This is a genomic window from Bacillus sp. FSL K6-2839, assembly GCF_038003365.1.
In the GTDB taxonomy this organism is placed as follows: domain Bacteria; phylum Bacillota; class Bacilli; order Bacillales; family Bacillaceae; genus Bacillus.
Genome location: NZ_JBBOOZ010000001.1, coordinates 229,121 through 344,463, shown reverse-complemented (window position 1 = coordinate 344,463; position 115,343 = coordinate 229,121). Strand labels below are relative to the sequence as shown.

General features: G+C 42.7%; 77 protein-coding genes, 5 pseudogenes, 2 riboswitches and 1 other annotated feature (1 of these 85 cut by a window edge). Of the genes and pseudogenes, 20 read left to right on the top strand and 62 right to left on the bottom strand.

The window, feature by feature from the left end; all coding sequences use genetic code 11:
• Positions 1-31: 31 nt before the first annotated feature.
• Positions 32-469, bottom strand: coding sequence for an Rrf2 family transcriptional regulator (locus MHH26_RS01435; protein WP_307499262.1), 438 nt, complete (start codon positions 467-469; stop codon positions 32-34).
• 181 nt (positions 470-650) lie between these two features.
• Between MHH26_RS01435 and MHH26_RS01430 the strand changes: the two genes are divergently transcribed.
• Complete coding sequence (locus MHH26_RS01430) at positions 651-1,022, top strand: hypothetical protein (protein WP_034664610.1); 372 nt, start codon at positions 651-653, stop codon at positions 1,020-1,022.
• 148 nt (positions 1,023-1,170) lie between these two features.
• On the opposite strand, the gene MHH26_RS01425 is transcribed toward MHH26_RS01430, so the two are convergent.
• Both MHH26_RS01425 and MHH26_RS01420 read right to left on the bottom strand, forming a co-directional pair.
• Complete coding sequence (locus tag MHH26_RS01425) at positions 1,171-2,496, bottom strand: 6-phospho-alpha-glucosidase (protein WP_340971952.1); 1,326 nt, start codon at positions 2,494-2,496, stop codon at positions 1,171-1,173.
• Between the two features lie 17 nt (positions 2,497-2,513).
• Positions 2,514-4,103 (bottom strand): alpha-glucoside-specific PTS transporter subunit IIBC, encoded by a 1,590-nt coding sequence (locus MHH26_RS01420; protein WP_340971950.1) that lies wholly within the window; start codon positions 4,101-4,103, stop codon positions 2,514-2,516.
• A 148-nt stretch (positions 4,104-4,251) separates the two neighbouring features.
• Here MHH26_RS01420 and MHH26_RS01415 point away from each other — a divergent pair, with 148 nt between their 5' ends.
• A complete protein-coding gene (locus tag MHH26_RS01415) occupies positions 4,252-5,016 on the top strand; it encodes a MurR/RpiR family transcriptional regulator (RefSeq protein WP_106061759.1) in 765 nt (254 codons plus the stop codon).
• Positions 5,017-5,148: 132 nt separating this feature from the next.
• On the opposite strand, the pseudogene MHH26_RS01410 reads toward MHH26_RS01415, so the two are convergent.
• Both MHH26_RS01410 and MHH26_RS01405 read right to left on the bottom strand, forming a co-directional pair.
• Positions 5,149-5,598, bottom strand: a pseudogene (locus tag MHH26_RS01410) (SMI1/KNR4 family protein); the annotation flags it as partial.
• A 110-nt stretch (positions 5,599-5,708) separates the two neighbouring features.
• A complete protein-coding gene (locus tag MHH26_RS01405; protein WP_106071882.1) occupies positions 5,709-6,680 on the bottom strand; it encodes a tRNA dihydrouridine synthase in 972 nt (323 codons plus the stop codon).
• 788 nt (positions 6,681-7,468) lie between these two features.
• Between MHH26_RS01405 and MHH26_RS01400 the strand changes: the two genes are divergently transcribed.
• Entirely contained in the window at positions 7,469-8,026 is a 558-nt protein-coding gene (locus MHH26_RS01400) for a hypothetical protein (protein WP_334750912.1), read from the top strand.
• Between the two features lie 170 nt (positions 8,027-8,196).
• Here the strand turns inward: MHH26_RS01400 and rlmD are convergent, their stop codons facing one another.
• Entirely contained in the window at positions 8,197-9,576 is a 1,380-nt protein-coding gene (gene rlmD, locus MHH26_RS01395) for a 23S rRNA (uracil(1939)-C(5))-methyltransferase RlmD (protein WP_340971944.1), read from the bottom strand.
• A 60-nt stretch (positions 9,577-9,636) separates the two neighbouring features.
• Entirely contained in the window at positions 9,637-10,545 is a 909-nt protein-coding gene (locus tag MHH26_RS01390; RefSeq protein ID WP_034664632.1) for a diacylglycerol kinase, read from the bottom strand.
• 181 nt (positions 10,546-10,726) lie between these two features.
• Between MHH26_RS01390 and MHH26_RS01385 the strand changes: the two genes are divergently transcribed.
• Positions 10,727-11,680: a nucleoside hydrolase gene (locus MHH26_RS01385; RefSeq protein WP_034664636.1), complete on the top strand. Its 954-nt coding sequence runs from the start codon at positions 10,727-10,729 to the stop codon at positions 11,678-11,680.
• 30 nt (positions 11,681-11,710) lie between these two features.
• Here MHH26_RS01385 and MHH26_RS01380 read toward each other — a convergent pair whose 3' ends face one another.
• On the bottom strand, positions 11,711-14,935 hold the full coding sequence (locus tag MHH26_RS01380) for an efflux RND transporter permease subunit (protein ID WP_340971942.1): 3,225 nt from the start codon (positions 14,933-14,935) through the stop codon (positions 11,711-11,713).
• Between the two features lie 131 nt (positions 14,936-15,066).
• On the opposite strand from MHH26_RS01380, the gene MHH26_RS01375 reads away from it, so the two are divergent.
• Complete coding sequence (locus MHH26_RS01375; RefSeq protein WP_307499191.1) at positions 15,067-15,912, top strand: TetR/AcrR family transcriptional regulator; 846 nt, start codon at positions 15,067-15,069, stop codon at positions 15,910-15,912.
• A gap of 181 nt (positions 15,913-16,093) precedes the next feature.
• Here the strand turns inward: MHH26_RS01375 and gatB are convergent, their stop codons facing one another.
• Genes gatB through gatC form a run of 3 tightly spaced genes read right to left on the bottom strand, consistent with a single transcriptional unit; the run spans position 16,094 to position 19,300 of the window.
• Entirely contained in the window at positions 16,094-17,524 is a 1,431-nt protein-coding gene (gene gatB / locus MHH26_RS01370) for an Asp-tRNA(Asn)/Glu-tRNA(Gln) amidotransferase subunit GatB (protein ID WP_034664646.1), read from the bottom strand.
• A 13-nt stretch (positions 17,525-17,537) separates the two neighbouring features.
• Positions 17,538-18,995 (bottom strand): Asp-tRNA(Asn)/Glu-tRNA(Gln) amidotransferase subunit GatA, encoded by a 1,458-nt coding sequence (gene gatA, locus MHH26_RS01365; protein WP_034664650.1) that lies wholly within the window; start codon positions 18,993-18,995, stop codon positions 17,538-17,540.
• A gap of 14 nt (positions 18,996-19,009) precedes the next feature.
• The gene (gatC, locus tag MHH26_RS01360) at positions 19,010-19,300 is read right to left on the bottom strand and encodes an Asp-tRNA(Asn)/Glu-tRNA(Gln) amidotransferase subunit GatC (RefSeq protein WP_340971938.1); all 291 of its coding nucleotides are present in this window, start codon (positions 19,298-19,300) and stop codon (positions 19,010-19,012) included.
• Between the two features lie 423 nt (positions 19,301-19,723).
• Between gatC and putP the strand changes: the two genes are divergently transcribed.
• The 3 genes from putP to MHH26_RS01345 all read left to right on the top strand — a co-directional run bounded on the left by putP (position 19,724) and on the right by MHH26_RS01345 (position 23,579).
• Entirely contained in the window at positions 19,724-21,205 is a 1,482-nt protein-coding gene (putP, locus tag MHH26_RS01355; RefSeq protein ID WP_334750915.1) for a sodium/proline symporter PutP, read from the top strand.
• 162 nt (positions 21,206-21,367) lie between these two features.
• Entirely contained in the window at positions 21,368-22,060 is a 693-nt protein-coding gene (locus MHH26_RS01350) for an MgtC/SapB family protein (RefSeq protein ID WP_012009182.1), read from the top strand.
• A gap of 112 nt (positions 22,061-22,172) precedes the next feature.
• Positions 22,173-23,579, top strand: coding sequence for an alkaline phosphatase (locus MHH26_RS01345; RefSeq protein ID WP_340971934.1), 1,407 nt, complete (start codon positions 22,173-22,175; stop codon positions 23,577-23,579).
• A gap of 42 nt (positions 23,580-23,621) precedes the next feature.
• Here MHH26_RS01345 and MHH26_RS01340 read toward each other — a convergent pair whose 3' ends face one another.
• The 21 genes and pseudogenes from MHH26_RS01340 to MHH26_RS01250 all read right to left on the bottom strand — a co-directional run bounded on the left by MHH26_RS01340 (position 23,622) and on the right by MHH26_RS01250 (position 73,231).
• Complete coding sequence (locus MHH26_RS01340; protein WP_340971932.1) at positions 23,622-24,629, bottom strand: phosphotransferase enzyme family protein; 1,008 nt, start codon at positions 24,627-24,629, stop codon at positions 23,622-23,624.
• Complete coding sequence (locus tag MHH26_RS01335; RefSeq protein ID WP_340971929.1) at positions 24,622-31,032, bottom strand: HAD-IIIC family phosphatase; 6,411 nt, start codon at positions 31,030-31,032, stop codon at positions 24,622-24,624. Before MHH26_RS01335 ends, MHH26_RS01340 begins: the two co-directional genes overlap by 8 nt.
• Positions 31,025-38,257, bottom strand: coding sequence for a beta-ketoacyl synthase N-terminal-like domain-containing protein (locus tag MHH26_RS01330; RefSeq protein ID WP_340971927.1), 7,233 nt, complete (start codon positions 38,255-38,257; stop codon positions 31,025-31,027). Before MHH26_RS01330 ends, MHH26_RS01335 begins: the two co-directional genes overlap by 8 nt.
• An 18-nt stretch (positions 38,258-38,275) precedes the next feature.
• Complete coding sequence (locus MHH26_RS01325) at positions 38,276-42,781, bottom strand: type I polyketide synthase (protein ID WP_340971924.1); 4,506 nt, start codon at positions 42,779-42,781, stop codon at positions 38,276-38,278.
• Complete coding sequence (locus MHH26_RS01320) at positions 42,774-45,443, bottom strand: non-ribosomal peptide synthetase (protein WP_334750921.1); 2,670 nt, start codon at positions 45,441-45,443, stop codon at positions 42,774-42,776. Before MHH26_RS01320 ends, MHH26_RS01325 begins: the two co-directional genes overlap by 8 nt.
• A gap of 20 nt (positions 45,444-45,463) precedes the next feature.
• Positions 45,464-54,553, bottom strand: coding sequence for a non-ribosomal peptide synthetase/type I polyketide synthase (locus MHH26_RS01315; protein WP_340971922.1), 9,090 nt, complete (start codon positions 54,551-54,553; stop codon positions 45,464-45,466).
• A gap of 19 nt (positions 54,554-54,572) precedes the next feature.
• Positions 54,573-55,715 (bottom strand): acyl-CoA dehydrogenase family protein, encoded by a 1,143-nt coding sequence (locus MHH26_RS01310; protein WP_034664692.1) that lies wholly within the window; start codon positions 55,713-55,715, stop codon positions 54,573-54,575.
• A complete protein-coding gene (locus MHH26_RS01305; protein ID WP_034664694.1) occupies positions 55,702-55,971 on the bottom strand; it encodes an acyl carrier protein in 270 nt (89 codons plus the stop codon). The genes MHH26_RS01310 and MHH26_RS01305 overlap by 14 nt, the downstream gene beginning before the upstream one ends.
• A gap of 27 nt (positions 55,972-55,998) precedes the next feature.
• On the bottom strand, positions 55,999-57,054 hold the full coding sequence (locus MHH26_RS01300) for an HAD-IIIC family phosphatase (protein ID WP_340971917.1): 1,056 nt from the start codon (positions 57,052-57,054) through the stop codon (positions 55,999-56,001).
• A gap of 14 nt (positions 57,055-57,068) precedes the next feature.
• Positions 57,069-57,926 (bottom strand): 3-hydroxyacyl-CoA dehydrogenase family protein, encoded by an 858-nt coding sequence (locus tag MHH26_RS01295; RefSeq protein WP_034664701.1) that lies wholly within the window; start codon positions 57,924-57,926, stop codon positions 57,069-57,071.
• Entirely contained in the window at positions 57,923-58,633 is a 711-nt protein-coding gene (locus MHH26_RS01290; RefSeq protein ID WP_334750924.1) for a thioesterase II family protein, read from the bottom strand. Before MHH26_RS01290 ends, MHH26_RS01295 begins: the two co-directional genes overlap by 4 nt.
• Positions 58,630-59,610 carry a C39 family peptidase gene (locus tag MHH26_RS01285; protein WP_334750925.1) on the bottom strand — a complete coding sequence of 327 codons (981 nt, stop codon included), beginning with the start codon at positions 59,608-59,610 and terminating at the stop codon, positions 58,630-58,632. Before MHH26_RS01285 ends, MHH26_RS01290 begins: the two co-directional genes overlap by 4 nt.
• Positions 59,573-61,087 (bottom strand): serine hydrolase domain-containing protein, encoded by a 1,515-nt coding sequence (locus MHH26_RS01280; RefSeq protein ID WP_340971907.1) that lies wholly within the window; start codon positions 61,085-61,087, stop codon positions 59,573-59,575. The genes MHH26_RS01285 and MHH26_RS01280 overlap by 38 nt, the downstream gene beginning before the upstream one ends.
• Before the next feature lie 23 nt (positions 61,088-61,110).
• Positions 61,111-63,006 carry a condensation domain-containing protein gene (locus tag MHH26_RS19205; protein WP_445661639.1) on the bottom strand — a complete coding sequence of 632 codons (1,896 nt, stop codon included), beginning with the start codon at positions 63,004-63,006 and terminating at the stop codon, positions 61,111-61,113.
• A gap of 12 nt (positions 63,007-63,018) precedes the next feature.
• Positions 63,019-64,149 (bottom strand): annotated as a pseudogene (locus MHH26_RS19200) (amino acid adenylation domain-containing protein); the annotation flags it as partial.
• Positions 64,150-64,290: 141 nt separating this feature from the next.
• Positions 64,291-65,580, bottom strand: a pseudogene (locus MHH26_RS19195) (condensation domain-containing protein); the annotation flags it as partial.
• Between the two features lie 91 nt (positions 65,581-65,671).
• A complete protein-coding gene (locus tag MHH26_RS01270) occupies positions 65,672-66,871 on the bottom strand; it encodes an MFS transporter (protein ID WP_340971902.1) in 1,200 nt (399 codons plus the stop codon).
• Between the two features lie 133 nt (positions 66,872-67,004).
• The gene (locus MHH26_RS01265; protein ID WP_370876207.1) at positions 67,005-68,192 is read right to left on the bottom strand and encodes a CamS family sex pheromone protein; all 1,188 of its coding nucleotides are present in this window, start codon (positions 68,190-68,192) and stop codon (positions 67,005-67,007) included.
• 15 nt (positions 68,193-68,207) lie between these two features.
• Entirely contained in the window at positions 68,208-70,214 is a 2,007-nt protein-coding gene (gene ligA / locus MHH26_RS01260) for an NAD-dependent DNA ligase LigA (RefSeq protein WP_034664717.1), read from the bottom strand.
• 44 nt (positions 70,215-70,258) lie between these two features.
• Positions 70,259-72,481, bottom strand: a complete 2,223-nt coding sequence (gene pcrA, locus MHH26_RS01255) for a DNA helicase PcrA (protein ID WP_340971895.1) — start codon at positions 72,479-72,481, stop codon at positions 70,259-70,261.
• Positions 72,482-72,538: 57 nt separating this feature from the next.
• Complete coding sequence (locus MHH26_RS01250) at positions 72,539-73,231, bottom strand: heptaprenylglyceryl phosphate synthase (protein ID WP_106031438.1); 693 nt, start codon at positions 73,229-73,231, stop codon at positions 72,539-72,541.
• 281 nt (positions 73,232-73,512) lie between these two features.
• Between MHH26_RS01250 and MHH26_RS01245 the strand changes: the two genes are divergently transcribed.
• Positions 73,513-73,926, top strand: a complete 414-nt coding sequence (locus MHH26_RS01245) for a DUF2283 domain-containing protein (RefSeq protein ID WP_340971893.1) — start codon at positions 73,513-73,515, stop codon at positions 73,924-73,926.
• On the opposite strand, the gene MHH26_RS01240 is transcribed toward MHH26_RS01245, so the two are convergent.
• Positions 73,907-74,137: a hypothetical protein gene (locus MHH26_RS01240; RefSeq protein ID WP_003214314.1), complete on the bottom strand. Its 231-nt coding sequence runs from the start codon at positions 74,135-74,137 to the stop codon at positions 73,907-73,909. The genes MHH26_RS01245 and MHH26_RS01240 overlap by 20 nt on opposite strands.
• Positions 74,138-74,327: 190 nt before the next feature.
• Between MHH26_RS01240 and MHH26_RS01235 the strand changes: the two genes are divergently transcribed.
• Positions 74,328-75,857 carry an FMN-binding glutamate synthase family protein gene (locus MHH26_RS01235; RefSeq protein ID WP_427847079.1) on the top strand — a complete coding sequence of 510 codons (1,530 nt, stop codon included), beginning with the start codon at positions 74,328-74,330 and terminating at the stop codon, positions 75,855-75,857.
• A gap of 237 nt (positions 75,858-76,094) precedes the next feature.
• Here MHH26_RS01235 and MHH26_RS01230 read toward each other — a convergent pair whose 3' ends face one another.
• Both MHH26_RS01230 and MHH26_RS01225 read right to left on the bottom strand, forming a co-directional pair.
• The gene (locus MHH26_RS01230) at positions 76,095-76,409 is read right to left on the bottom strand and encodes a YerC/YecD family TrpR-related protein (RefSeq protein WP_003214053.1); all 315 of its coding nucleotides are present in this window, start codon (positions 76,407-76,409) and stop codon (positions 76,095-76,097) included.
• Positions 76,410-76,960: 551 nt separating this feature from the next.
• Positions 76,961-78,703: an adenine deaminase C-terminal domain-containing protein gene (locus MHH26_RS01225; RefSeq protein WP_340971887.1), complete on the bottom strand. Its 1,743-nt coding sequence runs from the start codon at positions 78,701-78,703 to the stop codon at positions 76,961-76,963.
• A 124-nt stretch (positions 78,704-78,827) separates the two neighbouring features.
• On the opposite strand from MHH26_RS01225, the gene MHH26_RS01220 reads away from it, so the two are divergent.
• Complete coding sequence (locus MHH26_RS01220; protein WP_060595694.1) at positions 78,828-79,049, top strand: YgaP family membrane protein; 222 nt, start codon at positions 78,828-78,830, stop codon at positions 79,047-79,049.
• 40 nt (positions 79,050-79,089) lie between these two features.
• On the opposite strand, the gene MHH26_RS01215 is transcribed toward MHH26_RS01220, so the two are convergent.
• The 4 genes from MHH26_RS01215 to MHH26_RS01200 are packed head-to-tail and all read right to left on the bottom strand — an operon-like array spanning position 79,090 to position 83,074.
• Positions 79,090-80,355, bottom strand: coding sequence for a peptidase (locus MHH26_RS01215; protein ID WP_340971885.1), 1,266 nt, complete (start codon positions 80,353-80,355; stop codon positions 79,090-79,092).
• A 14-nt stretch (positions 80,356-80,369) separates the two neighbouring features.
• Positions 80,370-81,035 (bottom strand): 3-oxoacid CoA-transferase subunit B, encoded by a 666-nt coding sequence (locus MHH26_RS01210; RefSeq protein ID WP_106051947.1) that lies wholly within the window; start codon positions 81,033-81,035, stop codon positions 80,370-80,372.
• Positions 81,011-81,697, bottom strand: a complete 687-nt coding sequence (locus tag MHH26_RS01205; RefSeq protein WP_340971882.1) for a CoA transferase subunit A — start codon at positions 81,695-81,697, stop codon at positions 81,011-81,013. The genes MHH26_RS01210 and MHH26_RS01205 overlap by 25 nt, the downstream gene beginning before the upstream one ends.
• A 12-nt stretch (positions 81,698-81,709) precedes the next feature.
• On the bottom strand, positions 81,710-83,074 hold the full coding sequence (locus tag MHH26_RS01200) for an aspartate aminotransferase family protein (protein WP_340971880.1): 1,365 nt from the start codon (positions 83,072-83,074) through the stop codon (positions 81,710-81,712).
• A 191-nt stretch (positions 83,075-83,265) separates the two neighbouring features.
• Between MHH26_RS01200 and MHH26_RS01195 the strand changes: the two genes are divergently transcribed.
• Positions 83,266-84,924 (top strand): PucR family transcriptional regulator, encoded by a 1,659-nt coding sequence (locus MHH26_RS01195; RefSeq protein ID WP_340971877.1) that lies wholly within the window; start codon positions 83,266-83,268, stop codon positions 84,922-84,924.
• On the opposite strand, the gene ablB is transcribed toward MHH26_RS01195, so the two are convergent.
• The 19 genes from ablB to MHH26_RS01100 all read right to left on the bottom strand — a co-directional run bounded on the left by ablB (position 84,919) and on the right by MHH26_RS01100 (position 103,799).
• Positions 84,919-85,764 carry a putative beta-lysine N-acetyltransferase gene (gene ablB, locus MHH26_RS01190; protein ID WP_334750938.1) on the bottom strand — a complete coding sequence of 282 codons (846 nt, stop codon included), beginning with the start codon at positions 85,762-85,764 and terminating at the stop codon, positions 84,919-84,921. The genes MHH26_RS01195 and ablB overlap by 6 nt on opposite strands.
• 21 nt (positions 85,765-85,785) lie before the next feature.
• On the bottom strand, positions 85,786-85,977 hold the full coding sequence (locus MHH26_RS01185) for a hypothetical protein (RefSeq protein ID WP_034664763.1): 192 nt from the start codon (positions 85,975-85,977) through the stop codon (positions 85,786-85,788).
• Between the two features lie 111 nt (positions 85,978-86,088).
• A complete protein-coding gene (purD, locus tag MHH26_RS01180) occupies positions 86,089-87,363 on the bottom strand; it encodes a phosphoribosylamine--glycine ligase (RefSeq protein ID WP_340971874.1) in 1,275 nt (424 codons plus the stop codon).
• A 12-nt stretch (positions 87,364-87,375) separates the two neighbouring features.
• Positions 87,376-88,914, bottom strand: coding sequence for a bifunctional phosphoribosylaminoimidazolecarboxamide formyltransferase/IMP cyclohydrolase (purH, locus tag MHH26_RS01175; RefSeq protein WP_340971871.1), 1,539 nt, complete (start codon positions 88,912-88,914; stop codon positions 87,376-87,378).
• 15 nt (positions 88,915-88,929) lie between these two features.
• The gene (gene purN, locus MHH26_RS01170) at positions 88,930-89,499 is read right to left on the bottom strand and encodes a phosphoribosylglycinamide formyltransferase (protein WP_106038378.1); all 570 of its coding nucleotides are present in this window, start codon (positions 89,497-89,499) and stop codon (positions 88,930-88,932) included.
• Positions 89,496-90,536: a phosphoribosylformylglycinamidine cyclo-ligase gene (purM, locus tag MHH26_RS01165; protein WP_340971865.1), complete on the bottom strand. Its 1,041-nt coding sequence runs from the start codon at positions 90,534-90,536 to the stop codon at positions 89,496-89,498. Before purM ends, purN begins: the two co-directional genes overlap by 4 nt.
• A 95-nt stretch (positions 90,537-90,631) precedes the next feature.
• The gene (gene purF, locus MHH26_RS01160) at positions 90,632-92,062 is read right to left on the bottom strand and encodes an amidophosphoribosyltransferase (protein WP_034664775.1); all 1,431 of its coding nucleotides are present in this window, start codon (positions 92,060-92,062) and stop codon (positions 90,632-90,634) included.
• Positions 92,038-94,269 carry a phosphoribosylformylglycinamidine synthase subunit PurL gene (purL, locus tag MHH26_RS01155; RefSeq protein ID WP_106072532.1) on the bottom strand — a complete coding sequence of 744 codons (2,232 nt, stop codon included), beginning with the start codon at positions 94,267-94,269 and terminating at the stop codon, positions 92,038-92,040. Before purL ends, purF begins: the two co-directional genes overlap by 25 nt.
• On the bottom strand, positions 94,253-94,936 hold the full coding sequence (gene purQ, locus MHH26_RS01150; protein ID WP_060595681.1) for a phosphoribosylformylglycinamidine synthase subunit PurQ: 684 nt from the start codon (positions 94,934-94,936) through the stop codon (positions 94,253-94,255). The genes purL and purQ overlap by 17 nt, the downstream gene beginning before the upstream one ends.
• Entirely contained in the window at positions 94,933-95,187 is a 255-nt protein-coding gene (gene purS / locus MHH26_RS01145) for a phosphoribosylformylglycinamidine synthase subunit PurS (protein ID WP_003214349.1), read from the bottom strand. Before purS ends, purQ begins: the two co-directional genes overlap by 4 nt.
• Positions 95,180-95,902 carry a phosphoribosylaminoimidazolesuccinocarboxamide synthase gene (gene purC / locus MHH26_RS01140; RefSeq protein ID WP_340971862.1) on the bottom strand — a complete coding sequence of 241 codons (723 nt, stop codon included), beginning with the start codon at positions 95,900-95,902 and terminating at the stop codon, positions 95,180-95,182. The genes purS and purC overlap by 8 nt, the downstream gene beginning before the upstream one ends.
• 72 nt (positions 95,903-95,974) lie before the next feature.
• Positions 95,975-97,270 (bottom strand): adenylosuccinate lyase, encoded by a 1,296-nt coding sequence (purB, locus tag MHH26_RS01135; RefSeq protein ID WP_034664786.1) that lies wholly within the window; start codon positions 97,268-97,270, stop codon positions 95,975-95,977.
• Entirely contained in the window at positions 97,267-98,409 is a 1,143-nt protein-coding gene (gene purK, locus MHH26_RS01130) for a 5-(carboxyamino)imidazole ribonucleotide synthase (protein ID WP_340971860.1), read from the bottom strand. Before purK ends, purB begins: the two co-directional genes overlap by 4 nt.
• Entirely contained in the window at positions 98,402-98,890 is a 489-nt protein-coding gene (gene purE, locus MHH26_RS01125) for a 5-(carboxyamino)imidazole ribonucleotide mutase (protein WP_058015578.1), read from the bottom strand. The genes purK and purE overlap by 8 nt, the downstream gene beginning before the upstream one ends.
• A gap of 169 nt (positions 98,891-99,059) precedes the next feature.
• Positions 99,060-99,161, bottom strand: a riboswitch (purine riboswitch).
• Positions 99,162-99,240: 79 nt separating this feature from the next.
• Positions 99,241-99,441 (bottom strand): NETI motif-containing protein, encoded by a 201-nt coding sequence (locus MHH26_RS01120; RefSeq protein WP_012009137.1) that lies wholly within the window; start codon positions 99,439-99,441, stop codon positions 99,241-99,243.
• On the bottom strand, positions 99,438-99,992 hold the full coding sequence (locus tag MHH26_RS01115) for a DUF2179 domain-containing protein (RefSeq protein ID WP_024424505.1): 555 nt from the start codon (positions 99,990-99,992) through the stop codon (positions 99,438-99,440). The genes MHH26_RS01120 and MHH26_RS01115 overlap by 4 nt, the downstream gene beginning before the upstream one ends.
• Positions 99,993-100,194: 202 nt before the next feature.
• A complete protein-coding gene (locus MHH26_RS01110) occupies positions 100,195-100,995 on the bottom strand; it encodes a hypothetical protein (protein WP_275718550.1) in 801 nt (266 codons plus the stop codon).
• 219 nt (positions 100,996-101,214) lie between these two features.
• Complete coding sequence (locus MHH26_RS01105) at positions 101,215-102,540, bottom strand: NCS2 family permease (RefSeq protein WP_034664933.1); 1,326 nt, start codon at positions 102,538-102,540, stop codon at positions 101,215-101,217.
• A 145-nt stretch (positions 102,541-102,685) separates the two neighbouring features.
• Positions 102,686-102,787, bottom strand: a riboswitch (purine riboswitch).
• Positions 102,788-102,902: 115 nt separating this feature from the next.
• The gene (locus MHH26_RS01100) at positions 102,903-103,799 is read right to left on the bottom strand and encodes a LysR family transcriptional regulator (RefSeq protein WP_340971855.1); all 897 of its coding nucleotides are present in this window, start codon (positions 103,797-103,799) and stop codon (positions 102,903-102,905) included.
• A gap of 101 nt (positions 103,800-103,900) precedes the next feature.
• On the opposite strand from MHH26_RS01100, the gene MHH26_RS01095 reads away from it, so the two are divergent.
• The 3 genes from MHH26_RS01095 to MHH26_RS01085 all read left to right on the top strand — a co-directional run bounded on the left by MHH26_RS01095 (position 103,901) and on the right by MHH26_RS01085 (position 106,110).
• Entirely contained in the window at positions 103,901-105,088 is a 1,188-nt protein-coding gene (locus MHH26_RS01095) for an MFS transporter (protein ID WP_340971852.1), read from the top strand.
• A 265-nt stretch (positions 105,089-105,353) separates the two neighbouring features.
• Positions 105,354-105,539 (top strand): Fe3+ hydroxamate ABC transporter substrate-binding protein, encoded by a 186-nt coding sequence (locus tag MHH26_RS01090; protein WP_117729081.1) that lies wholly within the window; start codon positions 105,354-105,356, stop codon positions 105,537-105,539.
• Between the two features lie 4 nt (positions 105,540-105,543).
• Complete coding sequence (locus tag MHH26_RS01085) at positions 105,544-106,110, top strand: GNAT family N-acetyltransferase (RefSeq protein WP_340971849.1); 567 nt, start codon at positions 105,544-105,546, stop codon at positions 106,108-106,110.
• Positions 106,111-106,608: 498 nt separating this feature from the next.
• Here MHH26_RS01085 and MHH26_RS01080 read toward each other — a convergent pair whose 3' ends face one another.
• Positions 106,609-107,847 (bottom strand): hypothetical protein, encoded by a 1,239-nt coding sequence (locus MHH26_RS01080; protein WP_034664809.1) that lies wholly within the window; start codon positions 107,845-107,847, stop codon positions 106,609-106,611.
• 109 nt (positions 107,848-107,956) lie between these two features.
• Positions 107,957-108,034: pseudogene (locus MHH26_RS19190) on the bottom strand (hypothetical protein); the annotation flags it as partial.
• Between the two features lie 104 nt (positions 108,035-108,138).
• Here MHH26_RS19190 and MHH26_RS01075 point away from each other — a divergent pair.
• The 5 genes and pseudogenes from MHH26_RS01075 to MHH26_RS01055 form a co-directional block, all read left to right on the top strand.
• Positions 108,139-109,026: an AraC family transcriptional regulator gene (locus tag MHH26_RS01075; RefSeq protein WP_340971846.1), complete on the top strand. Its 888-nt coding sequence runs from the start codon at positions 108,139-108,141 to the stop codon at positions 109,024-109,026.
• Between the two features lie 243 nt (positions 109,027-109,269).
• Positions 109,270-109,534: a binding site (T-box leader), on the top strand.
• Between the two features lie 56 nt (positions 109,535-109,590).
• Positions 109,591-111,252 (top strand): 2-isopropylmalate synthase, encoded by a 1,662-nt coding sequence (locus MHH26_RS01070; protein WP_340971844.1) that lies wholly within the window; start codon positions 109,591-109,593, stop codon positions 111,250-111,252.
• A complete protein-coding gene (locus MHH26_RS01065) occupies positions 111,253-112,308 on the top strand; it encodes an AraC family transcriptional regulator (protein ID WP_340971841.1) in 1,056 nt (351 codons plus the stop codon).
• Between the two features lie 165 nt (positions 112,309-112,473).
• Positions 112,474-112,947, top strand: coding sequence for a YbaK/EbsC family protein (locus MHH26_RS01060; protein WP_340971838.1), 474 nt, complete (start codon positions 112,474-112,476; stop codon positions 112,945-112,947).
• Positions 112,948-113,165: 218 nt separating this feature from the next.
• Positions 113,166-113,294, top strand: a pseudogene (locus tag MHH26_RS01055) (site-specific integrase); the annotation flags it as partial.
• 38 nt (positions 113,295-113,332) lie between these two features.
• Here the strand turns inward: MHH26_RS01055 and guaA are convergent.
• Together guaA and MHH26_RS01045 are read right to left on the bottom strand one after the other, a co-directional pair.
• Positions 113,333-114,874, bottom strand: a complete 1,542-nt coding sequence (gene guaA / locus MHH26_RS01050; RefSeq protein WP_060595666.1) for a glutamine-hydrolyzing GMP synthase — start codon at positions 114,872-114,874, stop codon at positions 113,333-113,335.
• Between the two features lie 186 nt (positions 114,875-115,060).
• A protein-coding gene (locus tag MHH26_RS01045) for a DUF4129 domain-containing transglutaminase family protein (protein ID WP_340971836.1) crosses the window boundary here: on the bottom strand, positions 115,061-115,343 show its final stretch. Its footprint extends 1,919 nt past the window's final position; the window shows 283 of its 2,202 coding nt (coding positions 1,920-2,202); its start codon lies beyond the right edge, outside the window; the stop codon is at positions 115,061-115,063.

The window sequence follows — 115,343 nt, the reverse complement described above, 5'->3', positions numbered from 1 at the left end:
ACTCTTAATATCTATAATTAGTTCAAAAAAATCACATGTTGAAAAATGGATTCTTTTCTGTCTGCTCAATTTGGCTTGCAATATCAACTAACCGCTTTTGACTTAACGTCTCCTGCATTTTTGTTTCAACATCCTGCATGACCTGTTCAATCAAACAGTCATCATGAGGCATGAAAGAATCATGCTCTAAAGAACAGCGAAACAAATTCGTTTGCCCTTCTACAGCCTGAATGACGTCTAAAAACGAAATGTCTTCCTTCTTTTTCATAATGGCGTAACCACCTTTTGCACCAGGTGTTGATTCAATCAATCCTGCCTTTACAAGCTTTGTTAAAATTTTAGATAAATAGGTGGGTGAAAGATCTTGCATTTTAGCAAGAGGCTCAACGCCAATTGCTTTCCCCTTCGGAGCAAGAGTTAAAAACACCATCGTATGAAGTGCATAGTTGGTCGCTTTAGAATATTTCATGGGAACATTCCTTTCTATCTATTATAGACCTTTTATATCTGTAATTGATCATAAAAGATTCAAGAAGAAAAAGCAAGTGTTGTGGTTCTGCTTCTTTTTTCATTCCACATTTCGCATTTTCTTCCGATAATAGAGGTAAGCACGAATAAAATTTTGATGAAAACTAGAAGGAGTGAAGAAAATGTCAGATCAACAGCACAATGCAGCACACGAAGAAGAAGAGGAATTCAATGTATACGACATGCTTCCGCCCGCAGGAACAATCATTGGAGAAGCAACAGAAGAAGAGATGGAAGCTGCGGCAGCATTAGAAGTGAGACATGTCGCGTTCATGCGCCTTCAAGACATGTTCATTCAATTTGATGGCTCGTCTTACAAAGACTTATTAAAAGACTTCCAAGAATTCGAATATGATTCTACAAAATTCTGGAGAGGTATTGCTAAACGACTTCAAATTCCATACGAATGGCCAATCCGACTCGACCACGCAAACGGTCCAATTTATATTGGTGAAACAGAGGATAGCCGTGAGGTTGAGGAGAGTGCAGAGTAAGGAATTGGTGACCCCCTTTTTGGTGAGGGGGTCTTTTAGTACCCAGTGAAAACCGCTTTGTCGCCATCACAAAAAAAGCGGAATACATCGGTTGAAAAAACAAATAAGCAATATGAGCGATGTAACGCCCATATTGCTTATCCTCGTGTTATGTTAACTCTGGCCAAAATGCTTTATTTGCCACAATTAAGTCGTCTAAAATATCTTTTGCTACTTTAGCACTCGGCACCGTTTTCGATAATGTGATGGCCTGCCATAGTTTTTGATAGGAACCTTCTTCAAATGCTTCTACTACTAATTTTTCTACGCCAACTTGCTGCTCCATGAGACTTTTTTGAAATCTAGGAATTTCTCCAACCACTAATTTTTCTGGACCGTTGCTGCCAACGATACAAGGAATTTCGACCATGGCTGTTGGGTCAAAGTTCATGATGGCGCCATTGTTCTCTACAATCATCAGCATCCGTTCTTTTTTATTAAAAGCAATGGCTCTTGCTAAATCAACGATATAGGAAGCGTGTTCATCGATGGTTAGCTTTGTTTCCTTCGCACTCCCTTTATCAATGATGGCCTGACATTCACTAAAAACAAAAGCTTCTCGCCCCTCCATCACTTCATTGGCACGCGTGAACTCTATGTTTGAATGTGCCACTTCTTCATCTGGAAATAGATAGTATTTCAAATACGTATTCGGTACCGTTTTTGGATCAAGTGCTTGAATATCTTTAGCCTTTTTTAATGTGCTGTTCCAGCTCTTCTGCTGTTCTAGTTCAGATGTTCCATCTGTTGCATAACCATGCTGGCTTACATGCTTAATCACCTCAGGCATTAAGCTATTTCCTGCTTTATCCCGAATATCTGTCCACCAGCCAAAATGATTCAAACCATAGTAATCTACTTCCAGTTCTTTACGTGAAGATAAGCCTAAATTCTTTGCAATTAATTCTTCGATTCCAATCGGCATATCGCATATGTTTAAAATCTTGGAATTCGGTCTTAGCTTACGTGTTGCCTCTGCGACTACAGCTGCAGGGTTAGAATAGTTTAACATCCAAGCTTCAGGTGAGTATTTTTCCATATAATCGACAAGTTCTAATACACCTGGAATGGACCTTATTCCGTAAGCTATTCCACCTGGACCGCATGTTTCCTGTCCGACGACTCCATGCTTCAATGGAATTTTCTCATCTAATTCACGCATTGCATATTTGCCGACACGGATATGTGCCATCACAAAATCGACTTGAGTAAAGGCTTCTTCTGGGTCCGTGCTTGCCAGTAATCGCACTTCTGGTGCTCGTTCTTTTAACATAATCTCACATGCATCTGCAATCGTCTTTTGTCTAGCTGCATCATTATCATAGAGTTTAATTGTATGAATTGGGAACTCCTCTAAATAGTTTAACAGCATCAAAATGATCCCTGGTGTAAATGTACTTCCGCCTCCAGCAATGGTAATATTAAATGTTTTCATTATATCCAGCTCCTTTTTCAATTAAATGAAAGTTTTGCCTCAAAGGACTCTCTCACTTGCGGTACACTTAAGCCAACAATGATCTGAATGCTTTGACCACTCTTAGCCATTCCGTGTGCCAGTTTATCTTTTGTAAAGTATTCCCTATCTTTCACCAAGCTAGGGTCAATCACTGTAATACGCAGACGCGTGGCACAGTTTGTCACATCTTTAATGTTTTCTTTACCGCCAAGGCCTTCTAAGAAATAAACGGCTTTCTCTTCATACTCAGACGCATAAACGGGCGCTTCCTTTTTGTCATGACCCTTTTTATTAGCATTCTCATAATCTTGTTTTGTATATAGCCTAGTCTCCTCCTCATGTTTTCGGCCTGGTAATGGAATATCAAATTTCACAATCATCCATCTAAATATGACAAAATACAATGCTGTAAATAGACATCCAATCATGGCTTGGATCAGATAAATCCCTCCATGATTTGAAGAGAGCGGAATCCAGTTCAATGCAGCTATCTCAAAAAGCCCGGAACCCATCATTCCGACAACACCAAACATATTCATGATTGTCACCATGGTGGCTCCAAGAAGTGCATGTATGACAAATAAATAAGGCGCGAGAAATAGAAATGTAAATTCAAGTGGTTCTGTAATTCCGGCAAATATTGCTGTTAATGTGGCGGGTAACACCAATGCCAAAACCTTTTTTCTATTTTCATTCGGGGTAGAAAAATACATCGCTAGAGCTATCCCTAAACAGCCGAACATCTTAATATTTCCATGCAGTAAAAATCCGTATGGATAAAGATTTTTCAAATCGGAAGTTGAGGTCGCAAATTCATTTAAGTGAGCAATCCAATATGGTTTTAACCCCCCATTTACAGCCGCTGGACCAAACTCAAAAGGTGTATAAATAAAATGGTGAAGTCCTGTTGGAATTAACACCCTTTCCAAGAAATGAAACAGCCAGACACCAATATATCCAGACTGTGACATGAACCCTTGGAGAGATTGAATCCCTTGCTGAACATAGGGCCATACAAAAGCAACGATAAAAGCAATAGGAATCATCACAAAGAATCCGATGATGACAACAAATACAAGCCCCTGGAAAATCCCGAGCATTTCAGGCAGCTTTTGATCATAAAAACGATTATGGATCCAAATCACGATTCCAGATATCATAACCGCACCAATGATACTTGTATCGAGCGTAGGTATACCCGCAATTTCTTTTACACCCGCTACATTCTCGACACCTTGCGATAAATCAACACCAAAAGTGGACGGCCAAAGTGTCAAAATAGCATGAATATAATTGTTAAACACAAGATAAATCATCAAAGCTGCGAGCGTAGCACGTGCTTGCGCTTTTTTTGCAAGAGAGATGGGTAATCCAATCACAAATGCCAGCTCCATATGATTGAAGATCGTCCATCCCCCGCTTTCAATCAGTGCCCAAACCTTATACCACATCGTATCTTCTGCAGCCATTTCCCCCATAATCGCTGGATTCTTACATAAAGTCGCAAGGCCTACAACAATACCAAAAAATGCGAATAAAAGTACAGGAACTACCATAGCACTGCCAAATCGCTTGATTGCATTCATAAGCATCACCCCTTTGTTTGATCCATAAGACCACTGTAAAGGGAGCGCTTACAAAAACCAATAGGTTTGACGTATTTAGAAATCAAGTTGTAACATTAGATTATATTTTCACAGGAAGAAAATATTTTCATGTTGGAGGGCACATCGCATGATATTGGACAAGCTGGTAAATGAATACTTCGAAGATTTAAATAAGAATGATCTGCACATTATTAAAACGATTCACGATCACCTTGAAGAAATGAAGACAATGAAAATTCAGGATCTTGCTCATTATGCTCATACTTCCATCTCATCCATCCATCGGCTTGCCAAGAAAATAGGCTTCGACGGCTACAGTGACTTAAAGTCTTATGTGAAATTGAATAATCATACTGAAGAAACAACACAAGATTTAATGAAGCTGCTCGATCAAGATATCCAGCAGACAAGGAAATATATGGAGCAGCTGGACTTTCATCAATTAAATCAACTGATTGATCGCGCACCGTATATTTATATTTATGGTACAGGAACAGCTCAGCTCGATTTGGCCAATGATGTACAACGACAGTTATGGTCACTGCATAAGAAATCTCAAGTTTTACGAAGTAAGCGAGACTTAACAGATGGAATCGTTGAATTTGGTGAGGATGACCTTTTATTTATCATTTCTTTATCAGGCGAATCGAAGAATTTAGATGAAATCATTCAATTGGTGAAAACTAGACATATCAAATTTATCAGCATGACCACATTGAGGAATAACCTCCTTGCACAAAATGCCATGTTTAACATCTATGTAAGCAGCACCCCGTTTCCTTTGTATAACAAAGTGGACAACTCAAGCTTTCTGCCATTTTACATTGTGGTAGATATTATCGTAAGAAAATTTAGTGAGTGGAAATGGAACCAATTGAATAATAGGACTTAAAAATAATAGGTACAGTTTTGGAGTGAAGTGGTGAAATAATTCATTTTGCTTCATAAAAAAGAGAGACACTTTTGTCTCTCTCAAAAAACACCAAAATATTTTTCTGAAATAAGTGATGACTGCTCAATGTTATTCAGCAGTATAATGCCCAGCAAGCAGTTCATCAAACGAATCCGCTAATTTAAAATCCGTCTCATATTCTAGATCAAAGTAATGAATGGGCGGATGCTCCTTTGTTTCTCTATAATCCAATGCAATCCACGTATGACCATCCCCACAAATCAGCACAAGTCCCTCAGGCAATTCCCATTCTTCTATTAAATAATCACTATCCATAATGCCTTCATTTTTAGCAATTCCTCTTAAATGATCAAATGACACATGATCCTCTGCCCATCCATTCGGCTGGTCCGTTGGAAAAGCATTATGCAAGGTATAACCGCCATTTTGTTCAAGAATAAGTTTCTTATATGTATCAGGCAGGATGACGCCTAGCTTCTTTTCTGCTTTTGCAATTCCTTTCTCATTGATTTTCTTAAATGTCTCTTCACTTTCTCTGTCTTTATCCCAAAATGATTTCAAATAAAATACCTCCAATTGTTATTTCTATCTTATCTTACCATTTGAGACGACTAGTTTAATAGTCCTATTCATAGAAAAAAGAGAAGGGCTTCCCCTCCTCTTTTCAATCGTTATTGTTCTTTATTTCTCGCTTCAAATTCATCCAGCATTGCACGCACTTCATCTGTTGATGATGTGTTCATTAATTGATTTCTTAGGAAACTCGCTCCTCTGAATCCTTTCACATAAATCTTAAAGAAACGGTGCAGTGCCTTGAATGGACGCAAGCCTAGTGATGAATATTGATCATGAAGATCAAGATGCAACCTTAAAAGGCCTAGCAGCTCATCACTCGTATGCTCCTTCTGTTCTTTTTCAAAGGCAAATGGATTATGGAAAATCCCACGCCCAATCATCACACCGTCCACTCCATACTGCTCAGCGAGCTTTAAGCCCGTTTGACGATCAGGAATATCACCATTAATCGTTAAAAGCGTATCAGGTGCTACTTCATCACGCAGTTTTATAATCTCAGGAATGAGCTCCCAGTGAGCATCCACCTGGCTCATTTCCTTTCTTGTACGAAGATGGATAGACAAATTCACAATGTCTTGCTCCAATATGTGTCTGAGCCAACCGCGCCATTCATCGACCTCTGTAAAACCAAGTCTTGTTTTTACGCTGACAGGTAATCCCCCAGCTTTTGCAGCCTGAATCAGCTCTGCCGCAACATCTGGGCGTAGAATCAATCCACTGCCCTTCCCGTTTTGCGTGACATTCGGAACAGGACAGCCCATATTAATATCAAGACCCTGAAACCCTAACTCCGCCATTCCAATGCTCATTTGTCTAAAGTTCTCAGGCTTGTCTCCCCAAATATGAGCAACAATCGGCTGTTCATCCTCTGTAAAGGTTAAACGCCCCTTCACACTTTGAATACCATCCGGATGGCAATAGCTCTCGCTGTTCGTGAACTCTGTAAAAAACACATCAGGTCTCGCCGCCTCACTCACAACATGACGAAACACAACATCTGTCACTTCTTCCATTGGTGCTAATATAAAAAATGGCCGTGGTAAATCACGCCAGAAATTTTTACTCATCTTTCATCCAATTCCTCTCATGACATAGCGCCTTAAAGGGCATGTCCTTCTATAAAATCTTTCAGCAATTTTTATCATTATATACTTTAGTAAGGATTCAACGCAAAAGGAGCATAAAATGAACATTAACAAAATGCTATCAGCACTTTATAAAATATCAAAAATTTGAGAAGACGTAAACGCCGTTCAAAAAGGTACTACTGGAAAACGTGTCATGCGACGGGCAGCAGGTAATGCATCTGGCAAACTAATAAAAAAGATATTCAAATAAAAAAAGCCCTATGCAGGGGCTTTTTAAATTGTAATTGCCTTTTCTGTTACATGATAAGTATTAGAAGTAATGATTTTATCAAGCGACCAACCGGCAGCGAATAACACAGAAAAAATTGTTACACTGATACATAACTTTTTCAACTTTAGATATTCTCTATTCAAAATATATCACATTATATAAAATACAGTACTAAGATACAATTCATTCTTAATATGGTTTTTGTTACAATTTTTGTGTATTGCATAATAAGAGTGATTTTCTTAAAAGACCTATACGAATTTTAGAAATATTTCACTGGTTTTCCTAAAAAGTTGCTGCTTAGATCAGAAAGAATTCTGCCAAATCGCAAAAGTAATGGATAAAGGGGAAAAGTGGACAGAAAAACAGTTCACTAATGCTTAAATAGGCTCTCCTAGAGATGTTACTAAAACTTTGGCAAAATTCATTTTTAATCTTGTTTAAATAAACAATAAGTGCTATTAGTTTCTAATAGCGCTTTTTTATGGAGGTATTCATGTCTTTTTCTTACGTGATTTCATTGACTTTTTTAATACTCCTTTTAGTGTCTATCATACTCTATACTTTTTTAAGAAAGAAAAACGTTGTAGATGAAGCCCCTGGCGCTATTGCTGCCGTTCTTCTTATTTTACTAATATTTTTTTCCCTAAGTTTCATTATTGCCCTTCCAACTGTTATGCTTTATCTAGTCTCATTGGGAGTGAATTTTCTTTTCGGTGAATACATCACTTATGATTCATTTTTCTCTTTGATTACCTTTTCATTGTTAGTCAGCATCATCGTGATTTTTTGGTCATTTATAGTTTTATTTATAGGGAAAGGAATCATTTTTTTGTTGAAGGTCCCAATATGGATAACTTATATTTTAGAATTTTTTGCTTCGTGGGCTCTTATTTACTTCACGATTAAATATGTACTAAATTTGGAGAAAATTGAAGTTTCTATATGGGGAAATGGTGTATTGATTTTATCTTTCTTTGTTAGTTTCTTATACATCGGACTTGATATTATATCCTCTGCGCTTGATCAAAAAAATCAGAAAAACATAGGATAATAGCCCCCCATCCAATAAAGGACAGGGGGCTATTTACTAATAGATATTATTTTATACCGCTTTTCTAACACTGCTGCTTTAATCTTTGGACCATAGATGCTATCAGCAGAAGGCCTATGCATCATCCTGATATCGATGTTTTTCTCGAAATCGGGATGTCTTTCAATACATTAATGATTAATCACAAGACTTGCCACACACTCCACATGACTCGTATGCGGGAACATATCCACAGGCTGTACTTCCTCTGTCACATACCCACCATCTTCAAGAATACGCAAATCACGAGCAAGCGTCCCAGGATTACAGGACACATACACAACTCGTTTTGGTTTCATCTTTAAAATCGTATCAAGCAGTGCTTCGTCACAGCCTTTTCTTGGCGGATCGACGACGAGGGTGTCTGCTTTGATGCCTTCTTTGTACCAGTTTGGGATGACGGTTTCTGCTTCGCCGACTGCGAATTCGACGTTATTGATCCCGTTTAAGGCAGCGTTGCGTTTTGCATCTTCAATCGCTTCTGGCACAATTTCTACGCCATATACTCTGCCTGCTTTTTGTGCGAGAAATAAGGAAATCGTACCGATTCCACAATACGCATCGATGACAGTTTCTTCTCCTTGCAGCTCGGCATATTCAAGGGCTTTGTCGTAAAGCACCTTTGTTTGAGCTGGGTTCACTTGATAAAACGAGCGGGCTGAAATGGCAAATTTGATGTCGCCAATCGTGTCATAAATGTATTCTTCTCCCCATAAAACGGTTGTTTCGTCTCCGAAAATGACATTTGTTTTCTTTGAATTCACGTTTTGTACAATTGACCGAACGTGTGGGAAGCGTGCTATAATCTGCTCAATCACCTGCTGCTTTTGCGGAAAGTCAGCCGTTCTAGTAACAAACACTACCATCATTTCACCTGTTGCAATACCGTAGCGAACCATCACATGACGCAGCCACCCTTTGTGTCGCTCTTCGTTATATGCTTTGATGCCAAACGCATTGCATATGTCTTTTACTGCCTGTACCACTTCGTCATTTTCTGATTGCTGGATCAAACATTTTTCCATATCGATGATTTCATGGGTACGTTGCTGATAAAATCCTGCAACAAGTCCGCCTTCTCGTTCGCCAACTGGAACTTGTGCTTTGTTTCGGTAATTCCAAGGGTCTTCCATGCCGAGTACAGGATGAACTTTTACACGGCTCATATCAAGCTTGCCGATCCGCTCTAAAACGTCCTTTACTTGTTTCTGTTTAAATAGCAGCTGGCCTTCATAGCTCATATGCTGAATTTGACAGCCTCCGCACTGCTTATAGATAGGACATGGCGCATCTTGCCTATGCTGACTTTCTTTTGTCAGCTCCATGAGTCGCCCAAAAGCAAATCCTTTTTTCACACGTGTGACCTTGATTTTCCCTTGTTCGTCTGGAAGGGCATTCGGTACAAAGACAGGGAATCCTTCAATTTTTGCTACACCTGCACCTTCGTGCGTTAAGTCTTCGAAGGTTACATTGTAGTATTCATTCTTTTCAACAGGCGGTTTCATTTTCACCAATTTTATCACCTCATTTGCAAAGAAAAACTTGGCGCCATAAGGAACCAAGTTCAATCTCTACCCTATTTTTTCAGCTGTTGCTTTTGGCACTATAAATTCAATATGACGATACAGGTTTTCAAATTCACCTGGCAGCATGCCGCCGAATTCGCCATCTAAATTTAATTGCATTTTATCTTTTACATCTACCTTCACGCGATTCGCTTTTGCGTAGATGACATTGTTATCATGAATATGCTCGCCTCGAAGTGCAAGACTGACTACTCGAATGGCTTCTGCTAAATTGACCTTCTTTAAAATAATCAGGTCAAACATTCCATCATCTAAAATGGAATCTGGCGCTAGCTTTTCAAAGCCGCCTACTGAATTTGTGAGTGAAACAAGAAACAGCATGATTTCTCCATGAAACAATTTGCCGTCATATTCAATTTCGACTTCTGTCGGGCGGATCGAAGGAAGCATCTCCATGCCTTTTAAATAATAAGCAAGCTGTCCAAGCATTGTCTTCAGCTTACTAGGCACTTCATAAGTGAGCTCTGTTAACCGGCCGCCGCCTGCAATATTAATAAAATAATGGCCATTGACTTTACCGATATCAAGCGGCTTCGCTACACCATCTATAATGGCATCTGTTGCTTTTAAAACACCTTCTCGTGGAATTCCAAGTGCTCTTGCGAAGTCATTTGTTGTTCCAACTGGAATGATTCCTAGTTTCGGTCTTTTTTCAAGCGGTGCTAGTCCGTTGACGACTTCATTGATCGTGCCGTCTCCACCTGCTGCTACAATTAAATCAAAGTCTCTCTGTGCGGCTTTTTCAGCTGCTTGTGTCGCATCTCCTGCACATGTCGTTGCATGACAAGATGTTTCATAGCCAGCTTGTTCAAATTTTTGCAAAACCTGCGGCAAATTCTTCTTGAAGAGTTCACGCCCAGATGTCGGATTGTATATAATTCGAGCACGTTTCATTCATCATCATCCTATATTCATTATGCAATCTATTTTCACCACTAACAACCTTTAATTATACTATGAGATTTGAAAATGGCAACAGAACAACCAGCTAATATGAGAAATCTCCTGCCACATTACCCTCAGCAAGAAAGCATTCTGATAAGATAAAAGAAAACGCTGTAAAGGATGGTTTGCGATGAAAAAGCCTGTCTATTTTAATCATGATGGCGGTGTTGATGATCTCGTCTCGTTGTTTCTTCTCCTTCAAATGGAACACCTGAAAGTGATTGGGACGTCTGTCATTCCTGCTGATTGTTATTTAGAGCCTGCTCTCAGTGCATCTCAAAAAATCATTGATCGATTTAGCCCTTATGAAATTGAAGTCGCTGCTTCAAATTCTAGAGGCGTCAATCCTTTTCCGAAAGAGTGGCGCATGCATGCTTTTTATGTAGATGCCTTACCTATTTTAAACGAGAAAGGCACTGTTGATACAAACGTGTCCAAGCTTCCAGCACACCTTCATTTAATCGAAACCGTTAAAAAGGCAGCCGAACCTGTCACGCTACTCTTTACAGGGCCGCTCACAGATCTTGCCCGTGCATTAGAAGAAGATCCTTCCATCTCTAATAAAATTGAAAAATTGGTATGGATGGGCGGTACGTTTCTTGAAAAAGGGAATGTGGAGGAACCCGAGCATGATGGGACAGCAGAATGGAATGCTTTTTGGGACCCTTATGCTGTCAGCACTGTCTTCAAGGAACGCTTTCCTATTGATATGGTCGCACTTGAAAGCACAAATCAAGTTCCACTTACACTTGATGTGCGTCAGCGCTGGGCTTCCCTTCGTTCTCACATTGGGATTGATTTTATTGGGCAGTGCTACGCCTTTTGTCCACCGCTCATTCATCATGAAACAAATTCGACATATTACTTATGGGACGTACTCACAACGATGACGCTTGCTTCTTCATCATTTACCCATTCAAAAGAAGTGAGCGCGATCGTTTATACCGAAACGCCAAAGCAAGGGCGCACCGCAGAACATCCAGATGGAAAGTCAATACAAGTCATTGACCATGTCGATCGTGATGCCTTTTTCCAAGCATTTGAAGAGCTCATGAGAAAAGCTGTTTGTCAGATTTCAACATAAAAAATCCCCGCCAATGAGCGGGGATTCCTCTTATTCTTCTTCAGCGTACTTTTTCTTACGTCTGAACTTGCTTAAAATTTCATACACGATTGGGACGATGACCAATGTGAGAAGTGTAGAACTTGTTAAACCGCCGATCACGGTCACGCCAAGTCCTTTTGATACGATCTGGCTTCCGCCTTCAAATCCTAATGCGAGTGGCAGCAGTGCACCGATCGTCGCAAGTGCAGTCATTAAGATTGGACGTAATCTTATTGTTCCTGCTTCAAGTAAAGCTTCTCTTGTTGAAAGACCTTCTTTTTCTTTATGAATCACTCGGTCAATCAACACAATGGCATTTGTCACAACGATACCGATCAGCATAAGCAATCCAATCATAGCGTTTAAGCTGATGGTTTCTTTTGCTAAAAACAATCCAACGAGTGCGCCAATAATCGTAAATGGAAGTGAGAAGAGAATCGCAAATGGTGCAAGACCTCCGCCAAATGTGATGACGAGAACGAGGTACACAATGGCAATCGCTGCAAGCATTGCAAGTCCAAGCTGTGTAAAGGATTCCTCAATATCCGCACTTACGCCGCCTGTGTCAATCGTTACGCCAGACTTCACATCAAGCTTGTCGACTTTCTTCTGAACATCCTGTGTCACACTTGAGACGTTGTCTGTTGTCATGTCACCAGACACTTCTGCGTAGATTTTTCCATCACGTTTTGTCACCGTATTTGCTGTCGTACCATCTTTTACTTTTACGACATCACCAATCCGGACTTCTTGTCCTGTTGGTGTTGTGATCTTTTTATTTTCTAAATCTTTTTTGCTCTTATATTCGTCTTTTTCGGTTTGAAGCTTCACATCAAGTTCTTTGCCGTCTTCTGTGACTTTCGTTAGTGTTGTTTCACTATTTTGAGGGGCAATCGCTTGAGCGATTTGTGAAGCAGTTAGACCTAGCTTCGCCAGTTTTTCTTGATCTGCATTAAACGTATATTCGTCGTATTTCTCAGATAAGCTTGTGCTGACATTTTTTAGGTTTTTCTCATCTTTTAAGATGTTCTCGACATCTTTTACTGTGCCTTCAATATCGCTTACTTTGTCGCCGTAGACATAGTACGTTATGGTATTGCTTGCGCCAGCAGACGAGAAGTCTTGTGATTTCCATTCCCCTTTAGACGTTTTATCTTGCAGGGCTTTCGTCACTTTATCTTTTTCTTTATCAAAGTTTGGCGTGTCATCGTCATATTGTACGAAGAATAACGCACCGTTAGAGTTCCCCCCTACACTTGCTGTCATGGGATTTGAAGAACCTAGTGAATATTGAACAGTATTGACATGGTCACGTTTGATCAAATATTCTTCTGCTTTTTTCGTTTCATCAATTGCTTGTTCTCTCGTTTGTCCCGGCTCAGGTGTATATGTCACCATTGCCGTCTTTTCTACTTCCTGTGGTAAGAAGCTGACACCGACAAGTGGTGCTAAGAATAAGCTTCCGACGAGCATAAGAATGGCAATTCCTGATGTGATCCATTTATGGTTCAGTGTCCAATTGAGTACACGTCTATAACCGCCAGCAAGCTTGCTTGGTTTATGCTCTTTTACTTTTTTCGCTGTGCCGTACAGGTTCTTTTTAAATAAACTGTGTGCCATCATTGGAACAATCGTAATGGCGACAAGCAGTGAAGCAAGTAAAGCAAACACAATGGTTAGAGCAAATGGGATGAATAGTTCACCAATCATTCCACCTACTAATGCTAACGGTAAGAATACCGCAATCGTCACAATCGTCGAAGACATGATCGGGATAAACATTTCTTTTGTGGCTTCTCTGACGAGTGCTTTGCCTTTTAACGGTTCATCCTTTAACGCCATTCGTCGATAGATATTTTCTATGACCACAATCGAGTCATCGACCACACGCCCAATGGCGACGGTCATGGCACCAAGTGTCATGATATTTAATGTAATATCCAACTGATTTAATAATAAAACAGCAATCAACAGAGATAACGGAATGGAGATGACCGAAATTAATGTTGATTTGATATCTCGAAGGAACAACATAATGATAATGATCGCAAAGATTGCTCCGATGATTGCCTTGTTTAGCATTGTGCTGACAGACTCTTTAATCGGCTCTGCTTGATCATATGTCGTGCTTACTTTGATTCCTTTGTTGTCTTTTTTGAATTTCTCAAGCTCTTTTGTCACTTCTTCTGCCACACTCACGGTATTGGCATCAGAGCCTTTGACAATTTGCAGACCGATGCTGTCTTTTCCATTCGTTCTAGAGATCGATTCTGCATCTTTTACTACTTTAATATCCGCAATTTCAGAAAGCTTGATCGTCGGCAGCTCTACAGATTGACCGCTTGCTGCTCCTCCACCAGTTTGCTGCTGAGCTGCTGCCTGTTGCTGACTTGCATTTCCAGCCTGCTGCTCCGCACCTTGCGCACCTGGGTTTTCAGCGCTGCTAGATGGTGCTCCAGCTCCAGCGCTTCCCGCACCGCCGCTTGCACTTGGTGTGACAGGGATTCGCATGTTTTTCAAATCTTTGACGCTTAAAATATTGCCGTCCACGACAACTGATTTTTGTTTGTTGCCAAATGTGTATAGACCTAATGGTACATTGACATCAGAGCCTTTAATCATGTTTTGGACGGTTTCTTCATCTAAACCGTATTCTTTCAATTTCTTTTGTTTAAAAGAAAATTCTACTTCTTTGATTTGCTGTCCTGAAGCTTCGACAGAAGAGACACCTTCTAATCCTTCAATGGAAGGAACAAGGTCGTTTTCTACTTTCTGTGTAAGGTCTTCTAATGATTCTTTATCACCAGAGACACTGATTGCTAAGATTGGAATTGCGTTAATGCTAAAGCGTGCGATTTTTGGTTTTTCTGCATTTTCCGGAAAATTGATATTGCTAATCGCATCTTCAATTTCCTTCTTTGCTTCATCCATGTCTTTGTTGTAGTCGTACTCGATTTGAATAGATGAGGCATTTTCAAATGAATTGGATGTGACTACATTGACTCCATTGAGGTTTTGAATAGACTTCTCAATCGGGTCGGTCACCTTATCTGATACTTCGTCCGGCGTTGCGCCAGGATACGTTGTAGAAACCGTAATGACTGGAGTGTTGATATTCGGGATTGATTCTTGTTTCATATTCAATCCGGCATATAGACCAGCAACTGTTACGATAATCGTCATGAGCCATACAGCGAACTTATTCTTTAATACAAAATTGATGATCGAATTCATTATGTCCTCCATTTTCCTTTATGTATTGACTGACTGGTCATTCTATATCATAATAAACGGTGATATACAATGCCGTCAACCATTTCACTTGCGTTTGACGTAACATTCTAAAGCTGAAGGGGCCTTATTTCATGAACGAAAAAAAAGAAAAAATCATTAAAGTAAGCATCCAGTTGTTTGCGAAAAAGGGTTTTTCTTCTACGACCATTCAGGAAATTGCAGATGAGTGCGGAATATCAAAAGGCGCATTTTATTTACATTTCAAATCAAAAGAACAGCTTTTCAATCGAGCCTTTGAATATTATATCGACACGTCTATGCAAAGTATTGAAACGATTCGAAAAGAGAATCAGCATCTCGCGCCGAGAAAGATCTTCCAGAAACAAATCGCTGAACAGTTTCAGCATTTTGCTGAGAACAAGGATTTTATCATTTTGATCCTCAGCGAGAACATTATTCCAGAAAACCAGCAAATTAAAAAGTATTCAAAAACAGTGAAAAAGCAAATGAATGATGAAATTCAAATTTCCATCTTGACCACTTATGGACAGGAGATCGAACCATATATAACTGACCTGTCAGTCATGATTCAAGGAATCATCCAATCGTATGTGCAGGTCCTGCTTTTACAAGATCAGATGCAATTATCATTTGATGAGCTTTCTTCCTTTATACTCGAACGATTCGATGATTTGGTCCAAGGCTTGCTTCGTTCTCAGACGAAACCGATCCTGAAGCAGACCATTTGGGACGATGAAGCGCCGAGTGCTGCTTCCCTTCAAGAGGAGCTTCGTTTGTTAAAGCTTGAGCATCTGCTTTCTGATGATACCCTTGTATCCATTGAAGTCATTGAAGAAGAACTGGCGAAAGCTGAGCCTCGTAAGCCAGTCATTCAAGGGATGCTGACGAATTTAGAAAAGTGTGAGGACCCTGCTGTCTTAAAAGTAGTGGAACAATTGAAGCTGTTTCTTCAATAATATTACGTGCTGTTTTTCCGGTTAGTTCACCTTTATCCCCCTTCGAATGTGCACTTTCGCTTATACTTCATTATAAGAAAAAAATCTCCGAATTGATATACGGCGGTGGTCTGAATCTATGATAAGACCCTGTCCTTTCAAGCAAAAAAACCGCCTCTTCTCATGAGGCGGTTTTTGCTATTTAGCGTTTTTTGATTTCTTCTAGGAGAATCTTGTTGACCATCGGCGGGTTTGCTTGTCCCTTCGATGCTTTCATGATTTGTCCGACTAAGAAACCAATCGCGCGGTCTTTTCCATTTTTAAAGTCTTCGATGGATTGCGGGTTGTTATCAAGTGCTTCTGTGACAAGTTTGAGTAGTGCACCTTCGTCAGAAATTTGGACAAGTCCTTTTTCTTTGACGATTGTTTCTGCGTCTCCTCCATTTTCAATGAGCTCTTTGAATACCTTTTTGGCAATCTTAGAGGAAATCGTTCCTTTTTCAATGAGTTGGATCATGCCAGCCAGCCCTTGCGGCGTTAGCTTTGTATCTTCCAGCTCTTTTTGAGCTGAGTTTAAGTAGGCAGATACTTCACCCATTAGCCAGTTTGAAGCTTGCTTCGCTTCTGCACCTTCTGAAATGGTTGCTTCAAAGAAATCAGACATTTCTTTTGTCAGCGTCAGCACCATGGCATCATATGCAGGAAGTCCAAGCTCATCGATGTAGCGTTTGCGGCGCTCGTCTGGAAGCTCTGGAATGGATGCTCTTACGCGTTCTTTCCACTCGTCATCAATGTACAGCTCCACCAAATCTGGTTCTGGGAAGTAGCGGTAATCATCTGAGCCCTCTTTGACACGCATAAGGATCGTCTTTTTAGACGCTTCGTCATAGCGGCGAGTTTCCTGTTCGATCAAGCCGCCAGATAGCAATACTTGCTCTTGGCGTTTCTCTTCGAATTCAAGACCTTTTTGTACGAAAGCAAACGAGTTCAAGTTCTTGAGCTCTGTTTTCGTTCCAAACTCTTCACGGCCGATCGGACGAAGTGAAATATTGGCATCACAGCGAAGTGAGCCTTCTTCCATCTTACAGTCAGAAACGCCTGTATATTGAATAATGGATTTTAGTTTTTCTAAGTACGCATACGCTTCTTCTGGTGTCCGAATGTCTGGCTCAGATACGATTTCAACAAGCGGTGTGCCTTGACGGTTGAAATCGACAAGTGAATAACCGTCGCCTGTGTGCGTCAGTTTACCTGCATCCTCTTCCAAATGGAGACGCGTAATACCGATTCGTTTTGTTTTGCCTTCTACTTCAATTTCAATCCAGCCGTTTTCACCGATTGGTTTATCAAATTGAGAAATTTGATACGCCTTTGGGTTATCAGGATAGAAGTAGTTTTTACGGTCAAATTTTGTATCTGTTGCGATCTCACAGTTCAGCGCCATGGCCGCTTTCATCGCAAAGTTTACCGCTTCTTTGTTCAATACAGGCAGTACGCCAGGATATCCAAGGTCGATGACACTTGTTTGCGTGTTGGCAGCTGCACCAAAAGGTGTCGGCGAGCTGGAGAAAATTTTCGATTGTGTTTTTAGCTCAACGTGGACTTCAAGTCCAATTACCGTTTCAAAGTTCATTCTGATTCACCCCTTACAGTTCAGGTTTTGCTTTATGATGATCTGTTGCTTGCTCGAAAGCGTGAGCCACGCGGTAAACCGTTCCTTCATCAAAGTGCTTGCCAATGATTTGCAGTCCTAACGGAAGACCATTTGCAAATCCACAAGGCACACTGATTCCTGGAACGCCTGCAAGGTTCACAGGGATCGTTAAAATATCGTTCGCGTACATCGTCAGTGGATCGCTTGTCTTTTCTCCAATGTTAAATGCAGGAGTTGGCGTTGTTGGCCCTACAATGACATCATACTTTTCAAAAACATCTTCGAAGTCTTTTTTGATCAATGTACGGACTTTTTGCGCCTTCTTATAGTATGCATCATAATATCCTGAGCTAAGAGCGAATGTCCCAAGCATGATGCGGCGTTTCACTTCGTTACCAAAGCCTTCAGAACGTGTATTTTTATATAAATCAATCAGGTTGTCTGCATTATCTGTACGGTAGCCATAGCGGATGCCATCAAAGCGCGCAAGGTTCGCGGATGCTTCTGAAGAAGACAGTAAGTAGTAAGTCGCAAGCGCATATTTAGAATGCGGCAGAGACACTTCTTCCCATGTTGCACCAAGTCCTTCTAATACTTTTAACGCTTTGAGAACAGACTCTTTTGCTTCCTCGCCAACACCTTCTCCAAGGTATTCTTTTGGCACTGCAATTTTCATGCCTTTGATGTCTCCAGTTAATGAAGAAAGAAAATCTGGGACGTCGACATTTGCGCTCGTTGCGTCCATTTGATCGACGCCAGCAATCGCTTGAAGTACGTATGCGTTGTCCTCTACGTTACGCGTAATCGGCCCAATTTGATCTAATGAAGAAGCAAATGCAATTAAACCGTATCTAGATACACGGCCATATGTCGGCTTCAGTCCCACAACTCCGCAGAATGATGCCGGCTGGCGAATCGAACCGCCTGTATCTGATCCAAGTGAGAATGGTACTTCACCTGCTGCAACAGAAGCTGCTGAGCCACCACTTGATCCACCTGGAACAGTGTTTAAATTCCACGGGTTTTTCGTTGCTTTGTAGCCTGAGTTCTCTGTAGAAGATCCCATCGCAAATTCGTCCATATTTAATTTACCGATTGTGACTGCTTCCGCATCTCTCAGACGATTGACAACCGTTGCATCATAAATAGGGTCAAAGTTTTGCAGGATTTTACTAGATGCTGTTGTACGTAAATCCTTTGTGACGATGTTATCTTTCACACCGATTGGCATACCGAACAATAGACCAAGCTCGTCCTTTTCACCAACTGCCTCGTCCAATTCCTTTGCATACGCACGAGCTTTCTCTTCGTCCAGTGCAAGGAATGCTTGTACTTTCCCGTCTACTTCATTGATTCGTTTATAAGACTCGTCCACTAAATCAGAAACAGACAGTTCCTTTTTATGTAAAAGCTCTTTTAATTCAGAAATTTTGTGATCAAACAGTGACATGCCTCAGGCCTCCTTTAGTCCAAAATTGATGGCACACGAATATAGCCGTCTTTATGATCAGGCGCGTTTTTGGTAACTGCCTCAATGGAAAGACCTTTATTCGGAACATCTTCTCTCATGACGTTTTTCATTTTTAATACGTGTGTTGTTGGTTCAACGTTTTCCGTATCTACCTCGTTTAACTGCTCTGCAAATGAAATGATGCTATCAAGCTGTTCAGTAAACATTTCAGCTTCTTCTTCTGTAATTGCAAGCCGTGCCAAATGCGCCACGTGCTTTACTTCTTCTATTGAAATTCTAGACATGCAGGTTCACCTCCAAAAATGATACGTGTTCGTGGTCATGATCATAAGTCATATACACTTTATCATATCAAATTTTACTGTTCTAAAGCAACTTTACGCAGGCGCAGCAAGAGGCCTTTTCTCTCGAAGCATCATTGTCATCCAACTGATAAAGAAAATATTCATACAGATCACCTTTTATTTTCAGAAAATTTTTACTTTTACTTACCTTTGTAAGCGCATACAAACTGATTCGCATCACCGATCTGTCTATTTTTTCTTCAAAATGTGGAGGTTTAAGAAGGTTGATCACTTGGGAATACTCTGTTAGGTTAAGTAACCATAGCAGTGAGCAGGGCATTCAATCAAAAAACCAGCCCTGGCACTTCTGTATATTTTGATTGAGGTGATGTCAAATTAATACGAAAAAGGTGAGAACACAAAATGAGTATTGAAGTTACAATTTCCTTATCTATTTATTTTATCGGGATGCTTGCCATCGGTTGGTATGCATTCAGGAAAACACATGATTTAAATGATTATATGCTTGGTGGACGCGGACTTGGTCCATTTGTTACAGCTCTTTCAGCAGGTGCTGCGGATATGAGCGGCTGGATGCTGATGGGTGTACCAGGTGAAATGTATAAAACAGGTTTATCGACAACCTGGCTTGCGATTGGTCTCATCGTCGGTGCTTACTTGAACTATCTCATTCTTGCACCTCGTTTACGTTCTTATACAGAGATTGCTGATGATGCCATTACGATTCCTGATTTCTTTGATAAACGATTCAAAGGATCATCTTCTTTATTAAAAGCTGTATCAGCCGTCATCATTTTAATTTTCTTTACACTGTATACATCGTCTGGGATGGTATCAGGCGGACGTTTATTTGAGTCAGCATTCGGTGCACACTACATGTTTGGACTGATTTTGACGTCAAGTATTGTTATTTTGTATACATTGTTTGGTGGATTCCTGGCAGTGAGCTTAACGGACTTTGTCCAAGGAGCTATCATGTTTTTAGCATTAGTGCTCGTGCCGATCGTTGCCTTTACACAATTAGGTGGACCTGTTGCCACATTCCAAGATATTCAACAGATTGACCCTAAATTGCTTGATATTTTTAGAGGAACGAGCGTCATTGGCATTATATCCTTCCTCGCATGGGGACTAGGTTACTTTGGACAGCCGCATATTATCGTGCGCTTTATGGCGATTACGTCTGTTAAAGACTTAAAACCAGCACGCCGCATCGGAATGAGCTGGATGATTATTTCAGTAATTGGTTCACTGTCTGTCGGTTTAGTTGGTGTTGCCTATGTTCATGAAACGGGTATGAAACTTGCTGACCCAGAAACCATCTTTATCGTCTTTTCTAAAGTGCTGTTCCATCCATATATCACTGGATTTTTACTTTCTGCCATTTTAGCAGCAATTATGAGTTCAATTTCGTCTCAGCTGCTTGTCACGGCAAGTGCGATGACAGAAGATTTATACAGAACGTTCTTTAGAAAAAAAGCATCAGACAAAGAGCTCGTGATGATTGGCCGTATGTCTGTTCTCGTTGTCGCGGTGATTGCCCTTTGCCTTTCACTTAATCCAAGTGACACCATTCTTGACCTTGTTGGTTATGCGTGGGCAGGATTTGGTTCTTCATTTGGTCCAGTCATCTTACTTTGCCTATACTGGAAGCGAATGAATCATCATGGTGCCCTTGTTGGGATGATTGTTGGTGCGGTAGTCGTTCTCACATGGATCACGACAGGCCTTAACCACGCAACAGGGATTTATGAAATGATTCCTGGCTTTACGTTAAGCGGTTTGGCTGCCATTATTGTGAGCTTAATGACCAGCAAGCCAACAAAAGCATCAAAACAATTGTTTAGCAAAATGGAAGATCATCTTGAAGAAGAAACAAAATAAAGAACATGAAGGGTCATCTGCCTTAGCGGATGACTCTCTTTTTTAAATAAAATGCTTTTCTTTCTCCCATTTCTGAATAAAATAGAAGTTGTGCAGCCATATGGGCTGTGAGAAGATCATATACATGATGTGAAACGTACATGAAGTGAAGGAGCGATACGCATGTTTTGGACGATTGAATGGGATACAGTCTTAAAATTAGCCGTGGCCACCTTAATCGGTTTGATTATTGGGCTCGAACGAGAGCTGAAGAAAAAGCCGCTCGGTTTAAAAACGTGTATTGTCATTGCTGTCAGCTCCTGCGTGTTAACCATCATCAGCATTGATGCAGCCTACAATTTCCCTCGAGTCTCTAGGCTTCAAATGGACCCACTCAGGTTACCGGCGCAAATTATATCTGGTGTTGGTTTTATTGGAGCAGGTGTGATTCTGCGAAAAAGTAATGATGTCATCTCAGGTCTTACGACTTCTGCGATGATCTGGGGAGCAGCAGGACTTGGGGTTGCAACAGGTGCAGGATTTTATAAAGAAGCCTTCCTCAGTCTTTTCTTTATTCTGATTAGTGTCGAATTTCTACCGTGGCTCTTCCAGCGGATCGGGCCGATTCGCTTACAGGAAAAAGAAATCCGCATCAGAATGTCTCTTTCTGATCGAAACCGCATGACGGATATTTTAAAAGAAATGAAAGCCCTCAATATTCGCATTCATTCTGTTCGAATTGATGATTTAACAGAAAAGAACTATCCGATTATGGAAGTACGCGTACGCGTGCATAAAGATCGCTATACAACCGATGTGTACTTTGATATTAAAGATCTAGAAGGCGTCGTTGGCGTGAAGTGTGATACGGTATAAAAGGTGATGGGACAAAAGTCTCTTCGCCTTTTTTTATGGGAAAAGGGTTGAACCATTGCCTTCGTTCAAATAAAATACAAATTATGAAATAAATGATAAAAGGGGATTTTTCATGGGCTCTATGGATCGTAAAAATCGTATTTTTCTTATGTGTGGGATGCTAGCGGTACTCGTCTTCGCTGCTTTATTGACCTCACATGATGTCACTCCCGTATCAACAAATGCAGCAGACAAGAAACAAACGAAAACACCAAAAAATATTATTTTTATCGTTGGCGATGGAATGGGGATGCCCGTGATCAAAGCCTACCGCACATTCAAGCAGGAAAAGCTTGGTTCTACAAAAGCACAAACCGTCTGGGACCCGTATTTAGTCGGGATGCAGACCACACATCCAGATGATCCTCGAGATAATATTACCGACTCAGCAGCCGCAGCCACGGCCATGGCGACTGGGAAAAAGACATACAATGATGCCATCGCCGTCAACCAAGAAAAAGAACCTCTTAGAAGTGTCGTTGAAGCAGCAAAGGAAGCACAAATGAAAACAGCCTTTGTTGTCTCATCTGACATCACCGATGCGACACCTGCCGCTTTTGGCACACATAACGTCTCCCGAAAAAACAAAGAACAAATTGCAGACCACTTTTTTGATGAGAAAATAGGCGGAGAGCACAAAGTTGATATCCTTCTAGGTGGCGGAATGCAATATTTTGACCGAAAAGACCGTAATCTTGTGAAAGAATTTAAGAAGAGTGGATATTCCATTCTAAGGTCAAAAGATGATTTAACCTCCCAATCATCTTCAAAAATGCTTGGCTTATTCCAGGAGGACGAACTGGATCGAGCCATCGATCGTCCAAAGCATGTGCCTACTTTAAAAGACATGACACTGGCAGCATTGACCCAATTAAATCAAGACAATTCGCATGGGTTTTTCATGCTGCTTGAAGGCAGTACCATTGATTCTGCTGGACATGAAAATGATGTGGTCGGCGCCATGAGTGAGATGGAGGATTTTGAGAAAGCAGTCCAAGCGGTTCTTCAATTCGCTAAAAAAGACAAAGAAACCCTTGTCGTCATCACAGCAGATCATGCGACTGGCGGCTTTTCGTTTGGTGCAGACGGCATGACAAGTGAAACCGGCTATAAATGGGACCCAGCACCCATTCTAGCTGCTAAGAAAACACCTGTGTATATGGCAAAGAAAATCGCAGGTGGACAATCGGTACGTGATGTCCTTCACACCAATATTGATTTCTCGCTCACAAAAGAGGAAATCTCACAGGTAGAGAAAGCGGCACAATCAGGGAAGGCCAGTACGATTCAACTCAGCATTCAACACATCTTTGATCACCGTTCTTTCTCAGGCTGGACAACCTTTGCTCATACAGGTGAGGATGTCCCTGTCTATGCATATGGACCTGGTAAGGCAGCATTTCAGGGCTGGATCGATAATACAAAGCAAGGAAAGAACCTGTTTCACATCATAGAATCACCGTCCACCTATCGCCCATAAAAAACAATCCCCGCCTCATCACATAGGCGGGGATTTTCATTTTTAAGATTGACTTAGCTTTGTAAAGTCAAACGTCGTAATCGGTGCTGCTTGCTCAATGTCGGAGCGGAAGCCAGCGAGCATGCCCTTCTCTTCTTCTCCGATGGTAGCCAAATCAAATGCTTGATGCAACAAGCCATAGATCAGCATGTGACGTAAGCGAAGGAAGTCAGGAATGTAGGCAAGCCACTCATCCCCAAGCTCATTCTCTTCACGATAGCCTTTAAGGAATTGCTTCATAAAGTTTCCTGCAAAAGCAGCTTTGTCTTCGTATGGAATCACTGGGTACCACAACACATTGTATAGCAAAATGCTAATGTCATTCATAAACCAGTTGTACCCAATATCATCGAAATCAAAGGTCGTAATTTTCCCTTGATCCCAGTGGAAGTTTCCGTGATGAAGATCCGCATGAACCAATCCGTACGTATCCTGATTTTTCGGAAGCTTTGCCAGCTTTTCCATCAACCGATCCGCTTGTTCAAACACAATGGTCTGATCGGCCGGGACATACTTACGCAGTTTCAGCTGCTCCTCTTCATCCCACTCTTGTCTTTTATAACGTGGGTCTGACAGCTGATAGCTTTTTGTCAGTTTATGCATGCGCCCTGTGTACTGTCCAAGGGCATAAAATAATTCATCGTTCCAGTCTGCCTCTTCCACTTTATGGCCTGATGCTTTTTCATAGACTCGAAGCAAAAATGAACCGCCTTGCCCATCGTCTACTTGCTCGATATCACGGCCATTTAATGAAGCAATTGGTTTCGCAACCGAAAGTCCGCCCTTCGCTAAGTGATGGAGCCATTCCATTTCACCTAAAATATAATCAGGTGATCTGCGGATGGTATGGGTAATTTTTAAAATGAAAGACTCTCCGTCTTTTTTAAGTTCATACACATAGTTTTCTGCATCTGCGATAAAGTGGATGTCACTTCGCTGGACTCCGTATAAATGAGTGGCCTCATCTAAAATTTTTGATTCTTCATATATGGCTTTTACATCTTTATGCATGCTGATTCTCCCTCTTCATATATTTTGCTAATTCTCGAATGGTGTGTTTTTCAGCAAAATTCAAATCATCAACATACCAACCCTTCTTTTCAATCTCTACTTCCATTTTGACAGCAAGTAAAGAATTTCCTCCTAAATCGAAAAAGTCGTTGTCAATTCCTACTTTTTCCACATGAAGAATGTCACACCAAATATCAAAAAGCAATGCCTCGCGTTCATTGGTTGGCTGTGCGTAAAGTCCATGATCCTGCGTTAGTTCCGTCTTTAATAATGCACGAAGACCTTCTTGATCATGTACCTTAAGGGCTTTTACATAACCGCTGTGCAGCGTTTGATCTGGTTGAACCGTTTCCCATGTATAACCTTTAGAAGCTGAATGACTTGCTGCCTCCACCCTTTGATCCTCTATTTCTTCAGTCGAGTGCTCACGAGATGACAATTGGTCGACGATCTGAATGTGATTGCTCAGTGAATCAATTTCTTCCACTTGTATACGATATGTTTGCTGCTCATCAACCTCCTGCATCTGGTGCTCTTTCATAAATGACTTGAACAGCTCATTACGTCCAGTCGATGCAAACGTAAATTCAATGGAAGAAAGCTGGTGCTGACGGCTGTATTCAGCGAGCCATGTCAGACATTTTTGCTCAATCCCTTTCCCTAGAGCACGGCAGCTTAGCATCCATGCATCAATTTTCAAGGTGTCGTCTGCATGATGAGCCAAGATAGCCCCTACAATCCCTTCATGACTGAAGCGATCCGCTGCCTCAATGACCCAGCCCTGGATATGCTCATTTTCCATCCGCTCTCTCAGCTGCTGTTCATCAAAGCGCTGATCATTTAAGCGGAATTGGTTAATGCGACTGCTCATTTGCGCCACGCGGGCAAGGTGCTTTTCTCCCCACTCTGTTACACTCATGTTCAAATTCAAATCTTGTAAAAATTGCTCCATTGACGGCGATTCTGCTTTCTCTTTTTGACGAGCCTTTTCAGCCTTGTAGCTCGTTGTTCGCCCTCTATCTTCTTCTGTGACATCATAGCGGTCAAATGCCCAAGCATGCTGAGCGAATAATGGGATCGCTTTTTCATTGGCAGGTAGTAGCAGTGTCATCACTTCAGGCAGCTCTTCATTCATACGCAAGCACTGAGCTGGATCATCGTCTAAGAAAATAAACTGAGATAATGAAAGGTTAAGAGAATCTGCCATCTCTTTTAGATGTGCCGGTTTACTTTCCCAATTGATCCGCCAGTCGACGATATCGTCTTTTTGCAAGATCATATCTGGGTGGTTTTCAAACACGCGCCACACATCTTCTTCATTGTTCCTGCTGCTCAAGACAAGCAGGAGCCCTTCTTGCTGCTTTTGTTTTAAAAAGCGCTGAAGCATTTGATGTTCTGGCGTAATGTCGATGCCTTCCACACCGTCTTCTGAAACGACACCTCTCCAAAGCGTATGATCACAGTCAATGGCCGCTACCTTAAATGGTGCACCTTGCCATGCAATGATCTCTCGCGCGACTTTTGTACCGATGGCTCCACAAAAGACTTCAGTGAATGGGAGGTGTGCGGCTTGCTCTCCTTTTTCATCAAAGATGTCTTCCATCTGATATTGCTGAGCAAGCTGACGACAGTCGATCAACTGAACACCGCCTATCTCAGATAACTGAGCAATCCACTCTTGTTCCACGTCTTGCAGGGTGTCTTTAAGAGCAGCACTTATCGGCAAAATCCCAACAAAATATAGGTTATGTTTCGTTTTTGATTTCAGAACGTTTGCTAGTTCTTCAGCATGCTCTAAAGCCAGTTTTTTCTTTTCTTCCAGTGAGAGATGAGCGGGACCAGTGATATCCTCTAAACGAATGAGCAGAAGATTCGCACCGTTTTTCTTCTGTGAGATAAGGCTGCGCTCATTTAGTAATTCCTGATAAACCTGCCCATATGGTGCAAATTGAACATCAAGCTGCACATCAAACTGCTTGGTCCAGTACTGAATATAAGGTGCGACTGGATCGGCTGTAAATGTCGAGCTGACTGTCAGTACGAGCGGTGCTTTTTCCTCTGCGCGCTCCCTTTTCTCTTTTGCTGCTTGTTCTTCTTCCTGTGAAAGAACAGCGAAATCCTTGAGCAGTTGATCAGGTGTTTGAACAGCCTGTTCGACCAAGTGCTGGAAGTGGTTGACGAAAGCTTGCATCGTCTCATGTTTAAACAGAGCCAGATTGTATTGAAGGACGCACTTTAACTCGCCCGTTACCTCTCTGACAACATCCATTTTCATATCAAGTTTGGAAATCCCCTTTGCAAACTCATGTGTTTCAAATGTTAGTCCATCGGCTTCAATTTTAATATTCGGATCGTACTCATTATGATAGATGAGCATCGTATCAAAGAATGGATTGCGATGCGGTCTTGTTTTTGGATTCAGATGCTCAACCATTTGGTCAAATGGGTACTCTTGATGGTCATACGCATCCAGCAGTACTTGCTTTGTCTGCGCAAGTTGCTCTGTAAAGGTTGCTTCTTGTACCATGTCTAGTTTAATTGGCAGGAAGTTCGTAAACATGCCAATTGTATGCTCGATATCTGCATGTCGTCGTCCAGCCACAAGTGAACCGACAATCAATTCCTCCTGATCCGCATAACGTGAGAGCAGCAGCCCATAGAGCTGGAACAAGATGACGTTATTTGTCAGTTGATACCGTTCAGCGAGCTGTTCAATTTTCTCAACGATGTGCGGTTCAATATTAAATTTAATCGCTCTTCCTAAGAAGGATTGTTCCTTCCGTTCAAAATCATATGGCATTGTCAAAGTTGGCACATTTGAGCCAATTTGCTGCTTCCAATAATCCTGCTGCTTTTGAAACATCTCGCTGCGGAAATATTTGTCTTGCCATTCTGCATAATCTTTATATTGAACGGTCAGTTCCGGCAAGGTTTCCCCTCGATAGAGCTCAGTAAATTCTTTAATAAAGATGTTCATGCTCGCTCCATCCGCCACAATATTATGCATATCGACTAATAAGAGATGATCATGTGCTGCGATTTTCACAAAACGCACACGGATCAATGGTGCAGCCTTTAAGTCAAATGGACGAATGAATTCATCGATTTGTGCTTCTAATCCTTCTTCATCAGCCTCTGTCATTTCAACAGCAAAGTGGAAATCATCATGGACCCGCTGAACCGGTTCTCCATCTTTTAATTCAAAGGTCGTTCGCAAGGTTTCATGACGATCAATTAATTGCTTGAAGGTCTGCTCAAAGCGCTCGACGTCAATTTCACCTTTACATCTTAGTGCCATCGGCATGTTGTATGAGGTCACTTGACCAATACGCTGATGAATGAGGAATGTCCGTCTTTGAGCAGCAGATAATGGATACGTGTCTTTCTTTTCCACTGGTTCAATCTTGAAATATTGATGCTTCTCTGCCTTTTCTATGAATGCTTGGAGCTTTTCAATCGTCGGATTGTTGAACATGTCTGTGAGCGTAAGTTCTACACCAAACTCTTTGTGAATTTGAGAAATCAGACCGGTCGCATTTAACGAATGTCCGCCAAGCTCAAAGAAGTGGTCGTCTCTTTCCACCTTTTCAATTCCTAAAATGTCTTTCCACATCCGCTGTAACGTTGCCTCAATATCATTCGCTGCGGCGGCATGGACTTGATTGTTTTTTTCTATTTCCTGTGCCTTGTTTTCCTTTGGCACCACCATTTGCACACCTGAGGATGAAGATAATGCGGATGTATCTACCTTTTCAATCCAATATCGTTGTCGTTCAAATGGATAGGTCGGCAAGGATACTTTTTGATTTGATGTCTGATTTCGCCATTTTGTCCAGTCAACCGGCACCCCTTGAAGCCAGATGTCACCAAGCCTGCCCAGCAGGTAGCGGTCGTCTGCTGCCTCTTCTTTCGGGTGACGCATCAATGGAATCGGCTGCTGATGGTGTTCCTTTGAGGCTTGGCGAATAAAGGCACTTAACGTATTCCCCGGCCCGACTTCAACGAAAATAGGATCAAGCTCCGTTAATAATGTCTCCGCTCCATCACGGAAACGGACCGCTTGCCGCAAGTGATCAGCCCAATATGCCGGGTCTTGCACTGCTTCATGGTCAATCCACGTACCTGTGACGTTAGAAATATACGGGATAGACGGTGCATTCAATTGATACTCAGCTACCTTTTCTTTGAATGATGGCAGGATGTCATCCATCATTTTAGAATGGAAGGCATGAGAGGTGTGAAGCTTCCTGCACCCATGTCCAGCAGCCTCCAGCTTCTCAGCAAGTGCATCAATGGCTGCGGTCTCCCCTGACACTACACATAACTCAGGACCATTTACTGCTGCAAGTGAAAGATCATCTGTTAAATATGGCAGCACGTTCTGTTCACTCAAAGGAACGCTCAGCATAGAGCCTTTTGAAAGCTTGCTAATGAGCTGGCCGCGATAAGACACAAGATCTACGGCATCTTCAACAGATAGTAAACCAGATACGGCAGCAGCTGTGTATTCTCCAATACTGTGGCCGATCAGTGCCTGCGGTTTGACGCCAAAATGAATCAGCAATTTAGCCAAAGCGTATTCCACACTAAACAGAAGCGGCTGCGTATATTCTGTTTGGTTGATCAGCTGAGGATCATCACTTGCTTCTGTTGAGAATAAAATGCTGAATGGGTCAACTGAGATATGCTGTTTGAATTGATTCAAGCATTGATCCAGCGCTTCCTTAAAGACTGGATATTTGTCATAAAGCTGACGCCCCATGTCTACATACTGAGATCCTTGGCCTGGGAAAAGAAAGACGACTGGCCGGCTCGAAGTTTGGGAGCTGGCCGTCTTGACCACCTCTTTTGACCTTTGATTCAGCGCCTGTAACATGTCAGCCGTGTTACTTCCAAGAATGACACGTTTATGCGGGAAATGATGGCGCCCTGTTTGCAGCGTATAGGCAACGTCACTTAGACGAACATGCTGCTGATGCTGAAGTAAATAGTCCGCAAGGCGATCCGTCATTTTCTCAAGAGCTGCTGGTGTTTTGGCAGATAATAAAAGAAGTTCACTATCCTCAGGGCTATCTGCGGCGACACGTGTAGCAGGTGCTTCTTCTAAAATGACATGAGCATTTGTTCCACCAATTCCAAACGAGCTTACACCTGCCCGGCGAGGAGATTCCTGCTTGCTCCATGGCGTCAAGTCTGTGTTTACAACGAAAGGCGAATTGGCAAATTCAATTTTTTCATTCGGCGTTTCAAAATGAATCGTCGGCGGAATCACTTGATGCTTTAAGCTTAAAACGGTTTTAATAAAGCCGGCGACACCTGACGCATCATTCAAATGACCAACATTTGATTTGACAGAACCAATGCGGCAAAAGCCTTTTTTATCTGTATCAAACGCTTGCTTGAGCGCTTCAATTTCGATCGGATCTCCGAGGGTAGTCCCGGTTCCATGTGCTTCAATGTACGAAATGGTTTCAGGTTCCACCTCAGCCATTCGAAGTGCTGTTTTAATCGCTGATACTTGACCTTTCGTACTCGGCGCTGTATATCCTACTTTTCTATTTCCGTCATTATTAATAGATGATCCTTTAATGACAGCATAAATGTGATCGCCGTCTTCAATGGCATCCTCTAAATTTTTTAAAATAACGGCTCCTGCACCATCACCAAAAACGGTTCCATCGGCCTTGTTATCAAAGACGCGGCAATGTCCGTCAGATGAATGGATCATGCCTTCTTGATAAAGATAGCCCGATTTTTGCGGCAGGCGAATGGACACGCCGCCTGCAACAGCCATATGACAGTCACCGCTTAATAAAGCCTGAACAGCTAAATGAATCGACACCATCGAGGTCGAGCAGGCGGTTTGCACCACCATACTCGGCCCCTTCAAATTTAATTTATATGAAATCATCGTCGCCAAATAATCACGCATATTCAGAACCGCAGCTTCCAGTGTTTTCGAATCCTCACCTTGAGCCGCCCCTTGAAGTGCTCTCATGACCCATTCTGTATTGATTCCTGCACCTGTATAAAGACCAATTTGCCCTTTATATTCAAACGGATCGTACCCAGCGTCTTCAAGCGCCGTCCACACACATTCATGAAACAGTCTGAACTGCGGATCCATCATGGCCGCTTCCTTTGGTGTATAGTCAAAGAAATCTGCATCAAATAAATCAACATCATCAAGCATCCCTTTTGCTTTGACAAAACGGGGGTTTTTCAATAAGGCTTCATCTGTACCTTCACGCCGTAATTCTTCCTCTGTAAAAAAAGAAATTGTTTCTTTTCCCTTTTTCAGATTCTCCCAGTACTCTTCTACATTTTTGGCCCCTGGAAAACGACCTGCAAGACCGATAACAGCAATTTCTGCGCCATGATAGTGATTCGTTGTATCATTCATTCTCGATTCCGCCTCTCAATCTTTTATTCCGTTGCTGTTTAAAACGAGCTCTTCGATCACCTGAAGTGACGACGGCTAGTTCTTCTTCCATCGTTTCTTCCTTCGAGTCCTCAGAAGGCTGGATATATTTCGCAAGCTCTGCAACAGATGGGTACGTAAACAAGGTCACAACCGCTTCATTTGTTTGAAGTGCTTGATTTAACCGATTGGTGACTTGAACAATATCCAGCGAGCTTGCGCCGAGATCAAAGAAATTGTCGTGAATGCCCACTTGTTCCATGCCCATAAAATCCTGCCAAACTTGACAGATCGCTTTTTCAGTTTCATTTCGAGGAGCCACATATGGATTGCCCAGCTCTGGTCTTTCGTGCTTAGACACCTCATATGAATCCTCATTCGCTGCTGCCTTCGGCTCTAGTGACAGCCATTGATCTATCCGTTCTTCAAGATTTCCTGTGGACACGAGCATGTGTCGATTCTGCCGGTTAGACAGAACATACTGGAACAGCTCAGCACCCTCTTCTGGTAATATCGCAAGCTCATTTATCGATTCACCAATTGTGGATTCTAGCTCACCCCAGAAATTCCACGCATCCCAGTTCACACACATCCACGGGGTTTGACTATGTTGATTAAGTCTAGCTGCAAATGCATCCATATATAAGTTAGCCGCTGAGTAAGCGGAGAATCCTAAGCCCCCAAGCAATGCACTAATGGAAGAAAAGAGAAGACAAAAATCTGCTTGTTCTTGTTCCAGCAGCTGCTCTAGCACATCGAGCCCTTTCACCTTTGATTGGAATTGATCCTCTCCCTGCGCCAGTGTAGAAGGGATATCTTTGATTGCACGGAAGGATGTACTTCCTGGTAATCCTGCCGCATGGAATACACCATGAACGCCGTCATGCTTTTTGCGAATGGCATCAAATACACGTTTCATCTGATCCAGATCTCCTGCATTCGCCTGCACCGCTTCTACTGTTGCACCTAATCGTTCGAGCTCAAGCACCTTCTCAATTCTCGTGCGCTGCGCTTCATCGGCATTTACTTGGTGAACGTATGACGCCCATTCATCTCTCGGCGGCAATGCCGTTCTTCCAGTTAAATAAAGATGTACGTTTCCTTCCTTCGCCAGCATCTTTGATAGAACAAATCCGATGCCGCCTAAACCTCCTGTGATCAGATACACACCATTTTGCCTGATCATCTTCGGAAGACCATCTTCTTTTTGCAGCGGCAAACGTTTGTAGCTCTGCACCCAGCGTTGACGATTACGATACGCCACAAGCTGATCCTTTCCAGGCTGCATGATTTCCTGCACAATGAGATCGACAAGCGCTTGTTCCTTCCAAGACATCACGTCTGGCACATCTTCCACATCAATATTCCAGCATTTGATATGATGGTATTCCTGTGAAATCACTTTACACGGTCCAAGCATTGCACTTTTCTCTGCACATATCGTCTCATTGCCTGTGACTGGCTGAATTCCGCTAGTGATCGTAAACAGACGGCATTCTCGAATATTTTTTTGGGCAGCAATCGCTTGAGATAAGAAAATTAAGCTGTAATAGCCTTTTTCAATGTGCGCCTGAAAAGCGGCTTGACGATTCGAGTTGTCATCTTCTTTCGCAGCTTCCCATAAATGCAGAATCCGATGGATATTGACACCTCTATTAGACAATGAATCTAGCATGTTACGGTAGTGCTGGCCTTCTGCCGGATTGATCGTAAACGACTGATCTTGCTCTTGATAAACTTCACCCTTTGTGACAGTAATGACCTTGATACCTTGTTGCTTAAATGAATGGGTAAACAGTTCATGAAAAGCATCCTGTTCCCTGAAAATGAGCCACGTTTGTTCTTCTGTTTCTTTTTCGAAAACAGGTTTTAGCGGCTGCTGCTCCCATGAAGGCAGGTAGAACCATTCTTCCATCTCTTTCTTCTTCGTTTCCTTAGGAGCGGATAGCTGCGGAGAAGCCGGCTTTCCTGCTTCAATCCAATATCGTTTCCGCTCGAATGGATAGGTCGGCAGCGATACGAGCTGACGTTCCTCTTGAGTTGGATGTTGCTGCGCTTTGACCTCGTAGCCGCCTGCCCATAGCTCTCCTATTCTTTTTAAGAAATATGCATGGTCATCCGCTTGTTCTCTTGCATGCCTCACCATATTCAGAACATCATGATGAGACTCTTTGTTATCATGACGTTTCGCTAATGCCGTCAAGCTGTTTCCAGGTCCAACTTCAATGAGCGCTCGTACTTCATCGGTTAACAGCTGAGATAGACCTTCATGAAAACGAACGGTTCCACGCAGGTGGCTCGTCCAATAAGATGCTGTCATCACCTCTTCACTTGTTGCCCAGGTGCCTGTCACATTCGATATAAACGGAATCGTCGGCTCATGCAATTCTACTTTCTCTACGAATTGTTGAAACGCCTCAAGCATCGGCTCCATCATATAGGAATGAAAGGCATGAGAAGTATGGAGCTGTCTTGTGACAATTCCTTTGTCTTGCAGTTTCTTTTCAAATGCAGTGATATGCTCTTCTCTTCCAGAAACGACACAAAGGTCTTTTGCATTGACAGCAGCAACAGAAAGCGATTCATCAATCATCGAAGTCAGCTCTGCCTCGGGTAATTGCACACTAAGCATGGCGCCTTTTTCCATGTCTTGCATCAATCTTCCTCTTGCCATCACGAGTGTTAATGCAGACTCCAGAGAAAAGACCCCTGACAAGCAAGCGGCAACGTATTCGCCGATACTGTGTCCAATCATTGATTCTGGCTCAACACCGCTATGCTGAAGCAATTTGGCTAATGCATACTCAAATATAAAGAGAAGCGGCTGAGCATTTGACGTTTTTGTGATGTCTTCGTTCGTTTCATTCTTGGAAAAAACAATGCCCTTTAAATCAACTTGCTCCGTTTCCATTACATATTTAAAGCATCTATCTACTTCCCATTTGAACACTGGCTCTGCATCGTATAATCCGCGCATCATACCAGCATACTGAGCGCCTTGACCCGAAAACATAAAGGTCGCTTTACGCCATTTTTTGCTTCGCAACACACTCGTTTCAAGCTGTTCCTGCTGCATCCATTCATCAGCAGACGCGAGCACGATGGCTTTTCGGTATGGAAATTGCTTTCTGCCATACCGCAATGTATAAGCAATATCTTCAAGCGGAACTTGAGGGTGCTGGATCACATACTGCTTTAATCGCTCTGTCATTTTCGCTAAAGCAGTATCTGTTTTTGCAGATAAGACGAGCAGCTGCTTTTGGTTAGAAGCTGGTTTTTGCTTCGCCTGTATGTCCTCTTCTATGATCATATGGGCGTTCGTTCCACCGATACCGAAAGAGCTAACCCCCGCTCTTCTCGGGCCATCTGCTTCCTTCCAATACAACGCCTTTTGATTCACATAAAACGGTGTATCTTTGAAAGGGATCTCCTGATTGGGTGATTCATAATGAATGGTTGGCGGGATCGTTTTATGCTGGAGGGCCAAAATGGCTTTAAACAGACCTGCAATCCCTGCCGCACTATTTAAGTGGCCGACATTACTTTTCACAGAACCGATCGGAATCGTCAGCGGATCTGTCCCTTTGAACACTTGACTAAGGGCAGATACCTCAATTGGATCTCCCATTTTTGTCCCCGTACCATGTGCTTCTACATAACCAATGGATGCGGGATCGATACCTGATTTTTCATACGTTTCTTTTAAAACCTCTGCCTGTCCTTCCACACTTGGAGCGGTAAAACCAGCTTTTCGGCTGCCATCATTGTTCACACCAACCCCTTTGATGACCGCATGAATCGGGTTGCCGTCTCTCATCGCATCTTCATAACGTTTTAGCAGAACAATCCCCGCTCCATCTCCGAAAATGGTTCCGCTCGCCTCTTGGTCAAACGGACGGCAATGTCCATCTTTTGATTGAATCATCCCATCTTGATAGATGTAGCCGATATTTTCTGGAGAACTGACCGTCACACCGCCAGCCAGTGCTGCATCACATTCTTGATTCAATAAAGCTTGACAGGCCATGCCAATGTTGACAAGTGAGGTCGAACAAGCTGTCTGCATGGTCACGCTAGGCCCGTGTAAATTCAATTTATAAGAAAGCTGCGTACTAAAGAATTCACGATCATTTAACAGCATTGCGCTGAATTGCTCAGTTGCTTCCATTTGATGTGCAAAGCGCGTCAGCCACTCATGATTTGGACTCGTTCCTGTATAAACACCAATTTTCCCTGCCATTCGATCAGGGTCACAGCCAGCATCCTCCAGCGCTTCCCAAGCACATTCATGCAAGAGCCTGAACTGCGGATCCATGAGCTCTGCCTCTCTAGCAGAATAGTTGAAGAAGTCTGCATCAAAGCCTTCGATCTCTTGTAAACGGCCTTTTGCTCCAATGAAATTCGGATGCTGATAAACAGACGCATCCAGCCCTGCTTTCTTGAGTTCTTCTTCTGTGAAAAAGTGAATCATTTCCTCGCCATTCACAAGACGCTGCCAAAAGTCTTCTAGCGACGAAGCCCCTGGGAACCTTCCTGCCATTCCGACAATCGCAATATCCGTATGCTCCTGGGACGTGTTCTTTACTGGGAGAGAAGCAGGTGTTTGATCTCGTTCCATCTGTTCTTCAAACAAATATTCAGCAAGGCTTGCCACTGTAGCAAACCGATACAATTGAACAGTGTCAATTTGTTGATCCATTCGCTCAGATATTTTCGCTGCAAGCTGAGATATATCAAGTGATGTCGCACCAAATTCAAAAAATGGCGATTCATCATCCATTTGATCAAACCCAAAATGAGTTTGCACAATGTCGTGAATATCTTTTTGTAAAGAAGCGAGCGAAGTAAAAACACGCTTTACATCCTGCGGCTTTTGTGGCTCAATGGCTGCCATCGTATTTGTTTGTGCAGAAAAATCGGTTTTATGAAATGGATACCCAGGTAGCGGAATGCGCTGCCTGTTCTTCTCCTCTGTTAAAGGAAAGGATAAGCCGACCCCCATTTCCCAAAGAACACCGGCGATTTGAAGAATGTCTCCATCAAGTGATTCGGTTGATTTTTCTGCTCCCTTTTCAACCACAATGCTTTGTTTTATTGAAAGATCAATGATCAAGGCTGTTGATTCTTGCTCAATCAAAGGCGGTTTTACAGGCTGATTCATATCAAGAAAACGCTTTGCAGACGATGGGTGGAAAGTGGTTAGTTCCTCCCCGGTTTGCTGCAAGTAAACAGGCTGTTGGAGTGTCCTCTGAGACAGGGAAGCCAGCCTTTGATTAACCGTCTCGATGTCATGAAGATGGTACACAATAGATGCCGCATCTTTTAGCTCAAGCCCGCCTGCTGCATATAAAGCTGTCCAGACTCCGCTGCCTTCTCCAATCCAACCATCTGGTTCAATTCCGAGTGACCTTAGCTCGTTGGCAAAAGCCGATGTCATGATCAGCATAGCCACTTCTGATTGTCTGCTTTGTTTGGAATGGAACAGCTCGTCTTTTTTGATAGGTACCGCAGATTGGACGAGGCTCATTAATCGATCCACTTCTGTTTTGAAAGAATGATCTTTCTCATACAGCTTGATGTAATCACGTAAACCTGACTCATGATACCCCGTCAGCCTCATGCTTATCCGTTTATAAAGAAGACTTTCTCTGCCTGCTGTATCTTCATTTAGCACTTGCAGTTGCTCTAATAATTCATCCCGCGACGAACAGACAAACGTTTTTCGATATTTGAAGGCTTTTCTTCCACTTTGTAAGGTGTAAGCTGCTTGGCCAAGTGAGAGTTCATGATGTGAGGAGACATATTCCTTCAAGTTTTTTGTCATGTTCTTCATATCATGCGTTGATCTAGCTGAAAGCACAATTAATTCTTTGGACGAGTCCGTGCCGTTTGTTTTTCTTGGCTTCGCCTCTTCTAAGATGACATGAGCATTTGCTCCCCCTATACCAAAGGCACTGACTCCAGCTCTCCTTGGCAAATGAGACGACTTCCACTCCTCTTTGTCTGTCCCAACATAAAATGGCGTTTGCTCAAACGGAATACGGTGATTCGGCTTGTCAAAGTGCGGCATCGGGGCAAATTGACGATGATGCAGCATCATGACTGTTTTGATAAAACCAGCCACGCCGCTTGCGGCATCTAAATGCCCAATATTGGCTTTGACTGATCCAATCCGGCAATAGCCTTGTTGATCTGTTTGAAAAGCACGAGTAAGCGCCTCAATCTCAATCGGATCTCCAACAGGCGTACCCGTTCCATGTGCTTCGATATAAGAAATCGTCTCTGGTTCTGTCTCAGCCATTTCTAACGCAGATTCAATGACACTTGCCTGTCCACTCACACTTGGGGCTGTATAGCCGACTTTATTGCTTCCATCATTGTTCGTTGCAGATCCTTTTACGACGGCATAAATAAAATCTCCGTCTTCTATCGCATCTTTCAATCGTTTTAGCGCAACCACGCCTGCACCCTCACCAAAAATGGTTCCTTTTGCTTTTTCATCAAACGGACGGCAATGGCCATCAGGAGAATAAATCATTCCTTCTTGGTATTGATAGCCTGTGATTTGCGGCTGATGGAGTGTGACACCTCCTGCTAACGCAAGGTCGCATTCACCTCCGATTAATCCTTGACAGGCCATATGAATAGCAACAAGCGACGTGGAGCAAGCCGTTTGTACCGATACGCTTGGACCTTTTAGATTTAATTTATAAGCAATCCGAGAAGCAAAGGACGGGTCATTGAGATGCATGATTTGAAATACATCTTCGTTCTTTTCAAGTGACGACATATGCTGCCCCATCCACGATAGATTGCTAGATGCCCCGGCATAAAGACCAATTAAACCTTCGTATTGCTCAGGCTCATAGCCTGCGTCCTCTAGCGCATGCCATGTGCATTCATGCATCAATCGAATTTGCGGGTCCATAATGGATGCCTCTCGCGGAGAGTAGCCAAAAAAGTCTGCATCAAATGATGATGCATTCTGTAAAAATGGCTTTGCCTTCACATAATCAGAACGCTTTAGCAGCGTCTCATCTACACCCGCTGCCTTTAATTCTTCATCAGTGAAAAACGTAACGGATTCTTTCCCTTGCGATACATTTTCCCAAAACGTTTGCACATTCGGTGCTCCGGGAAACGTACCTGCTAATCCTACAACTGCAATTTCAAGTCCAGATTCGGTCCATTGCTCTTGATCAGACATACGCTGCATTTCTCCCATCTATTTTCGTTTTAATCTCTGTTTACGGCGGTTTTTCCCATCTGCCATCGCCTGTTTACGGAGATTAGATGATTCAGTGACAGCTTGCTTTTCTTCCTTTACTCCATGTATCTTCTTCAGTTCTGCAGCCAATGACGCGATCGTCGGATGGCTATACATCATGACCACCGGAACCTCTATGCCATAAATTGATTTGATATGACCGCTCATCTGCAGCAAATCAAGGGATGTCGCACCCATTTCAAAGAAGTTCTCATTCACATCCGGTTCATGATGAAAAAAGGAGCTGAGTACATCACTCAATGATGTTTCTAGACGATCATCTATGACCTGCGATATTTCTTGAGACGGCTCTTCTTCCTGCTGCATAGGTGTTAAGCGATGTTTCATTCTCTCACCCATGTCTCGAACGGAAACAAGAATTTGCGGATAATCTAGACGCAGCACTTCCTGAAAGGCCTTTACCCCTTGTTCTGGTAAAATTCCTGCCTGCTCCTCAAGTGCCATCATGTCATTGACTTTGGCCGCTAATGCTGAGTCGTGTGCCATACCGACTTTTTCCCACCGATCCCAGTTTAAAGAAATCACTGGCTTCCCTTCCTGCCTCTTCGCATGAGCAAAGCTGTCCATAAAAGCATTGGAAGCCGCATAAGCCACTTGTCCAGCCGCTCCAAGAAAGGACACAAGGGACGAACAAAGTAAAAAGAAGTCGAGCGTTTCATCCTTGAGTGCTTCATCCAGCACATAGGTCCCGTTGATTTTTGCCTGACACATGCGAATTTCATCGTCTGCTGTTCTTGCTTGGATGATCTTCCCATCTGCCTCTCCTGCCGCATGAATGACACCATGTAAATCACCAAATGACGTATGAGCCAGCTGGACCGCTTTCTGCACAGCATCTTGATCTGACACATCACCGTGTACAACTTGTACATCAGCTCCTAACTCTTCAAGAGTCATCAGCTTTTTCACGGTCTCAGCTTCTTTCCCATCTGCATCACGAAGCTCATGCCATGCAGAGCGTTCACGTATTTGTACTCGGCTCATGAACATAAGTTTCGCTTGATACGTTTCTGCTAAATGTTTAGCTAATGTGAAGCCAATGCCCCCCATACCGCCGGTCATGAGGTAAACACCATGAGTCCTGATAGGCTGCGTGGACGATTCCTCTTTGCTTAAAGGTGTACTTGAAGCTTTTCGAACCCACCTGCTGTTCCCCCGATACGCCACGACCGCATCTTGATCGTGCATTGCAACCTCATATGAAAGAAAAAGCGGCCAGTCCGCCTTTGTTTCCTGACATAAATCAATGTGCTGACACGCAATATGCTGATATTCTTGAGGAATGGTCAGAGCCAGTCCAGTACATGTTGCTTGAAGAGGATTGACCTTCTCCATCCCGATTACATCATGCGCTTGGTTTGTCACGAGATGAAGACGCAAGGCTGTGTTATGATGCTGGCTGATCAGCCTGACGAGATCGAGCACAGATAAGTAGTTTGGCTGATCATCGGTATCTTCTGTTAGTTCATCATGCATCCAGATGATCTCTTCCGGTATAAATCCAGATTGCTGCAGTTCAGCCATCACCCACTCTAAGTGTGACAGCATATGAACGTCAGCCTTCATCAACTGGTCATTTTCTTTGATCGTATGATCACTTTGACAGACGCTGACAACCTCTGCATGCCGTTCTTTCAAATAGGCGCCAATATGACCATTTTTCTCAAAAACCAAGATACGCTTCCCTTGATGATGCTGCTCTTTTAGTACAGGTGCAGAGCGCTCCCATACCGGGATGTAAAACCAGTCTTGAAAATCAGCTGAGAGTTTCTCCCCCTTTTCTGATGGCGCTAAAGCGGTCATCAGCTGATCCGCTTTAAACTGCGGAGAGGGGAATATTTGATGCTCGAATGGATATGTTGGCAGTGACACTCGATATGGGGCCTTTTCTTTTCTGACAGCGCTCCAATTCGGTTCCACTCCGAAACTCCACAGCTTCCCTATAGCCTTTTTCATATATTCATCATCAGCAGCTTGTTCTTTTGGATGTCTCACCAATGAAACAGCCGCTGCTTTGTTCACATCATAGTCATCATGTCGTCTCACAAATTGAGTCAACGTATGACCTGGCCCCACTTCAATGAAAACCACTTCTCCAAGTCCAAGTAACGTCTCTACTCCTTGACTAAATAAAACAGGCTGCCTGATATGAGATGCCCAGTAATCAGGTGATGCGGCTTGTTCATTTGTTAACCAGCTCCCTGTCACATTCGAAAGGATCGGAATCTCGCCCTGCTGGTAGGTGATCTCCGAGAGAACGTTCTTAAACTGTTCGGACGCTTCATCCATCATACTCGTATGAAAGGCGTGAGAGGTTTTCAGCTTTTGGACAGAAGCTCCTCTTTTTTCAGCTTGTTCGAGATAAATCTGTAACCGTTCTGAAGGACCGGAAACAACGGATAATTGTGAGCTATTCACTGCAGAAAGCTCGACACCTTCTGGAAGATCATGTTTAATCTCTTCGGCAGGGAGTGACACACCGGCCATTTCACCTGGAGGCATTTTTTGCATCAAACTGCCTCTTTTTAAAACGATCCGGATGGCATCTTCAAGGTTGATCATACCGGCCACGCAGGCAGCTGTGATTTCTCCAATACTATGACCAATGAAATAATGCGGACGTATGCCTAGTCCCATCAGCTTCGATGCGAGCGCATACTCAAAACTAAACAAGATGATTTGTGTATATGATGTTTGCTGCATGAGTTGTTCTGCTTCTATGAACTCTTCTTCGGTTGTTGGATATAACACGTTCTCGATCTCAACACCTGATAACGATAAAATGATGGCAAAACATTTCTGAAGCGTTTGTTTAAATTCAGGGTCTTTCTCATATAAATCCTTGCCCATATTCACATACTGAGCACCTTGACCAGAAAACATCCAAACGATCGCAGGCTGTTGAAAGGCCTTTTGCGGCTGGCCGGCTGACTGGAATGTGCGGCCCGGACCTGCAAGAAAAGCTTGTCGATAAGGAAAATGCTTTCGTCCCTCTTGCAGGGTAAATGCAGCATCGGATAGTGTGACATGCTTATGTTCTTTTAAATAAGATGTCATTTGTTCAGCAGACTTTTGAACCGCCTGCTTCGATCTTGCCGAAATCACCATTAGCTCATGATCTCTTTCTACTGACGGTTTGTCGGCGGCGGGTGCCTCTTCCATGATCAGATGTACATTCGTTCCGCCGACTCCAAATGAACTGACCCCGGCACGCAGCGGCTGCTCTGATTTCGTCCATGGTACAGGTGTTGTATTTACATAAAATGGGCTTGATTCAAAATCAATTTTCGGATTCGGTTTTTTATAATGAAGGCTAGGCGGCAGCATCTGATGGTACAGACTAAGCGTTGTCTTGATAAAACCTGCAATCCCTGCGGCTGAGTCAAGATGACCAATATTGGTTTTCACAGACCCAATCGCACAAAACTGTTTTTTATCCGTTTGAAAAGCTTGCTTTAGTGACTCAATTTCAACTGGATCTCCAAGAGTCGTACCTGTGCCATGTGCTTCAATATAAGATATACTCTCAGCTTCTACACGACTGATGTTGAGTGCCTTTTTAATGACTTCGCTTTGTCCTTCTATACTTGGTGCTGTGTAGCCAACCTTCCGCCCGCCGTCATTGTTATAGGCTGAACCTTTAATCACGCCATAGATATGGTCCTTATCCTTTAGTGCCTGCTTTAATGATTTGAGCACAACAACACCGCAGCCCTCGCCGCCAACGGTTCCTTCTGCCTGTTCATCAAAAGCCTGGCAGTGCCCATCTGGCGACATGATCATGCCCTCTTGATACATGTATCCTTTTTTGTGAGGGGTCGTAATGGTGACGCCGCCTGCGAGTGCCATTTTACATTCTCCGGTAATCAGGGCGCGCGCCGCCATATGAATGGCAGTCAAAGAGGAGGAACAAGCTGTATCAACAGCTACGCTCGGTCCCTTCAAATTCAATTTGTAGGATACCTTTGTGTTCATGAAATCTTTATCTGTTAACTGAACAGCCGCAAATTGTTCAGATGAGTGATTCGTTCTCATCAGCATGGAAGCAGCTTGCCAATATAAATTAGCAGAAGCAGCTCCAAATAAACCAATCGGTTCCTGATAGGTTTCAGGGTTATAGCCTGCATCTTCAAGGGATTCCCATGCCACCTCATGAAACATGCGGATTTGCGGGTCCATTACTTCTGCTTCACGCTGTGAATAACCAAAGAAATCTGCATCAAAGTGATCATGCTGATCGACTGCTCCTTTAGCACGTACATATTGCTCATGGTCTAATGCTTTTTTCTCAACCCCTGCCTCAAGCAGCTCTTCCTTCGAAAAGAACGTAATGGACTCTCTTCCATTTGCAAGGTTGTCCCAAAAGTGATGAATATTCTTTGCTCCCGGAAAACGGCAGGCCATCCCAACCACTGCAACCTCTAATCCTGTGAACTTACTCATCTATCATCCCGCCTAACAGTTGAGCGGCACTTTCTAAGTCATCCGCTTCATTTTCTCCATCATTTTCGATCTGTTTCTCTTGCCCTGAGACTTTGTTTCTTAATTGAGCGGCTATTTGCGAAACAGTTGTATATTGGAACAGCTCCATCACTGTCAGCTCCTGCTGAAATTCCTCTTTCACTTTATTGGACAGCTCAACGATATTAAAAGAGTTCCCGCCTAAATCGAAAAACGGTTCATCTATACGAATCTGCGCAGCAGGGACTTGTAAAATAGATGCGAAAATGCGAACAAGCTTCTGCTCTGTTTCATTATGTGCTTGAATGGTCAACGGCTCTTGATTGCCTGCCACTTGATCTTCTGGATTCGGCAGTGCTTGGATATCCAATTTCCCTGATAGATTCAAAGGAAATTGTTCTATTTGAATGACATGCCTCGGCACCATATAACCTGGTAACCTTTCACTTAAAGACTGACGAAGCGCACGCTGATCTATCGCTTGTTTTGCCATCATATATGCGCAAATGTATTGGTCCTGATCCTTCGTTTCCTTAGGAATGACAATGACATCTTGAATCAGTCCTTGCATATGCGGGTCATCAAGAATGGCTCTGCGGATCTCCTCGAGCTCAATTCGATATCCTCTGATTTTCACTTGGCCATCGTTTCTTTTAGCAAATTCTATCAACCCATCAAACCGCCATCTTGCAAGGTCTCCCGTACCGTATAACATCCCGCTGCTCAGCTCTGGTTTTTTGATAAATTTCTCCATGCTCAGATCAGGGTGATTGATGTACCCACGACCTACACCATCGCCTGCTATATATAGTTCGCCAAAGACGCCAATCGGAACTGGCTCCCCTTGCGCGTCACATATGAAAATATGCTCATTCGGCATCGGCTGCCCAATAGGAATGACCTGCTCGTCCCAGTCATGGGGAATCAAAAAGGATGATGACTGAACCGTACATTCAGTCGGCCCATACGCATTAATCATGATCGGTTTTTCACCTGATACATGCTGTAAAAATTGATCCATCAGCTCTTTTGTGAACACCTCTCCGCCCACCAGCAGCATGTTCAAAGCAGGCAGGTCTTGTTTCGATTGCGCTGCTGCCTTGTTCATCAGCTTTAAGTGAGAAGGGGTCACATCTGACAGCTGAATGTGGTTTTCTTGGTAAAACGACCATAACGCATGCCCATCCATACGGACTTCATCTTTGGCAATATGCAGCGTATGCCCGAGGAGCAATGCCGGGAACAATGTTTGAACAGACGCATCAAAAATGTGTGAAGCCAGCATCCCTACTTGCAAAGGATCAGGGAGCAGATCAAAAAAGCGCGTTTTCATTCCATATACCAAATTAATGACATGACGATGTTCAATAACGACCCCTTTTGGATGCCCTGTCGTTCCTGATGTATACAGGACATACGCCATATCCGAAGGCGAAATAGACCAAGTCAGATTCTCTTTTATTGGCGATTCTTGAAGCATGTCTTGAATAACATGAACCTCGACATCCAACCCTTCATGTCCGTCTGCATCCGAGACAATAGCTGCAGCGCCGCTGTTTTTGAGCATATACCGAATTCTTTCGATCGGCAGATGGACATCAATCGGTAAATAAGCATAGCCAGCCTTTAAGATGCCAAGAATGGCAATGACCAGTTCAGCAGACCGGTTCATTCTGAGACCAACTGGAGTCTCACGTGTCATCTCACTTTGAGACAGTCTAAGCGCAATGCGATCCGATAAATCATCAACCTCTTCATATGTATAGGAGGTTGTGCCAAACATAACGGCCGTTCGTGCTGGATGCAATTGGACTTGTTCTTGAAATAACGACACAATATCACGATCCACTGGATAAGCGAGCAACTCTCCTTGAAACGAATCAAACAGCTGACTTTTCTCCATATCAGATAAAAATGAGTGTGTGCTCATCGCTTGTTCAGGCGTTTTGAGACATTGCTCTGTGAGTGTCATGAAATGTCTGGAGAACTGCTCCATCATTTGATCGTCATAAATGGAAGCATCCCAGTGAACTTCAGCATGAAGGTGATCTTGTTCTTTCTTCCAAACAATGAGCACATCTGCATGCAGCTGCTCTCGGTCAGCATGCCCATGCAATGTCTCAAACGCACATGCCAGATTGACACGCCTCTTGTCTTCTCCTACTGAATGCCAAAGCTCATCCATTAAAATATGAACAGGATAGTTTTGATGACGCACTGCCTCCTGAAACGATTGTTTCACTGCCTCTAGCCCTGCGCTAAAGCTCATATGAGGCTCAATCTCTGCCTTAAGCGGCAGCATATGATTAATGGCTGATTGATTGGCAGACTGTTCCATTGTAGGAACAGTCACCATCAACTCAGTTTTTCCGCTATAACGTTGAAGCAAGCCAAAAGCAGCTGTGGTCAGCACGATAAACAGGCGCAAATCAGAATCTCCACATAATTGCTTTAACGAATGGTTCATAGCCACAGGGAAGGACGAATGAAGCGATCGGTTCATTGCAGCAGAATGGGCTTGTGAAACCGTATGAGGGATCCGGCCATCCAGTTGTACACCTGATAAGACAGATGTCCAGTAGACTCTTTCTAACGCCCTTTCCTTCGCCGCTGCTTTCAGTTGAAAATCATCATGTTCAATCACTCTTCCATTCACCTCTTTACTTATATTTTTAAGTCATCTAATTCGAAAAGAGATACGTCGTCTAATTGCTTGAATGAAGAAGTCAGTTCGATCTCTTCTATTCTCATCGCATCTGCTGAAACAGCCCGCATGATGTCTTTCAGCAAGCCTGCAATCCGCTGAATGGTTTCCTCACTGAATAGCTCAGTATTATATTCAATCGTTGAAGAAAGACCGTCTTCCTGCTCATACGCAATCCAGAGTAAATCAAAGCGCGACGTTCCTGTCTCATACGGATAATCACTAAAGGTTAAACCGCCTACCTTCAGTTCTGGCTGATTCATATTTTGCAAAGCGAACACAGCATCAAACAATAGATTCCGGCTGACACTCCGGCTTAACTGGAGGTCTTGAACCATTTGTTCATATTGATATTCTTGATGTCCGAAATCACCGATGACATGTGCCTTCACATCCTGAAGGAATTGCTGGTACGTCAGCTCTGCTTTAGGATATAAACGAAGTGGCAGCATATTGACAAAGATACCGATGACTTGCTGCAGCTCCTCTTGTTTTCTGCCTGCTACCGGAACCCCGACCGTGATATCTGATTGTCCGCTTAATTTATGAAGCAAAATCTGATACACACTTAACAGACCCATAAACAGTGTGGCGTCTTCTTTTAAAATCATTTGCTTAAACGCGTTCAGCTCTGCTTCTTCTATACGGAATGTATAATGTCCGCCGCGGAATTGTCTCACCTCTGGCCGATCGAAATCTGTTGGCAGATCAAGCAGCGGGGCACCCTCTAACCGGTTTTTCCAGTAATCACTCGATTCTTTCAGTGCTTCAGACGCAAGCATGTCATTTTGCCATTCTGAAAAATCTTTATATTGCAGAGCGAGAGGCTCAAGCGTCCTGCCGTCATATAACTGCATAAAGTCGTTGACCAAAATATCTTGAGAAAGACCGTCTGAGATAATGTGGTGCATGTCCAGCATGAGCACGAATTCCTCTTCTGCCAGCTTCATCACACCGACTCTCATCAATGGAGCCTCACTTAACGTAAAGGCAGTCAAAAATTGTTCAATCACTTGTTTTTGATCTTCCTCAGATCCTTGTGTCGATCCCTTTGTGAGGTCAAACAATGTGACTGCAAATGGTACCTCTTCTTCAATCTTTTGATAAGGGACGCCATTCTCTAGTACAAACGCTGTCCGCAAACTTTCGTGTCTCTTAATGAGCTGCTGAAAAGCCCATTCCAACCTGCTGATATCGAGTTTTCCTTTGATTCGTCCCGCTTTAAACTCGTTGTATCCTGTGCTGTTTACATCCATTTGCTGCATGAGATACAACCGTTTTTGCGCAGACGACAGAGGATAATGCTCCTTCACTTCGGCTTTTTCAATCGCATGATAAGCAGCAGTATCTGCTTGGTCGATATATGCTGCCATTAATCGTATCGTAGGTATTTGGAAAAATTGTGGCAGTGTCAGCTCTACACTAAATGCACGATGAATGATGCCAATGAAGGTAATCGCCTTAAGAGAATCTCCACCCATTTCAAAGAAATGATCATCTATGCCAATTTCATCAATCTTAAAGAATGCTTGCCAATGTTGACTTAATTCCTTCTCCAGCTCTGTTTCAGGTGCCGCATAATTCGTTGAAAGCGCTGGCCGAGAATACAAGTTTCCATCTTGTACATGCTCTCCGCCGCTCTCTTCCTCACGGGATAAACGGTCTACATATCTGTGAATACGATCATGTAAAGATGTTGTCGAAATAACCATTTGTTCCACTTGATCCAGTGAAAGCAATCGTTCAAAGATCATTCTTCCTTCTTTTTCTGTAATTAACGTTTCGGTGACATCATCTCCGATTGGAAGATCGAGCTGCTTCCCCTGCTCAAATTCCCAGCCGTCAAAGCTAATGACAGACCACTGTGTTTCTGAACGTAGATTGCGTTCATACACGTACGCATCGATGAAATGATTCACAGCTGTATAGGCTGTAAAACCGAGTCCGCCCAAGATCGGTGACAAAGATGACAGTACAAAACAGAAATCAAGGGATCGATCACCTAAGGCGGCATCAAGATGAAGTACGCCATTCATCTTCGCTTCAAAATGCGGCTCCGAAAATGTGACATCTGTTTGCTCCAGCACCCGGAAAGATTGGTCGCCTGTCACTCCAGCTGCATAGATCACACCGTCGATCTGTCCATATGACGCATCCACTGTGTTGATCAATTGCTGGATATCTTCCCTGTGACGAACGTCTACTTTCTGTATGAGAACGTCTGCGCCTGTCTCTTCCAGTGCCATTACCTTTTGTATTTTTTTCTTTGTTGGATTCTGTTCATCGTGCGTAGACAGCCATTCTTGCCACTTGCTTCTATCAGGGAGTCCAGACCTGCTCGTTAAGATTAAGGTTCCCTTCGTTTGCTCGGCCAAAGTCTGAGCGATATTCAATCCAATAAACCCAAGTCCGCCAATTAAAATGTAGACACCATCTTTTTTAGCCAAATGAGCATGTCCTGTTTCGGGAACTGAACCTTTCGCATACTTTTTCACATATCGCTTATTTCGTCGATAGACCGTGAGAAGCGGTCCATACGATCGATCTAGCTCATCGCTTATTTGCTTCAGCAATCGCTTTTCTTGAACCCCATTTTCCACCGGGCGATCAATATCAAGAATGCGGTAACGCAAGTTCGGTGTTTCTTGTGATATAACCATGGCAGGTCCTAGATGGATCGCTTTTTCAGGATAAAGTTCAGGCTCCCCGCCAACGGCATACGTCAATGAGGAAAGAACGGTAATCGATACCTTTTGGTCCAAAACATATTTTTTCAATGCCTGGCCGATATAAAGCAAGGAGTAATAAGCATCTTGCTGCGTTTGCTTCACCCATTCTTCTTCCGTGTGAGATGGCTGTCGTTCTGAAAGCCCCCATAGATGACAAACTTCTGACACGTTGATTTCGTCATCTGCCAGATTTGATATGAGCCTTTCATAATCAGATGGCTCATGTGACCGAATGGTATAGCTTTTTTCGTCATGCTTCGTAAATTCATTTCCTTTACGAACCACTACGAACTCGTTCCGTTTCGTCAGGAGCTCAGCCGCAATCTTCTCTCCGAAAGCAGATGGCTCTGCAAACAAAAGCAAGGCTCCGGCAGACGAATCATCTGATGGCACGCAAGGTAAAAGATCCGCTTCCCAATGAGGGGTATAGAACCATTCATCCATTTGCTGCTTTCGTCCAGACTGCTTTGGTTTTTCGTGCTTTACACGATCTGCTGCATCATACCAATAGGAAGTTTGATCAAACGCATACGTTGGCAGCGGCATTTTCCGCGGCTGACGGTTTAGATGGAACCTGTTCCAATCAATGGATAATCCGTTTGTCCATAGACGTCCGATCTGCCCAAGTAAAAATTCTGTATCCGTCACATCTTGTTTTGCATGTCTGAGCACATGACATACATGCTGATTCAGGCCGTTCAATGACCTGTTGACCATCACGCTTAAATCTTGTCCTGGTCCAATCTCAATTAATTGAATATTGTCCTCTTGTAAAATATTTGTGATGCCTTCAGCAAAGCGAACTGTATCGGTCATATGCCTTTTCCAATAAGACATATCTTTCGCACTCGTATCTGTCATCCAATCTCCTGACAAATTCGAAATAAATGGAATACGAAGTGTTTTGGCTTTCATATGCTTTAATTTTTCTCCGAATTGCTCCGCTGCCTCCTTCATGACATGTGAGTGGGCAGCAATGGTTCCACCTAACCGCATACACATCAATCTGTTGCTTTTCAGCTCTTGTTCAAATTCACTTATCGCCTCTTCTAGACCTGACACGATACATGATGAATCATTGACAACCGCGAGAGAAATATTATTTGGAAGCATCGGTTTTAGCTCTGCCTCAGGTAATGGAACACTCATCATGACGCCAGCTGGTGACGATTGCATCGCATTCGCACGATAGGCGACCATGGACATTGCGTCCTTTAAGCTGAATAGCCCTGATATAGCGGCCGCCGTTAATTCGCCAAAGCTATAGCCGATCATTGCATCAGGACGAATGCCCCATTCAATGAAGAGCATGGATAAGGCATATTCAATGGCAAAAATGGCCGGCTGTGCATATTGAGTACTTGCTAATTTTTCACGCGCCTTGTCTGTTTCAGCCGCTAATGGGTAAAGAATACGGGCAAGACTTCGCCCCGTTGCTTCTTCATATGCTTGAAAACAAGCATCCATTTGCTTCTTAAAGTAAGGCTCTTCCCGGTACAAATCTAATCCCATATTGAGATATTGATTGCCTTGTCCAGAAAACATAAAAATAATCTTTTGTTGCTCCACATGCGAATGCATGAGCTTTCCAATGCCCTTGCCTTGCTTTTCTGTTAATACTCGCAAAGCATCTTCTCTGCTTGCCGCAACAAATGCCTGACGGAAACCAAAGAACTGTCTTCCTGTTTGCAGAGTATAAGCTGCGTCTGCCAAATTGATAGAAGGCGTGTTTTCTATTTGGTTTACGAGTTTGTCTTTCATTCGTTCCAAGCTCGTTTTGCTCTTTGCTGAAAGAACAAGCAGCTCAGCAGAACGAGGCATTTGCTGACGATCTCTTTGTGGTGCTTCTTCTAATATGACATGTGCATTGGTTCCACCCATTCCAAATGAGCTCACCCCAGCCCGCCGCAAATGTGAAGCTGGCTGCTTCCAGTCAGTCAGCTCAGTGTTTACAAAGAAAGGGCTATGCTCAAATGCAATGTTTTCATTGGCTTTTTTGAAGTGAAGACTAGGTACAAATGTGTGATGCTGAAGCGAAAGCACAGCTTTGATCAAGCCAGCTGCTCCTGCCGCTGCATCCAAATGTCCAATATTGGTTTTGACAGACCCAATACGGCAAAATTGTTTTTTCTCTGTGTCGAAAGCCTTTGTGAGCGCCTCTATTTCAATCGGATCACCAAGTGATGTTCCAGTTCCATGTGTTTCCACATATTCAATCGTATCTGGTGAAACATCTGCTTGATTTAGAGCATCCTGAATGACACGTGTCTGTCCTTCGACGCTTGGAGCATTGAAACCAACCTTTTGATCACCATCATTGTTGATGGCAGAGCCCTTAATGACCGCATAAATATGGTCGCCATCTTCTATGGCTTCACTAAGTGCTTTTAAAGCAACAAGACCAACACCATCTCCGCCAACAGTTCCATCCGCTTGATCGTCAAAGGCGCGGCAGTGGCCATCACTTGATTTCACCATGTTCTGCTGATAAACGTAGCCTGATTTCACTGGGTGCAGAATCGACACACCTCCCGCAAGAGCTACATCTGAATCACCATTCGCAATGGATTGACAGGCCAAATGCAAGGCGACCAAAGAAGTTGAACAAGCGGTTTGCAGCGTAAGCGCCGGTCCTTTCAAATTCAATTTATGGGCAATTCTTGTACTTACGGTGTACGTATCATTGAGTGAACCCACTTCAAACAGCTCTGACATACTGCTATCAAGGGAAGAGGCAAAACGCTGAATCCATTGGAAGTTCGATGTGGACCCCGTAAACAACCCGACCTTACCCGTATAATCTTCTTGCACATACCCCGCATCTTCCAGCGCCTTATAGGCGTACTCATGGAGAAGACGTATTTGAGGATCCATCATTTCTGCCTGACCTGGCGAATAACCGAAGAAGGATGCATCAAATAAATCAGGTCCATCAATCACACCTTTTGCCCTCACATAATCGGGTCGTTCGAAGGTCTGACGGTCAATACCAGCTTCAAGCAGTTCTTCATCGGAAAAGAAGGAAATTGATTCTTCTCCATTCTTCAAATTTCGCCAAAATGCCTCAACATTTTTCGCACCAGGGAATTTACCAGCCATTCCAATAATGGCAATCGGCTCATTGGCTTTTCTTGTCTTTTGTTTCACAGGCTGCGCGTCTGCCGCTACCTGCTCTGAATCGCCGCTTAAATATGCGGCAAGCTCTCTAATCGTTGGACGGCGGAACATTTCGACCATTGGAATGCTTTGATTCAATTGCTTAGCGAGCTGTTGATTGACGTGGATTAAGTTGAGTGAATGCCCGCCAATGTCAAAGAATTTGTCATGAACACTTACCTCATCTAAGCCGAGGACTTTTTTCCAGATGTCTTGAATGACTTTCTCAGTATCAGAAAGATGGGCAGCGCCCGCCTGCTTATTCGTTTGCTCCGCCTGTTTCAAAGCAGGTAATGCCCGTTTATCTAGTTTGCCATTGGCAGTCAGGGGCATATCATCCAATTGAACAAAGTGAGTTGGGATCATATAATCCGGCAGCTGATCAGCCAACGCTTGTTTCATTGCAGCTTGATCAAGTCTGGCTGTCGTGACAACATATGCGGCCAAACATGGTGTACCAGAAGCATCTGGCTTTACAACAACAGCTGCTGCTTTCATACCTGGCTGTTCATTCAGCCAAAATTCAATTTCACCTGTTTCAATACGATAGCCTCTCAGCTTCACTTGATCATCATTTCGACCTAAAAATTGAATGAGCCCATTAGGCAGAATGCGGGCTGCATCACCTGTTTTATAAATTTTTTCACCTGGCTGGAAAGGGTGATCGACAAACCTTTCTTCGGTGAGTTCCGGTCGATTCAAATACCCTTTTGCGACACCTTTCCCGCCAATATATAATTCACCGACGGTTCCTTCCGGCATGAGATTCATATGTCTGTCAAAAAGAAGAATATCTGTATGCTGTGCAGGCTTTCCAATCGGTACATACACGTCTTGATCAAAATCCTGGTCATATCGATGAATCATGCAGCCAACCACCGTTTCAGTTGGTCCATATTCATTCACAATTTCAATTGGCTGCGGGAAGGACTGCTGAATGGATTTCGCTAGAGATGTTTCCAGTTGTTCTCCGCCTAAAATGAAACATTTCATTTGGCTGTCTGGGAAAGACAAATGCTTAATAAACTGTAAATGAGATGGTGTCAGTTTCATCACATGTACGCGATTATCTTTTATGATGTCTTCGACAAGCAGCTGCCGGTTTTCATGGTGGTAAATCATGATGGTATTTCCTGAAATGAGCGGCGTGAAAATAGAAGTAACCGTCAGGTCAAAGGACAGTGAAGTATACAAAGCAAAATGCCTTGTTTCTCCTCGAACATATACTTGCTTCGCCCAATCAATATAGTTGGCTAAGCCAAGATGATGAATGAGTACACCTTTAGGTCTTCCGGTCGTACCTGATGTATAAATGCAGTAGGCTGTTTGGTCTGAGGTGATGGCTTCTGCCAAGTTGTCTGATGGTCCGGTGTATAGATCCGGCTGTGTGATATCAATTTTTTCTCCATGATAAGCATAGGTGAGCCCTTTAATTGGATGAGTTAAGAGCCATTCTACTCCGCTGTCTTCTAATAGATATTCTATTCGTTCCTGCGGGTATTCAGGATCAATCGGTACGTATGCACCGCCAGCTTTTAAGATCGCTAAGCATGCTATCACCATTTCAATGGAATGCTCTGCTAAAATGCCGACACGCTGCTCCTGTTTGACTCCTTTGTTTTGTAAATAATGTGCGAGCTGGTTCACTCTCTTATTGAGTTGTTCATATGTAACCGTCGTATCGCCAAACTCAACTGCGGCTGCCGCTGGCGTTCGTTCCACTTGTGCTTCAAAAAGGTCAATCACCGTTGGTTCATTGCTAGATGTTGCCCCGCCATACTGCCGGAAGACCGCTAATTGCTTTTCTTTCTCTTCTTCTGATAGCAGCTGTAGCTGAGCAGCAGATTTGTGCGGATGAGCACAGGCATCAGACAGGAGATGAAGAAAATGCTGACACCACTTTTCGATTTGTTCAGCTGAAAAGCTGACGGGGTTATACACCAATGAAAAGTGCAGCTGATCATCAAACGCCTGGACACTAAGCGTGAGATCGAATTCTGTCTGCTCAGTCATCTCAAATCCACGAATACGAATAGGCTGATCGTTTTTCGTGAGCATTTGATCTAGTGGATAGTTTTCAATGACGACGATTGAATCAAATAACGATTGCTCTGCCGTCATTCCTGCATATTTCTTTAAATCAGATAGCGGTGTATGTTCATATTCATTTCTTACAGCTATCTCACGACTCACTTCCTGCATCTGTTCAAGAATCGGCCGCTCTTGTTCGAATGAGACCCGCAGCGGCAATGTGTTAATGAACAGCCCTGTCATCTTTTCAATATGAGGGACATCCGCATTTCTCCCTGATACTGTTGTCCCAAAGACAATATCATCTTGGTTGGCATACTTAGATAGCAAAACTCCCCACAGCGTATACATCACAGATGCGAGCGTCACGTCATATTGATTCGTGAATTTGCTCAGGCTCTCCGCAATGGAAGTATCCACTTGATGTTCATATTGATGAAAAACTTCTGAATTTTCATATGCGCCGCTTGACTTCGGAAGCAGTTCTGCATAACTCCAGCCATTGAAAACATTTTTCCAATAGTCGGCTTGTGCTTCTGTCTGTTGAAGGTTTTTCTGCTGCCATTTGACAAATGATTGGTAGGACGGTCTTTGTTCAAGAAGAGGTTTGTCCCCATTCGATAAGCGCTCATATGCACTCATCCAATCGCTTAATACAATCCCAAGGCTCCATCCGTCCAATAAAATGTGATGGAAGCTAATGAGAACCCAGCTGACTTCATCATTCACTTCACATAACGTCAGGCGAAATGGGACTTCCTGCAGATCAAAGCGTTCTTCTCGGTTCTGTGCCGTCACCTCCTCTTTCAGCACATGAAGAGGCTCCTTAGCTTGTGTCAAATCACGATATCGAATGTCTGGCTGGTGCTGCTTCAGCACAATTTGTACTGGTCTTGCGAGTTCCTGCCATCTGAACAATGTTCTAAGCATTTCATGCTGTTTGGTGACATTCGTCCATGATTGTTCAAAAATGTCTCGATCTATCGGTCCGTCTATTTCGATCAGCAGTTGTTCAAAATAAGCTGTTCCGTTCGGTTCCATTAAATGATGAAACAGCAGTCCCTCTTGGATCGTAGTGATACCTAACATATTTTCAATGTTCTGTTTATCCAGCTTCTGCGGCTGTAAAGCCATGGGATCATCTCCTTTCTCTCTAAGAATGTTTCACGAAATAATGGCGTAAACCATAGTTAGCAATAACCTGCTGCTGAATTTGCGAAGTTCCTTCAATAATTTCAAGCACCTTCGCTTCACGATATAGTCTTGAAGCTGAGTTTTCCCGGCTAAATCCACTTCCGCCATGGATTTGGACATTTGTATTTGTAATGTCAACGGCGATTTTAGAGGTGAAATATTTTGCAATGGATGTTTCTGTGATCGCATCAGGATGATTCGCTTCTCTCATTTCTCCAGCCTTTAGGCATAAGGCTCTCGCTGCATGGAGCTGGGTAACCGCATCTCCAATCATGCCTTTGATCATTTGATGCTTGTACAATTTTTCATTAAACTGTGTTCTTTTACGTGAATACGTGACAAGAGAATCAACGGCTTCTTGTGCAATGGCAAGTCCTGCCCAAGCGACACTGTATCTTCCATGGTCTAATGCGAGTGACACCACGTGGTTAAATCCGCCCCCAACTGGTCCTAAGACACAGTCTTCATGCACCTGGACATGATCGAGGGTGATTTCCGCTAAATATGATGCTCGATTGGCCATCATTCCTGTAATTCTCTCAATCTCTACACCCGGCTGATCTCGATCGACAAGGAATGCCGTGACTTGTTCACCGTCTCTTGCAATCACAATAAAGAAATCTGCAATCGCACCAAAGGAAATCCACTTTTTCTTCCCATTTAATACATAGGATTGTCCTTCTTTTTGATAGCTTGTTTCAACATGATTGGCATCTGAACCAATATTCGGCTCTGACAAAGCAAAGGCACCGATTTTTTCTCCTTTAGCTAATTCAACAAGCCAGCCTTGTTTTTGGTCTTCTGTTCCATAACGAAGAATGGCTTCTCCTACGAGTGAATTCACTGTCAATAATGTCCGTACATTACAGCAAGCTTTTCCCACTTGTTCCGTGAACTGTCCATATGCTATTGGATCAAGCCCCAGCCCTTGATAGGAAGACGGTATACCTGCTGCCAAGTAGCCTCTTTTCGCCATATCTCGAATGAGCGACTCTGGTAAATGTTCCGTCTCATCGAATTCATTGGCAAAAGGACGGATATGTTCATCGCAATACTGTCGTATTTCTTCAATGGCATCGATCGTTTGTTCAGCTGTTTTCATGAAGAGCGGCCCCCTGTTGTTTTCTCTCAATTAAGGCGACAATGCGATTGACCGTACTAAAATGAGCAATGTCGAGGTCTTCGTTATCTAATTGGAAGTGAAAATCATGTTCGATATAGTTCACTAGTTTCATCGCAAATAGAGAATTGACAAAGCCTTGTTCAAAAATATGATCATCATTTCCAAGCTCAATTTCCTCATCAAATACCACTAGGTTTTGCTCGATATAGGCTCTTACTTGTTCGTGTAGGTTCATGATTTAATCTCCTCGCTTTTCGCTTTTTTATTGTTTGGCTGGATCTTTCTGATTTAATTCAATATTGACATCTACGTATTCTGGGAAAGGCTGAATCATGCTTAAATCATTTTCAAACAAGATATAGCCATCCTCCCCCTTCTCAATTTCTTTGAAATTCGCAAACTTGTATGTGATATACATCATGCGGTTTCGGTCGGTTTGTTTAAAGTCAGCCACAAGGCGCTTTCCTCGCTTTTTCGCTTCTTGCAAAATCGTTGTGAGTAAAATGGTCCCGACACCACGAGACATGACGCGGCAAGACATAAGCAGCAGTTTGACATGCCAGGTGTCGCCTGTTTCTTCTATTAATGAGAGTCCAATTTTTCCATAGGAACCGAATTTATCTTCAAGTTCACAGACAAGCAGCAAGTGAGAATCTGATTGACGGAAGAAATCAAGTTCTTCATAATCATAGGTTTTCCCGCTCGCATTTAATTGATTGGTACGGACGGTCAGTTCTTCAGCTCGCTGGAGGTCTTGTTCTCCTGCTTCTGAAATCACGAATTTCATATGTAAAGACGCCAAGAATTTCTCAGGCGGCCCTTCATATTTCTCTTCTTCCTGCTGCCTTTGGTCCGCTTCTAAATACATTCTTCTGCGTCGTCTGGCATCTTCTGTGATAAAGACTGGACGCAGCCGATCATCAGTGAGTAATGACATATAATCCACTGCATCCCAGCACGTAATCTCTGGGTGAACAGCCTTCACTTCTTCTCTTTCAAATGGCTGATCATCAATAAAGAGAATGGTATCTTTATGAATATTTAGGCGCTCACTGATTCTCTCTAAAGAACTAGATTTGGCATTCCAATGAATCTCTGGATAGAGAAAGAAATGCTCGATCCCAAAGGCGGAGAGCTTTTCCCTCACGGCTGCTTCATCATTCCGGCTTGCAATAGAAAGAAGGATACCGCGCTCATCTAATTCTGTTAGCACTTCCTTCATCGAAGGCTTTAACATCACTTCATCTGATTCAAGTAAAATTCCATCCCATAATGTATGATCTAAATCCCAGACAACACACTTGATTTGCTTAGACATTTGTTTTTCTCCTCTCACATGTCATATTGGAAAAAGCCTTTACCTGATTTTTTGCCGTACTCGCCTGCGTCGACCATTTTGACAAGTAGAGGACATGGACGGAACTTCGGATCTTTGTAGCTCTCGTATAAAACAAGCAATGAATTCAAAATCGTATCAAGCCCAATTAAGTCCCCTGTCGCAAGTGGTCCCATTTTATGGCCGAAACCCCCGCGGAAAATTTTATCGACATCTGCTGGTGTGGCGACTTGATCTTGCACCGCCCAAATCGCTTCGTTGATTGTCAGCATAAGCACACGGTTGGAAACAAATCCCGGAAAATCATGCACCACAACAGGTGTTTTATCAAACGATTTCAAGAAACCTTTTGCGGTTTCAACTGTGTCATCAGAAGTTGCTTTTCCTCTAATCACTTCAACCAACGCTTTAAGAGGAACAGGGTTCATAAAGTGCGCCCCAATGACCTTCTCAGGGTGATGCATAAGGGACCCTACCTTTGTAATCGAAATACAGCTCGTGTTTACAAAATAGATGGTTTCTTTCGCACAAATATCTCGCAGCTCTTCATAAATGGGTCTTTTAATCTCCCAATCTTCCGTCACATTTTCAATGACGATATGCGCGTCATGTAAGCCTTCAAGTGAAGTTGACAGCTGGATTTGAGACAATACATCTTCTAAAGACAATGAGATTTTCTTCTTTCTCACAAATTGAACCAGTTGATAGGTCTTCTTGATTTTTTCCAGCGCTTCATTTAGTTTTTCTTCTGTGACATCAACTAATGTGACTTGATAGCCATTTGCTGAAAGGTCTAATGCCATATCAGCCCCCATCACACCTGCTCCAATCACACCTACGTGCTTCGTGTTCATTTCTCCAACACTCCAATTCGCTTTAAAATGACATTGATTTTTTCTACGACTTCATTTGTTAATGAATGAATAAAAAAGTGATCTCCATCGAATTCAAAAAACGCACAATCTTCGCTAGTATATTGATCCCAATCGTCTAAATCGAACAGCACAGAAGGCAAATCACGTGTACCATAAAAAATAGAAATTGGACAAGCAGCTGGAACGACTTCATCACACAGATAGGTCTCCAAAAGCTGAAAGTCTGCTCTTAAAATCGGCAGAAAAAAATCAAGCACTGCATGGTTATCGGCAAGTTCCTCAGGAACGCCTCCCATCGCAATGATCGCCTCTTTCAGTTTGGAATCTGACAGTTGATGATAGACTTTCTTTTCTGGAATATGTGGTGGAAAGCGCCCAGAATAAAAGACATGGACAGGCTCTTTGTTTAACCTTGTTTTCATTCTTTTTTGTAATTCATACGCAAGGACAGCTCCCATGCTATGACCGAAAATGGCAAAAGGCTCTCCTTCTTTTAAGGAGGAGGACGCCTGTACATAAAGATCATCTGCGACCTGCTGTAAATCGGTCCGTACAGGCTCTGTCATTCTTGTCCCGTGCCCAGGGAGTTCAAGGGCATGAATTTCTATCGACTGGTCTATATAAGATTTCCACGTACTGAATACGGTACTTGCCCCACCTGCGTACGGTAAGCAAAATAACTTCACGACACGCCACACTCCCTTTTGCATTTGATTGCCAACGCTTCCAGCCAGTGTTTTTCATCATGAATGATTTGTTCTAAAGAAGCTTTGATATTGGCTTGGTACCTGCTAGACATCTCACCTGAGAAAAGGAGTTTTGCTGCCTGATGCCTCGCTTTCTCCCATTCTGATACAATACGTTCCATCCATCCCACCAGCTCAGGTAGATCGCCTTTGATGAGATTCAGCCGATACAGCTCCACTTTCTTCGTATTGATGATCTGATTGAACGACGCCACGAGCTTCTCGATATCATCCAATTGCGGATACTGCTCATAAAATGTTTCAAGAGCTGTGATTCCTTTTTCGATTACGTCTATCTGACCATGCATATTTCTCAGGAAATAAGTCGTTTTTTGATCAAATAATTCAGTCGAGAGCTTGTCCGGTTCAAAGTAGAAAGACGCATAGGAATGAAATTGATCATTCGGCTGAAAATGATCATGAAAGGTGTCATACCCTTTCTGTACATCTTTAAATGACAGCACTTGATGCTCATAAGACAAATTATCTAAATGCCGATTCTCTAATACTTGAAAGGTTTGCTGATTTTCATCGAAACCCTTAATTAAAATTGAATGACGGCTATGGGTTGTCAAATACTCTTTTCTGCCTCTCTGAACGTAAGGGTCTACCCACACAATGACGGGGCGGTCCCGCATCACATCTTGTTTGACCTTTTCAATGAGGTTGGCACAATACGTCATTTTTTCAACTTGAATGCCTTGTAAATTCATAATCTTTTCTGGATCGTGTGCCGACATCCAGTCAATCTGCAGCAAGCCGTCATCTGTAAGCCCATAGGCAAATTGATCATTTAATAAGTATGGAGCGACTTCTTGATCATGCAGCTTCACAATTGGAAAAAAGCAATTGAAAAAACAGCTGCGATAAAACAAATCATTATAAGGATGAATGCCCGAAATCTGTTTGACGGTCATCTTTTTTTCCTCTCTTTCCAGCAGGAGATGTCACCATAAATCCTTTGATGAAACCAATCGTACACAACCAAATGAAAAACAAATAATAAGAAATCGCTAATTCAATGAGAGAGGAAGGTCCCCATACAAAAGTCATTTTCCAAGGCAGCCCATTAAAGGCTAGCTGCGAAAGAATCATTGGCAGGAGCAATATCCCAATTAGCAGCAGCACCCAGCCGATGCTTTTCAGCCATACGCCAAGTGACATGTCCCTGCGAACTAAAGCGCCGTTTCTTACACGCTTTTTCCACTTGATAAAACGAACGACAGACACCATTTGCAGTAAAATAAAAAGACATGTGGCTGCAAGACTCAATTGATCAATGAGCTGAAAAGGATCCATCGATGATTCTGCTTCTTCATTTGTGCCCGTAATCGTATTGGCAATAAGACGTGCCGTTTGCTCTGTGTAGCTGCTATTCATATTTGCTAACACTCCAATAGCAACTCCTTCTTTTGGCTGGATCAGAAAAAATGATGAATAGTTTGGGTTAGAGCCTGCATGAAAAAGTGATGACACCTGCTCATGCGCTTTTTCTATATACCAGCCGGCATTGTAATAGACATGCTTCCCTTCATCTGGGACATTCACAGTCAAGTAATCCGGATTTTTTACAAAACGAGACCAAGTTGAATCGGTCAATTGATATTGCAGCCAAGTCCCCACATCCTGAACATTCATCACAATATAGCCTGCAGGGGTGTTGCCTCGATATTCTGGTGCTTCATAAGCATGCGGAGCAAGGAATTGCAGTTTAAATCCTTCTGAGACAACACCGGACTTCATGCGTTTTAGCCCAGCCTCCGTTTGGTCAAGATGATGCCTTTTAAACAGTTCTTTCATATAAGCCTCATACGACGTTCCTGTTACATTTTCAATGATGAGACCAAGGACATCATAGTTGATGGTGGCATATTCAAAGGAGCTGCCTGGCTTGCGATTAAGCTCAATTGATTTCAGCTGATGGACTGTTTTTTTCAGCGCATCCTTTGCATGATCAGGCTGGATAAGCGCAATAGATTGAAAGGGAATGCCGCTTGTGTGATGCATTAATTGCTCCACCGTCAAACGCTGAGGCTTTCCATGGTATGTTGGAAAAAAACCTAGAATATAGCTGCTCACTGGATCTTTTATATGAAGTTTTCCTTGCTTCTCTAACTCCACAATAGCAAGGGCGGTAAACGCCTTTGATGTAGATCCAATTTCAAAGAAAGTGCTGGCTGTCACTTGCTTCTTTTTCTTTCGATCTGCATAACCAAAGCCTTTTTGGTACACCACTTCGTCCTTTTTCACAACCACAACGGACATGCCTGGAATGCGCCCAAGCTTCATCTGTTCCTCTATCACTTGATCAATGGCTTTAGGTGTAATCACTGCTTTTGCATGTGTCCCCCCAGCAAAGCTGCTTATCCATAAGACCGCTAATAAACATGACATGTAGATAACATGCTGATTTTTCCTCATGTAAATAATGAATCCATTTCTTCAAGAGACATATTCACTGTTTCAAAATCAGACGGTGTAAATTCGATTCCTTCCTTCTCTAAGCAATGCTGTACCAGACGCTCAATTTGCCGCTCTACCTCTTGTAATAGCTGCGTCATGTCTGTTTCACACAGCTGTTTTGCGCTAAAAGAAAGATGGAATATCAGCTGGCCGCCCTTGATGGTAGCGACCATATCGATGACGGTTGTTAACGGATTATCCAATGACGAATCAATCCCCGATGTAAAGTAAGTCATCTCATAATCAGATGATTGTTTCAGCACCTGATCAATTTCACCTAGATAGTTAAAGCGTAATTGCGGCGCTGAATGATTAGGAATCTGCCTATTGATGAGTGACAGCAGCCCATAGTCTGCACCTTTATTTGGCACTTCACGTATCGTTTCTTTGACAGCCCGTATGTGATCTGAGAGAGATTCAGACACATGAACATTCACAGGGTACATGGTGGTGAACCAGCCGAACGTTCTAGATACATCGATATCTTCCTCCACAGCATCCCTGCCATGACCTTCTAATTCCAAAGAAATCCGCTTTTGATTCGTTTGCTGATAACAGGCTTGCGTTAAGGCTGAAATTAACAGTTCGTGAGGCTGCGTTTGATACGCTTGATTCGCTTGATTGATCAATTGATTCGTGAGTTCCACTGATAACGCCTTGGTTAATTTGACTTCGTCTCTGACATACCCCTCATTTGAAGAAACTGGATACAGAGGCTGAATATCCTGCACCGCTTTTTGCCAATAGCTGAGCGACTCTTTTACATCCTCTGATACCGCATACTGGTTCATTCGCTCCGTAAATGTTTGATAGGAATGGGTTTTAGAAGGAAGTATTTCTGCTGTAACCTTCTCTGCATGCAATAATTGAATCAAGTCCTCCACAAGAATTTGCCATGACATACCATCAGCTAAAAGATGATGGGCGGCAAAAATGAGATGTGATTGAGAATCAGTTTGACAAAGCGCTGCCTGAATCAATGGTCCTTGATAAAGATGAGTCCTTTGCTTGACCTGACACCCTACATCTTTTAGCGCTTCTTCCACATTCTCTTCTGACAATGCCGTGAAATCGTGTATCATCAGCGGAATATCATGAATGTCTTCATCATAATAGAGTGTGTTAGTTGCCTCATGTACTTTTAACCTTAATCCGTCGTGATGAATGACGAGCTCTTTGAAAGCATCCTGCACGATTCTTTCATCCATCTTTTTCTTTGAATGAACAATGATGGATTGATGCCAAAAATGTTCATCTTTTAACCGCTGGGACCAGAACCATTCGATAATTGGGATCGATTTCACATCGCCCGCAGCCTGCTCTTGTGAAATATGTAAGACAGGTTCCTGCTGAACGACTTGTGCCATTTCTTTAAAAATGGGATACGTAAAAAGATCTTTGGTTTTTAAATAGAGTCCTTTGTCTTTTAACTTCGCAATAAATTGAATCGCCTTAATGGAATCACCGCCAAGCTGATAAAAATGATCAGCCGGTTCGATCGTTTCATGCCCTAAGATGTCTTTTGCTGTATCTACTATGATCTCTTCAATGTCCGCTGTTTCCTTGGACCATTCAACGGCTGTTTCCACTTGAGACAGCAATGGATCAGGCAGTGCTGTCCGATTGATTTTTCCGTTTTGAGTAAGCGGGAGCTCATCTAGTACAACAAAATAGGCAGGTACCATATAAGCTGGAAGCTGATCTGATAATTTCTTTCTAAGTAAAAAGGACGTCATCTTTTTTTCTTTTAATTCAATATATGCAGCCAGCTGTTTTTCTCCAGATGCATCGGTTAGATCAATAACAGCTGCTTTATCAACTTCTTCAAGTGCCATAAGTGCAAGTTCAATTTCACCCAGCTCAATCCGGTAGCCTCGCAGCTTGATTTGATGATCAATCCTGCCAATGTAATCAATCTTTCCATCATTTGCTCGTTTGGCTATATCACCTGTTCTATACATGCGGCGACCGCTTACAAATGGATTGGGCAGAAAGCGCGATTCATGCAAATCAGGTCTTTGCCAATATCCTCTTCCAACACCCGCGCCTGAAATATATATTTCTCCTACTGTCCCTGGCAGCACGGCTTGCTGATTCTCATCTAAAAGGTAAATCTCTGTATTTGGCATTGGCACACCAATTGACACCGATGTCCCTCCATCCTCTTGATGGAATTGATGAATCATACAGCCAACGGTTGCTTCAGTTGGTCCATATTCATTAAAGATGGATATCCTTCCATCACTTGCCTCTGTGATTCTTTTGGCCAAAGCGGTCGATAATTGTTCTCCTCCCACAATCATCCGTTTCACAACTGATTGAGACAGTGCAGCATCTGTTAATAGTGCCATATGAGCTGGTGTCAGCTTGATGACCTTTGCTTTTTGATCAAACAAAATATGTTCTAATAAAAAGCCTGGCTGATCCTCTTGACGATAGATCACCACTGTACTGCCAATGACCAATGGCGTATACATGGATGTCACGGTTAAATCAAACGCAATAGATGAATACAAGGCAAAATGATCATCTGATGAATCAGTATAGTGTGTTTTGGCAGACATGATATAGTTCACTAAGCTTCGGTGCTCAATCATGACTCCCTTTGGCTGGCCTGTAGAGCCAGACGTATAAATCATATATGCGACGTCTTCAGCATCCCCAATGAATGGATGTACCGCATCATACTGGTCCAACTGATCCCACACGTTGTAGATATTGTACGTATCGCCATTAAAATGGTATGCAGATGCGCCATCTGTGAAAAACAGCTTTGCCTGGCTGTCATCCAAAATAAACTGAATGCGTTCCTGCGGATACTCAGGATCAATCGGCACATATGCACCTCCAGCCTTTAAAATCCCCAGCAGCAGCACGATAAGTTCTGGTGAATGATTCATACATACTGCAACAAAGTCATGCCTCTGTAAGCCATGTGTTTGTAGGAAATGAGCCATTTGATTGGTTTTTCTCTCAAGTTCACCGTATGTCATGATACAAGATCCGTCCTGAATCGCGATTCGATCAGGAGAAGTCTTTGACATGTCAGTGATCAATTCATGGATTTTTTGTTTCTGTGGAAATAGCACGCCTGTGTCGTTCCATTGATATAGCTCTCGATGTTCCTCGTCTTCTGTCATAAGAAGTACGTCTTTTAACAGCTGCTTTGGCTGAGCGAGTATGGTTTCGACAAAGAGAAGCATTCTTTCGTGTAGAAAGCCGATGTCTTCATTGCTGTAATCTGAGATCTTGTAGTCATATTGAAGCTCGATTTGCCCTTTTTCATCCCATTCTTTCACAGCAACTTGTAAGCCATATGGCTGGAAGCCATTGTAAAGCTCTATGTAATCAACTTTGTATCCTTCCATCTCCTGCACCATATTTGTGCTGTAGGAGTTGATATAGATTTGAAAAAGTTGATTATATCCTGCTTTGGCAAGCTCTAAATCTTTGACAAGTGCATCATAGGGATAACGCTGATGCAGGAAGTAAGCCTTATAGCTTTTTTGAACGTCTGTCAGACTTTCTAACAAAGAGAGATGAGGATCAATCTTCATTCGATATGGCATTGTACTGACGGTCATACCGGACGTGGCTTTTTCCTTTTGTCCGGAACGATTGAGAACTGGCGTCCCAATAATAAAATCTTTTTGCTGGTATCTTTTATGCAAATAAACGAAGAGTCCTAAAGTAAATAAAGAGTTGATTGAACAATGATGGGTATCTATAAATTCATAGATTCGTTCTGAGAGTTGTCGATCAAGATAATGGCTGTGCCGATGGCCTTTGATTTGGTCAGTTCCCTGTACCAAATAACTATCAGACACATCAGATAATGCTTCTTTCCAAAATTGCTGATCTTTTTTAAATCTTGGGGAGTTCATATATTTTGATTCTTTAACAATAAATACAGAATGATTATCTGCTTCTTGTTCAATAGAGGAGCTTTGGGTAAGAGCAGTGTAAAGCTGGCTAATTTTATCGATGATTACTTTCATCGACCATCCATCTGCTACTGTATGATGGCATTTGATGAAATAACCGGATTGTTGTTCACCGATTTTTAGTACAGCAAATTCGGCGAGAGGGGTTTCTGTTAATTGAAATGGTGTTTTGAAGGCTTTTTCGGCCCATTCTAGCATGTCTTCATGTGTGGAAAACTCATAGGCAGGAATTGGATTATCGGCGTTTGGATCAACGTATTGAAGCGTCTCACCATCTTTCTCTACTAGCTTGAGACGAAGAGATTCTGTCATCATGATACAAGATGCAATGGCCTGCTTCAGTTTATCAAGCTGTAACGGCCCATTGACGAAGATGATACCGCCAATATGATTGATCGGTGTTTCTGGATAAAATGTTTCCATGTTCATCACGCGCCGCTGCGGATGTGTTAATGGCCAATATACTAAATTACTAGTCAATTACGCCACCTCTACTTTTCATATAGTTAACATTTCTACGAACATATTAAATCATATAACGGTATTTTTGTAAATAATTGAGATAAAATGTCTAAATTTGTTCATTTTTTAATCTAGACGCTAGGAAAGCCGACACAGTAAACAGAGCAACGTTTATAAAAAAGACGACTCTTGCCCCAAAGAGATCGGTCATGGTGCTCATAACGAGGATGGACATTCCGTATATAAAAGTTGATAGTGTATGTTGAGCTGACAGTATTTTGGGCAATTCAATTTCACTCAGTGTATCTTGTACATAGGTACGAATGGAAATGCTGCGAAGCTGAAAAGCTGGCCCTAATAAAAAGACAAACAACAAACTCATCCATGCTGAATGATTCAATCCTAAGCAAAGGGTTAGCACAGCTACGATCACCGAACTGTAAAAAATGTGATCAAACAAACGCTGTTCCACATGCTTTGCGAACCGCAGCACGAACAGGCCGCCTAGAATGGTTCCGCCAAAATAGCTTGCGTTAATAAAGCCCCACCATGTTTCAGGCTGGTGTAAGACTTCTGTGACATACACAAGGATAATGGCTCCAGTCCAGATACTTCTACCGCTCATGGATAGCATTTCTAAAACCGTTAATGTTCGAATAGTTGGCTTTTCATACATGAGCTTCCATCCTGAAAAGACCCTTGTAGTAAATGATTCAGACTGTTGCTCATGTTTAACTGCAGCCCCAGTATCAATCATAAAGAGCATAGATATGAGCGACAAACTGTATAAAACAAGTGTCGTCAATAGGAGAAACTGCGGTCCAAGAATACCAATAAACAGCCCTCCTAAAAGCCAGCCTAGTAAAAGAACAATTTGATCAGAAGTTAAGATATAACTATTGGCTTTTAGTAAAAAGTTCTTTTCTACTAAACGCGGGATCATCGAATTTCGAACAGGAATGGTTCCTCCATCTATCAAAGACAGGAAAAATACAATGATAAAAAAGAAAGGGATAGTAAAAGTTGATAGTTGTAGAATATAAATGAAAATCAAGCAACCGAAGAAAGCAATTTGACACATTTGCAAATAGATAATGAGTCTTTTCAGCTTAAATTGATACATAAAGAAAGGAATGAGTACCGCTCCAAGGGCTTGTCCAACAAACTGCGAAACAGCCACCATTGAAGCAATCAGTGTAGAATTTGTTAATTGATATGTCAGGATGGTCAGAACGAGGACATATAGCGAATCCCCAAAATTAGCTAGGGATTGTCCCCCTAATAAAAAGTAAAATGATTTGTTTTTCATATTGATCTCCATTTTCTCTTCATTATCACCCATAATAATACATTATTTTCTACACTTCTACTTTTTATAACAATATTTTCATAACTTGATACATTTTACCTAATTTAAAAAACCGCCAAAAGGCGGTTTTTATTTAGTCATATATATGAACAGTTGGTTCTTTGTCTTCAGCATTTTTCGTGATCAAGGCTTCTTGTTGATCAGAAGATGTGATGTTAATTTCGATATTGGTACTCTTATAGTAATCCATGACTTCACCTGTTAAATATTGCGTGAAGGCTACAACTTCCGTTTTTCCGTAGAACTGCATTGGAATTTCGACTTTCATTTTTTGCAGGTTGCCGTTTTTGTAAAAGCCTTTTCCTACGACACCAGTATAATTCGGGAAGTAGTCTTCGACTTTTGTTTTGAAGCGGTCAAATCGCTCGGAATCATCTTTGTAGTTGCCTTTCGCATTATCTGAAGGGAAGAAGACATTCTCTTCTTTGATCGTATCCCAATTGCCGATATCAGCTGAGCCTGCTTTCACATCCGTTTTGGCGATAAAGTTTCCTGGAACGATAGATGACTTTGGTGCTTGCTTATAAAGGGCAATCATGACAGGCACTTTTTGCAGCCCATCCATTTGACGAATTCGTTTGATCACTTGTTCAGCAATTTTTTCGCCTTCCGACAATAGTTTCTTTGAATTTTTCGATGAATCGATCGTCACTTCTTGCTGCGGATCACCGATATTTTCACGGTAATAATAAACAGAGTTCAGTGCAAGACCAATGACAACTCCGCCAAGCTGTAAGCTGTTTTTATCTTTCCGAATTAAGTAATTATGCTCTAGCATCGAAGCTAAGTAAATTGGACTATTTTCATTTTTAGACTTTGTTGAACCTGAGCTTGGAAGAGCTGGGTTTAAGCCGAGATTCTTAAAGTCTTTATCTTCTTTTTCTGCCTTTTTCAGATCACTGCCTGTTTTTTTGCGCGCCAGCCAGCTGAGAACGGTGTCCTCATCTAAATGCTGTCCTTCTTGGAAAAGATAGTCGTTTGTATTAAATGACTCTGTTGCAAGGCGCATAAGTCCTGTTTCAAATTCATCGATGTCCAGGCGTGTGTTGAGACGCTCTGCTGTTAACCCTCTCGCAGCCCCTTGTTTAAACGGCAGCACCATTTTGTAATAGGAGTCAGAGATATTGTACATCGGGATGATGGCTGTTTCCTTCGTTTCATCCGTTTTTTGTGTGACCTCTTCCTCTTCCTTTCCCCCAAAAGGTGCACACGCTGACAATACCAGTGTGAGCATTGTCAGCAGCAATAACAACTTTTTCAATAGAAAACACTCCTCTTATTTCTTTAGCTCCTCGAGCATTTTAGCTTCGTCCCAAATTTCAATATTGAGTTCTTCTGCCTTTGTCAGCTTACTTCCCGCTGCTTCTCCGGCAATGACTAAATCTGTTTTTTTACTCACACTACCTGCCAGCTTGCCGCCTAATGCTTCGATCGCTGCTTTTGCATCGTTTCGGGCCATTTCTTCTAATTTCCCTGTCAGCACAATGGTTTTGCCTGCAAAATAGGAATCACTTTCTTCTGCCTTCACCGGCTTTGGCCCTGTGTAGGTCATATTGACCCCTAGCTCTTTTAGTTCATTTAGCAGGTTGAGTATTTCTTCTTTCTCAAAGTACGTGACGACGGCATCAGCCATTTTTTCACCGATTTCATCGACTTCGAGTAATTGTTCTTTCGTCGCTTGCTTTAATTGATCGATGTCGCCGAAATGCATCGCCAAGGTCTTTGCCGCTTTAGAGCCAATAAATCGTATACCGAGTCCAAATAGTAAACGCTCTAGAGAGTTTTCTTTCGATTGCTCAATCGAACGCAGTAAATTGTCGACAGATTTTTCGCCCATTCGCTCAAGCTGAATGAGCTCTTCTTTCGTTAATCGGTAAAGATCGGACACACGAGAGACAAGCTGTTCTTGGAAAAGCTGTGTAATGACCCGCTCGCCAAGCCCATCAATGTTCATTGCATTACGGGAAACAAAGTGAATGAGTCCCTCACGTATTTGAGCAGGGCATTCTGGATTGATGCAACGCAAAGCCACTTCTCCTTCAATTCTCACCAGCTCACTATGACACTCCGGGCATTCAGTCGGCATGTGAAACGGCTTTTCTTCTCCTGTACGCTGATCGATCAGTACGCCTGCGACTTCCGGAATAATATCGCCCGCTTTTTTCACAATCACTTGATCAAAAAGGCGAATATCCTTTTCTTTGATCAAATCTTCATTATGAAGAGAAGCACGCTGCACTGTCGTCCCTGCTACTTTGACAGGCTCAAGAATCGCCGTTGGTGTGATGACGCCTGTACGCCCTACACTTAGTTCAATATCAAGCAGCTTCGTTACGACCTCTTCAGCCGGAAACTTGTACGCAACCGCCCAGCGGGGACTTTTGGCTGTAAAGCCGAGCTCTTCCTGCTGAGCTAACGAATCGACTTTGATGACAATTCCATCGATTTCATATGAAAAATCGGCACGCTTCGTTTTCAATGTTTCAATGAGGTCGATCACTTCTTCAATCGTGTGGCACATCCGTCTTTCTTTGTTCGTTTTAAAGCCAAGTTCGTCGAGAAGATCAAGTCCCTCGCTTTGCGATTCAACACCGATTTCATCAAGCTCCGCTATACTGTAGACGAAGATATCAAGGTTTCGTTTCGCCGCAATTTTCGTATCAAGCTGACGAAGCGAGCCTGCAGCCGCATTACGCGGGTTCGCAAACGGCTCTTCTTCGTTTTGTAATCTTTTTTCATTCAATGCTTCAAAAGAAGGTTTTGGCATAAATGCCTCGCCTCTCACTTCAATCGACAGAGGACGTTTGATTTTGAGCGGGATGGAACGAATGGTTTTGAGGTTTTCAGTAATATCCTCACCCGTTGTCCCATCTCCACGCGTGGCACCTCGGACAAACACACCGTTTTCATAACGGAGAGAAACAGCGAGTCCGTCAATTTTCAGCTCGACATTGTATGCGACATCGTCACCAACTGCTTGACGAACCCGGCGGTCAAAATCAAGAAGGTCCTGTTCATTAAACGCATTCCCGAGGCTGAGCATCGGTGTGCCGTGACGCACTTTTTGGAAGGCGTCTAACACAGCGCCTCCTACTCTTTGTGAGGGAGAATCCGCTGCTTTTAAATCAGGGTGCTCTTCCTCTAAAGAGATCAGCTCACGCATCCGCGCATCATATTCAGCGTCAGGAACACTTGGACGATCAAGTGTATGATATTCGTAGTTGTATTGGTTCAAAATCTGGTGCAGTTCCTCGATCCGGCGTTTCGCTGCTTCTTTATCCATCTGCTTCTTCCTTTCAATTCATCCGTTTTATAAGTGCTATCGGTTTATTGCTTCTCAATTGGCGCAAATGCTGCGAGAAGACGCTTAATGCCTGTAGGGCTTGGGAAGGCAATATCAAGCTCTGTGCTGTCTCCACTGCCTTTTACACTCACAACCGTTCCAACGCCCCATTTTTTATGTGCCGCTTTATCGCCCACAGCCCAGCCAATACTTCCGCCGCCTGTGTTTTGAATGGTTTGAGTTTGCGGACGTGAAACAGGTCCCCGTCTTTGCGGTCTTTCTCTTGTTTGGCCAAATGGTGTTTTCGTTTCTTTTTTCTCATTTAGGTTGTCCAATAAATCGGCTGGTATTTCTCGAATGAATCTTGATTCAAGGTTCATGTTTGTCCGGCCGAAGAGTGTTCTCATCTTGGCACTTGATAAATAGAGCTCTTCTTCCGCCCGTGTGATGCCTACATAGGCAAGGCGGCGCTCTTCTTCCATCTCTGCATCTTCCATTAATGAACGGCTGTGCGGGAAAACACCTTCCTCCATGCCCATTAAGAAAACAACAGGGAATTCTAGACCTTTTGCAGCATGAAGAGTCATTAAGATGACGGCATCCTGATCTTCTTCCTCATTCTCATCCAGCTTATCAATGTCTGCGACGAGGGCGAGATCTGTCAGGAAAGTCACGAGAGACTTGTCTTCATTTTGTTCTTCAAAGTTCTTAGTCACGGAGAGAAACTCGTCAATATTTTCTAGACGGCTTTGTGCTTCAATCGTTTTTTCAACCTTCAGTGCTTCACGATAGCCGGTTTTCTCTAGGATTTCTTCTGTTAATTCTGTGACAGATAAATAATCCTGCATGTTCGTCATTTGATCAATCAGCTGTTTGAACTCATCAAGCGCATTGGCTGCCCTTGCACTGAGTCCAATGAAATCCACCTGACCAAGCGCTTCAAACATAGACAGGTCATTCATCTCCGCATATGCTGCGATTTTATCAACAGATGTCGCACCGATTCCACGCTTTGGTACGTTGACAATACGTGCAAAGCTAATGTCGTCATCTGGGTTAGCTACTAGGCGTAAGTAAGCCAAAATGTCCTTGATCTCTTTTCTGTCATAGAACTTCGTGCCGCCGACAATGTTGTATTGAATGTTTGACTTCAATAATGTTTCCTCTATGACACGAGACTGGGCATTGGTTCGATAAAGAATCGCAAAATCGGATAATTTACGCTTACCGCTCTGATGAAGCTGATGAATCTTTCCAGCAACAAATTGACCTTCACCGAATTCATTATCTGCACGGTAATAGGCAATCTTCGCTCCTTCATCATTTTCTGTCCAAAGATTTTTCGGCTTACGGTTTGAATTGTTTTGGATCACCGTATTTGCGGCATTCAGAATACGTTTAGTCGATCTGTAATTTTGCTCAAGCAGAATCACTTCACTGGACGGATAATCTTTTTCAAAGGAGAGAATGTTTGTAATATCCGCTCCGCGCCAGCGGTAGATGGACTGATCCGAGTCACCCACCACACATATATTTTGAAAACGCTGAGCGAGCAGTTTCACAAGCATGTACTGCGCTCTGTTCGTATCCTGATACTCATCGACATGAATGTATTGGAATTTCCGCTGATAGTGTTCTAATACTTCAGGGATCCGTTCAAACAGACGAATCGTCATCATAATTAAATCATCAAAATCGAGTGACTGGTTTTTGAGTAACCGTTTTTGATAATCTGTGTAGACGTCGCTGACCACTTGATCATAGAAACCACCGGCTGTTTTGGCATATTCCTCTGCATCAATGAGTTCGTTTTTTGCACTGCTGATTGAACCTAAAATGCTGCGTGGATCGAACTTTTTAGGATCGATATTTCGTTCTTTTAAAATGTTTTTAATCACTGAAAGCTGATCAGATGTGTCTAATATAGAGAAGTTGCGATTCACACCAATACGGTCAATATCGCGTCGTAAAATGCGCACACACATGCTGTGGAACGTAGAGATCCAAATGTCATCCGCACCAGGCCCTAAAATGGCTTGGACACGTTCACGCATTTCACGTGCTGCCTTATTTGTAAACGTAATCGCTAAAATGTTCCACGGAGCCACATGCTTTTCGGCCATTAAGTAGGCAATTCGATGTGTGAGCACCCGTGTCTTTCCGCTTCCTGCTCCTGCCATCAATAATAAAGGTCCATCTGTTGCTTTGACCGCTTCTTTCTGCGCGTCATTCAGCCCTTCTAATAAATGATTCGATATTTCATTCATTCCATTCACCGCCAATTCGAACTTATGTTCTATTTTAACCCGTTTCGTCTTGTTTGACTATGATGACTTTTTGACTGCGCCCACTGTCTTTAATGCTTCTTTGAAATTGTCATAAATGACGTTTCCTACAACAACCACGTCCGCATGCTGCGCAAAATCTTCTGCCTGCTTTGCGTTTTCAATGCCTCCGCCATAAAAAAGGACCGTTTCATGAAGCACTGCTTTTGTTTCTTTCACAAGCTCTATATCTCCAAGCGTTCCGCTGTATTCTAGATAAAAAATGGGCAGCTTCATCAAATGCTCTGCCACTCTTGCATATGCCCTTACGTCATCGATGTCCAGCGCTGTATTTGCCTCTGTGAGCTTGGCCGCTTTACACTCTTCATTTAAAATAACATAGCCTTCAGGCACGATCTCTTCCATTGACATCAAATCACCGAATTCCTTCATCGCGTCCTTATGAAGCCCAACAATCCAATCAGGATGAGAGCTGTTTAAGACGGTCGGAATAAAATACAGATCGAAGCCCGGCACAATCATCTCATGTGTTGAGATTTCGAGCACACATGGCACAAGAAATCGGCGGACCTTTGACATCAATTGGAGCACATTGTCCTCTGTCACATTGTCACTGCCGCCAATCAATATGGCATCCGTCCCAGATTCACAAATCGCCTCCAGCTGTTCATCGGATATTTCTTTATTTGGATCGAGTTTAAAGACATGCTTCCACTCGGTAACATCATACATGAAAAACGTTCCTCCATTCGTTTCATTCCATTTAAATATTATAACAAAATCAGTGACCGCAAAAAATGGGTAACCTCCTTCAGCTAAAAGTTTCATTCTTTTGAAAATGGACGATTTTAACTCTAGATGAGGCTAATGGAGACTATGTGAAAAGATCCACTTCAAGAGGACTGAGGGAGATAAATATATTAATACTGAACTGAAATGCGAGCTGCTTCGTCTCATCACATGATATTATACAATAAAGGAACATTTTACTATCTAATAAGCAGGTGAATGATTTGAAAAGAACCATCACATATGATCAAACGATCGACATCGGATACATCTATCTCACCCCTCCTGGAATCGGGACAATCAAAGAAACCATTGAATTAGACGTGAATGAATGTGTGAACGCAGATATCGATAAAAAAGGCCGTGTGGCTGGGCTGGAGTTATTTGCAGAAGAAGCAGAGGTTCTGAAGCACACACCCGTTTATGAGGACGAGCTTTCGTTACGTTTTACGGATCAGGAAGTTCTCTCAACCTATCATTTATCGGGCATTGAATTTCAATTCTCGACGCCTGATCACAAAGGGCTAATCGGTTTTACGATTGTCGATCCTCTTCGATATAACGTCAAAAGAAAGACAAGAAAAAACCGTTTTGAATGGTCAAAACGGTTTTTCCAAACTATTGTCTCACTTCATTGAAATAATGGACGGATGTCATGGCCCCTTCATCGACCATCTTGTTGTCTTGAATATCTAATGGATCAGGGTGTCCAGCTTTTTCAGGAATCTTTTCATCTGAGCGGAACATGCTTGCCCATTTTTTGAGATGCTGTTTATTTTTTACCGCTAATAACACAGCACCACCAACCCCTAATCCTGCAAGTACATACGCATTCGGACGCTTATTCATGTATGTTCCCTCCCCTTATGATCTTATTTGTAAGTTACCCCGCCTTTTCATTTCTAAACGTCACAATATGTTGAAGTGGTTTCTCTTTCAATGAAAAGTGGAATAACAACAGCAATGAAAGAGAAAAGAGGGGATCTTCGTGACAACGACTTTAATTGTCATTGCCGCACTGCTAGTTATTTGTTTGATCATGCCAATTATTTTATTGCTCTGGATTTGGATGAGAGATGAAAAACAGGAAGAGCATTCTGTCCTGCGAAATTATCCGGTCATTGGGAAGCTGCGGTTTATTTTTGAAAAAATAGGACCTGAGCTTCGTCAATATCTGTTTCTGAATGATCGAGAGGAGCTTCCTTTCTCGAGAAGAGAATACGAGCAAGCTGTCATGTCTGGGAAGTACAAAAGCCGGACGATGGGCTTTGGATCAAAACGTGATTTTGACAAGCCTGGTTATTATATCCGCAACGTCCTGTTTCCAAAACAGCGAGATGAATTACGGATCGATCAATCTGAAAAAATCCATACAAAAGTGTATCAGATTGATCAAGACAATTTACTGCGAAGAAGTGAACATACCAAAGAGGTCGAAGCAAAACCTTACTATCTCCATCAAGACGATGTACAAGTGATTGGCGAGCACACATGTCAAAAGCCTTTCCGTGTAAAAGGCCTGATTGGTCAGTCTGCCATGAGCTACGGCTCTTTAGGCGACAGGGCCATTACAGCACTATCCTCTGGATTAAAAATGGCCGGCGGTACGTGGATGAACACAGGTGAAGGCGGGCTTTCCCCATATCACCTCAAAGGCGGAGCCGATATCATTTGCCAGATTGGGCCTGGTCTATTTGGCGTGAGAACAGAGGATGGTGCTTTCTCCTTTGAAGAATTTAAGAAAAAAAGCGAGCACGAGGAAGTCAAAGCCTTTGAGCTGAAGCTGGCACAAGGAGCAAAAACACGCGGCGGTCATATTGACGGCGAAAAGGTCACCGAAGAAATTGCGAATATCCGTAAATTGCCGCCCCATCAATCCATTGACAGCCCAAACCGATTTGAGATGTTCCACTCCATTCCTGATATGTTTGATTTCATTGAACAGCTGCGAAGTATAGGCGGAAAGCCTGTTGGCATCAAGCTTGTTGTCGGACATAAAGAAAACATTGAAGAGCTTGCAGCGTATATGAAAAAAAGCGGAAAGCATCCTGATTTCATTACAGTGGATGGCGGAGAAGGCGGCACTGGGGCGTCCTTTCATGAATTGGCAGATTCCGCAGGGCTGCCCATTTTCACGGCGCTCCCAATGGTTCATCAAATATTGAAAGAATACGGTGTCAGAGATCAGGTAAAACTCTTTGCTTCCGGCAAACTTCTCTCACCTGATAAAATTGCGATTGCCCTTTCCATGGGTGCTGACTTTGTAAATATCGCACGGGGACTCATGTTTTCAGTCGGATGCATTCGCGCACAAGTGTGCCACACGAATAAATGCCCAGTCGGGGTCGCCACAACGGATCCAAAGCTGCAAAAGGGTTTATCGATTGAAGAAAAGAAATACCGAGTCTGCAATTATATCCTGTCTCTTAGAGAAGGTTTGTTTAACTTATCCGCAGCCGCTGGAATTGAATCTCCCATTCATTTTAATGAAAAACATATTATCTACAGACAAGAAAATGGCCAGACAAGTGAAGTGCCTATTTTTACAGGGACACAGCCGTCTGTCTAGTTTGAGAAAAGGTGCTTTTTCGCACCTTTTTTTTCGTTGACATTTTGGCTCAATCGCGTATAAAGAACTTAGAGAAATGATAGGAGATGGAGGATGCGTGAGGTTATAGGCGAGCTAAAATAAAAAACAGGACCGCTTGATTCAGCCAGTCCTTGCTTGTCTTTTCAGCGCTCTTCATAAAAAAACTGTAAACAACTCCATTCTTGTTGAAAAGGATTGTTTACAGTGAAAGCTGTTTTATTTTGTTTCGTCATTTGCCTGCTGTTCTGCTACGCGGTCAAGTGCCATCGTATAGGCATCATTTCCGTAGTTCAAGCAGCGTTTGACACGTGAGATGGTTGCGGTGCTCGCACCTGTTTCCGTCTCAATTTTATGATACGTGTTCCCCTCGCGAAGCATACGCGCTACTTCAAGACGCTGTGATAAAGATTGGATTTCATTGATGGTACACAAATCATCAAAGAATCGATAGCATTCTTCCAGGTCTTTAAGGGATAAGATGGAGTTGAATAACTGATCTAAGCTTTTGCCCCTTAATTTATCAATTTGCATCTTTATACATCTTCTCCTTTACTATTGGCACACCGCTTCGCACGACATTCTATGAAGAAAAGCGGTATCTTTCCTGACTAATTTTTTTCAACCTCAGCAATGAGCTTTGAACGAATCATGACAGGTTTGGTTCTACGCTGGAAATGCCGTCAGTTCTTTCGTAAGCCGAAGCTTCTTTATCGTATACAAATTCGACAAGTTCTGTCATTTTCCTTGTTCGACAATCTGACAAACTTGTTTGCTTCCGATATCAAGATCACTTCTGCTTGATTAGGTATGCCCTAAAATACAGGTTGTGCGGAAAGCTCGGCGAGACCACAAACATGCGCCCCGCCTCGCTCAATTATTCAAAATATGTTGGTCGGCCAGCGTAACCGGCAGATTCATTTTTCAATCAGGGCATTTCACTCGTCATGTCAAAGCCCTCTGCTTCAACAACTCCACATAAGCATATTCACTTACATGGCAGAGAAGAGATCCATTGCTCACTTCTGCCCTATAACAGCTGTCAGAAATGTGGCAAAGATGATACAGCTCCACTCTGTTATATTTTAACGCATTATAGACGGAAAGAGTACAGTTTTTTTCATGACATCAAATATTCCTCTTGGTGTCACTCGAATATACGGCAAATGTGTACTTTGGAAAAAGACAAGTGTATCAATTGGGCAATCAAATGGATAGCCTCGCTCAATGAGCAGCTCGCGTAATGTTTTTATCTGCTGAAGAACAGTCTCAAACGGTTCAGCCGATGCACAGCCTGATAATTGCAGCGGGATTTCGTGCAAAATTTTCCCGTTCTCTGTGAGGACGATCCCCCCGCCGATTTCTTTCATTCTCTTATGTGCCAGCATCATGTCCTCTTTATTTTTCCCAATCACTAAAATGTCACCCGTGAGCGAAAATGAGCTGACAAAGCCCTGCACTTTATTTGCAAAACCTTTAAGCATCGTATTCACACGCCACTCGCCTTTTCGGTCAATCAGGCTAAAGAAACTTTGATCATGGTTACAGGACAGCTGGTTCACCGAGTTATCAATCTCCACTGTATAAGGCTCCATGATGACAGCATTTCTCATTTTGACACCTAGCGGCATGGAAAATTGCAAATCACTCATCGTCAGATCATAGCCTAAATCTAATGGAACAAGCCCGCCATTTTTCCATTTAGTTTCTTGAAATTGATGCTGGTTCTCGCCATCTAATTTGAGAATAACCCCTTTAGATATCACCGTTTCAGGATTTGGGTTCATCGGATCATCTAAAATATTCAAAGAAGCCAGCCGGCCGGGACCGACAACGCCTAATAGGTCATCAATTTGATAGTATTTTGCAATGTTAAATGTCGCCATATTATACGCATCAATGATAGGCACGCCTTCTTCAAGGGCAATTGCAATCAAACGATTAATCATACCTTCCTCATAAAAATGAGGCGCAGCTCCGTCTGTTGTATAGAAAAAGTGATCATAGTGTCTAAAATCACGCTCGTGCAGTTCTCTTAAAATGTTCACTAAATCTGGGCGGATGGAAGAATGACGAAGTGAGACATGGTAGCCAAGGGACAAGCGTTTTAGCACATCGTCCGCATTCATCGCTTCATGATCACTGTCCGCGCCAAACAGCTTCATTTTTGTTAGCGTTTTCTCGGAAGCTCCGGGGAAATGCCCTTCAATTCGTTTTCTCTGCTTCTTCGTTTCTTGCATGCAATATAAAATGAGATCATCACCGTCCATCAATCTTGGCCAGCTTGTTAATTCGCCGCCTTGAAGGACATCAGGATGATCAATCCATTCCTTCCGGTAGTTGATAGGAAGCATCTCATCTTCATATCTGACTTCAGTCTGAAGATCGTATCTAGACCACCAGAAATACTGAAATGGCTGCTGTTTTAATTCACACAGAGTGGAAAGCGCTTTCTTTTCATTGCTCTGCAAAAGAAGAAATAAGTTATCGCTGACCATCGTTGTTGTGCCAAATTGAGACACATATTCTGCAAGTGATTGGGGATTATAAATATGGAACGGATGCGCGTGAGGCTCTATATACCCAGGCACAATGTATTTCCCTTCACAATCAATCACACGTTTAGCTGATTTATTTTGAGGAAGCTCTGCTCCGACATAAACAATTCGATCATCATGTATCCAAATATTTGCCTTCACCCATTGTTTCAAAAATGGGTTTAGCACGAGTCCATTCGTTAAAAGGAGTGTTGGAACTATTTTTGAGTCGACTACATCGATTTGTGTGCGGATGTCATTGTTTCTCCAATTAAAAGTACGTTCGGACATTCACATACTCTCCTTCATTTGTATTAGCACTATCGTAACATAACGAACCACGTTACGCATTAATGAAACGTTACAAATTCTTGAAATCACACTTAAAATATTTAAAAAAGGAGATTCACCTTCAATGAAACCTAATCTCGGCTTAATGGAAGCGCTCATTCGAATTGCCTGCGGAATGACAATATGTACTGTGGCTGGTTCTTTATATGCTAGAAAACCATGGAGTAAAATGCTGCTTTTCAGCATCATGTGCGGCGGGATGAAACTGGCATCTGGCATTCTTCGTTTTTGTCCAGTGACGTATATGTGTGAGCAGCAGGACACACATAAAGAGAAGGCTGAGTGAGACAGCCTTCTTTTTTTGTAATTATTTTCCGCCTCTTTCATCACTCCGCTGCTTCACACCATTCCACCATCGTACCTGCGATAATTTCTGCTGCTTCAATCACATGCTCAATGTCGATGGATTCATTCGGAAAATGGGCAAGCTCTGTTGTTCCAGGACCAAACACGATGATCGGAATACCTGCCGCCTGTGACAGTAATCCGCCGTCTGTTCCCCAAGGAGCGGCTTCGATCTTTGGCGGCTCCTTCTTGACCGCTTCATATTGTTCCTTCAATAGACCTAAAAGTGGATGATCCGTATCGATTGAGCCTGGAAGCCATCTTGCCCCAAACCATTCGACCTCGACAGGATGATCTTTGAACCATTCATCCTTTTCCCCAAGTCCCGTCATCCAATTTTCTAATTCCTTCTCTGCCTGCTCAACCGTCTCACCTGGCATCACACCAAGTCTGCCCTCCATTGTGACCAGATCTGCTACAGAGGATGGCCAATCACCGCCTTGAATTTTCCCCATGTTGATGGGGATCGGAATTGGGATATGCTGAAATAACGGCTCGGTGATGCGCTGATTTCGTTCTTCTTCAAGTGCCGCTATATGCGTAAGAACGATCATACTCTTTTCAATAGCGGAAACACCGTGATATCTTGTTCCGCCATGAGCTGCCCTTCCTTTAATATACAGTCTGAACCACTTAGATCCCTGCTGAATCGGAAAGATTTTCATATGACTTGGTTCTGGAATGATGGCCGCATCTGCTGTATACCCTCTCAGTATGGCTGCAAGGGTGCCTGCACCGCCGCTTTCTTCTTCGACGACACTATGAAACACAACATCTCCTTTCAGCGGAATCTGAAGCGCATGCAGTGCCTCTAGTGCGAAGAGTAAAGAAACATTTCCGCCTTTCATATCTGTTGCCCCGCGTCCATAAAGTCTCCCGTTTATGATATGCCCGCTGTAGGGCGGATATGTCCATTGTTTCGTATCTCCTGCTGGAACAACATCCACGTGCCCATTTAATAAAATGGATTTGCCGCCGCCTTTCCCCTTCAATCGTCCGGCGACATTGGGACTTCCTTTAAAGGAACGCCTCGGGGAATAGAAATACGGATGTTCCAGCAGGTCTTCTCCGCCAATGTCCCATACATCTACATCAAAACCAATTGCGGAAAGCTTATTTGCTACGATTTGCTGCACATCTTGTTCATTCCCTTGGGTGCTTTCACATTGCACCATTTGCTGAAGAAGCGCAATCGCTTCATCTTGGTGCTCTCTCATCCAGCTTCTGATACGTGTAATTGGCTGCAAGTCAGTCATCCTTTCTACACAACAGATTTGACATCAGGCGCTAAAATTAATGGGGCCTCTGTCGCCCTTATGACATCTTCCGGCTGAAACGGCGGCATGACTTCACGTAAAATGAGCAGCTGTGATTTGACCTCAATGACTGCCATATCCGTAATAATCAGATCCACACAAGACTTAGCGGTTAAGGGCAGTGTACAGGCAGATTTCACCTTTGACTCACCGTGTTTATCAAGGTGGCTCATCACCACCACAACCTTTTTCGCCTTTTGCGCAAGCTCAATCGCTCCGCCCATCCCCGGTACTCGTTTGCCCGGCACAATCCAATTCGCAAGATCACCCTGACTGCTTACTTCAAGTGCACCTAAAATGGTCATATCCAGCATGCCTTTTCGAATGATGCCAAAAGCAGTCGTGCTGTCCATGTATGAACCGCCTTTTGCTAACGTAATGGGGAAACCACCGGCATTGCACAAATTCGGATCTTCTTCTCCTTGTGCTGGTGAGGCTCCTGCCCCCATAATGCCGTTTTCTGCATGAAGCCACACGCTGTAATGCGCTGGGATGTATTCAGCTGCAAGTGTCGGGATGCCGATCCCTAGATTGACGATCATACCATCTTCAATTTCCTGCGCCGCGCGTTTGGCTATGCGGTGTCTTAAATCGATGTCTCCCATGCCCATGTCCAGTTCACTCCTTTTGATTGCACGATCTGGTTCACAAATACGCCTGGTGTCACGATTTCCTCTGGATGGAGACTGCCCACAGGCACAATCTCTTCCACTTCCGCAATGGTCCAGTCTCCTGCCATCGCCACAATCGGGTTTGTATTCCGTGCACTTTTATCAAAAATCAGATTTCCTGCTTCGTCTGCTTTGAGGGCATTCACAATGGCAATATCCGCTGTCAGCGCAGGCTCAAGGATATATGTCTTCCCGTTTAGCGGAACGAGCTGCTTCTCATCGAGATTGAGGCTATCCATGCCGACATCTGTCACAATGCCTGCCAAGCCCATCCCGCCTGCTCGAATTTTTTCTGCTAGAATGCCTTGCGGGTAAAAATGAACGTCTAGTGTACCTGCCTGCATTTTCTGTCCGGCTATTGGATTTGAGCCAATATGAGAAGCAATGATCTTTTTGACTCTTCCTTCTGTGATCAGCCGGCCAACACCGATTTGCGGGAAGCCTGCATCGTTTCCGATCAATGTCAGATCTTTAATATTGGCTTCTAGGATGGCGTCGATCAATGATGGCGGGGACCCTACGCCGCCAAACCCGCCAAACATGATGGTCATGCCGTCCCTAAAATGCGTGATCACTTCATCTACATTCACTGTTTTGTTCATCATCTTTCCTCCCTACATCGCAGATGGGAAAAACCCTCGATTGATGACTTCTTGTTCGACCTGCGTGATTGTCTGCTCAAATAATTGAATGAGTTCATCCATCTCCTGCTGCGTGATGGAAAGCGGCGGTGCAATCATGACCGCTGCACCTCCCACTCCATCCTCTCCAGCGCTTGCTGGATAAACAAGCAAGCCATTTTGCTTGGCCGTCTCAACGACTAAATGCGTCATTTGAGCATGGGCAGGAAATGGTGTTTTCGATAAGCGGTCTGCGACAAACTCAATGCCAATGAGCAGTCCCTTTCCTCTCACATCTCCTATGATGAAATGGTTTGTTTGCAAATCCTTTAAAGCATTCATTAAATATCGGCCAGACAGATCCGCTCGTTCAGGAAGCTGATGTTTTTTCATATATCGTATGACGGCTAGTGAGACGGCTGCTGAAAGCGGATTGCCGCTATAGGTGTGACCTGCCATCACAGAACCTGAACCGCTCAGAATCGGTGCGATAACATGATCCGCTGAGACGGCTGCCGCAATCGGTGAATAGCCGGCACTCATGCCTTTGCCGAGAACCATAATATCTGGTACGACGCCCCAATGTTCCATCGCAAACATTTTCCCAGTTCGTCCAAAGCCTGTCATGACTTCGTCTGCAATCATTAAAATGTCATTTTCCTCACAGACACGCTTCATCGCTTCCAAATATCCTTCTGGCGGTACAAGCGCCGCTCCCGCTGCTCCAACAATCGGCTCTGCAATAAAAGCGGCAATCCTCTCTTTTCCTATACGCTGAATGACGGTTTTAAATTCCTGAACATACCATTCGACCTGCTTGCCCTCTTCCTTTGGCAGCCATGAACGATAGCTGTATGGCGGAGACAGCACCGGGTGCTTTTCGAGCAATGGTTCAAAGCGCTCTCTCCTTGCAATATGTCCTGACATCGACAGCGCACCGAGGGTAATGCCGTGATAACTCATCCATCTTGAGATAATGTGATTTTTCTCAGCCTTCCCCTGCTCCTGCCAATGCTGAATAGCAATTTTCATAGCAGTTTCCGTTGCCTCTGATCCGCTTCCGACAAAAAAAGACCAGTTCAGGTTACCTGGGCAAAGCGTACTCAATTCATAGGCAAGTTCTTCTGCTGGTTCATTTGTGAATTGCGATCTGTACGTAAAGCTCACTTTTTCCGCTTGCTCTGTCATGGCATCAATGATCTCACGTATGCCATGTCCAATACTTGCCGTGACAGCCCCCGAAGAGCCGTCTAAATATTTTTTCCCGTCCCGATCATATAAATAAATCCCCTCTCCTTTCACAGCCACAGGATAATGCTGATTCAACATCGGTTTGATTAAGTAATCCCGGGTCTCCACTTTGCCATTCCTCCCTCTCTTGTCAGCAGCTGCATCTTTCTTTTTTCATGAATCGCAAGAAAATTTTGTATACTTGTTATAAGATTAGCTTAATCAAGAGGGCAGTCATCCTCCATTCGCCACATGCCCGAATTTCACACGCATTTTTTATACATCGTGTATAAGAGTGTTTAAAAGGAGGTCATGAGTCTATGGCGATTCTCGTCAAAGATGCACTCTCGCTCGATATCATGAAGGGAACAAAGCTGCTTGCTGGAGAAAATGGACTGGACCGCCTCATACAGTGGGTGACCATCGTGGAAATTATCGAGGACACCTCGAGGCTTTCCAAAGGGGAATTACTCGTCACAACAGGCTTTGGACTTGCAGACAATCAAGAAAGACGCGCCCGGCTTGAGGAATTGATTCAATCTCACAGGCTTTCAGCCATTGCCATTTATAAAGGCGTATACTTAACGGAAATTCCAACATCACTCATTCAAGCGGCGAAAAATAGCGGCATTCCGCTCATCGAAATTCCGCCACACATCAATTTCTCAGACATTACAAAAGCCGTCCTAGAACAAATCGTGAGCAGTCAGCTCCATCAGCTTAAATATTCATCAGCGATTCATCAAAGACTGACCCAATTAAATGTAAGGAATAAAAATGTGACGCAAATTACAGATGAACTGGCACATCTCACTGCAGCGAACATTGTCGTGCTTGATGTCTTTTTACATCAAACAGCGGCTCATCTCATCAAAGATGAAGTGACGTACTCTCCTGCTTTTGGCTTTCTGACAGATCGTGAACCAATTGAAACCATGCCCCTTCTTAAGCAGGCAGAGGAGAAAGGGCGGCTCGTCTATGACACGTGCGGAGCGTTTGTCCTCGCCGCATGTCCGGTGATTGCGATGGGTGATATTTTCGGGTTTATTGTGTCTTTAAAGAAAAAGGAAGCGTGGCATCATCTCGACGCGATTGCCATTGAGCATGCCGGGGCAGTGTATGCGATTGAATGGCTGAAGCAAAAGGCCATTCAAGATACAGAAAACCAAATGCAGGGACATTTGTTAGATGATATTTTGCAGCAGCAATATACAGAAGAAAGCTACGTGGTCGAACAAGCAACAAAGCTGCAATATGATATGAGCGATGAGCAGGTGGTCATCTACTTTCAATTTCAGCATCAGCACACACAGCTCGATCATCAAATGATGCAGCGCCTCTCTCAATTACTCACGTCGATATTTGAACGCAGACATATTCCCTTTTTACTAAAGGCAAGGCTCGATTCCATTTTTGCCCTGACACCCGCAGGAAAAAAAGCGTTTCAAGAAGCGGAGTGGTATCGCGCAGCAGAGGAGTGCCGGAGCACTTGGTCGTATTTTTTTCCTGTCCATCCGATTGTAATTGGCATCGGGAGAGCCTATGACCAGATCAGTCTCTTTGCAAAAAGCGCGAAGGAAGCGCAGTATGCAGCAAGACTTCTTCCGCTTTTAAAAACAGACGAAAGCATCATTCATTATCAAAAGCTTGGCTTATATGGCATGCTTCTTGAAATGAATGAAGCGGGTATGAATTTGCATGACTTTTACGTGGAGCTGTTAAGTCCTTTGCTTTATACGAATAAACAAGGGGCTGACCTTATCCATACACTCGAAGTGTATTTGGCACACAATGAAAATATTCAAAAATCTGCGGGAGAATTGTTTATTCACAGACATACATTAAGCTACCGGCTGAAACAAATTGAAACGAGAACAGGCTGCAGCCTCAAATCCACTGATGATCGGATGAAGCTGCAGCTCAGTATCATGGCGTACCGCCTATCTGGTCTGCTTGATCAGATGAGAACCATTTCATGATTCATTCGGCGTTTTGACCCATAGATTCATATCTTCAATTTTGTCAAAAATATAGCAGTTGTTTTGGAAGCGCCCGGTATACGTATAACCGAGCTGATAAAACACTTGATTCATTCCATAGGACAGTGCACGTGCAAGAGAATAAAAGACATAGATATGCATCGACTGGAGTTCTTTTTCAAGTGCTAGAATCAAATGATGCATGAATCCTAGTTTTCTGTATGATGGAAGGGTCGCACAATCTGTTAATTCCGCATGGCCATACGGCGCATTGATTTCAGCGGATGCCGCACTCACAATGTGTCCGTCATGTTCAACGGCATAAAAAATCGTCCCTTCCTCCATTACCTTTTGGATATAATCTGGCTCGTTCATTGGCGTGGGATACGTTTCAAAGACTGTATCATAGAGCTTTGCCAGCTTGTGAATATCCTTCAGATCGGCTTTCCTCATCACATACTCATCCTGCCACGTGCCTTGGTCTTTTTTCATCTCCTTCGCTTGAATGGATGCGACGATCTCATCTTCCTCCAGCCAATACGAACTGTTCATTCGATCCTCAGTGAGAAAAAGCGACATCCCGTAAGCGTCACTTCCAAGAAAATAATGAGAAAACACCCCTTCAAGCCGAAAACCTTTTTCTAAAAAAAGCGGCACATGCTCACGCCTTACTTTCACAATGACCTTAGAAGCCTTGCAGCCCGCCGCTTCCTGAAGAACTGACTGAATAACATCCCGCACCCTGCCGCTATAATCATCTAAACGGATTCGCTCATTAAATGAATCAATACAGATCAAGGCAGAAAAACGCTCGTTTGCAAGTTTCTTCAATTGCACCATACACTCATTCCTCTCTATGAATCAGTTAATAAAGAACTTCCAAATGGATGAGACAATCGCCATACTCACCAATATAGACATGCTCATATACATCATGGCTGATCTCTTTTTGACTTTGTTTTGCTTTCTTGCTTCATTCATGATGAGATTTGAGAACACGACAAATAAAATAAGTAATACGATTGCAAATAGAATGATTCCTTGAATGATCATACTGACTCCCCATCAACTCGTGATCCCATATTACTTCTTCATATTCAATCGGCATCCCTTCTCACGAACAAAAAACACCTTTCCATCTCGACAGATAGAAAGGTGTTTTGATTAAATCGATTTCCCCGCAGCCTTCAGCGCACGGGCGCCAATGTCACGGCGGTAAAATAGACCTGGCTGCATGATTTCTTCAACGGCTTCATACACTCTTGATCTTGCCGCTTCAAATGTGTCGTCAAATGCCGTCACATTCGCTACACGGCCGCCATTTGTGACGAATTGATCGTTTTCTTTTTTTGTTCCTGCGTGGAAGGTCACGACATCAGACACACTCGTTTGCAAAGCACCGATTGGTGTGCCTTTTGCGTAGGCCTCCGGGTATCCTTCTGAAGCAAGAACTACACTGACAGCGGCAGTGTCTTTCCACTGCAAGTCCACATCTTTTCCATCTAGAATATCGAGGAAGACTTGGACTAGATCTGATTCAAGACGAGGGAGAACAACCTGCGTTTCAGGATCGCCAAAGCGTGCATTGAATTCAATGACCTTTGAGCCTTCTGGTGTCAGCATTAAGCCTGCATATAAAATGCCTGTAAACGGACGCTCTTCCTGCACCATTGCGCGAGCCGCCGGTTTGACGACATCTTCCACCGCTTTTTGGACGACTTCATCTGAAATTTGCGGAACTGGCGAATAAGCCCCCATCCCGCCGGTATTCGGTCCTTTGTCATCTTCAAATGCCCGTTTGTGATCCTGCGCGATCACCATTGGATACACCTTTTCTCCATTGACAAAGGCCATCAGTGAAAATTCCTCGCCTGTTAAAAATTCCTCGATGACGACAGATGCACTCGCATCGCCAAACTTTTCATCTTCCAAAAAGTCGTGCAGACAGTTGATCGCCTCTTCAAGTGTCATCGCGACTGTCACGCCTTTTCCTGCTGCAAGACCGTCTGCTTTAATGACAATCGGCGCACCCTTTTCTTCCACATAAGCCTTCGCTTCTTCAAACGATGTGAAGGTAGCGTAAGCGGCGGTCGGGATATCATAGTTTTTCATTAAGTCTTTTGCAAATTCCTTTGATCCTTCAATAACCGCAGCTTTTGCATTTGGTCCAAATACCTTTAGACCTGCCTCTTCAAATGCATCCACCACACCTGCAATTAAAGGAACCTCTGGACCGACAATCGTTAAGCCTATTTCATTATCTTTTGCAAAACGAATTAATGCCTCATGATTACCTTCATCGATTGGTACAAGCTTCGCAGCATCTGTCATTCCATCATTGCCGGGTGCGACAAATACTTGGCTGACAAGTTCACTTTGCTTCACTTTCCATGCGATGGTATGCTCTCTTCCGCCTCTGCCGATAATTAATACGTTCACACTGTCATCCCCTTAATGTTTGAAATGTCTAACGCCAGTGAAGACCATGGCGATGCCGTATTCATCTGCCTTTTGAATCGATTCTTCATCACGAATGGAACCGCCTGGCTGGATGATCGCTGTGACGCCTGCCTTCGCAGCAGCTTCCACTGTATCGCCCATTGGGAAGAATGCATCAGAGCCTAGTGCGCTTCCTTTCGCTTTTTCACCTGCTTGTTCAATCGCAATGTTCGCTGAGCCCACACGGTTCATCTGACCAGCGCCGATCCCTGCTGTCATTTGACCTTTTGCGAGGACAATGGCATTTGATTTCACATGCTTGACGACTTTCCATGCAAGCTTTAAATCTTTCCATTCGTCTTCTGTTGGTTCTCTTTTTGTTGGAATAGAAATGGTTGCTTCCTCTAAGCCGTACGTATCAATATCCTGCACGAGCAGTCCGCCATGGACACTTGTCAGCTGCTTTTCTTTTTTCTCAAGATTCGCTTCTACATCTAGTGTTAATAGACGAAGATTCTTTTTCGCTGTTAACACGTCAAGTGCTTCTTGGCTAAACGTTGGGGCGATGACAATTTCTAAGAAAATCGTATGCAGCACGTCAGCCGTTTGTTTGTCTACTTCACGGTTCAGTGCCACAATGCCGCCAAAAATAGAGGTTTCATCTGCTTTGAATGCACGGTCAAAGGCTTCTGCAATCGTTTCTCCTGTACCAACACCGCACGGATTCATATGTTTTACAGCCACAGCCGCTGGCTCCGTAAATTCACGTACGATTTGAAGAGCTGCATCTGCATCTTTGATATTGTTATAAGAAAGTTCTTTTCCATGTAATTGCGTTGCAGTAGCCAAAGAGCCTTTGCTTGGAAGAGCATTTTCATAGAAAGTCGCTGCTTGGTGCGGGTTTTCTCCATAACGAAGAGATTGTTTTTTCTCAAACGTGACGGTGAACTGCTCTGGCTCCGTTTCGCCAACATAGTTCGTTAAATAATCCGCAATGAGGGCATCGTAAGCAGCCGTATGACGGAATACCTTCGCCGCAAGCTCACGTTTTTTCTCTAGCGGCACGCCGCCTTCTTTGATCTGCTGAACGACTGTACCATAATCACGAGGATCGACAATCACTGTGACGTCTTGGTGGTTTTTCGATGCCGCACGAAGCATTCCCGGTCCGCCAATATCAATGTTTTCAATCGCTTCTTCATACGTCACATCGTCTTTTGAGATCGTCTCTTTGAATGGATAGAGATTCACGACAACAAGATCAATCGGCTGAATGCCATGCTTTTCAATCTGTGCCATATGCTCATCGTTTTCTCTCACTGCCAATAATCCACCATGAATGTTCGGGTGAAGCGTTTTGAGTCGTCCGTCCATGATTTCAGGGAATCCAGTGACTTCAGAAATCCCAATGACATCAATGCCGTTCTCTTGAAGAAGCTTATGTGTACCTCCAGTTGAAATGACTTCAACACCAAGTTCTGTTAATTCTTTCACAAAAGGTACAAGATTCGTTTTATCGGAAACACTGATTAATGCGCGTTTGATCGTCATGCTTTCGTCACCTCATTAAGATAATTCTAAAAGTGATTTGATCACTTTTGGATATAGTGTGTGTTCTAGTTCATGCATTCTTTTTTCAATCGATTCAAGCTCTTCACCTTGTTCAATATAAATTGCGGCTTGATCAATAATCGGACCTGTATCCATCCCTTCATCGACAAAATGGACGGTGATGCCTGCCACTTTGACGCCTGCTTGATAGGCTTGCCCGATGGCATCAAGACCTGGGAAGGCTGGCAGCAAAGATGGGTGAATATTCACGATTTTCCCTCTATACGCTTCAAGTAATGTCGGACCGATCAGTCTCATATACCCAGCAAGGAAAACCCATTCTACTTCATGAAGCCTAAGCTGTTCGATGATCGTTTGTTCAAAAGCGGCTTTATTCGGAAAAGCCTTCGGGGTAAAAGCAAAGGAGGCAATGCCCTCTTTCTCAGCACGCTCCAGCACCTTCGCACCCGGTTTATCACAAATCACAATGGCGGCCTCTGCCTGCCACTGTTCTTCTTTTAACGTATCTATAATGGCTTGAAAGTTCGTTCCGCTTCCAGAGGCGAAGATCGCAAACTTCTTCATGAGAGGCTTCCACCGCCGAATGTGACACCTTCTCCTTTTTGAACACGTCCGATGAGAAATGCTTTCTCTCCATCCTGTTCAAGCTCACTAATCACATCCACAAGATCGTCCTCTTTGACAGCTAAGACAAAGCCAATGCCCATATTAAACACGTTGAACATCTCTTCTGCCTTCAACTGACCCTTTTCTTGAATAAAGGAGAAAATTGGTGGCACTGGCCATGAGCCGTTATCAATCTCAACGCCAAGACCTTCAGGCAGCATACGTGGTAAATTTTCAATAAAACCGCCGCCTGTCACATGTGCCATGCCGTCAACTTTGCCGGCTTTTACTTGTTTGAGTACGGGCTTCACATAAATTTTTGTCGGTTCAAGAAGCTCTTCACCGAGCGGTCTTGTAAAAGGTTCATACCTTTGGTGCAGATCAAGACCAGCGTCTTCCAGCAAAACTTTACGAACGAGAGAGTATCCATTGCTATGAATTCCGCTTGAGCTGAGTCCAATGAGCAAATGTCCCTCTTTGATACTGTTTCCTGTCACGATTTCGTCCTTTTCAACGACACCTACCGAAAAACCAGCAATATCATATTCTTCTTCTGTGTAAAGACCTGGCATTTCGGCTGTCTCACCGCCGACAAGTGCTGAACCAGACTGCTCACATCCGTCAGCCACACCTTTGACAATGGATTCAATTTTTAGCGGATCTGCTTTTCCAACGGCTAAGTAATCTAAGAAAAAGAGCGGTTCTGCCCCTTGTGCAAGCACATCGTTGACACACATGGCCACGGCATCGACGCCGATCGTATCGTGTTTATCCATTAAAAAGGCAAGCTTTAATTTCGTTCCGACACCATCTGTTCCTGAAACAAGAACGGGCTTTTTGTATGGCAGCTCAGATAGATCAAACATACCGCCAAATCCACCTAGAGCGCCCATAACACCTGCTCGTTTTGTACGTTCTACGTGTGTTTTCATTCGTTTGACGGATTCGTACCCTGCTTCGATGTCGACACCGGCGTTTTTATATGCTTCTGACATCCCATTCACTCCTTTTAGCTGCTGCTTTCCATGTATTTTCGGCAGAATGAAAGAGCAGCATATCAACTCATCTTGACTGCTGCTCCTTTATTCGATTATTTCGTCAGGACCGTTTCCTTCACATGCGGAAGAACTGTATCTTCATAAATTTCAGTCGGGTATTTACCAGTAAAGCATGCTAAACACTGACCGCGCTGCGGATCATCATACTTCCTGCCAATCCCGTCCATTAAACCGTCTACAGATAAAAATGCAATGGAGTCTGCACCGATTTCCTGTCTAATTTCTTCCACTGAATGAGAAGAAGCAATCAGCTCTTCGTGTGTGGACGTATCAATTCCATAAAAACATGGATGCGCGATTGGCGGTGAACTAATGCGTACATGGACTTCCGTCGCACCCGCTTCTCTTAGCATCGTGACAATTCTGCGGCTCGTTGTACCGCGTACGATGGAATCATCCACCATCACGACACGTTTTCCTTCGACAACCCCGCGCACAGCAGACAGCTTCATCCGTACGCCCTGCTCACGCAATGCTTGAGACGGCTGGATAAACGTCCGGCCGACATAACGGTTCTTAATCAAACCGAGCTCATACGGAATACCTGTTGCTTCGGCATATCCAATCGCTGCAGAAATACTGGAATCTGGTACACCTGTCACAACATCTGCTTCGACATGCGCTTCTTCGGCAAGCTTTTTGCCAAGATTCTTTCTCGCACTATGCACATTGATGCCGTTGATATTGCTGTCAGGTCTTGAGAAATAAATGTATTCCATGCTGCACATGCTGCGGTTTATGTTCATCGAGAAGCGCTCAGATTTCAAGCCTTCATCATTAATGATCAGCATTTCGCCAGGCTCCACATCACGTAAATACGTAGCACCGACGACATCAAATGCACATGTTTCAGAAGCGACGACATAAGCATCTCCAAGCATACCAAGTGAAAGCGGGCGTAAGCCGTTCGGATCAAGCGCCACGATCATTTCTGTTTCCGTCATGATTAAGAAAGCATATGCTCCTTTCAGCATGGACAGCGCATTTTTGATCTGCTCTTTTAATTCAATATGCCCGCTGCGCTTAATTAAATGAGCCAGCACTTCGGTATCAGAAGAGGTCTGGAAAATGCTCCCTTGGTTCTCTAGCTGCTGCTTTAACTGCGTTGCATTCACTAAGTTTCCATTATGAGCAAGGGCAAGACTGCCGTTGTTTTGCGAGCGGAAGAAGAGGGGCTGCACATTTTCAAAGCCGCCTCCGCCTGCTGTCGCATACCGAACGTGTCCGATCGCCCCTTTTCCTTTCAAATCCTTTAGCTCACCGTTTTGAAAGACTTCCGTAATCAGTCCAAGGCCTTTGTGTGATGTCAGGTTCTCACCATCTGTTGCAATGATTCCCGCACCTTCTTGTCCTCGGTGCTGAAGGCTATGCAATCCGTAATATGTGATTTGCGGGGCTTCTTCGTGTCCCCAAACCCCAAAGACACCACACTCTTCATTTAAGCCTCTGATTTCAGCAAGCATGGGATCGCTCCTTTCCATGCACGTTCAAGCTCGTTGACCGCTGCATGAATCCATTGTTGTCCTTCTTGATTTTTGACGGTAAATACACCATCATTTGTGACCGTTCCGACTTCTTTCGCATCTTTGACAGCCGCAGCAAACGCTTCGCGGTGCTCTGGTCTGACTGTGACAACAAAACGTGACTGTGTTTCACTGAATAAGGAAGCTTCGCTGTTTAAATCGATTTGGATATCTGCGCCAAGACCGTCTGTTCCAAATGTACTTTCAGCAAGTGCTACACCAAGCCCGCCTTCAGATACATCGTGTGCTGATTGAACGAGACCGTTTTGAATCGCGGCTAGCAGAGCTTCTTGACGCGTCAGCTCTACATCCAAATCAATGTCTGGTGCTTTTCCGTAAATACGGCCTTCTGTCATCTTTTGAAGCTCACTGCCTGCGAATTCTTCCTTCGTCTCACCAATGACGAAAATCACATCGCCAGCCTGCTGGAACGATTGAGTCGTAATATGAGCAGTATCTTCAACCAAACCAACCATTCCAATGACTGGAGTTGGGTAAATCGCTGTTCCATTTGATTCGTTATATAAAGAGACGTTCCCACCGATAACTGGTGTGCTTAGCGTGCGGCATGCTTCGCTAATACCGTCAGCTGACTTTTCTATTTGCCAGAAAATTTCTGGTTTCTCCGGGTTACCGAAGTTCAGGTTATCTGTCACTGCTAGCGGACGCGCGCCTGAGCAGACAATGTTACGTGCTGCTTCTGCGACGGCGATTTTCCCGCCGACCTCTGGATCAAGGTAGAGATAGCGTGCGTTACAATCTGTTGTCATCGCTAGGGCTTTTTTCGTTCCACGGATTCTTAAAACGCCCGCATCAGAGCCCGGTGCAACGACGGTATTTGTCCGAACCATGTAGTCATACTGATCATAAACCCATTCTTTACTCGCAATTGTTGGCTGCTGGAGGAGCTGCTTTAACGTTTCGGCTGCATCTGTGATGGCTGGAGCTTCAACTTTTGTTTCTAAAAACTCACGATAGTATGCAGGCTCACTTGACGGCTTGTGATAAACCGGCGCTTCTTCTGCAAGAGCGTCAACAGGAAGCTCACATACGACTTCACCTTGATGGAGTAAACGAAGCATTTTATCGTCTGTCACATGACCGACTGATACCGCTTCAAGATCGTATTTTTCGAAAATATCAATGATTTCTTGTTCGCGGCCTTTTTCAATGACCAGCAGCATTCTCTCTTGCGATTCAGACAGCATCATTTCGTATGCCGACATGCCTGTTTCACGCTGCGGAATGAGGTCTAGATTCATCTCGATTCCAGAACCTGCTTTACTTGCCATTTCCGCGCTTGAGCTTGTTAAGCCAGCCGCTCCCATATCTTGAATCCCAACGAGCGCATCGTTTTTGATGACTTCAAGGCACGCTTCAAGCAGCAGTTTTTCCATAAATGGATCGCCGACTTGAACCGCTGAACGTTTTTCTTCTGATTCATCAGAAAATTCTTCAGACGCAAATGTTGCACCGTGAATACCGTCACGTCCCGTTTTAGCACCAACGTACATCACCGTGTTGCCGACACCTTTGGCCTGCCCTTTTTTGATGTCCTCATGGTTGATTAATCCAACACACATCGCATTTACGAGCGGATTGCCTTCATAGCTTTGATCAAAATGAACTTCTCCGCCGACTGTAGGAATTCCGATACAGTTTCCATAGCCTGCGATCCCTGCCACTACTTCTTCAAACAAGTACTTCACGCGCGGTGAAGTCAGTTCACCAAAACGAAGAGAGTTTAGTACAGCAATTGGACGCGCACCCATGGAGAATACATCACGGATAATTCCGCCGACACCTGTAGCTGCTCCTTGATACGGTTCAATCGCAGATGGATGGTTATGTGATTCGATTTTAAATACAACCGCTTGGTTGTCTCCAATATCCACGATTCCAGCGCCTTCCCCAGGACCTTGAAGAACATGCTCTCCTTTTGTCGGGAATTTGCTTAAGACAGGCTTTGAGTTTTTATAACTGCAATGCTCTGACCACATGACAGAAAAAATGCCCGTTTCTGTGTAGTTTGGCAGCCTGCCAATAATGGATTCGATTAAAGCGAATTCTTCATCACTCAATCCCATTTGCTGATACAATTTCTCTTCTTTAATTTGCTTGTGACTTGGTTCAAGCAGTAGTGACATGAGTGTCCCTCCAATTTTTCACGATAGATTGAAACAATTTAAGTCCGTCTGCGCTGCCTAGTAATGAATCAACCGCGCGCTCAGGGTGCGGCATCATGCCGAGTACATTGCCCTCTTCATTCGTTATACCTGCAATTCGATTGACACTGCCGTTAATATCGTCTCCGTAAGTGAAAGCGATTTGGCCATTTTGAATGAGCTTCGCTAAAGTGTCTTCATCACAGTAGAAGTTGCCTTCACCGTGCGCTACAGGAATCGTAATGGATTCGCCTTTTTGATAGCCGCTTGTAAATTGCGTTTCGTTGTTCTCTACAATGAGTTCAACTGGACGACAGATAAATTTCAAGTCTTTATTTCGTCTCATCGCACCTGGAAGAATGCCAAGCTCCTGAAGAATTTGGAACCCGTTACAAACACCAAGAACAGGCTTTCCTTCCGCAGCTGCTTTTTTCACCGCCGGCATGATGTTTGAGAAACGAGCAATCGCACCACATCTTAAGTAATCCCCATAAGAGAAACCGCCTGGTACGAGTACACCGTCAAATCCGTCTAGACTCGTTTCGTCGTGCCATACATATTCAACTTGTTCACCTAACTCATCTTGAATCGCATGGTACATATCGATATCACAGTTAGAGCCAGGCAAGACGATCACTGCAAACTTCACTGTGCGACAACCTCCTCCACCTCATAGCGATAATCTTCAATCACCGTGTTGGCCAGTAATTTTTCACACATTTCTTTGACGACTGTGTCTAAATCACGATCTGATTTTTCAATGACAAGCTCCATGTATTTCCCGATACGGACATCCTTTACTTCCTGATAAGACATGCTGTGCAAGGCGTGCTGCACGGCACTTCCTTGTGGATCAAGAACGCTCTCTTTTAAGCTGACAAAAATTTTCACTTTATACATGTTTATGGCCTCCAAGTCTTTTGAAAATTTCTTCGTATGCATTCGTTAAGCCGCCCAGGTTTCGTCTGAACACGTCTTTATCAAGCTTTTCGTTTGTATCTTTGTCCCAAAGCCTGCACGTATCAGGTGAAATCTCATCAGCTAGCAAAATACGATTCTCTTGATCTATTCCGAATTCAAGCTTGAAATCAATTAAATTCACATGGCAGTCTGAGAAGATTTGCTTTAACTCTTCATTCACTTGTCTTGTGATCTGTTTCATTTCCTCGACCTGTTCTGGTGTCGCTGCATGTAAAATGTGAATATGATCTTCTGTAATGAGCGGATCGCCGAGTGCATCATCCTTGTAGTAAAACTCGATCAATGGTGTATCCAGTTTCGTTCCCTCTGGAATGCCAAGGCGCTTTGACATACTGCCTGCCACCACATTTCGTACTACTACTTCAAGCGGAACAATCTGCACCTTTTGAATGAGCTGTTCTGTTTCAGAGATTCGTTTCACAAAGTGATTGTTGATCCCTTTCTCATGCAGCATTTGAAAGATTAAGCTTGAAATTTCGTTATTCAGTCTGCCTTTGCCTTCGATTTCAGCTTTCTTTTCGCCGTTAAATGCTGTCGCTGAGTCTTTATATTCGACATATAAAATATGCTCGTCATCGGTCTGATAGATTTTTTTCGCTTTGCCTTCGTAGAGAAGTTCTTGTTTCACAGTCATTCAGGTTGGCCTCCTAATTTGAATGTTGGCAATTTTCAGGATTGGGCACCTGACAAGCAGGCGGCCCTTTTCTTACGCAAGACCTAGACGTTCGAAAATCATATCGACATTTTTCAAATGATAGTTGTAATCGAAGCAGTCAGCGATTTGTTCAGGTGTTAAGCGTGATGTGATTTTCTCTTCCGCTTCTACTAATGAACGGAATGGTACTTGCTTCTCCCACGCTTCCATTGCCTTTGGCTGAACCGTATCATATGCCTCTTCACGTGCCATGCCTGTATCGATTAATGCAAGAAGAACGCGCTGTGAGTAAATCAAGCCAAGTGTGCGGTCCATGTTGCGTTTCATGTTCTCAGGGAAGACCGTCAAGTTTTTCACAATGTTTGAAAAACGGTTTAGCATGTAGTTCAGTGCAATCGTTGCATCTGGTAAAATGATGCGTTCAGCAGACGAATGAGAAATATCACGCTCATGCCAAAGTGGTACATTCTCATAAGCTGTCAGCATATATCCACGGATCACGCGGGCAATTCCCGTCATGTTTTCAGAGCCGATTGGGTTCCGTTTATGCGGCATTGCTGATGATCCTTTTTGTCCTTTTGCAAAGAACTCTTCGACTTCACGTGTTTCACTCTTTTGAAGTCCACGAATTTCAACAGCAAATTTCTCAATGCTTGTTGCGACGAGTGCAAGAGTAGCCATGTAATCTGCATGACGATCACGCTGCAAGGTTTGGGTGGAAATTGGTGCAGCTTTGATGCCAAGCTTCTCACATACATATTGCTCAACAAACGGGTCGATGTTCGCATATGTGCCAACAGCACCAGAAATTTTGCCGTACTCGATGCCAGCTTTTGCTTGTTTAAAACGTTCTAGGTTACGCTTCATTTCTTCGTACCACAGACCAAGCTTCAGGCCAAATGTTGTCGGTTCAGCGTGTACACCGTGTGTACGGCCCATCATGACGGTATATTTGTGCTCTTTTGCTTTTTCTTTTAGGATGTCAACAAATCTCTCAATGTCCTTGAGCAAGATATCGTTCGCCTGCTTTAATAAATATGAAAGCGCCGTATCCACTACGTCTGTAGATGTTAACCCGTAATGAACCCACTTTCTTTCTTCTCCTAGAGATTCAGATACAGCACGCGTAAAGGCAACCACGTCGTGGCGCGTGTCTTGTTCAATCTCTAGAATACGATCAATATCAAAGCTTGCATTCTTGCGCATGGTCACAACGTCTTCTTTCGGAATAACACCAAGCTCTGCCCAAGCTTCACAAGCGAGAATTTCTACTTCAAGCCATGCATTAAATTTGTTTTCCTCTGTCCAGATTGCTGACATTTCTGGTCGTGCGTAACGTTCGATCATTTCCCGTTTCCTCCATCTCTTTCAGTCCATATCTTTGTGATGTTTGTCATCCATTCATCATCAATCTGTTTCATAAATGTCATGTGACCCATTTTGCGGCCGGCTTTTACTTCATGCTTTCCATATAGATAAAGCTTCGCTTCTTTGAGAAGCTCAGGATGCTCTGTTGGGATGTCCACTTCATCGCCTAATAAGTTCACCATCATGCCCTCTGAGAAAAGGGCTGTACCGCCAAGCGGCAAACCGCATATCGCGCGAACGTGCTGTTCAAACTGACTCGTCTCACATAAATCGAGCGTATAATGACCAGAATTATGCGGGCGAGGCGCCAGTTCATTGACGAGCAGCTCTCCCTCGTTTGTCAGGAACAGTTCTACAGCAAGTGTACCGACTAGCCCCAGCTTTTCAGCCAGTGTCGTTGCCAGCTCTTTTGCCTTCTCCTGAATGCGTTCCTCTACCCTTGCAGGCACAATGCTTTGGAACAAAATGTTGTGCTTATGAATGTTCTCAGCGACTGGGAATACCGCAATCTCCCCATGAATAGAACGAGTGACGATCACCGAGAGCTCCATTTGAAATGGGACCCAGCTTTCTAAAATACAAGTTCCATGTGTGAGCAATGCTGCTGCTTCATGAAGCTGTCCTTTTTCCTTGATCACGTACTGTCCTTTTCCGTCGTAGCCGCCTCTGCATGTTTTCAGCACGGCTGGCAAACCAAGAACGGTTACTGCGTCTTTCAGCTCTTTTTTATCATGAACGATGCGATAAGGCGCGACTTCACAGCCTGCGTCTACAATCCCTTTTTTCTCCGTTTCACGATTTTGAGTTAAAAGAAGAAGTTCACTTCCTTGCGGTAAATTGGCTTCTTCCTTCAATTGATTAAGTGCATCATAATCAATATTTTCAAATTCATATGTCACGACATCGCTGATTTCTGCCAGCTGTCGAATCGCTTCGAGGTCACTATATGCAGCTGTGATTTCTGTATCAGCAACCTGTCCACAAGGAGATTGTGCGACTGGATCTAACACAGCTGCCCGGTATCCCATTTGCTTTGCGCTGACGGCCATATATCTGCCAAGCTGTCCTCCGCCGATAATACCGATGGTTGCGTTTGGAAAAATGGTCTGCTTAGCCAAGCTGATCACTGCTTTCTAGTACAGTCTGTTTTGTTTGCTCTCTTCTTTCTTCAAGGCGAGCAGCGATTGTTTCATCAAATGCTGAAATCATTTGCGCGGCAAGAAGCCCTGCATTTGTTGCACCGGCTTTGCCAATCGCCACTGTCGCAACTGGTACACCGCCTGGCATTTGAACGATGGATAATAAGGAATCCAGCCCATTTAGTGCTTTTGATTGTACGGGCACACCAATGACCGGCAGTGTCGTTTTCGCTGCGACCATCCCCGGTAAATGTGCTGCGCCTCCAGCACCGGCAATGATGACTTTTAGTCCTTTACCTCTTGCTTCTGCCGCATATTCAAACATCAAGTCAGGTGTCCGATGTGCGGATACCACCTGTTTTTCATACGGAATGTCTAATTCCTCTAAGATATCGCACGCATTTTTCATTGTTTCCCAATCAGATGTACTTCCCATGATGACACCTACAAGCGGCTTCATTTTGTCCCCACCTTTAAGCTGATATTCGATTTTGTATCGTTTGACACGCTTCCCAAACCTAAGCAGCTTGTCAAACGCCGAACAAAAAGGCCCGATTTGCATTGCATTGTTAGGAAGCAACACAAACCGGGCCATGGTAAGCGCTGTTCGCTTTTGAAACGCCATGTCAGTTTTGTTCACTATCCTGCATAGTCCAGTCATTTACGGTAACTGGGTAGAAACTTATGGGCCATATTCCCAAGATTATATGAGGCTCGTGTTTTGATTTCATGTTTATCTTAACAACGGATGTTCATGATGTCAACGGATTTATCGAACAATCTATGAAGTCGTCGTTTTAATGTTCGGATTTAGACTATTTTTCCTTCAAATACGATTTTTTTCCCAATCGGAATGATCTGAATCGACCCATTTTCCTTCTTTTCCTGAAAAATGGGCTCCTCCATTCGTCGGACAGGCGAGTAGCCTTCCGCTGCCATCTGGGACAACACTTGATCAATCGTCATGTTGTCTTCCACATAGAATTTCTTCTTCTTTGGTTTTGCGGTCATTCTTTAATTCTCCTTTTCTTCACAGCCTTCACCCAGAAGCCGCCGTGAATCGATTTGGGCTCATACGAAATGATAAATGCCTTTGAATCCAGCGTTTTAATCGTTTCATATAATTGCAGTTCATATTTTCTCGGTGTTAAAATTTGCAATGCTGTCCGGTCTCCTTCAAGACCGCCTGCTACCCAGCTGGTGACACCATATCCTTTTTCTCTCAATTGTCTTGGGAGATCGACATCCAATTCTTTTGTGATCACGTTAACAGTTGTGTAGCCAAGTGCCAGCTTCTCTTCAATTTTCATCCCGACAATGATCCCCATTCCATAACCTAGCGCATACGCAATGACATTTTGTATTTGATCTAAGTTATCAAGTACGATACTTAACCCAATGACATAAATAAGCATTTCAATCGTACCAGCAAAAGCAGCTGCGTACCGTCTGCCTTTCATTGTTAAAATCAAACGCATAGTGGAAAAAGAAACATAGACAATATTAATCACTAAAATGATCAAAACCATGGTGAACGCATTGGATAAAAGTTGTTGAAGCACGATTCGAACCCCCTGCACTAAAAATCAAATAAAGCACCCCATATTCTACTAGAGAACATACCTTGATACAATCAAATTTGCGCGAGAAAAACACATATATCTTTCGACAACAAAGGTGGTCTTTGTTACCAAGAGTTTACCCGTTTTTTCCTCTTCTCAACATGAAAGCCTCCTTTTTCAAAAAAGGAGGCTTTCAGTGTGTTTATCCAAATCGAACAGGAACAAGTGATGGAATCAAATACTCTCCGACAATGCTCCAGAGTAGTGCAATGATGACAAGCTCCACCAATAAAAAGATCCAGCCCGCATACATCAAATCACCGCGCACCGCTTCATGCTCCGATTGAATCGAGCGAAAGAGTACGACCGCAATCAACTGGAGACCAAAAAACATCATCACAGATAAAATGACCGTCACATATGGAATATTCATCATGGCAAATACAAGCCAAAGGATGGATAAAACCAAAACCGGCACAAGGGCGGCACCAAACTTCATGATCACTTCTTTCAGTGATATGTTTCCTTTTAGCATGTACTTTCCGAGTAACCAGACGGTAAGCATCATCAATGTCAACAGGATGAGTGTAAAGACCGCTATCCTCAAAAAGGCGTCACCAAAAGAGTAATGAATGCCAAAGCCTAATAAACGGGTCTTTGACGCCTTTAATTGAACATAGTTGCCTAAAGCAAAAAACACGCTGCATAACACAATCGAAATCCAGGCGTACTTCATCCGTAATGTTTCCGCTTGATTGATTGCTCGACTCGGTGATTTTAACATCGCAAGTCCATATGAGCCATAGCGCTTAAACGCGCCTCCTACACCTTGCAGCATACGCTGAATGGCAGAACGCTCATCAGCCGCTGCTGCTTTTGCTTTCGAGGTTCTTCCACGTTTTGCGGCGCTTCTGCTGAGGCGGGATTGCCTCGTTTCTTGATCTATTGATGGCTCTTCATTTTTTAAGTCTGATGTACTTTGCTCTTGATCTTTTTCTAACATCTCATATCAACTCCTATCCAGCACAATCCAAACAGGCTCATACGAATGTCCTGTTCGGATGACTCCTCTTAAAGTAGCGGAGTCTCTCTGTTCAGTCAAGATTCCTTGACGTTCATACGAATAGACGGATAAAGGGCAGCAGAGGTTTTAAAATGGTAAGAAAATAAGACAAAAACAAAAAAACAGCAGCTTCCATGAGCTGCTGTTTCAGGCGAACAATTAATGATTTAAGAAAGCAAAGTAAAGAATAAAGATCACAAACAATCCGTACATAATCGGATGTACTTCTTTGGCTTTCCCTTTAAAGATCATCGTAATCGGGTAGAAAATAAAGCCGACCGCAATCCCTGTTGCAATACTGTATGTGAGTGGCATCATAATCATCGTTAAGAAGGCTGGTACGGCAATTTCAAAACGATCCCAGGCAATCTTCGCAAGCGGAGCGACCATCAGTGCACCGACAATGATTAAAGCAGGTGCTGTCACATTCGATGTAACGATGGATAATAGCGGCGAGAAGAACATCGCAAGTAAGAAGAAAATACCTGTTACGACAGCTGCAAATCCAGAACGCGCACCAGCAGCTACACCTGAGCTGGATTCAACATAAGACGTTGTCGTCGATGTTCCAAGGACAGAACCTACAACGATTGAAGATGAATCCGCCAGAAGTGCTCTTCCTGCACGCGGCAGCTCATTATTTTTCATTAAACCAGCTTGGGTTGCAACAGCCACAAGCGTTCCTGCTGTATCAAAGAACCCAACGAATAAGAACGTTAAAATCACGACAAGCATTTGAATCGAGAAGATTTCTGGCAAATGAATCAAGGCTTGTCCAAAGGTTGGAGATAAGCTTGGAATACTTCCCACAATTTGCGTCGGTACTGGGACAAGACCAACAATCATTCCTGCAATAGCTGTCACAAGCATCCCGATGAAGACACCTGCATTCACTCGAAGAACCATTAAAATGACGGTCACAACGATACCAAACACCGTTAATAAGACAGGACCACTGTGAATGTTTCCAATCGAAACGAGCGTATTATCATTATTGGCGATAATGCCAGAGCCTTGCAGACCGACAAACGTAATGAACAAGCCAATACCCGCACCAACCGCCAGCTTCAGCTCAGCCGGAATGGCATTGATGATTTTTTCACGGAAACCTGTTAAAGAAAGGGCAACAAAGATCAATCCTGAAACAAACACACCAGAAAGTGCTGCTTCCCATGTGATGCCCATGCCAAGAACAACCGAGAAGGCGAAGAAGGCATTCAAACCCATACCTGGTGCAATTGCAATCGGATACCTGGCAATCAACCCCATCAGAATACACCCTGCGGCAGAGGCTAACGCCGTCGCTGTAAAGACAGCGCCCTGATCAATTCGTAATTTATCTGGAAAATCCGGTACAGACACTAAAGCAAGTGTGATCGGATTGACAAACAAAATGTAAGCCATCGACAAAAATGTGGTTAAACCACCGATGATTTCTCTGCGGTAATTCGTTCCTAACTCATCAAACTGAAAAAACTGTTTCAAAGCCAACTGACTCCCTTCATGTCCTTTTGCTTTAGTCTGTCCCATTCACAAGTCAAATAAAAAACGCCCCAACAGTTTTGGGACGCTTGACTACAAGTGTGAATTCAGACCGTGACATAAAACAAGAACAATGCATGATTTATATCAAACGAGTGTGAATTGACGTAGTCAAGCCATTTACGGTAGCTTGGTAGAAACTTGCGGGCCATATCCCCGCGATTATACGACTTCTATCTATTTGATTTCTGTGTCTATTGTACCAACTTCATTTTTAAAACACAATACGAAAAGCGAACAATTTTCAAAGAAATGTCCGCTTCATTCGTCTTATTACACGAATTTGGAAAATCACATCTAGTTCTTTATACACCCTTCTCTAAATCCTTCTCTTTTACAAAAACCGTTTCGGCCACATGGAAAAACTCTTTCACTGCCGGAGAAGCTTGGGAGAGAGAAGGACAGGCGAGCGAAACCTCGCGGTGATGAGAGACATTCAACTGTCGAATGTGCACAAGCTGCTGCGTTTTTAAAAACAGCTCAGGACCTATTGTGACACCAAGCCCTTCCCCAACCATACGAGCAATGGTCGTACAATCGTGTACTTCAAATAAAGTAGCTGGCTTCAATTGAGCCTCAGCAAAAATATCCTCTACATGTGATTGATACATGCCAGTCGGCATAATAAACGGTTCATCCGCCAAATCTGTGATATCTACAATGGACTGCCGGTGAAATCGATGATTTGGATGATAGGCGACCACCATCTCATCTTTGATCAGCGGCAGCAAGTCGAAGGCTTCATCTGCATGGCCTTTCACAACAAAACCAACATCAATGATGCCAGAGTCCAGCCACTCTAATATTTCTTCATACGTTCCCTCATAAAATTTAAATTCGATTTTCGGATGCTTTTTCTGATAGCTCACAAGCAGCTTAGGCAATAAACAAGCAGATGCACTGGCAAATGTTCCGATACGAATCAAGCCCGTTTCGATATTTTTCGTTAACGCAATTTCCTGCTGAATCTTCTCCACCCTATTTAACACTTCTCTAATATGCGGGAGAAGGGTTTGACCGATGTCTGTCAGCATAATGCCCTTTTTTCGGTCGCGAATGAATAAAGACACATCCCACTCCGTTTCTAAACTTGCCACCGCATGACTGACCGCGGACTGCGTCATATTTAATGCTTCAGCTGCTGCGGTAAAACTGCCAAGCTCGACCACTTTTGCAATAATATCAAAGCGAACAAAGCTCATGAGTATTCACTCATCTCCTTCATGAAAAACATCAATTTTACTTATGTTAGCACGGAATTTAAACTAAATACAACGTATCAAAATGAAGGAAGGGTTCAAAAATGAAAAACACATCTCATCAGCTATTGATTATTCTTTTAGCTGTCGGTTCATTTGTCACAGGCACTTCAGAATTCGTCGTGTCTGGCATTCTAGATATAATTGCAGTTGATTTACACATCTCCATTCCTGCTGCCGGGCAGCTTATCACCGTTTACTCTCTATTTTATGCAGTAGGCGCTCTCTTTTTAGTCATGGCAACATCGAAATTGAACCGAAAAAAGGTTCTGTTATCGGCTATTTTTGTGTTTATTTTAGGCAATGTGGTCGCCTTTTTTAGCCATCACTTTGTGCTGCTCCTGCTATCCCGAATTATCATGGCGATGAGTGGCGGCTTATATATTGTCGTCGCCACGAATTATGCAGCGCAGATCGCCCCTCCAGAAAAAAAGGGAAGCGCGATGGCAACGGTCATTACTGGTTTTACCATTTCACTCGTACTTGGTGTCCCTATTGGCACATTTTTATCAGGTCATGTGGATTGGCACTATATTTTTCTCATCATTGCACTAGGTACTGCTTGTCTTTTATTACTGCTTTATCAATTACTGCCACCCATGGAGGGACATTCACATCTGCCATTGAAGCAACAATTACATCTCCTTCAAGATAGCAGGGTGATCAGCGGCTTAGCCACGACCGTCTTTTGGATCTTAGGCTACACAATGGTATTCGCTTATATCTCGCCTTTATTACGACAGACCGCTGGCTTTTCTCTTGAAATGACAAGTATCGCCTTACTCATTTTAGGAATCGCTGCTTTTATTGGCTCACGATTTGGCGGCTTCGCCGTTGATCAATGGGGACCAAACCGAACCATCTCGATCAGCATCATGATCCAGATGCTCGCTCTCTTCGCCTTATTTTTCACACAATTCTCTACAATTAGCGTCTTGATCACACTAGCCATATGGGGCATCGCAACATGGACGACAACGCCAGCAAAGCAGTTTTACCTCATCTCTCTAAAACCCCAAGCATCAGAAACCGTGCTGAGCTTTAATACAGCGATTATGAATATTGGCATGATGCTCGGATCGTCAATCGGCGGTGTGATGATTCAATATACAAATGTCACGAACTTAAGCTGGATTGGCGGTTTAGCCAGTTTTGTTGCGTTGATGTTGATTCGGTATTCGTTCAATCGTAATCGACTGATGCGTCAACAGACAAAAAGCGAACATGTATAACCATGTTCGCTCTCTTATTTATCGACTAGCTTTTGATGCCGGGACATTCCCTTTTTGTGCTTTTTTAATTAGACGCACTTGCTTCATCTCACTCAACCTCCTACACCTGTTAGAGCAAGCTTTCTCTCAAACGGTTTCAACAAATGGAAATTTCTTTTACTTAGCATATGTCGGACAAAAATAGAAAAAGTGAAGAATGGATTCAAAAGATCAACTTGAACTTTTGATATAATGGAAGAAATATCTACAAAAAGGAGTATGTCGATTGTTTCGATTCGAAGAACCCGCGTGTGCTAGCTGTCAGAAAAAGATAGAAGGAAACGAAGAAGTGTACGTCAAGCTGGTCTATCCAAAGAGAAAAGGAATGACAGAGGTGAAGGCTTGGCTGAGAAATGAAGGGGTTTTTTATTGTAAGGCATGTACAGAACAAAAGACATCGCATGGAGGATAACCAAATGAACAAAATCACCTTTCCACAAACATTTCCAACAATACATACCGAAAGACTGATCTTAAAACAAGCAACGATCGCAGATGCTGAGGACATGCACATCTATTTATCCAATGAAACCGTGTGCCGCTACATGGGCATTGATGCACATGAAACCATCGAAGACACAAAAGGAGAAATCAAGTGGTATGACGATATCTTCAAAGAACAAACAGGCATCCGGTGGGGCATTTCTTTAAAAGATGATCCTGCGATCATCGGCAGCTGTGGGTTTCTCAATCTAGAAAAACAACACTGCCGTACGGAAATTGGCTATGAATTGCATCAGGGTCATTGGAGAAAAGGCATTATGAGCGAGGCGATTGCTGCGGTGTTGCGATATGGGTTTCAGGAGATGAACCTGAATCGAATAGAAGCCATCATTGATCCAGCAAATACGTCTTCTGTTCAATTATTGGAGAACTTTGATTTTGTACGAGAGGGTTTATTGAGAGAGTATGATCTTGGTCAACATGGGTTTGATGATGTGCTTATGTATTCGATTTTGAAGAGGGATTTTGAAACAAAATAGAATTCATTAAGTCTTGCATATTCATTTGATCATACTATATAAAGTCATAACGGACCAAGGAAAAACAAATACTTTTTTCATTCAAAATCACAACCCGAATATGCTCCGTCACATTTACGAGCTAAACCCATATATTGAAAACTTGTCTAGCAAATTGAACATTCAGCACCCTTTCTCCCTCGGAAAGATTCGGAGAAGAAAGGTGTGCTAAAGTGCTATTACAACGAAATTTTATATATAAAAAGTGTCTATAGAATGATAAAACCCTAAAGTAACAAATGTCTCCAATACTGAATGGCATGTAACCTATATAAGTAAATAATCGAGAAATAAACCAGTAGCAAAACATACACGTTCATATCAATCAGAAATATAAAGTAGTTCTTGTCATCGGTTCGAGGAGTGTGATTCAACAGCTTGGAGAATCACTAGAGTCAAGAAAAAGGGCGTCATTGGGAGATTTCAAGAACTATTTTTGTAACTTCAAGTGATTTTGAACTACTTCCTTAATTCACTAAATATTTTTTTATATGAGGAGAAAATAGAGTATACAATTATTTTTCTTTTCAACCAAGCTGTAAACTGTGTTTTTATTGAATAATTTGGAATATCTAATTTAACCTCGTTATCTTTGATTATTTTTGAAGTTATATCATTATTTAATAAAAGGTTTTCATAATCTTCTCCGCCGTAATACGAGCAAGCAACTAAATTCTTATATTCCATTGGGTATTCTTCTTTAATTAATTTTCTATAAATAGATTTTGCTTTCAATTTATTTTTCGTTATTTTTCTATTAATTAATAAACCACCTATAATATAAGATATTGTAAATGCAGTTATTCCTAAACTTATCATTGAAGTCAACTGACTCGAAACTTCTTTCAACAAAAAGTGATTAATCACATCTACTAGATCAGGATTATCCAAAATAATGTTTTTTAATGTATCCGAGATGTCAGTCTCTTTTTTTACAGTTTCAATAGTTAATAAATATTTTCCGGATTTGATATAACTAGAAAAATAGAACAACAAAATTGGACTTAACAGTGCAGCTGAAATTGTTGTAAATGAACTAATTAATACTGTCTTTCCATTTAATTTCCTTAAAATATGAACTGGAAAAGCATATGTTAACGCAGAATACAGTATCACTGTAGTAAATAAGTAAGTCAAAAATCCAACGAAATAAGGTAAAGAATTAATTATTGGATGCAAAAAGAAAAAGTAGATGAAAGCATTAATAATTGGTATCAAAACATATGTAGCTGTTGTATATTTATAAACTAAACCTGCTATTATACCCCCATAACCAATAATTAATACAAAACTGATGCTGATGATAGTGAATAAATTCACAATTTCTGATTTACCTAAAAAATGTTCAAGTAAACTTCGTATTGCTATGATGTTAACTAATGAAATAAAAAATGTCCCCACCGCTGCATCACGGAATAAATTAAAGATATACTGTCTCTTCTCTAAATCAATATATTTATTATCATCTGTAATATAATAATATTTTAATTGATTTAACTTTTTCAGCTCAACAAAGAGAGTATTGATGTTTCTAGTAATGGGTTTTCTATTCACCCAAATTAGCCATAAACTAATTAATACAACATAAATACTAGACAACAAATACAATTTTTTTGACAATAAAAAAATTAGTATACACAAATAAATAAAAAGAATTAATGTATTGAATGAATTTCCAGCTCTACTTTCTCTTTTCATATAAATTCCTCCTACTAATACTAATTAAAATATAAAGCAAAAAGTAAATACTTCTCCATTTATTTTATCGACTACTCTTTTTTATGTTCAAGAAAGATTTCTTAGTGTAAATCGCATCCGCTTCCCGTACGATTTCAAGTTCTTCTTCAGAAATTCCACCCAGTACGCGGATACCTAGTCCTGAACCCACGACTAAAAGGTCAGTTCTAAAATTGCAACATAGCACAAAAAGTCAAGTTTCTAAAAGATGATTTCCGCTATACTAAACTCGTAAGGCAAGGAGGTGCTCGGTTGTCCTATCAAGAACATGAGAGAACGATTCAAGAAACATTACATTATATTGAACAACATTTGAAAGACGATTTACCGCTTCAAACTCTAGCGAAACACGCTGGTTATTCTAGGTTTCATTTTCACCGTATGTTCAAGAAAGTGATTAAAAAGTCAGTTGTTGATTATATCCGGGAACGTCGAATGACCCAAGCGGCGAAGGATTTAATTCATACGGACCAAAGGGCGATTGATATCGCATTGCAGTACCGTTTTGGTTCACAGGAATCCTTCACTAGAGCCTTTAAGAAGATATATGACATGTCACCAGCACGTTATCGGAGATTACTAAGGAATGTCATTGATAAGGAGGAAACGAATATGGCTGCAAATAAGAACACACCTACTGGCTGGATTATGACAGGAGAAACACCATCTGATTATGAAACAGGTTTAGATGACAGAATTGTACACAATGGTACTACCTCAGCTTACCTGAAATCAAAGGATGAAAAAGCACGAGGATTCGCGACCTTAATGCAGCAAATTAAGTCTGATCGTTACCGTGGAGAACGCCTTCAATTTTCTGCTTTTGTTAAAAGCGAAGATGTGAAAGGTTCAGCTGGTTTATGGATGAGGATTGACCATTCTTCAGGTGAAGTTCTAGCGTTTGACAACATGATGAACCGCCCCATTACAGGAACAAACGGATGGAATCATTTTAGTGTAGTACTAGATGTTCCAGTAAAAAGTGAAGTCATTGCGTTTGGCATATTACTTCAAGGTCCAGGTCAAATTTGGATGGACGAACTTAGTTTTAAAATTGTAGATGAAAGTGTGCCAGTGACAGAACAAAATACTGTGGATAATTTAGAGGATGCACCAGTGAATTTAAATTTTGAAGGCTAGCAGACTAAAGTTAGGAGGAAGTTGATTGCCATGAAAAAGATTGGTGCGATTTTATTGTACGCTGTTAATTCACTCACCTTTATTTGGTGCTTTGGATTTTTATTTGGTGAAGAGAATACCAAATTAAAACAGAAGTAAAATGAAGATAAGACACCCATAGAACAAAAAAAATCAATTGAAAAGGATATCCCTATCACTATCTCTTTTTTGTAGACTTGGTATAATAGAAAAAATCAGAAAAATTAGAATGCGATGATAAGGAATAGTACTTGCCGAAATGTTTTCAGAAAGTTGCTGGTTGATGAGAAGCAATAACAAAAAGGCAGGGAACTCGCCTTAGAGTAGCCTTAGTGAAATGAAAAGGATTGATGTAGTTAAGGTCGGCACCCCACCGTTATATGGGAAGGATATAAGATATAACAATCTGTATCCGAATAAGGGCATGATAATGTATGGTTATCATGAAACAGGGGTGGTACCGCGTAAGAAGAAGTCTTTCGTCTCCAAGTTAAATCTTGGAGATGATAGGCTTTTTTTATATTCCAATTACAGGAGGAATCGATGATGTTTAACCACAAAAAATACGAAAAGAAATACTTTTTGCCACCGAACCTTACTTATGATTGGGTAAAGAAAGAAACATTAGAAAGTGCTCCGATATGGTGCAGTGTGGATTTACGGGATGGAAATCAAGCATTACCTATTCCTATGAACTTAGAAGAAAAATTGGAAATGTTCCAGTTACTAGTAGAGATAGGTTTTAAAGAAATTGAAATCGCATTTCCAGCTGCTTCTGATACGGAGTTTAGGCTATTACGGATACTGATTGATCATCATATGATTCCAGACGATGTAACGATTATGGTGATCACGCAAGCGAGAGAGCATATTATCCGCCGAACCTTCGAAGCAATTAAGGGGGTACCGAAAGCGATTGTTCATTTATATAATTCGACTTCAGAAGCGCAGCGCAGACAAGTATTTAAGAAAACCAAAGATGAAATTAAACAAATTGCAATTGATGGAGCTATTTTAGTAAAAGAACTTGCCGAAAAAACAAAAAGCGATATTTATTTTCAATATAGTCCTGAAAGCTTTCCAGGAACAGAAGTTGATTATGCGTTAGATATTTGTAAGAGTGTTTTAGATATTTGGAAACCGACACCAAATCATAAAGCTATCATCAATATTCCGACAACAGTTGAATATTCAATGCCTCATATCTTTGCAAGTCAGATTGAGTACATACACAAAAATCTGTCTTACCGAGACAGTGTGACATTATCTGTTCATCCTCATAATGACCGTGGCTCTGGGGTGAGTGATGCAGAATTTGGTGTTCTAGCTGGCGCAGAAAGAGTCGAAGGTACATTATTTGGTATCGGTGAACGTACAGGGAACGTAGACTTGATCACCTTGGCGATGAATATGTATTCACAAGGTTATGATCCAAAATTGAATTTCAATAACCTAGAAGCTATTCGTAAAAAATATGAAAAACTAACCAAAATTACTGTTCATGAGAGACAGCCATATTCTGGGGAGATGGTTTTCACCGCATTCTCTGGGTCACATCAAGATGCTATATCTAAAGGTATGAAATATAGAAAGGAAAATAATATTGATAAATGGGACGTTCCGTATATCCCAGTAGATCCAATTGACTTGGGGAGGAATTATCAAACTGATGTGATTCGAATCAATAGCCAGTCTGGAAAAGGCGGCATAGGCTATATACTAGAAACAAATTATGGCATTCAACTTCCTTATAAAATGAATGAAGCCATGGGATATGAAGCGAAGAAAGTATCTGATCAGACAAATAGGGAATTGTCTGTCGAAGAAATATATCATGTTTTTGAAGAACAGTATGTTGATTTTCACCCTCATTTCCAGCTGCTTGATTATCAATTTAATAAAGGAGAGAAGCAGGAAGTCACTTTAACTTTGCTGAGAGATCATCAACAAATTGAAATACAAGGAACTGGCACTGGAAGTTTAGATGCAATCAGTAATGCGTTAAAAGCATATTTTAATCTCGAGTATGTTTTGGAAGTCTATGAACAGAATTCTTTGGGCAAGGATTCTCAAGCAAAAGCCTGTGCACAGATTGGAATTTCATATCAAGGAAAAATGCATTGGGGTGCTGGAATTGATAAAGATATTATAGAAGCAACAGTGAAGGCCCTGGTGGTTGCAGTAAATAGACTAGAGGTTTGGATGTAGATGGAAAAAGATAAACTTGAAAAACATGAAGCGATGCAATATTTAAGAGAATATAACGAGCAAGAAATCTTTTATCAACAATACCAACAGAAAAAGCATGACAATCAATCATTGCAATTATTTTTGAAGGATTATGATAAAAACAATTTAATGCATAAGCAAATATATATAGAAGAATTTTTGCTAAAAGGGCAGAACGAATTTGAAAAAGAGGATACCATGTGGTTAGGTCAGGAGAATGATATCGAAGTGAGAAAGTATAGCCGTTTTATGCCTCAATTGGCGGCTATCCATGATTTCTTTGAGATGATCTATGTTCTGGAAAATGAGATGTATTTAGAAGTGGAAGATAAAAAATTGACCTTAAAATCAGGAGATATTGCCTTTATTCCACCTGACACAATACACAAGCCAATTGTAATGGAGAATACAATCGCAATCCAAATCATGATCCGTAAAAGTACTTTTCAAAAAGTGTTTTTTAAAATGTTAAAAGGCAATCATGTCATTTCAGAGTTCTTTTTGAATGCATTGTATATAAAAGAAAATAAAAATATTCTTATTTTCCATAGTCGCTTGGATAATAATTTGCTAGACTGCTCTCTTCAACTATTTACAGAAAATCACAATCGGTTTCATGGTTACCAGTTGATTATGAATAATTTGTTTGAGATATTATTATGTCTCTTATTAAGATTCAAACCAAGTCATATGAACGTAAATCAGGTCAAACAATATAGTGATATACGTATTATTCAAATGCTCCAATATATTCAGCAATGTTGTGAGCATATAACAATCCAGGAGATGGCAGAGGAATTTAACCTTTCACAATCTTATCTGTCAAAATATATAGCTCGTAAGCTTGGCAAATCATTTCTTGAGATTCGACAAGAAATAAGATTGGAAAAAGCCTGCGAAATGATCACTGGTAGCCATTTACAAATAGATGATATTGCGGCAGCCGTTGGTTATCAAAATGTAGAGCATTTCATTCGTTTATTTAAGAAAAAGTATTACGTAACACCACATCAATATCGTTTAAATAATAGATAATGATCATAATGCCGCTATTGTATTAGTACTGGAGAGACTGTACTTGTTACTTTGAAAAAGAAAAGATTGCTTTAGAATTAACAGAATGAATGACGCTTATCTTAAAAGGACAATTTTAAAATCAAGAAAATGTCAAATCAATACTAATAAAAAGGAGAAATCATCATGTCGATCAAGAAAGTAAAAGATTATTTTAAACAATATGATATGGATCATCGAATTCAGGAATTTTCAGTATCTAGTGCAACCGTAGACTTAGCTGCTTCTGCATTGGGCTGCGAACCTGAAAGAATCGCAAAAACACTCTCCTTTCTAGTAAATGGACAAGCTATTTTAGTTGTTACCTCTGGCGATGCAAAAGTTGATAACAAAAAATTCAAGGAATATTTTAAAACAAAAGCTAAAATGCTTTCTCCTAATGAGGTCGTTGACTTGGTCGGCCATGAAATTGGCGGAGTATGTCCTTTTGCTATAAAGAATGGCGTTTCTGTTTATTTAGATATGTCACTAAAACGTTTTGAGACAGTCTATCCAGCCTGCGGGAGCAGTAAAAGTGCTATTGAACTAACAATAAAACAATTAGAAAAATACTCCGGTTATTCACAATGGATTGATGTGTGTAAGGGATGGAATGATTAATTAACACTTAAAACGGAAGAAAAATATAGTGGAATTCACAGATTTAATAATAAGCATAACTATAATCCAAGAGCTAGACGCAAATACGCAGAGCCAATAATTTGAGTTTGATATATCTCATCTTATCAGCTCTTTTTTTAATAAAGTTTATTCTTTTTTTTATAGTTTTCGCTTCTTTGATACCATTAGCTAAGCTTCCATAAGCAGTAGCTCTTTATTTTGAAGTAGATAACAAATGAAATGGGATCATCTCCTTTAAGGAGACAAAGCAAGACTATGATGCCTCCCCTAAAAATCAATTTACTGTGGACTATTTAGAAAAGCAGAAACAAATAAAAAAGAGCTAAAAACCCTTGATACACAAAGGTTTCTAGCTCTATTATAACTATTCCCACTCAATCGTAGCAGGCGGCTTACTCGTAATATCATACACCACACGGTTAATATGCTTCACTTCATTCACGATACGAGTTGAGATCTTTTCAAGCACGTCCCAAGGGATTCTTGCCCAATCACTCGTCATACCATCAATAGATGTAACAGCACGGATGCCGATTGTGTAGTCATATGTTCTTGCGTCACCCATGACACCTACGCTGCGGATGTCTGGGAGAACCGTGAAGTATTGCCAGATATCGCGCTCAAGACCGAAGTTGGCAATTTCTTCGCGTAGAATCGCATCCGATTCACGGACGATTTCTAGTTTTTCTTCAGAAATTTCACCTAGTACACGGATACCTAGTCCTGGACCTGGGAATGGCTGTCTCCAGACGATGTCGTCAGGAATGCCCAGCTCTGAACCTAGGGCACGGACTTCATCCTTGAATAGCGTATTCAAAGGCTCAATCAATTCGAACTGCATGTCTTCTGGAAGACCGCCTACGTTGTGGTGAGATTTGATTGTTTGTGCCGTTGCTGTTCCGCTCTCAATGATATCTGTGTAAAGCGTTCCTTGTGCTAAGTAGTCGATTCCTTTTAGCTTGTCCGATTCATCATCGAATACATAGATGAATTCGTTACCGATGATTTTACGTTTTTGCTCAGGATCAGATACACCTTTTAGCTTATTTAAGAAACGATCTTTCGCATCTACTTTAATCACGTTCATGTTGAAACCTTCGCTAAATGTCTTCATAACCCCTTCTGCTTCGCCTTTGCGAAGAAGACCGTGGTCAACGAAAATACATGTCAGCTGATCGCCGATGGCTTTGTGGATCAATACCGCCACAACAGATGAATCCACACCGCCGCTTAATGCGCACAATACTTGTTTGTCGCCTACTGTTTCACGGATTTTCTGCATTTCGATTTCAATGAAGTTCTCCATTGACCATTTGCCATCGCAGTCACACACGCCAAAGACAAAGTTTTTCAATAGGTCATTTCCGTACTCAGAGTGACGAACCTCTGGGTGGAACTGAACACCATAGAAATTCTTCTCAGCTAAGCTCATCGCTGAGTTTGGACAATGTGCACTTGTTGCATCAACTGTAAAGCCTTCTGGTACTTCAACAACGAGGTCACCATGGCTCATCCAAACGACTTGATCAGTCGGAAGATCTTTGAATAAAGCAGGCGTTCCATTAATGTGGATATCTGCTTTTCCATATTCACGCTGGCTTGCCGCTTCTACTTTCCCGCCTAAATAGTGAGTCATGAGCTGCATGCCGTAGCAAATGCCTAGAACCGGAATGTCTAGATCAAAAATCTTTTCATCACAGCGGAAAGATCCTTCATCATAAACACTGTTTGGTCCGCCAGAAAGGATGATTCCTTTAGGCGCCATTTCTTTAATTTCTTCAGCAGTTAAAGTGTGCGGATGAAGCTCACTGTACACACCAAATTCACGAATACGGCGTGTGATCAGCTGATTGTACTGACTGCCGAAATCTAGAACCAAAATCATTTCATTTACTAAATTTGTCATGGTGTCACCTCTATGTCCAATATAGTTTTTTATAAACGCACAGAAAAAATGAGAGGAGAAAACCTGCTCTCAGTGTGAATCACGCTTTTGAAGCGCCCAGACTCACATCCGAACGCTTCAATTTCATGTATTTTAGAAGGTTTTAATATTCACCTATTCTAACAACAGGAAGGTACGGGGTCAAGACTATCTCCTGTTTATTAAATTTTCCCATAACTTTGCCGATTGCCGCCAAAGCACCGACGCATCCTCTCGTCGATAGAGTGCCCGCTCATAGAGCTGCGTCAGCTCTGACATGCGATGATCTCCATCCTTGTCATCGATCAAAGAAGCGAATTCTCTTAGCGTCATGCCTGTTTTTTTCTCAATTCCCCTGCGCTTCAGCTGCTTTAATAGAGCCGCATACGCATAGAAGAATGCTTCCTCCTCTGGCAGACGTTTCACCTTTCTCACGATAAAGAATGGCAGC

What these genes read in the sequence shown, in the direction of transcription:
- ligA (WP_034664717.1), bottom strand. Translation starts at nt 70,214, where the DNA reads ATGGATAAAGAAGCAGCGAAACGCCGGATCGAGGAACTGCACCAGATT.
- MHH26_RS01240 (WP_003214314.1), bottom strand. Translation starts at nt 74,137, where the DNA reads ATGAATAAGCGTCCGAATGCGTATGTACTTGCAGGATTAGGGGTTGGT.
- gatA (WP_034664650.1), bottom strand. Translation starts at nt 18,995, where the DNA reads ATGTCACTGTTTGATCACAAAATTTCTGAATTAAAAGAGCTTTTACAT.
- MHH26_RS01220 (WP_060595694.1), top strand. Translation starts at nt 78,828, where the DNA reads ATGAAACCTAATCTCGGCTTAATGGAAGCGCTCATTCGAATTGCCTGC.
- MHH26_RS01425 (WP_340971952.1), bottom strand. Translation starts at nt 2,496, where the DNA reads ATGAAAACATTTAATATTACCATTGCTGGAGGCGGAAGTACATTTACA.
- MHH26_RS01420 (WP_340971950.1), bottom strand. Translation starts at nt 4,103, where the DNA reads ATGAATGCAATCAAGCGATTTGGCAGTGCTATGGTAGTTCCTGTACTT.
- MHH26_RS01210 (WP_106051947.1), bottom strand. Translation starts at nt 81,035, where the DNA reads ATGGGCATGGGAGACATCGATTTAAGACACCGCATAGCCAAACGCGCG.
- purC (WP_340971862.1), bottom strand. Translation starts at nt 95,902, where the DNA reads ATGACTGTGAAACAAGAACTTCTCTACGAAGGCAAAGCGAAAAAAATC.
- MHH26_RS01080 (WP_034664809.1), bottom strand. Translation starts at nt 107,847, where the DNA reads ATGAAAAGAGAAAGTAGAGCTGGAAATTCATTCAATACATTAATTCTT.
- gatB (WP_034664646.1), bottom strand. Translation starts at nt 17,524, where the DNA reads ATGAACTTTGAAACGGTAATTGGACTTGAAGTCCACGTTGAGCTAAAA.
- MHH26_RS01325 (WP_340971924.1), bottom strand. Translation starts at nt 42,781, where the DNA reads ATGAGTAAGTTCACAGGATTAGAGGTTGCAGTGGTTGGGATGGCCTGC.
- gatC (WP_340971938.1), bottom strand. Translation starts at nt 19,300, where the DNA reads ATGTCTAGAATTTCAATAGAAGAAGTAAAGCACGTGGCGCATTTGGCA.
- MHH26_RS01195 (WP_340971877.1), top strand. Translation starts at nt 83,266, where the DNA reads ATGGCGATTCTCGTCAAAGATGCACTCTCGCTCGATATCATGAAGGGA.
- MHH26_RS01225 (WP_340971887.1), bottom strand. Translation starts at nt 78,703, where the DNA reads ATGTCCGAACGTACTTTTAATTGGAGAAACAATGACATCCGCACACAA.
- MHH26_RS01110 (WP_275718550.1), bottom strand. Translation starts at nt 100,995, where the DNA reads ATGTTAGAAAAAGATCAAGAGCAAAGTACATCAGACTTAAAAAATGAA.
- MHH26_RS01065 (WP_340971841.1), top strand. Translation starts at nt 111,253, where the DNA reads ATGGAAAAAGATAAACTTGAAAAACATGAAGCGATGCAATATTTAAGA.
- purN (WP_106038378.1), bottom strand. Translation starts at nt 89,499, where the DNA reads ATGAAGAAGTTTGCGATCTTCGCCTCTGGAAGCGGAACGAACTTTCAA.
- MHH26_RS01300 (WP_340971917.1), bottom strand. Translation starts at nt 57,054, where the DNA reads ATGTCTAAGCAAATCAAGTGTGTTGTCTGGGATTTAGATCATACATTA.
- MHH26_RS01375 (WP_307499191.1), top strand. Translation starts at nt 15,067, where the DNA reads ATGAACGAAAAAAAAGAAAAAATCATTAAAGTAAGCATCCAGTTGTTT.
- MHH26_RS01185 (WP_034664763.1), bottom strand. Translation starts at nt 85,977, where the DNA reads ATGATCATTCAAGGAATCATTCTATTTGCAATCGTATTACTTATTTTA.
- MHH26_RS01285 (WP_334750925.1), bottom strand. Translation starts at nt 59,610, where the DNA reads ATGACCGTCAAACAGATTTCGGGCATTCATCCTTATAATGATTTGTTT.
- MHH26_RS01400 (WP_334750912.1), top strand. Translation starts at nt 7,469, where the DNA reads ATGTCTTTTTCTTACGTGATTTCATTGACTTTTTTAATACTCCTTTTA.
- MHH26_RS01405 (WP_106071882.1), bottom strand. Translation starts at nt 6,680, where the DNA reads ATGAGTAAAAATTTCTGGCGTGATTTACCACGGCCATTTTTTATATTA.
- MHH26_RS01335 (WP_340971929.1), bottom strand. Translation starts at nt 31,032, where the DNA reads ATGAATGATACAACGAATCACTATCATGGCGCAGAAATTGCTGTTATC.
- purL (WP_106072532.1), bottom strand. Translation starts at nt 94,269, where the DNA reads ATGTCACTACTGCTTGAACCAAGTCACAAGCAAATTAAAGAAGAGAAA.
- MHH26_RS01230 (WP_003214053.1), bottom strand. Translation starts at nt 76,409, where the DNA reads ATGCAAATTGATAAATTAAGGGGCAAAAGCTTAGATCAGTTATTCAAC.
- MHH26_RS01120 (WP_012009137.1), bottom strand. Translation starts at nt 99,441, where the DNA reads ATGACCGCAAAACCAAAGAAGAAGAAATTCTATGTGGAAGACAACATG.
- MHH26_RS01330 (WP_340971927.1), bottom strand. Translation starts at nt 38,257, where the DNA reads ATGTCTGATCAAGAGCAATGGACCGAATCTGGACTTGAAATTGCAGTT.
- MHH26_RS01345 (WP_340971934.1), top strand. Translation starts at nt 22,173, where the DNA reads ATGGGCTCTATGGATCGTAAAAATCGTATTTTTCTTATGTGTGGGATG.
- MHH26_RS01415 (WP_106061759.1), top strand. Translation starts at nt 4,252, where the DNA reads ATGATATTGGACAAGCTGGTAAATGAATACTTCGAAGATTTAAATAAG.
- MHH26_RS01095 (WP_340971852.1), top strand. Translation starts at nt 103,901, where the DNA reads ATGAAAAACACATCTCATCAGCTATTGATTATTCTTTTAGCTGTCGGT.
- MHH26_RS01430 (WP_034664610.1), top strand. Translation starts at nt 651, where the DNA reads ATGTCAGATCAACAGCACAATGCAGCACACGAAGAAGAAGAGGAATTC.
- MHH26_RS01280 (WP_340971907.1), bottom strand. Translation starts at nt 61,087, where the DNA reads ATGTCATGTTTATTAGCGGTCTTATGGATAAGCAGCTTTGCTGGGGGG.
- MHH26_RS01380 (WP_340971942.1), bottom strand. Translation starts at nt 14,935, where the DNA reads ATGAATTCGATCATCAATTTTGTATTAAAGAATAAGTTCGCTGTATGG.
- MHH26_RS01435 (WP_307499262.1), bottom strand. Translation starts at nt 469, where the DNA reads ATGAAATATTCTAAAGCGACCAACTATGCACTTCATACGATGGTGTTT.
- purB (WP_034664786.1), bottom strand. Translation starts at nt 97,270, where the DNA reads ATGATCGAACGTTACGCACGACCAGAAATGTCAGCAATCTGGACAGAG.
- MHH26_RS01305 (WP_034664694.1), bottom strand. Translation starts at nt 55,971, where the DNA reads ATGAACCTACACGAACAAGTAAGAGCCTATATCGAGCAAAACCTAGTG.
- MHH26_RS01295 (WP_034664701.1), bottom strand. Translation starts at nt 57,926, where the DNA reads ATGAACACGAAGCACGTAGGTGTGATTGGAGCAGGTGTGATGGGGGCT.
- purE (WP_058015578.1), bottom strand. Translation starts at nt 98,890, where the DNA reads ATGAAGCCGCTTGTAGGTGTCATCATGGGAAGTACATCTGATTGGGAA.
- MHH26_RS01270 (WP_340971902.1), bottom strand. Translation starts at nt 66,871, where the DNA reads ATGAAAAACAAATCATTTTACTTTTTATTAGGGGGACAATCCCTAGCT.
- MHH26_RS01310 (WP_034664692.1), bottom strand. Translation starts at nt 55,715, where the DNA reads ATGAAAACAGCTGAACAAACGATCGATGCCATTGAAGAAATACGACAG.
- guaA (WP_060595666.1), bottom strand. Translation starts at nt 114,874, where the DNA reads ATGACAAATTTAGTAAATGAAATGATTTTGGTTCTAGATTTCGGCAGT.
- MHH26_RS01250 (WP_106031438.1), bottom strand. Translation starts at nt 73,231, where the DNA reads ATGTATGATGTTACCGAGTGGAAGCATGTCTTTAAACTCGATCCAAAT.
- purM (WP_340971865.1), bottom strand. Translation starts at nt 90,536, where the DNA reads ATGTCAGAAGCATATAAAAACGCCGGTGTCGACATCGAAGCAGGGTAC.
- MHH26_RS01315 (WP_340971922.1), bottom strand. Translation starts at nt 54,553, where the DNA reads ATGGCTTTACAGCCGCAGAAGCTGGATAAACAGAACATTGAAAATATG.
- MHH26_RS01060 (WP_340971838.1), top strand. Translation starts at nt 112,474, where the DNA reads ATGTCGATCAAGAAAGTAAAAGATTATTTTAAACAATATGATATGGAT.
- ablB (WP_334750938.1), bottom strand. Translation starts at nt 85,764, where the DNA reads ATGGTGCAATTGAAGAAACTTGCAAACGAGCGTTTTTCTGCCTTGATC.
- MHH26_RS01235 (WP_427847079.1), top strand. Translation starts at nt 74,328, where the DNA reads ATGCCAATTATTTTATTGCTCTGGATTTGGATGAGAGATGAAAAACAG.
- pcrA (WP_340971895.1), bottom strand. Translation starts at nt 72,481, where the DNA reads ATGAATGAAATATCGAATCATTTATTAGAAGGGCTGAATGACGCGCAG.
- MHH26_RS01350 (WP_012009182.1), top strand. Translation starts at nt 21,368, where the DNA reads ATGTTTTGGACGATTGAATGGGATACAGTCTTAAAATTAGCCGTGGCC.
- purS (WP_003214349.1), bottom strand. Translation starts at nt 95,187, where the DNA reads ATGTATAAAGTGAAAATTTTTGTCAGCTTAAAAGAGAGCGTTCTTGAT.
- MHH26_RS01100 (WP_340971855.1), bottom strand. Translation starts at nt 103,799, where the DNA reads ATGAGCTTTGTTCGCTTTGATATTATTGCAAAAGTGGTCGAGCTTGGC.
- purH (WP_340971871.1), bottom strand. Translation starts at nt 88,914, where the DNA reads ATGACGATCAAACGCGCATTAATCAGTGTTTCCGATAAAACGAATCTT.
- MHH26_RS01085 (WP_340971849.1), top strand. Translation starts at nt 105,544, where the DNA reads ATGAACAAAATCACCTTTCCACAAACATTTCCAACAATACATACCGAA.
- purF (WP_034664775.1), bottom strand. Translation starts at nt 92,062, where the DNA reads ATGCTTGCTGAAATCAGAGGCTTAAATGAAGAGTGTGGTGTCTTTGGG.
- MHH26_RS01070 (WP_340971844.1), top strand. Translation starts at nt 109,591, where the DNA reads ATGTTTAACCACAAAAAATACGAAAAGAAATACTTTTTGCCACCGAAC.
- MHH26_RS01340 (WP_340971932.1), bottom strand. Translation starts at nt 24,629, where the DNA reads ATGCATAAAGATGTAAAAGCCATATATGAAGAATCAAAAATTTTAGAT.
- putP (WP_334750915.1), top strand. Translation starts at nt 19,724, where the DNA reads ATGAGTATTGAAGTTACAATTTCCTTATCTATTTATTTTATCGGGATG.
- MHH26_RS01390 (WP_034664632.1), bottom strand. Translation starts at nt 10,545, where the DNA reads ATGAAACGTGCTCGAATTATATACAATCCGACATCTGGGCGTGAACTC.
- MHH26_RS01385 (WP_034664636.1), top strand. Translation starts at nt 10,727, where the DNA reads ATGAAAAAGCCTGTCTATTTTAATCATGATGGCGGTGTTGATGATCTC.
- MHH26_RS01205 (WP_340971882.1), bottom strand. Translation starts at nt 81,697, where the DNA reads ATGAACAAAACAGTGAATGTAGATGAAGTGATCACGCATTTTAGGGAC.